Raw genomic sequence first — 102,637 nt, 5'->3', positions numbered from 1 at the left:
ACTTCACCGGCGAGATCTACGTTCTGTCGAAAGATGAAGGCGGCCGTCACACCCCGTTCTTCAACAACTACCGTCCACAGTTCTACTTCCGTACCACTGACGTGACCGGTTCGATCGAGCTGCCAGCCGATAAAGAAATGGTTATGCCAGGCGACAACGTGTCGATCACCGTCAAGCTGATCAACCCGATCGCAATGGAAGAAGGTCTGCGTTTCGCTATCCGCGAAGGCGGCCGTACCGTGGGTGCAGGCGTTGTCGCCAAGATCATCGCCTAATTTTTAAGCGCTGATGTAAAAAGGCCGACAGGGTGTGATACCATGTCGGCCTTTGTTTCAAACTCGTTCTTTTAGAAATTGCTGGCGCTACAAAGTTGCCAGTTCGCTCTTTTAGGGAATTATCATGACCGTTACCAATCAAAAAATCCGTATCCGCCTGAAGGCTTTCGACTACAAGCTGATCGACCAGTCGGCCCTGGAAATCGTGGACACCGCCAAGCGCACCGGCGCTGTGGTCAAAGGCCCGGTTCCACTGCCAACCCGCATCCAGCGTTTCGACGTTCTGCGTTCGCCGCACGTGAACAAGACCTCGCGCGACCAGTTCGAGATCCGCACCCACCAGCGCCTGATGGACATCGTCGACCCAACCGACAAGACCGTTGACGCCCTGATGAAGCTGGACCTGCCAGCTGGCGTTGATGTCGAAATCAAACTGCAGTAATCGTCTTTAAGTTGGCAGCCCCGGTTGCCGGCTGACCACGGGCCCGCACGCGCAAGCGTCCGGGCCCGTTGTTTTTCAGCGCTAAAATATCCGCGCGCAGCGCGCGGGTGCTGGAGATCGCCCAGCTGCAGCTGCAGAACGCCGGCGTGGAAAGCGATCCGGCCGCGCTGCAGGCCCACATGGATGCGCTGCTGCAAGCCCATCCCATGGCAGATGTGGTGTTGAGCGGCAAGGCCGGCGCGATCCAGCAGATGGCGCGCCTGGTACGGGAGCATGGCATCAGCGCTGCGCGCCGTCAGAGCAAGGCTTACTGGGCGCCCGGCAAGACCGGGCTGGACTGAGTAAGCGGGCCGCCTCAGGTCCAGGCCAGCACGCTCGGCGCCAGCGCCGGCGGCACGGCGTTGCTGCGGCGTGCCGGGCTTTGTTCGGTGAAGGGCCGCATCAGATAGTGGCGCGCCATGGCGGCGCCGCCGATGGCAATTGCATTGTTGCCGAAGTGCGGGGTGCGGATGGTGGGCGCCGGCAGGCCGGTGGCGCTGGCGCAGTCATGCAGCACGGCGCGCCCCGGCCCGATGAAGCGCCCGCCCAGGCGCAGGGCGGCGCCGCCCACCACGATGCACATCGGGTCGAACGCCACCCACAGATTGTTCAGCAGCACGCCGAGGTTGCGCCCGGCCGCTTCCACCGCGCGCGCGGCATGGGCGTCGCCGGCTTCGGCCTCGGTGAACAATTGCTCCAGCTGTTCCGGCGTCGATGACGGCAGCTTGCCGTACACCTCGTCCAGCAAGGCCTGCAGGCCGATCAGTGCATCGGCGCAGCCGCGCCGGCCGCACGAGCAGGGCGGACCGCCCTGCTGCAGGATGGTGTGGCCGACCTCGCCGGCAAAGCCGTACAGGCCGGTCAGCAGGCGGCCGTTGACGATGATGCCGGCCCCCACGCCATAGCCAATGCTCAGGTAGATCAGCGGGTCGGCGTCGATCTGGCCGGAAAACTCCAGCTCGGCCAGCGCCGCCACGTTGGCTTCGTTCTGGATGAACAGCGGCAGCTCGGCCAGCGGCGTGTCGGCAAAGTGCAGGCGCAACTGGCTGGCCACGTCGACATTGCGCCAGCCCAGGTGGGGCGCGTAGTGCAGCACGCCGGTGGCGTCGTCCACCACGCCGTGCAAGCCCACCCCCACGCCCAGCACGGTGCGCCCCTGCAGCGCGGCGCAGGTGGTCAGCTCGGTCAGGCCCTGGGCCATCAGGCCGATGCAGCCGGCGGTGTCGGCCGGATCGAGATACGGCAGTTCCTGCTCGGCCAGCACTTCACCCAGCAGGTTGGTGGCAACAATGCGCGCCATGCCGATGCCGAGGTCGGCGCCCAGCAGCACCAGGCGGCCGCCGTCCAGCTGCAGCGGGGTGGCGCGCCGGCCCAGCGCGCCGGTGGCGCGGATGTCGGTCTCGGTCAGCCAGCCTTCGTCCAGCAGTTCGCGCACCAGCAGGCTGACGGTGGACTTGGTCAGGCCCACGGCCTCGGCCAGCGCGGCGCGCGACAGGCCCGGTACGCTGCACAACTGGCGCACCAGGGCCATGCGGTTGATTTGCTTGAGTAATTGCTGGTCGCCGGCGACGATCATGGGGCAGGGTTCCAAAAGAGGGCGTCTGACGATGATACACCAAGCTTGTCACATCGACTATCAATCCCTGAGGCCACCTGGCCGTGCCGTTATGGTGCGCCTTTACAACAGCCTTGCGCATATTCGGTGCGCAATTTGTTCGACCGATTGACGAATGGAAGCGTTTCTCCTATCCTGAACTTGTCTAATAAGTCACTAGAACCGATCGGACAGCTTCCCAGGCGGGCATCACACCGCCGTCCGTGTTCTGCGGCGCCTTGCAAAGAACTACCCAGCAGTCAGTTTGAGTAGCAATCAGCCCGGCAGCCCAACGCCGGAATAATCATAAAATAAGGAGATGAAGTGCGTACTTCTATGAAAACGTTTTCAAAGGCGCCACGACAGCGCCGGCTGATCAGCCTGGCCGTGGCCAGCGCCTGCGCCACTTTCGTACCGGCCTACGCCCAGGACGCGGTCAAGGCGGCCGACCCGGCGCCGGATGCCCCCACCGTGGTGGTGACCGGCATCCGCGCCAGTATGCAATCGACGCTGAACCTGAAGCGTAATTCCGATGGTATCGTCGACGGCATCGTGGCCGAAGACATGGGTAAATTCCCGGATACCAACCTGGCCGAATCGCTGCAGCGGATTTCCGGCGTGTCGATCGACCGCAACAACGGCGAAGGCCAGAAGGTCACCGTGCGCGGCCTCGGCCCGGACTTCAACCTGGTGCTGCTGAATGGCCGCCAGATGCCGACCAGCGACCTGGCCGACCGCGAAGGCCGTTCCTTCGACTTCTCCAACCTGGCGTCGGAATCGATCTCGCAGCTGCAGGTGTACAAGACAGGCCGTGCCGACAACCCAAGCGGCGGCATCGGCGCCACCATCAACGTGGTGACCGCGCGGCCGTTCGACAATCCCGGCCTGCACTCCAGCGTCGGCGTCAAGGCGCTGAAAGACACCTCCAACGACCACGTGGTGGATGCCTTCAAGGGCAAGAGCGTCACCCCGGAAGTGTCCGGCATTTACTCGAACACCAGCGCCGACGGCCGCTTTGGCGTGGCGCTGAGCGCCAGCTACCAGTCGCGTGACTCGGGCGTCAACCGCGCCGGCCTGTTCAACGGCTACCAGGGCCCGTACCTGGGCTCGGCGGTGATCGACGGCCAGACCCTGCCGCAGCCAGGCCAGCCGGGTTCGCAGAACATCACCAACCGTCCGGCCCCGGACGCGCTGTACTCGATTCCGCAAAACTTCGGCTACAACAGCTCCGCCATCCAGCGTCAGCGCACCAACGGCCAGCTGACCTTCCAGTTCCGTCCGGTCAAGGAACTGACCACCACGGTGGACTACACCTACTCGGAGCAGAAGATCCAGACCAAGCGTAGCGAGCTGAGTGTCTGGTTTGCCCAGACCCCGACCTCGACCAGCACCTGGCCGAGCGGCCACGTGGTCAGCCCGCTGACCTATCAGGAAGTCTACCCGACCCCGCAGGATATCTCGGTGGTGGGCGGCGATTTCGCCACCAAGACCAAGAACAAGTCGCTCGGCTTTAACGCCGTGTGGAAAGCCTCGCCGGACCTGAAAGTGGAGTTCGACGCGCACCACTCGACCGCCGAGTCGGGCGCCGACAGCCCGTTCGGCAGCGAGAACTCGCTGTCCAACGCCAGCTTCAGCCGCGGCACCACCAAGATCGACTTCACCACCGAACTGCCGGTGCTGAGCATGCCGGCCGCCAACCTGGCGGCGGCGCCGATCCAGGCCGCCGGTTCCTGGTTCCACAACACCTACATCAAGTCGACCGTCAAGCAGGCCCAGGCCAAGGCCAGCCTGAAGCTGTGGGAAGCGTCCGACCTGAACTTCGGCGTCAGCTACACCGACAGCACCAACCGCTCGACCTACTCCAACGTGCAGAACAACACCTGGGGCGGCGCCACCAAGGCGTCCGACTACCCGGCCAGCCTGTGGACGGCCAACCCGATGTCGTCGTTCTTTGACAAGCTGGGCGGCTCGAACTCGCCCAACCTGTTTGCCACCCTGTACAGCTTCGATTTCGCCACCGTGCGCCAGACCACTGCCAATGCCGTGGGCAACCAGGCGGCCTACCTGCCGAACATGAGCAAGCCGGACACCGACCGCCAGCTGCAGGAAAAAACCACCTCGGTGTACGCCTCGCTGGGCACCGACTGGGATACCGCGATCCCGGTCCACACCTCGGCGGGCGTGCGCTTTGAACGCACCAAGGTCACCTCGGTGGCCCAGGTGCTGCCGGGCACGGCCGTGGTATGGGTGGCGCAGAACGAATTGCCGATCACCTTTGGCGGCCAGGCCTTCAGCAACACCGATGCGTCCTACACCAATGTGCTGCCGGCGCTGAACATCGACGCCGACATCCGCAGCGACATGAAACTGCGCGCCAGCGCCGGCGTGACCATCGGCCGCGCCCGTTTTGATCAGCTGCAGGGCGGCCTGACGCTGGGCACCATTGCCAACGTCTTCACCGGCGGCAGCGCTTCGGTCGGCAACCCGGCGCTGAAACCGGTCAAGGCCAAGAACCTGGATCTGGCGTGGGAATGGTATTACGACAAGCAGAGCGTGCTGTCGCTGGCCCTGTTCCGCAAGCAGATGGACAACTACGCCGGCCAGACCCTGGTGTCGCAGTCGCTGTACAACCTGCACACCCCGATCGGCGGCGCCTACTACAAGGAAGCGCTGGCGCACGGCTGTACCGCGGCGGACACCAATTGCATCCGTAACTACATCCTGGGCAACTTCGACGGCCAGCCTGGCGTCAAGAAAACCGGCGTCAAGGCGGACGGCATGCTGGACGGCACCATCACCGGCCTGTCGACCGACCCTATCCTGATGTTCAACACCACCACCTACGCCAACCAGAAGTCGGCCAATGTCAGCGGTGCCGAGGTCAACGTGCAGCACATGTTCGGCCAGAGCGGCTTCGGCGTGCAGGCGAACTACACCTATGTGCACTCGCCGCTGAAGTACAACAACGCCGACGTCAATGACCAGTTCGCCATCCTGGGACTGAGCAACTCGGCCAACCTGGTGGGGATCTTCGAGAACAAGGACTGGTCGGTGCGCCTGGCCTACAACTGGCGCGATTCCTTCCTGGCCGCCACGGTGGACGGCAATGGCCGCGCGGCGCCGGTGTACACCGACGCCTATGGCCAGGTCGACCTCAGCGTCGGCTACAATTTCAACAAGAACCTGAGCTTCCAGGCCGAGGCCATCAACCTCACCGACCGCACCACGCGCCAGCATGGCCGTACCGAGGCGGCCACCCTGAATGTGACGCAAGCCGGACCGCGTTACCTGCTGGGCCTGCGCTACAAGTTCTAAGCCTGATCTGTAGCTGAGTAAGTCCACAGGCCGCCGCTGCGGCGGCGGCCTGTTTTCGTGAGAGAAGTCATGTCCCGCAGTCTCCCCGCCATCGCCGAGATCGATTGCGCGCGCAGTGCCGAGCTGCGTGGCGACGGTCGCCAGCCGCTGCCCGATGAAGTGCTGTGCTCGCCGGTGCCGCTGGTGTTGCGCGGCCTGGTGGCGCACTGGCCGCTGGTGCAGGCGGCGCGCCGTTCGGCGCGCGCGGCGGACACCTATCTGCGCCGGTTTTACCGCGATGCCACGGTGCTGGCCAGCCATCGCCCGCCGGGCAGCGACGGCCGCATTTTTTACAACGATGACCTGAGCGGATTCAATTTCCACAGCCAGATGGTGCGCTTCGACCAGGTGCTGGACGCCCTGGCCGCCCACCACGACGCGCCGGCGCCGCCGACCCTGTACGTCGGCTCGACCACCCTCGACGCCTGCCTGCCCGGCCTGCGCGCCGAGAACGACCTGCATCTGGGGGCGCGCGAGCCGCTGGCCAGCCTGTGGATCGGCAACCGCACCTGCATCCCGGCCCATTACGACTTGCCGGACAACCTGGCGTGCGTGGCTGCCGGCCGCCGCCGCTTTACCCTGTTCCCGCCGGAGCAGTTGCAGAATTTATACGTCGGGCCGCTGGATTTCACCCCGGCCGGGCAATCGGTCAGCATGGTCGACCTGCGCCAGCCCGACCTGGCGCGTTACCCGCGCTTTGCCGAGGCCCTGGCCCAGGCGCAGTCGGCCGAGCTGGAAGCCGGCGACGCCCTGTTCATTCCCAGCATGTGGTGGCATCACGTGGAGGGGCTGGACGCGCTCAACATTCTGGTCAATTACTGGTGGCGTCAGTCGCCGGGCTGGATGGACACGCCGTACAACGCCTTGCTGCTGGGGCTGATGAGCATGCGCGATTTGCCGCCGGCCCAGCGCGCGGCGTGGCAGGAAATCTTCCGCCACTATGTGTTTGACAGCGACGGCAGCGAGGCGGCGCACCTGCCGCCGGCCGCGCGCGGGACGCTGGCGCCGCTGGACGAGGCCGGCGCGCGCATGCTGCGCGCCCAGTTGCTGAACCGCCTGAACCGCTAGGTTCGGGCTTGTAAGAACTCTTGCAGTACTGAGAGGGGGAGGGGTGGGTCGTGCCACCCCAACACTTGCACAGGCCGCGCCGTCCCGGCGGCCTGTTTTTTTTCGCCCGCCAGTACGCTAGAGTAGCGCCCATGCTGGCCACCCTTGACCACCAGTTGCTGGACGGCGCCGCCCGTCCGGGCCTGCGCGGCCTGATGCGCTTTCTGACGGAATTCTGGTATTTCGGCCTCAAGGAGGCGCGCGCCTGCCTGTTTGTGGCGCTGTTCTTTGGCGCCGTGTTCGTGGTGCCGCGCACCGGCCTGTTCGGCCTGCCGCGCTATGACGTGCTGCTGCCGGCAGCGCTGGCCATCCAGGGCTGGATGGTGTGGGCCCGGCTGGAAACCTGGGATGAGCTGGAAAGCGGTCAGCCTGTTTCACGCGGTCGGCTTTGCGCTGGAAGTGTTCAAGACCTCGGGCGCGGGGCGTGCGGCGCTACCCCAACCAGATCGGTGCCTGGTCGGCGGTGCACGTCAGCAAGTGGAGTTCCTGGTCGCTGCTGGTCATCATGACCTTCCCCATCGTGGCAAACTTGAAACACATCAAGGAGCACATCCATGTGCCTGAAAAATAGCGCCGGGTGCCCGGTTGCGCCATCTCAAACCGCCTGTCTTGGTACGTGCTAGATTGACTTTTTAACCGATGGGGAGGGCAGTATGAAAGCGCAGACCATAGAACCTGCGGCTCTGGCCAGATTGGCGGGCAAGAAGAACGACTTCAGCGTATCAGTCCAGCCCGACGATCTTGGCTGGGTTGTGTACGTCCATGACAAGCAAGGGGACCGTGTTTTGCTCGATCTGGAAAGCAAGGCGGCCGCCGTGTTTGACGCTTTAGAGGCGGTCAAACAGCGCTTGCTGGGCTTGGGTGTCGAGCACTTTGAGATCGGCGAAATGGAAAAGGACGAGGGCTACGACCAGTGGCTTATTGGCGAAGTGCAAGCAGCGCTGGACGACCCGTCACCGCCGGTTCCGCATGAGGAGGCTATTCGCAGGATACGGTCCGCGATCCACGCCAAATAATGCGTGTCCCGCAACTATTGCATTGGCGCGAGACGGCAATTAATGACCTGACCCGGATTGGCCAGCGCGTGGCAGTTGCCAATCCGGCAAGTGCTGATAAACGATTGGACCAGATCACGGCGAAAGTGGAGCTGCTGGCCGCATACCCTGAATTGGGCCATTTGGGCACTAAACCTGGCACCCGCGAACTTGTGGTGCACGTTCACTACTTGGTCATTTACCGCGTCCAGCGGGACGGCGTGCATCTGCTGCGCATTAAGCATTCGGCAAGAAAACGGCCGGCCTGAACGGCCCGCCAGCCCGCATGGCGGCTGGAGGTGAGGCCGGCGCCTGCCCCGCGCCGCCGGGCGCGTCAAAAACCTGACATACCTCGTACAAAGCTGTTGCGTCAAGAGTCTTTTCACAGTACACTAGCCGGCTTCGGTATGGATTCGTCTTTTTATTGGTCTGTACTTTTTTGTAGTTCAACATATCCCCGCCCAATCGTAGGTGGGAATTGGAGAAAAAATGAGCCTTGGCCTCCTCGGTCGCAAGGTTGGTATGATGCGCATCTTCACCGATGACGGGGATTCGATCCCAGTCACCGTGGTGGACGTATCGAACAACCGTGTTGCGCAAATCAAAACTCCTGAAACTGACGGCTACGCTGCAGTTCAGGTCGCATTCGGTCAACGTCGCGCTTCTCGCGTGACCAAAGCCGTTGCTGGTCACCACGCTAAAGCCGGTGTTGAAGCTGGTACTCTGCTGAAAGAGTTCCGCGTTGACGCTGCTAAAGCTGCCGAACTGAAAGCCGGCGAAGTGGTCGCCGTGTCGCTGTTCGAAGTCGGTCAAAAAGTCGACGTACAGGGCGTGACGATCGGTAAGGGCTACGCCGGTACCATCAAGCGTCACAACTTTGCTTCGGGTCGTCAGACCCACGGTAACTCCCGTTCGCACAACGTGCCAGGTTCCATCGGTATGGCGCAAGATCCGGGCCGCGTGTTCCCTGGTAAACGCATGACCGGTCACATGGGTGACGTCACCCGCACCGTGCAGAATCTGGAAATCGCCCGCATCGACGCTGAGCGTTCGCTGCTGCTGGTCAAGGGTGCCATTCCTGGCGCCAAGAACGGTGAAGTGGTGGTTTCGCCTGCCGTTAAAGTTAAAGCAAAGAAGGGAGCTTAATCGATGGAACTCAAGCTCTTGAACGCTCAAGGTCAAGCCGCTGCTAACGTCGCCGCCGCCGATACCGTTTTCGGCCGTGACTACAACGAAGCGCTGATCCACCAGATCGTCGTTGCTTACCAAGCCAATGCACGCAGCGGCAACCGCAAGCAAAAAGACCGTGAAGAAGTCCACCACACGACCAAGAAGCCATGGCGCCAAAAAGGCACCGGCCGCGCGCGTGCAGGCATGTCGTCGTCGCCACTGTGGCGCGGCGGTGGTCGCATCTTCCCGAACTCGCCTGACGAGAACTTCACCCACAAAGTGAACAAGAAGATGTACCGCGCTGGTCTGTGCTCGATTCTGTCGCAGCTGGCCCGTGAAGACCGTCTGGTCGTGATCGAAGATCTGTCGATCGAAGCACCAAAAACCAAGCTGCTGTCGCAAAAGCTGACCGGCCTGGGCTTCGACTCCGTGCTGATCATCACCGACACCGCCAACGAAAACCTGGAACTGGCTTCCCGCAACCTGCCGAACGTGCTGGTTGTCGAGCCACGTCACGCCGATCCGATGTCGCTGGTCTTCTACAAAAAGATCCTGGTGACCAAGGCTGCGCTGGCGAAGATTGAGGAGATGCTGGCATGAGCGCATTGAAATTTAGCGAAGAACGCCTGCTGAAAGTACTGGTTGCGCCAGTGATTTCCGAAAAGGCCACCCTGGTCGCGGAAAAGAACGAGCAGATCGTGTTCCGTGTCACCACCGACGCGACCAAGCCAGAAATCAAGGCTGCCGTGGAACTGCTGTTCAAAGTCGAAGTGGCATCGGTGCAAACCGTGAACCGCGAAGGCAAGCAAAAGCGTTCGGGCGCCCACATCGGCCGCCGCAACCACACCAAGCGTGCTTTCGTGTGCCTGAAGCCAGGCCAGGAAATCAATTTCACCGAGGAGGCTAAATAATGGCACTCGTTAAGATGAAGCCAACCTCCCCAGGCCGTCGCGGCATGGTGAAGGTGGTGAACAGCGACCTGTACAAAGGCCGTCCGTTTGCCGCCCTGGTTGAGAAAAAATCGAAAACTGCCGGCCGTAACAACAACGGCCACATCACCACCCGTCACATCGGTGGTGGTCACAAGCAGCACTATCGCGTGATCGACTTCAAGCGTAACAGCAAGGACGGTATCCCGGCGAAAGTGGAACGTATCGAATACGATCCTAACCGTACCGCGCACATCGCTCTGCTGTGCTACGCCGACGGCGCCCGTGCTTACATCATCGCCACCAAAGGCATGGCTGTGGGCGATACCGTGATGAACGGTTCGGAAGCTCCGATCAAGGCCGGTAACTGCCTGCCGATCCGCAACATCCCGGTCGGCACCATCATGAACTGCGTGGAAATGCTGCCAGGTAAAGGTGCCCAGATGGCCCGTACCGCCGGCGCCGGCGTGGTGCTGATGGCGCGCGAAGGCACCTACGCGCAAGTGCGTCTGCGCTCGGGTGAGGTGCGTCGCGTGCACATCGAGTGCCGTGCTACCGTGGGTGAAGTCGGCAATGCCGAGCACAGCCTGCGTAAGATCGGTAAAGCCGGTGCCATGCGTTGGCGCGGTGTTCGTCCTACCGTGCGCGGTGTGGTCATGAACCCGATCGACCACCCGCACGGTGGTGGTGAAGGCCGTACTGCAGCTGGTCGTCACCCAGTGTCGCCATGGGGCCAGCAGACCAAGGGTAAGAAGACTCGCAGCAACAAGCGCACTTCTTCGATGATCGTCTCGCGCCGCGGCAAGAAATAAGGATAAATCATGACTCGTTCATTGAAAAAAGGGCCGTTCTGTGACGCCCACCTGGTGAAAAAAGTCGAAGCCGCGCAAGCGTCCAAAGACAAAAAGCCAATCAAAACCTGGTCCCGTCGCTCGACCATCATGCCTGATTTCATCGGCCTGACGATCGCTGTTCACAACGGCAAGCTGCACGTGCCTGTGTATGTTTCCGAGAACATGGTTGGTCACAAGCTCGGTGAATTCGCGCTGACCCGCACGTTCAAGGGCCATGCCGCTGACAAGAAGGCGAAGAAATAATGGAAACCAAAGCTATCCTCAAAGGCGTGCGCCTGTCGGACCAAAAGGGCCGCCTGGTTGCTGACCTGATCCGTGGCAAGAAAGTTGACGCTGCACTCAACATTCTGCAGTTCAGCCCGAAAAAAGGCGCCACCATCATCAAGAAAGTGCTGGAGTCGGCCATCGCCAACGCCGAGCACAACGATGGTGCTGACATCGACGAACTGTTCGTGAAAACGATCTACGTCGAAAAGGGCCCGATCCTGAAGCGCTTCACTGCGCGTGCAAAAGGTCGTGGCGATCGTATCTCGAAACAATCGTGTCACATTTACGTGACCGTCGGTAACTAAGGAGCCAAAAGATGGGTCAAAAAATTCATCCAACTGGTTTCCGCCTGGCGGTAACCCGTAACTGGGCTTCGCGTTGGTACGCTGGCAATGGTAACTTTGCCGACATGCTGAACGAAGACCTGAAAGCACGTACCTACCTGAAGACCAAGCTGAAGAACGCATCGGTCGGCCGCATCGTCATCGAGCGCCCAGCCAAGAACGCGCGTTTCACCATCTACAGCTCGCGTCCAGGTGTTGTGATCGGCAAGAAGGGCGAGGACATCGAAGTTCTGAAGTCGGCCCTGGGCAAGATCATGGGTGTGCCGGTGCACGTGAACATCGAAGAAATCCGCAAGCCGGAAATCGATTCGCAGCTGATCGCTGACTCGATCGCTCAACAGCTCGAAAAACGTATCATGTTCCGTCGCGCCATGAAGCGCGCGATGCAGAACGCGATGCGCCTGGGCGCCCTGGGCATCAAGATCATGTCGTCCGGCCGTCTGAACGGCATCGAGATCGCCCGTACCGAATGGTACCGCGAAGGCCGTGTGCCACTGCACACCCTGCGCGCTGACATCGACTACGGCACCTCGGAAGCATCGACCACCTACGGCATCATCGGCGTCAAGGTTTGGGTCTACAAGGGTGACCGTTCGGCCACCGGCGAAGCCCCTGTGATCGACACCCCGGCTGAAGAGAAAAAGCCACGTGGCCCACGTCGTGAAGACGGCAAGCCAGCTGGCCGTCCACGTCCAGCTGGTGGCGCCCGTCGCGCTGCCAAGCCGGCTGAGAAAGCAGGAGAATAACCATGCTGCAACCAGCACGCAGAAAGTATCGTAAAGAGCAGAAAGGCCGTAACACCGGCATTTCGCACACCGCCGGCACCAACGTGTCGTTCGGCGAGTTCGGTCTGAAGGCCGTGGCTCGTGGCCGTATCACTGCCCGCCAGATCGAGGCAGCGCGTCGTGCCATGACCCGTCACATCAAGCGTGGCGGCCGGATCTGGATCCGTGTGTTCCCGGACAAGCCGATCTCGAACAAGCCAGCCGAAGTCCGTATGGGTAACGGTAAGGGTAATCCGGAATACTACGTCGCTGAAATCCGCCCAGGCAAAGTCCTGTACGAGATGGATGGCGTCGCAGAAGAACTGGCGCGCGAAGCATTCCGCCTGGCCGCTGCCAAACTGCCACTGGCCACCACCTTCGTGGTGCGCCAAGTTGGTCAATAACAGGAGTGAAACATGAAAGCATCTGAACTCCGCGGCAAAGACCAGGCAGCTCTGGAAAAAGAGCTGAACGATCTGTTGAAGGCACAATTCGGCCTGCGTATGCAAATCGCTACGCAACAGCTGAGCAACACCTCGCAGCTCAAGAAGGTACGTCGCGACATCGCACGCGTAAAAACGGTATTGAACACGAAGGAAGCAAAATGACCGAGCAAGTAAAGCTGAAGCGCACGCTGATCGGTAAAGTTGTGTCCGACAAGATGGACAAAACCGTTACCGTTCTGATCGAACGTCACGTGAAGCACCCTCTGTATGGCAAGATCATCGTCCGCAGCGCCAAGTACCACGCGCACGACGAGACCAACCAGGTGAAAGCCGGTGACACGGTGGAAATCGCGGAAGGTCGTCCGATCTCCAAAACGAAGGCATGGACCGTGACCCGCGTGGTGCAAACCGCGCAAATCGTTTAATTGACAAGATGGCCGTCCCCGCCCTGGTGGGGGCGGCATTTTGCAATTAGTTCTTGCAAGCCCGCGAGTTGTGTGTAATACTCGTGGGCTTCGTTCATGTAACGCCGCAAAGTGTCTGGCCACAGACGCTGTACCGCGCGGTCAGTATGCAGTACGAAGGTCAAGCACCCAAGCAGCGGGCCCAGCAGGGCTCTCTGGCGGGACCAAGACTGACCGCAGGTCCGCATTGTGTGGATTCTTCGGCTTAAGTTGGGAAAGAGAATATTATGATTCAAACTGAAAGCCGGCTCGAAGTAGCCGACAACACCGGTGCCAAGGAAGTCATGTGCATCAAGGTGTTGGGCGGTTCCAAGCGCCGTTATGCTGGCATTGGCGACGTGATCAAGGTCACCGTGAAGGTGGCGCAGCCACGTGGTCGTGTCAAAAAAGGTGAAATTTATAACGCCGTGGTAGTGCGCACCGCTAAGGGTGTTCGCCGCCAGGACGGTTCCCTGGTGAAGTTCGACGGCAATGCCGCCGTGCTGCTGAACGCCAAGCTGGAACCGATCGGTACCCGTATCTTCGGACCAGTGACGCGCGAACTGCGCACTGAAAAGTTCATGAAGATCGTGTCCCTGGCACCGGAAGTCCTGTAAGGAGTCAGTAATGGATAAGATTCGTAAAAACGACGAAGTCATCGTTCTGGCCGGTAAAGACAAGGGCAAGCGTGGCGTAGTTTCGCGTCGTGTGGACGCTGAACACGTTGTGGTTGAAGGCGTCAACGTCGCGAAAAAAGCGACCAAGCCGAACCCAATGACTGGCGTACAAGGTGGTATCGTCGATAAGACCATGCCGATTCACGTGTCCAACGTAGCGTTGTTCAACGCCGCGACTGGCAAGGCAGACCGTGTTGGTTTCAAGGAAGTGGATGGCAAGAAAGTCCGCGTCTTCAAATCGTCCGGCGAAGTAGTGAAGGCTTAAGAAATCATGGCACGTCTCCAAGAATTCTATAAAGAAAAGGTCGTCGCCGACCTGACCGCGAAATTCGGTTACAAATCGGTGATGGAAGTTCCACGTCTGACCAAGATCACCCTGAACATGGGTCTGTCGGAAGCAGTCGCGGACAAGAAAATCATTGAGCACGCGGTGGGCGACCTGACCAAGATCGCCGGCCAGAAGCCAGTGGTGACCAAAGCCCGCAAAGCAATCGCCGGCTTCAAAATCCGTGAAGGCTACCCGATCGGTACCATGGTGACCCTGCGCGGCGCCCGCATGTACGAGTTCCTCGACCGCTTCATCACCGTGGCGCTGCCACGCGTGCGTGACTTCCGCGGCGTGAACGGCCGCGCCTTCGATGGCCGTGGCAACTACAACATCGGTGTCAAAGAGCAGATCATCTTCCCTGAGATCGAGTACGACAAGATCGATGCGCTGCGTGGTATGAACATTTCGATCACCACCACCGCTAAGACCGACGACGAAGCGAAAGCTCTGCTCGCCGCCTTCAAATTCCCGTTCAGGAACTAAGAGATCATGGCAAAACTCGCACTGATTAACCGTGAACAGAAACGCGCTGACCTGGTGGCCAAGTTCGCCGCCAAGCGCGCCGCTCTGAAGGCCATCATCGATGACCAGACCAAGTCGGAAGAAGAGCGTTACGAAGCGCGCCTGAAACTGCAGGCCCTGCCACGTAACTCGGCGCCGACCCGCCAGCGCAACCGCTGCCAGGTCACCGGTCGTCCACGCGGCACCTTCCGTAAATTCGGCCTGGGCCGTATCAAGCTCCGTGAATTCGCCATGCGTGGCGAGATCCCGGGTATGACTAAAGCTAGCTGGTAATAGGAGAATAAGCAATGAGTATGAGCGATCCTATCGCCGATATGCTGACCCGCATTCGCAACGCCCAGGGCGTTCAAAAAACGACCGTGGCGATGCCATCGTCGAAAGTCAAAGTAGCGATTGCCAACGTCCTGAAGGACGAGGGTTACATTGAAGATTTCGCTGTCGCCGAAACCGGTGGCAAGTCGGAACTGAAAATCGGTTTGAAGTACTACGTAGGCCGTCCTGTTATCGAGCGTCTGGAGCGTGTCTCGCGCCCTGGTCTGCGCGTCTACAAAGGCAAGGACGAAATCCCATCGGTCATGAATGGCCTGGGTGTGGCAATCGTGTCGACCCCGCAAGGCGTGATGACCGATCGCAAAGCACGCGCTACCGGTGTCGGCGGCGAAGTGATTTGCTTCGTGGCTTAAGGAGTAAGACATGTCCCGTGTAGCTAAAATGCCTATCGCTGTGCCCGCTGGCGCTGATGTCGCCATCTCCGCACAGGCGATCACCGTCAAGGGCCCGCTGGGCGTCCTGACCCAGAACCTGAACGGCCTGGTAAAAGTAGAAAACAATGCTGGCACCCTGAGCTTCGAACCGGCCAATGACAGCCGCGAAGCCAACGCCATGTCCGGTACGCTGCGCGCGCTGGTCAACAACATGGTGACCGGCGTGACCAAGGGCTTCGAGAAAAAGCTGAACCTGGTTGGCGTGGGCTACAAAGCCCAGGCCCAGGGCGACAAGCTGAACCTGTCGCTGGGTTTCTCGCACCCGGTCGTGCATGCCATGCCAGCCGGCGTGACCTGCGCCACCGCCACCCCGACCGAGATCGTCATCAAAGGCATCGACCGTCAAAAAGTGGGTCAGGTAGCAGCAGAAGTTCGTGCTTACCGCGCTCCGGAGCCTTACAAGGGCAAGGGCGTCCGTTATGCGGACGAAGTGGTTAAGCTTAAAGAAACTAAGAAGAAGTAATTAGGGGCTGACGATGGATAAAAAAGAATCTCGTCTGCGCCGCGGACGTCAAACCCGTATCAAGATCGCGCAACTGAAAGTGAACCGCCTGTCGGTGCACCGCACCAACCTGCACATTTACGCGAACCTGATCTCCCCGGACGCCAAAGTACTGGTTTCGGCCTCGACCGTGGAAGCGGAAGTGCGTGCTGAACTGGCTGGCAAGTCGGGCAAGGGTGGCAACGCCGCTGCCGCCGCACTGGTCGGCAAGCGCGTAGCAGAAAAAGCACTGAAAGCCGGTATCACCGAAGTCGCCTTCGACCGTTCCGGTTTCCGTTATCACGGCCGTGTGAAGGCGCTGGCAGAAGCCGCGCGTGAAGCCGGTCTGAAGTTCTAAGGAACGATCATGGCAAAAATGCAAGCAAAAATGGCAAGCGACAAGCCGGATGATGGCATGCGCGAAAAAATGATCGCGATCAACCGCGTGACCAAGGTGGTCAAGGGTGGTCGTATCATGGGCTTCGCGGCGCTGACCGTGGTCGGTGACGGCGATGGCCGCATCGGCATGGGCAAGGGCAAGTCGAAAGAGGTACCGGTCGGTGTGCAGAAGGCAATGGAAGAAGCCCGCCGCAACCTGATCAAAGTACCGCTGAAGAACGGCACCCTGCATCACACCGTCCTGGGCCGTCACGGCGCCTCGAAGGTGATGATGTCGCCGGCCAAACCAGGTACCGGCGTCATCGCTGGCGGCGCCATGCGCGCTATCTTCGAAGTGATGGGTGTTACCGACGTGGTCGCGAAATCGACCGGTTCGAGCAACCCGTACAACCTGGTCCGCGCCACCCTGGACGGCCTGGCTAAACTGAGCACTCCTGCTGACATCGCTGCTAAACGCGGCAAGTCGGTGGAAGAGATCCTGGGTTAAGGTGAACCACATGACTACGAAAACCGTCAAAGTACAACTGGTGAAAGGCCTGATCGGCACCCGCCAGGATCACCGTGCCACCGTTAAAGGTCTGGGCCTGCGTCGCGTCAACTCCGTTGCCGAGCTGCAGGACACCCCGTCGGTACGCGGCATGATCAACAAAGTCTCGTATCTCGTTAAAGTAGTTGCGTAAGCCCCGGCTTACTCACGGAGAAATCATGGAACTGAATACCATTCAACCAGCTGACGGCGCCAAGCACTACAAGCGCCGCGTCGGCCGCGGTATCGGCTCCGGCCTGGGTAAAACCGCGGGCCGCGGCCACAAGGGTCAGAAATCGCGTTCGGGCGGCTTCCACAAAGTCGGCTTCGAAGGCGGTCAGATGCCTCTGCAACGTCGTCTGCCTAAGCGCGGTTTCAAGTCGCTCAACGCCACCTTCAAAGCTGAAGTGCGTCTGTCCGACCTGAACAACCTGCCAGTGGGCGATGTCGACATCCTGGTGCTGAAACAAGCTGGCGTACTGAGCGTGCTGGCACGCGATGTGCGCGTCATTCTGTCCGGCGAAGTCACCAAAGCGGTGAACCTCAAAGGCCTGAAAGTGACCGCTGGCGCGAAAGCCGCCATCGAAGCAGCCGGCGGCTCGGTAGCCTGAGCCCCGCACACAGCTTGATCGGAGCGAAAATTGGCGACTAATCCACAATTGGCTAAAAGTGCAGCAGCTGGTTTCCCCTGGGGCCGGCTCTGGTTCCTGCTTGGCGCATTGGTGGTTTATCGTATCGGCGCTCACATCCCGGTTCCCGGGATCGATCCGGTACAATTGGCCGCACTGTTCAAGTCGCAAGAGGGCGGCATCCTGGGCATGTTGAACATGTTCAGCGGTGGCGCGCTCGCGCGCTTCACGGTGTTTGCGCTGGGTATCACGCCGTACATCTCGGCCTCGATCATCATGCAGTTGGTGTCGATCGTCTCGCCGCAGATGGAAGCGTTGAAGAAGGAAGGCGAAGCAGGCCGACGCAAGATCACGCAGTACACCCGGTATTTCACGGTGGTGCTGGCGGCGTTCCAGGCGCTCGGGATTGCAGTTGCTTTGGAGTCGCAGGCAGGCCTGGTGCTGGATCCAGGCTATGCCTTCCGTTTCGTGACGGTCGTTACGCTGTTGACCGGCACCATGTTCGTGATGTGGTTGGGCGAGCAGATTACCGAGCGCGGTCTCGGTAACGGCATCTCGATCATCATCTTCGCAGGCATCGCCGCCGGTCTGCCGGGCGCACTGGGTGGCCTCGGCCAGTCGGTGAGCAACGGTTCGATCGGTGCCCTGTCGGCGATCATCATCATGATCCTGGTGGTGGCGGTGACGTTCCTGGTGGTGTTTGTGGAACGTGGCCAACGCAAGATCCTGGTCAACTATGCGAAACGCCAGGTGGGTAACAAGATTTACGGTGGCCAAACCTCACACCTGCCATTGAAGTTGAACATGGCCGGCGTGATTCCACCGATCTTCGCTTCGTCGATTATCTTGTTCCCGGCTACGATCGTGGGCTGGTTCACCACCGGCGCCGATACGGCTAACCCGGCGGTCCGGTTCCTGAAAGATTTGGCCGCATCGATGGGGCCAGGCGAGCCCATCCACGCACTGTTGTACGCCATTGCCATCGTGTTTTTCTGCTTCTTCTACACCGCGCTGGTGTTTAACAGCAAGGAGACGGCAGACAACTTGAAGAAGAGCGGGGCCTTTGTGCCAGGGATCCGTCCCGGTGAGCAGACTGCCCGTTACATCGACAAGATCCTGACGCGATTGACACTGGCTGGCGCCATCTACATCACTTTGGTGTGTTTGTTGCCGGAATTCATGGTAGCCGAGTGGAAGGTACCGTTCTATTTTGGTGGTACTTCTCTGTTGATTATTGTGGTTGTGACCATGGACTTCATGGCCCAAGTACAAAACTACGTGATGTCGCAGCAATATGAATCGCTGCTGCGCAAAGCAAACTTCAAAGGCGGAATTCCGACGCGATAAGCGCGGTTTCACATACACCGAATGGCAAAAGACGACGTCATACAGATGCAGGGCGAGATCCTGGAAAATCTCCCTAATGCAACATTTCGAGTAAAGCTGGAAAACGGGCACGTGGTGCTGGGACATATTTCAGGTAAAATGCGGATGAACTATATCCGCATCCTGCCTGGCGATAAGGTGACGGTTGAACTGACACCTTACGACCTGTCCCGCGCCCGCATTGTGTTCCGGACCAAGTAATTTTAGATAATCGAACCTTAGAAGAGAGTTCATCATGAAAGTTAACGCCTCAGTCAAGCGGATCTGCCGCAACTGCAAGATCATCAAGCGCAAGGGCGTTGTTCGCGTAATCTGCGTCGAACCACGTCACAAGCAGCGTCAAGGTTAATAACCGTTATTTATCGAGGAATAACGAATGGCACGTATTGCAGGGGTTAATATCCCAAATCATCAGCACACCGTTATCGGCCTGACCGCCATCTACGGTGTAGGCCGTCCACGCGCAAAGTTCATCTGCGCGCAGACCGGTATTGCGACCAATAAAAAGGTCAAAGACCTGGACGACAGCGAACTGGAAAAGCTGCGCGATGAAGTAGCAAAATTCATCGTTGAAGGCGATCTGCGTCGCGAACTGTCCATGAACATCAAGCGTTTGATGGACCTGGGCTGCTACCGCGGCATGCGTCACCGTAAGGGCCTGCCGGTCCGCGGTCAACGCACCCGCACCAATGCTCGTACCCGCAAGGGCCCGCGCAAAGCCGCTCAATCGCTCAAGAAATAATCTAGGGAAATCACATGGCTAAGCAACAAAGCAGCGCAGCAGCCGCTCGCGTACGCAAGAAGGTCAAGAAGAACGTTGCCGAAGGCATCGCCCACGTTCACGCTTCCTTCAACAACACCATCATCACCATCACCGACCGTCAGGGCAACGCGCTGTCGTGGGCGACCTCCGGTGGTGCTGGCTTCAAGGGTTCGCGTAAATCGACCCCGTTCGCAGCGCAGGTTGCTGCTGAAGCCGCTGGTAAAGTCGCGATCGAATGCGGCGTGAAGAACCTGGAAGTGCGCATCAAGGGCCCAGGCCCAGGCCGTGAATCGGCGGTGCGCGCGCTGAACAACCTGGGCATCAAGATCACCGAGATCCAGGACGTGACGCCAGTGCCACACAACGGCTGCCGCCCTCCAAAGCGTCGTCGTATCTAATGGCTGGCCGGCTTGCCGGCTGCGCTGTTACACAATAAAGCTGGTGCAGGAAGCCGGAGACGGCTATACTGCCCGGCTATTGTCGTCTGTTTTCAACAGACCCCAGCCACGTCTGGCTCACTGCAGACCAGACTAGCGTCTAACTACGCAGGTAGTTGGGACGTCATTTATTTTAAAAGGAAAGCACCGTGGCACGTTATATCGGACCAAAAGCAAAACTCTCCCGCCGTGAAGGCACCGATCTGTTCCTGAAGAGCGCCCGCCGCTCGCTGGACAGCAAATGCAAACTGGACGTCAAGCCAGGTCAGCACGGCGTGAAGTCGGGCGCCCGCACCTCGGACTACGGCAACCAGCTGCGCGAAAAGCAAAAAGTTAAGCGTATCTACGGCGTGCTGGAACGTCAGTTCCGTCGCTACTTCGCCGAAGCCGACCGCCGCAAGGGCAACACCGGCGAAACCCTGCTGAAGCTGCTGGAATCGCGTCTGGACAACGTGGCATACCGCATGGGCTTCGGCTCGACCCGCGCTGAAGCGCGTCAGCTGGTATCGCACAAAGCCTTCACCGTGAACGGCAATGTGGTGAACATCGCTTCGTACTCGGTCAAAGTGGGCGACGTGATCGCCGTGCGCGAAAAGGCCAAGAAGCAAGTGCGTATCCTGGAAGCCCTGTCGCTGGCTGAACAAGTTGGCATGCCAGCCTGGGTGTCGGTGGATGCCAAGAAAATGGAAGGTACGTTCAAGTCCCTGCCAGAGCGCAACGAGATCGCCGCTGACGTCAACGAATCGCTGATCGTCGAACTGTACTCGCGTTAATCTGTCGTCTAAGTAGCACCAAAACCCGCCCGCTTATTCAAGCGGGCGTTTTCACTAATGCCATCAGCCTTATCGGCTTAACGCGCCGAGGGTATTGAAAAGGACATTTACATGCAAAACAGCCTGTTGAAACCACGTATTATCGATGTCGAAGCGCTGGGCGCCGGTCACGCCAAAGTCGTGATGGAACCCTTTGAACGCGGCTACGGCCACACCCTGGGCAACGCGCTGCGTCGCGTCCTGCTGTCGTCGATGGTGGGCTATGCGCCGACCGAAGTGACCATTGCCGGTGTGGTGCACGAGTACTCGTCGCTGGACGGCGTGCAAGAAGACGTGGTTGACCTGCTGCTGAACCTGAAGGGCGTTGTGTTCAAAGTGCACAACCGTGACTCCGTCACCCTGACCCTGAAAAAGGAAGGCGAAGGCGCCGTGCTGGCTTCGGACATCGATCTGCCACACGATGTGGAACTGATCAACCCGGACCACGTGATTGCACACCTGACCGCCGGCGGCAAGCTGGACATGCAGATCAAGGTCGAAAAAGGCCGCGGCTATGTGCCAGGCAACGTGCGTCGCCTGTCGGAAGACACCAACAAGACCATCGGCCGCATCATTCTGGACGCGTCGTTCTCGCCAGTGCGCCGTGTGTCGTACTTCGTTGAGTCGGCCCGTGTCGAACAGCGTACCGACCTGGACAAGCTGATCATCAACATCGAAACCAACGGCGTGATTTCGCCGGAAGAAGCGATCCGTCAATCGGCGCGCGTGCTGGTCGATCAACTGAATGTGTTCGCTGCCCTGGAAGGCACCGAAGCGGCCGCGGAAGCACCATCGCGCGCACCGCTGGTCGATCCGATCCTGCTGCGTCCAGTGGACGATCTGGAACTGACCGTGCGTTCGGCCAACTGCCTGAAAGCAGAAAACATCTACTACATCGGCGACCTGATCCAGCGTTCGGAAAACGAACTGCTGAAGACCCCGAACCTGGGCCGCAAGTCGCTGAACGAGATCAAGGAAGTCCTGGCTTCCCGTGGTCTGACCCTGGGCATGAAGCTGGAAAACTGGCCGCCTGCTGGTCTGGAGAAGTAATTCAAGCCGTCACTCCCGCGCAGGCGGGAGTCCATGCTGAGCATGCTCGGTATGGATCCCGGCCTGCGCCGGGACGACGGATTGGCAGTACCGCTGCGGCATGTTGCCGCGGCGTTCATCACTAAAACCGGTCCGCGCTCATGTTGAGCGATCGAAGAACTCGGATTTAAACATCATCGAAAGGAAGTACCATGCGTCACCGTCACGGCCTCCGTAAACTGAACCGTACCTCGTCCCACCGTCTGGCTATGCTGCGCAACATGACCGTTTCGCTGCTGCGTCATGAAGCCATCAAAACCACGCTGCCAAAAGCTAAAGAGCTGCGCCGCGTTGTTGAGCCTATCCTGACCCTGGGCAAGACCGACACCCTGGCTAACAAGCGTCTGGCATTCTCCCGTCTGCGCGACCGCGAAATCGTAGGCAAACTGTTCTCGGAACTGGGCCCACGCTACGCTGCACGTAACGGCGGCTACCTGCGCATCCTGAAAATGGGTTTCCGCGTTGGCGACAACGCTCCAATGGCTTACGTTGAGCTGCTGGACCGTCCAGAAGTCACCGCTGTAGAAGACGCGCCAACCGCTGAGTAATCAGCCGGTCGTCCCGCAGTACTGAAAGCCAGGCCTCGCCTGGCTTTTTTTTCGTCTTTTGTTTGACATTGGAATGCGAATCGTTATCATTCATCTTTTGTCTGATTTAGCGAGAGAACTGCCATGCGCGCCTTCTGGACTTTGGTACACCGATACCTTGGCCTGTTGACTGCCGGATTTTTGTTCATCAGCGGCATTACCGGCGCCGTGATTTCCTGGGACCACGAGCTGGATGACTTGCTCAATCCGCATCTGATGGAGGCGCACACCCCTGGCACCCCGCAACCGACACTGAACCTGGTGCAGCAGCTGGAAGCGCGGTATCCGCAGGTGCAGGTCTCCTTTGTGCCGCTGCAGCTGGAGCCGGGCGAGGCGATCGCCTTTGGCGTGACGCCCCGCGTGAATCCAGCCACGCAGAAACTCTACACGCCGGGATTTAATCAGGTCTTTGTCGACCCGGTCAGCGGCGCTGAATTGGGCAAGCGCGAATGGGGCGCGGTCTGGCCCATTACCAAAGAGACCTTCGTTTCCTTCCTGTACCGCTTGCATTACACCCTGCATATTCCTGAAATGTGGGGGATCGACCGCTGGGGTATCTGGCTGATGGGCGGCATCGCCATTATCTGGGTCTTCGACAGTTTCGTCGGTTTTTATCTCACCCTGCCATTACGCCGCCAAAACGCCAATAAAACCTGGATGCAGCGCTGGCAACCAGCGTGGAAAATCCGCTGGCGCGGCGGCAGCAATAAACTGAATTTTGATTTGCACCGGGCATTTAGTCTGTGGACCTGGATATTGCTGTTCATTCTAGCCTTTACCGCTTTCTCGCTGAATTTATACAGTGAGGTTTTTTATCCGGTAATGAGCAAGATTTCCAGAGTGACGCCAACCCCATTCGATACCCGCCCCCTGGCCGATATTCATAAGCCGCACGTGCCAACCGTCGGTTATGCGCAGGTCATTGAAACCGCCAGCCAGGAGGCCGTACAACGAAAATGGTCGGAACCGGTTGGCAGCGTATTTTATACCAGTGCTTTTGATGTTTATGGGGTGAGTTTCTATAAACCCGGCGATGATCATGGCTCGGGCGGCGTCGGCCCGGCGTATTTATATTACGACGGTGCCGGTAAATTGCTGGGTGAGCGTTTGCCGTGGAAAGGCACGGCGGCGGATATCTTCGTGCAGGCGCAATTCCCGCTGCATTCCGGCCGCATACTCGGCCTGCCGGGCCGCATCCTGATCTCCTTCATGGGCGTGGTGGTCGCCATGCTGAGCGTGACCGGTGTGATCATCTGGTGGCGCAAGCGCGCGTCCCGCGTGGTGACGGCGGAACGGCGCGCTGGGGAATTGGCTGGCGCCTAGGGTGATACATGCCAGAAATTGGCATGTACAAACCATTTTTGAGTTTGAATTACTTCATACGGCGGTCGCCGGCCGCCTTGAACTCGGAGCCGGCGTTCCAGGTCGGTGTCACGCCTTGGGCGATATCGAGCCCCACCTGGAACAGCAGCTGGATATCCTGCACGCCGCCGCTGAAATCCCAGTCCTTGCGGAAATCGTCGGTCGGCTGGTGATAATCGTGGGTGAAATAGTTATCCACGACTTCACGCGCGTAATTCTCCGGCTTATCCAGATAACGGCTGCGCGCCTTGGTATATAAAACCGGCACGCCGGCACGGGCGAATTCCAGTTGATCGGCACGGTAGAAGCTGCCCAGTTCCGAGCGGCTATCCTTTTCCATTAAACGGCCTTGGGTTTTGGCATATTTCTCCAGCAAACCGTCGATGCTGGAGTGGCCGGAAGTCACATTTTCAATCTGCGCGGTTTTACCCCAGGCATTGATGCCATCGATATTGATATTGGCGACGGTATTTTTCAGCGGATAAAGCGGATGGGCGGCATAATACTTCGCGCCCAGCAGGCCTTTTTCTTCGGCGGTGGTGGCAATAAACAGAATTGAGCGTTTTGGTGCTTTCGGCAATGCTTTATAGGCTTTGGCCAATTCCATTAATGCCGCCACGCCGGAGGCGTTATCCAGCGCGCCGTGATAAATCTTTTTACTGCCTGGATCGACGCCCAAATGATCCCAGTGCGCGCTGTAAATCACATATTCATTTTTCAGCCTGGGATCGCTGCCTTCGATTTTCGCCACCACGTTCTTGGAGTCGACATTGCGCGCGATATTTTCGATTTTAAAATCGGCCGTGCCTTTCAGGCTGACCGGACGAAACTCTTTGCTCAGGGCCTGTTTTTTCAGCGTATCGAAATCGTAGCCGGCGGCGTTCATCATGGCTTTGGCTTTATCGAGTTGAATCCAGCCCGGCACCGGCGGCGCGTCCGGATCGTCGCCGCTGCGCGTCAGGCTGAAGTGTTCGGCCACGCCGCCGCTGCGCACCACGTCCCACGGATAGGCGGCCGGTTTCGTTTCATGAATGATCATCACCGCAGCCGCACCGAGCCTGGCGCCGATTTCGTATTTGTAGGTCCAGCGGCCGTAGTAGGTCATCGCCTTGCCCTTGAACATAGTCGGATCCAGCTCGGCTGGATTGTCCGGATCGGGAATGGCCGGGTCGTTAATCAGCATCAGCAGGGTTTTGCCGCGCACGTCGACGCCCTTGTAATCGTCCCAGCCGTATTCCGGCGCCTGCACGCCATAGCCGACGAACACGATGTCCGAGTTATTGACCTTGACCGTGGCCGGCTGGCTGGTCGAATGGGCAACGTAGTCATCCGGGAAATTCAGCGCCACTTTCTGGCCGTTGATGATGTAGCTGAAGCTGGGCGTCGGCTTCTGGCCGCGCATCGGCACCGCTTGCACCCATGAGCCGTCCGGATTGCCCGGCTGCAGGCCCAGCTTCTTGAATTCCTGCTGGAGGTAGGCCACGGTCCGGGTTTCGCCGGCGGTGCCCGGCGCGCGGCCCTCAAATTCGTCGGAAGCCAGGGTTTTGATGTGTTCCAGCAGATCCTTGGACGAGATCGCGTCCAGGGCCTTGGCCGGCGCTTGCGCCAGCGCGGGTAGGGCGCTCAGCACGAGGGCGGACAGCAGGAGGGGGCGGAAAGGGGACATGGGCTTGCTCCACGGTGTTGAAAGCGCCGAGTTTCGCATAAAACAAGCTTTTAAGGCCCTGCTCAGGCGGGAAAAACGCGCTCGGTGTACTATGCCGGTTGCTCCAATGACCAGTTCTCCGAGAGAAGATTTCATGTCCCGATTTGCCCGTTTTATCGCGCCCCTGCTGGCGCTGATCGCGCTCTTGTGCCAGCCCGTTCGCGCGGAGGATTTCCTTGATCCGTCCGAGGCGTTCAAATTCTCGGCGCGCATGGTGGATGGGCATACCGTCGCGGTGACTTTCCAGATCGCGGACGGCTACTACATGTACCGCGAGCGCTTCAAGTTCAGCGCGCAGGGCGCCAGGCTGGGCGCGCCGCAGATCCCGCCAGGCAAGGTGCACTACGACGAGACCTTCGCCAAGGATGTGGAGACGTATCGCAAGAGCGTCACCATCACCATGCCGGTGGACGTGAACGGCGCCTTCACGCTGCTGGCCAGCGCGCAGGGCTGCTCGGACAAGGGTTTGTGCTACGCGCCGCAGGATTACAAGGCGCCGCTGACCGGCAGCGGTTCCGTGCCCCTTCCGGCCACGACCACGGCCGCCCAGCCTGGCGCGGGCGGCACGGCTGGCGGCGCAGCGGCCGCTGACGCCGCAGCCGGCGCCGCGACTGCCGCACCGGCTGCCGCAGCCGGGCAGGGCGCCGTCAGCTTCGGCGTGGACGGCGGCAAGGCCGCGCCGGCCGCGCCTGGCGTCAAGATCTACACCGTGCCGAAGCCGACCGCCACCGACATCCCGCAGCCAGCGCCGGCCGTTACCGCGCCAGCCGCAGCGGCCAGCGAATCCGGCCGCCTGGAAGCCGCGCTGAAATCCGGCAAACTGCTGGTCATCCTGCCGCTGTTCGCCCTGCTGGGCCTGGGGCTGTCGTTCACGCCGTGCGTGCTGCCGATGGTGCCCATCCTGTCGTCCATCATCGTCGGCGAGGGCGCGCAATCGAGCCGCAGCCGCGGGCTGCTGCTCTCCGTCACTTACGCACTGGGCATGGCCCTGGTCTACACCGCCCTCGGCATAGCGGCCGGTCTGGCCGGCGAAGGCCTTGCCAGCGCGCTGCAAAATCCCTGGGTGCTGGGCGCCTTTGCCTTGCTGATGGCGCTGTTGTCGCTGTCGATGTTCGGCTTCTACGAACTGCAAGTGCCGGCCGCCCTGCAAAGCAAACTCAGCACCGTTTCCAACCGCCAGGCGTCCGGCAAGCTGGCCGGCGTGTTCGTGATGGGCGCCATCTCGGCCCTGATCGTCGGCCCATGCGTGGCCGCGCCGCTGGCGGCCGCGCTGGTCTACATCAGCCAGTCGCGCGACATCGTCATCGGCGGCAGCGCACTGTTCGCGATGGCGGTCGGCATGAGCGTGCCGCTGATCCTGGTCGGCGTCTCTGCCGGCGCATTGCTGCCGAAGGCTGGCATGTGGATGGATTCGGTGAAACGCTTCTTCGGCGTGCTGATGCTGGCCGTCGGCTGGTGGCTGGTGTCGCCGGTGTTGCCGGGCGCGGTGCAGATGATGGGCTGGGCGGCGCTGTTTGTCGGCTACGGCATGTACCTGCTGCTGAATTCCGGCCAGTGGGTGGCCAAATCGGTGGGCGTGATCGTGGCCGTGCTGGGCGTGGCGCAACTGGTCGGCGTGGTCAGCGGTGGCCGTGATCCGCTGGCGCCGCTGGCGCACCTGACCGGCAAGGCCGCGCATGAAGCGCCGCTGGCCTTCCAGCGCATCAAGACCGTGCAACAGCTGGACGCCGCGCTGGCCCGGACCGGCGGCAAGACCGCCATGCTCGACTTCTACGCCGACTGGTGCGTGTCCTGCAAAGAGATGGAAAAACTGACCTTTGTCGATCCGCAAGTACGCGCCAGACTGGCCAACACCGTGCTGCTGCAAGTCGACGTCACCGCCAACGATGACGACGACAAGGCCATGCTGAAACGCTTCGGCCTGTTCGGCCCGCCGGGCATCATCCTGTTCGACAAGCAGGGCAAGGAAATCGCCAACGCCCGCGTGATCGGCTTCCAGGATGCGGCCAAATTCACCGCATCCCTGTCCGCCCTGAACTGATCAGCCGCGGTGCTCGCCGCCCCAGCCTGCGTGCGCCCAGCCGCCGCGGTGGCCGTGATGGCCCCAGTGGCCGCGCCGGCCGCCGCGCTCGCCGCCCAGGCCATGCTCATCGAACAGGGTTTGCTGGGCCGGGTTCAGCTGGGCGTAAAACGCGCTGACCGCTTTCACGCGGGTTTCCAGGAACGCCTCGCGCTTCCTGGTCATTTCCAGCGCCAGGTTCAGGCGCTCCGGCGCTGTCAGCTTGTTCATCGGCTTGCGCTCGGGGCGCTGGCCGTCCATCGCGGCCGGCTTGATGGCGGCCTGATAGGTGGCCCAGGCCGATTCCTGCTGCGCGCTCAGCTTCAGCAGGTCATGCAGGCGTGCCTGGCGCTTGGCGTACATATCGGCCATCTTGGCCTGCATCTGCTCCTTGCTCGGACGGGCGCCGTGGGCCTTGGCCGCCGGCTGGGCGTCCTGGGCGTGCGCTGCCGCCATGCCCAGTACCGTAAAACCGATCAGTATGCTTTTGCGTAAGATGTTCATGGTCGTTCCTTCATTGTTGAGGGTTTAGTCATCGCAGCGGTCTGCGCTTGTGACCATCTTCAGCTCCCAAGGTTGCTCTTACGTTGCGCTCCCCGCAGTTTTTGTATCCAGATGTTTCGCCGGCAAGAACCGCCAACGGCCATATACAAGACGATACAATAGCTTCATCGTCTTGCATGGATAATGAGCGCATGGAACCGACATCTACCATTTTGATCGTCGACGACGATCGCGATATCCGCACCCTGCTGGCTGACTACCTCGAATCAAACGGCTACCGCGCCCTGTGCGCGGCCGATGGCGCCGCCATGTGGAAGCTGCTGGACGAGGGCCGTCCCGAGCTGGTGGTCCTCGACCTCAACCTGCCCGGCGACGACGGCCTGACCCTGTGCCGCAAGCTGCGCGCCCACTCGACCCTGCCGGTGATCATGCTGACCGCCCGCAATGAGCCGCTGGACCGCATCCTCGGCCTGGAAATGGGCGCGGACGATTACCTGCCGAAGCCGTTCGAGCCGCGCGAGCTGCTGGCGCGCATCCGCAGCGTCCTGCGCCGCAGCAACGCCATGCCGGTCGGCGTCGGCGCGGACAAGGCGCAGCAGATGAAATTCTCGGGCTGGACGCTGGACCTGACCGCGCGCCACCTGCTCAACCCGGACGGCATCGTCATCATGCTGTCGGGCGCGGAATTCCGCCTGCTCAAGGTGTTCCTGGAGCACCCGAACCGCGTGCTCAACCGCGACCAGCTGCTGAACCTGACCCAGGGCCGCGATGCCGATCCCTTCGACCGCTCGATCGACATCCAGATCAGCCGCCTGCGCCAGAAGCTGGGCGAGGACGCCCGCATGCCGCAAATCATCAAGACGGTCCGCAACGGCGGCTATGTGCTGGCCGGCCAGGTGACGGTGGAGCCGCAAGCGTGAAAGCTTTCCTCGGTTCGATGACCGGACGCGTGTTTCTGGTCCTGCTGCTGGGGATCGTCGCTTCGGCGGCGCTGACCCAGTGGCTGGCCGTCAACGAACGCACGCGCGCGCTGGAGCGCTACCGCGACTTCCACGCGCTGGAACGGGCCGAGCAACTGATCACCACCGCCGATGTCATGCCGGAGAGCGCGCGCCCGACCTTCCTGGTGGCCGCCAGCCGCGGCACCGTGCGGCTGGAACTGAGCGACATGCCGCAAGCGCAGGTGCTGCCGCCGACCGAATTCTCCACCTCGCTGCAGCAGCGCCTGGGCGAACGCTACAAGCTGGGGCCGCTGGCCGAACACCCGATCGCCTGCGACCAGCCGCGCCAGACCACCAGCATCTTCGCGCCGACCCAGTGGCGCGGCACCTGCGAAACCATGAACGTGCAGCTGCACGACGGCCAGATTCTCAAGCTGTCGGTACTGCCGCCGCGCCAGCCGCCGGCCTCGCCGCACAGCGAACTGCTGTCGCTGCTGCCGTTCCTGCTCAGCATCGCCTTCCTGGCCTACCTGGTGGCGCGCATGACCATCAGGCCGCTCAAGCGCCTGGCGCAGGCCGCCAAGGACCTGGGCAATGACATCAACCATCCGCCGGTGGTCCTGAGCGGCGCTTCCGAAATCCGCCAGGCCAGCGCCGCCTTCAATGCCATGCAGGCGCGCATCCGCCAGCACATCACCCAGCGCACCCAGATGCTGGCCGCCATCACCCACGATCTGCAAACCCCGCTGACGCGCCTGCGTCTGCGGCTGGAAAAGGTCAACGACCCCGAACTGCAGCAGCGCCTGATCGACGACCTGTCGGCCATGCAGCAAATGGTCAAGGAAGGGCTGGACCTGGCGCGCAGCATGGACTCCACCGAAACCATGCAGGCGCTCGACCTCGACGCCCTGCTCGACAGCGTCTGCAGCGACGCCACCGACGTCGGCCAGCCAGTCGAACTGCGCGGCCGCGCGGCGATGGCGCTGATGGGCCGGCCGATGGCGATCCGCCGCTGCCTGGTCAACCTGATCGACAACGCCGTCAAGTACGGCCACTACGCCAACGTCACCGTTGAACGGCTGGCCGGCGCCGCCCGCATCCGCATCCGCGACGGCGGCCCCGGGATTGCCCCGGACCAGATGGCGCGCGTGTTTGAACCGTTTTACCGCATCGAAACCTCGCGCTCGCGCGAGTCGGGCGGGACCGGCCTGGGGCTGACCATCGCCCGCAACATCGCCGAGCAACATGGCGCCAACGTCACCCTGTCCAACCACCAGGATGGCGGTCTGGAAGTGACGCTGGTAGTGCCTGAGTACTACGCCGGCAGCTAACCAACTCTCATATATAAAAAAGCGTCCGGCGGTCATACTGGTGCAGTTTTTCTCGTAGATACTATGCGACAATATTTCGCCTTATCAAGGCGGTGATATTTTTCGACGGCAAAATTATTATTAAAAATGAAAAAATCTTCCTTAGCATCCGTGGTCGGCGCAATTCTGGTGGTGGGTGGCGGCATCTGGTACATGACGCACCACAGCGCTGAGCCGGCAGGCGGCCACAAGCCGCTGAATGGCGGCCAGCAGGGGCCGACCACCGTGCGCATTGTGGCGCCGCTGCGTCAGGACGTGCCGGTCGTGTTGCAAGCCAACGGCACCGTGACCCCGATCAGCACCGTGGATTTGCATCCGCAAACCACCAGCACCATTTCCAAGGTGCATATCAAGGAAGGGCAGTTTGTCAAAGCCGGCGAACTGATGTTCACCCTCGATGACCGCAGCGAGCGCGCCAACGTGGACAAGGCCCAGGCCCAGGTCGAGCGCGACCGCGCCGCCCTGGCCGACTACGAGCGCCAGTACAAGCGCGCGCTGGAATTGCTGGACAAAAAATTCATCGCCCAGGGCGCGGTCGACACCCTGAAAAGCCAGGTCGATTCCGCCCGCGCGCTGCTGCAGGCGGACATCGCCGCCGCCCGCGCGGCCAGCGTGGACGCCAGCTACACCGCGATCCGCTCGCCGATGAACGGCCGGGTCGGCGCCATCAACGTCTACCCGGGCAGCCTGGTGCAAATGACCACCTTGCTGACCTCGGTCACCCAGCTGGACCCGATCACGGTCGCCTTCACCCTGCCGGAAACCGCGCTGGCCGGGCTGATGGCGGCCCAGCGCGAGGGCGCGGTGCCGGTCCAGGTCAAGCTGGACAACTCCAGCCTGGCCGTGAACGGCAAGCTCAGCTTCATTGACAATACCGTCGATCCGGTGGCCGGCGTGATCCGCGTGAAGGCCCAGTTCGACAACAAGGACACCGCCCTGTGGCCGGGCCAGTACGTCAACACCCAGCTCACGTCCCACGTCATAAAAGATGCGACGGTGATCCCGCAAAACGCTATCATTAGCAACACCCGCGGGACGTTTGTGTACGCCGTGGACAAGGACCAGTCCGCCAAAGTGGTCAATATCAAGCGCTTGTATGCCTTTGGCGAAAACGCCGCCGTGTCGGGCCTGAACGGCGACGAGCAAGTGATTGTCGACGGCAAGCAAAACCTGCGGCCGGGCGGCAAAGTGCGCATTGCAGCGGCTGAGACGCCGGCCGACAAGCCGGCCAATGCCCCGGTTGATGGACCTAAGCAGAAAGGCTAAGCGATGAACCTTTCCGAGTTGTGTATCCGCCGTCCGGTGATGGTGGTGCTGCTGTCGGCCACCCTGATCCTGGCCGGCGTGCTGTCCTACTTCTACATCCCGGTGGCGGCCCTGCCGAGCTACAACACGCCGGTGATCAACGTCTCGGCCGACCTGCCGGGCGCCTCGCCGGACACCATGGCGTCCTCGGTGGCGCTGCCGCTGGAGAAACAATTCTCCACCATTGCCGGCCTGTCGCTGATCACCTCCACCAACACGCTCGGCAACTCTTCGCTGACCCTGGAATTCGACCCCAGCGTCAATGTCAACGAGGCGGCGGTCGACGTGCAGGCGGCGCTGCTGCGCGCGCAACGCCAGCTGCCGATCGAGATGACCGACCTGCCGTCCTACCGCAAGGTCAACCCGGCCGACGCGCCGGTGCTGTTCATGACCATGAACTCGCCGTCGCTGACGCTGTCCGAACTGAATGACTATGCTGAAAACCTGATCGCGCCATCGCTGTCGACGCTGCCGGGCGTGGCGCAGGTCTCGGTCAACGGCCAGAAACGTTTTGCCGTGCGCATCCGCGCCAAGTCCGACCTGATGAACGCGCGCAACCTGACGCTGGACGAGTTGCAGCAAGCGATCAAATCGGCCAACGCCAACACGCCGCTGGGCATCCTGGACGGCCCGTCCCAGACCCTGACCATCACCGGCAATGCCCAGCTGATGAAGGCGTCCGACTACGCCAACCTCATCATCGCCCAGCGCAACGGCGAGCCGGTGCGCCTGAAAGACGTGGCCGACGTGCAGGACAGCTTTCAGTCGACCAAGGCGGCCGGCAGCTACAACGGCGAGCGCTCCATCGTGCTGCTGGTGCAGCGTCAGCCGGATGCCAACACCGTGCAGGTGGTGGACGGCGTGCGCCGCCTGCTGCCGCAGTTCAAGGCCCAGCTGCCGGCCTCGATCAACATCAACCTGGTGAATGACCGCTCGGTGTCGATCCGCGAAGCGATTCACGACGTCAACCTGACCCTGCTGCTGACGGTCGGGCTGGTGGTGATGGTGATCTTCCTGTTCCTGCGCCGCGCCGCCGCCACCTTCATTCCGGCCATCACCATGCCGATCTCGCTGCTGGGTGCGCTGGCGCTGCTGTACGCGTTTGGCTACTCGCTGGACAACGTGTCGCTGTTAGGGATTACGTTGGCGGTCGGCCTGGTGGTGGACGACGCCATCGTGGTGCTGGAAAACATCGTGCGCCACATCGAGATGGGCAAGCGCCCGCTGGAAGCCTCGCTGGTGGGGGCGAAAGAGATGGGCTTCACCATCATCTCGATTTCCGTGTCGCTGGTGGCGGTGTTCATTCCGATCTTCTTCATGCCGGGCGTGATCGGCCTGATGTTCCATGAATTTGCCGTGGTGGTGGCGTTGTCGGTGCTGGTGTCGGCGGCGGTGTCGCTGATGCTGGTGCCAATGCTGGCCAGCCGCCTGCTGCCGGCCGACGCCATCGATCCCGAGCACGACAAAGGCAACTTCATCGGCCGCTGGTTCGAGGCCGGCTTTGGCGCGCTGCGCAACTTCTACGCGCGCACGCTGGACATGGCGCTGGAGCACCGCTACATCGTGCTGGTGGCCGCGCTCGGCACCTTCGCGCTGACGGCCGTGCTGTACATCACCATCCCGAAAGGCTTCTTCCCGGAAGAAGACCTGGGGCAGATCCGCGTCAACACCGAAGCCTCGGAAGATATCTCCTCGGCCGCGCTGATGGAGCTGCAGGAAAAAGTCGCCGCCGTCATCAAGGCCGACCCGAATGTGCAGGACGTGACCTCCTTCGTCGGCGGCGGCAATACCGGCCGCATGTTCCTGGTGCTCAAGCCGCGCAACCAGCGCGCCAAGATGCCGCAGGTGCTGGACAGCCTGCGCAAGGCCACCAAACAGGTGCCCGGCATCGCGGTATATCTCAGTCCGGTGCAGAACCTGCAGCTGGGCGGACGCCAGTCCAAGTCGCGCTACCAGTACACGCTGCAATCGGTCAGCCCCGGCGCCCTGAACGAATGGGCCGACAAATACATGGAGCGCATGCGCGCCGATCCGGTGTTCCGCGACGTCACCAGCGATTCGCAGAACAAGGGCCTGCAAGCCTCGCTCAAGATCGACCGCGACAAGGCCAACAACCTGGGCGTGGCGATTGGCGATATCCGCACCGCGCTGTACCTGGCCTTTGGCGAGCGCCAGGTGTCGACCATCTACTCGCCGGCCGCCAGCTATTACGTGATCCTGGAAGCGGCCGACGCCGACCGCCAGTTCGACAGCGCGCTGACCCGCATCTCGGTGCGCAACAAGACCGGCCAGCTGGTGCAGCTGTCCAGCTTTGCGACGGTTGAGCGCACCATCGGCCCGACCGCCGTCAACCACCAGGGCCAGCTGCAGGCCATCACGCTGTCGTTCAACCTGGCGCCGGACGTGCCGCTCGGCGTGGCCACCGCCAAGATCGACAGCTGGGCCGCCGACATGCGCCTGCCGCCCTCCATCATCACCAACTACGGCGGCGATGCGGCGGTGTTCCAGAGCTCGCAGGGCAGTCAGCTGATCCTGATCCTGGCCGCGCTGGGCGTGATCTATGTGCTGCTGGGCGTGCTGTACGAGAGCTACATCCACCCGCTCACCATTCTGGCCGGCCTGCCGTCGGCGGCGGTGGGCGCGCTGATCACGTTGCGGCTGTTCAATATGGACCTGACCATGATCGCCATCATCGGCATCCTGATGCTGATCGGTATCGTCAAGAAAAACGCCATCATGATGATCGACTTCGCGCTGGACGCGCAGCGCAATCAGGGCATGTCGCCGGAGAAGGCCATCCACGAAGCCTGTATCCTGCGCTTCCGCCCGATCATGATGACCACCATGGCGGCGCTGATGGGGGCCTTGCCGATCGCGCTGGGCCTGGGCGCGGGCGCTGAGCTGCGCCAGCCGCTGGGCTTGGCCGTGGTGGGCGGTTTGATCTTCTCGCAAGTGATCACGCTGTACATCACCCCGGTGATCTACCTGTTCCTCGACAAGTACAGCGGCACCGGTCCGATGCTGGACGAGGAAATCGCCGCCGACAAGGCCATCCCGGCCGTCAGGCACGACGCGGCCCAGCCGGTGCCGCTGAAAGCCGTGAACAAGCATTGAGCGGTCACAAGCCGGCCTGAAGGTCGCCTCTTTATCATGGGCAAGTTGTCCATGATAAAGAGGTGATCAGATGAAACGGACCAGCGTCGCCATCATCGGCATGGGGCCGCGCGGGCTCAGCGTATTCGAACGCCTTGCTGCCGCGGCGGCGGCGCGCCAGCTGCTGCTCGACATCATCCTGATCGATCCCGGTGACTGTGGCGCCGGCGTGCACCATGCGCGCCAGCCGCAGCATTTGCTGATCAACACCCTGGCCAGCCAGGTCACCATGTTCCCGGCGCCGGGCGCGGTGCAGCATGCGCCGGTGTGCGCCACGCCTTCGCTGACGGCATGGGCGCGTCAGCAGGGCTACCGGCGCGTGGGCCGGCGTTATTACCGCCTGGGCGAGCACGGCGGCGCCGAGATTGGCGATGGCGACTACCTGCCGCGCGGCCTGCTGGGGGAATATCTCGGCTGGGTCTACCAGCAGATCGCGGCGGCGCTGCCGCCCGGCGTCACGCTCACCCATCACCGCCAGCGCGCGGCCGATTTGCGCAAGCAGCCGGACGGCGCCAGCGTGATCGAGCTGGAGAGCGGCTACATCGTGCTCAGCGATTTCGTCTTCCTGACCACCGGCCACGGCAGCAACCTGCCGAGCGATCTCGACGCCTGGCTGGCCAAGTTCGCGCAAGACCACGCGCGTTACAACAGCAGGCTGGCTTTTGTGCGCCACGCCTACCCGGTCGAACAACTGGCGCGCATAGGCGCCGGCGCGCGGGTGGCGGTGCAGGGACTGGGCCTGAGCGCGCACGACGTGATTGCCGAACTGACCGTCGGCCGCGGCGGCACGTTCATCGAGGAAGCGGGCCGGCTGCGTTACATCGGCTCGGGCCGCGAGCCCCGGCTGACGCTGTGCTCCCGCCACTGCCTGCCGTATGCCGCGCGCGGCGTGAACCAGAAAGGCCTGGATGGCCGCCACCAGCCGCGCCACTTCACGCTGGATGCGGTTGAAGCGCTGCGCCGCCAGGCCCTGATTACGCGCGGCAGCAGCCAGCTTGATTTCGATCGCGAACTGCTGCCCCTGCTCAAGCGCGAAATGGGCGACGTCTATCGCGCCACGCCGGGCGCGGCCGCCGTCGGGGACGACACCGTGTTTGCCGGACTGCTGTTCCCGCTGCAAGACCGCCAGTTCGCCTCGCTGGCCGCGTTCCGCGACTACTTCCTCGACTGGTTGCGGGCCGACCTGGCCGAAGCGCAGCAGGGCAATCTGAGCAGCCCGGCCAAGGCCGCCGCCGATGTGCTGCGCGACGTGCGGGCAACCCTGCAGGCCGCCATCGAGCACGGCGGGCTCACCCCGGCTTCGCACCGCAAATTCCTCAACGTCTACCACCCGGCCATCAACCGCGCCGCCTTCGGTCCGCCGCTGCGGCGCAACCAGGAGCTGCTGGCGCTGCTGGACGCCGGCGTGATCGCGCTGCATGCCGGCCCCGGCAGCCGCATCGGCATCGACGAAAACGACTCGACCTACGTGCTCAGCACCAAATTCGCCGGCGGCATCGAACAACAGGCCATTGATGTGGTCGTGATTGCAAGACTGGACGTGTTTTTTCCCGAAACCGAGACATCCTTACTTATCCGTAATCTGTTAAAACGCGGCCTGATCCGGCCGTACTACAACGGTGTTTTTCACCCCGGCGGCATTGACATCAACCGCGCCGGCCAACCGCTCGACGCGCACGGCGAGGTGGTGGGCAATATGTGGGCGCTGGGCTACCCGGTCGAAGGCCCGCACTACTACACACACGCCTTGGCGCGGCCGCAGATGCGGTCCCGGCAGGTGCTGGACGCCGACCGTTGCGTGGCCATGCTGGTGGCGCAAATCGCTGACCATCCGCGCCGGGCCAGCCGCCGGCGCAGCGCGGCAAGGTGGCAAACGCATGGCACTTTGTAAAGCGATTGATACATACGGTAACACCCATCAAGACAGGGAACTTGTAAAGTGGGCAGCCTGATACTGGTATCATGCCATCCGAGCGGTTCCCAAAAGAGCGGGACTCTGGCACTATGGCCCCATTTTGACGACTTCAGCGTTCCCCAAGGTTTGCATTTTGCACCACGACTCCCACATCCTCTCCGCGCACTCCGAGTACTGCGAAACTTGCGGCCAGCGCTTGCCGTCGGCGCAGGATGGGTTCGCCACGTGGGAACGCAAAACCAAAAACAACCGCATCGGCATCGGCATCTCGATTGCGCTGCACTTGCTGGGCGTGCTGTACTACCTGTTTGCGCCGTCGCCCAAGCCGACCAAGGCGCCGCCGTCCAAGGGCGGGCAGATGGTCTACATCGCGCCCTTGCCTGAGAAAAAAATTCCAAACAAGCCGGTCACCAAGCCGCAGCCGGCCACGGCCGCCAAACCGCCGCCGCGCAAGCAGGTGGTGAGCAAGGACACGCCGCAAGCCGTGCGGCCGAAGCTGGAAACCTATGTACCGCCGGTGCAGGCCACCATGACGCCGCCGCCGGAGCAAGACATGTCGGAAATGATCGCCAAGCGGCGTGCCGCGCGGGAAGCGCAGAACCCGCAGCCGGCGCCGCCGGCCCCGGTGGAAAGCGATGCCGAACGCGCCAACCGCATAGCCAAGGCCAACATCGCCCGCGCCAACGGCGCCGGCCAGAGCAGCGGCGCCGACAAGGACGACACTGGCGGCGTATTCCAGGTCGACAAGAGCTACCACAGCGCCGAAGTGAAATTCCGCGGCTGGAACACCAACTTCAAGCGCAACTGGCTGCAGCAGATCCACGTCGAGCAGGGCGCCGAGCAGGACATCGAGACGGCGGTGGCGAAAGAGATGATCAAGATCATTCGCAAAGAAAAGCAGGGCGACTTCCAATGGGAATCGCGCCGCCTGGGCAAAGTCGTGACCCTGAGTGCGCGCAAGGAAGACGAAAAAGAACTGATGGCCTTCCTGCTGAAAGAAATGTTCCCCGAGTACACCCGAGGCGCCTCGCGCTAAATTCCGGGGTCAGGTCCGCCATTTCTACACGGCCTCAGCTGTAGCGGAACGCTACAGCTGAGGCCGTGTAGAAATGGCGGACCTGACCCCGGAGTTTAGGTTTTGAGCTTGCGCGCGACGTCCAGCGCGAAGTAGGTGAGGACGCCGTCGGCGCCGGCGCGCTTGAAGGCCATCAGCGATTCCATCATCACTTTGTCATGGTCGAGCCAGCCGTTTTGCGCGGCCGCTTTGATCATCGCGTATTCGCCGCTGACCTGGTAGGCAAAGGTCGGCACCTTGAATTCGTCTTTTACACGGCGCACGATGTCCAGGTAGGGCATGCCCGGCTTGACCATCACCATGTCCGCACCTTCCGCCAGGTCCAGCCCGACTTCACGCAGGGCTTCGTCGCTGTTGGCCGGGTCCATCTGGTACTGGTTCTTGTCCCCTTTGCCGAGATTGGCCGCCGACCCCACCGCATCGCGGAACGGGCCGTAGAACGCCGAGGCATACTTGGCCGAGTAGGCCATGATGCGCGTGTGGATGTGGCCGCCGGCTTCCAGCGCTTGACGGATCGCGCCAATGCGGCCATCCATCATGTCCGACGGCGCCACCACGTCGGCGCCCGCTTCCGCGTGGCACAGCGCCTGGCGGATCAGCATGTCGGTGGTGATGTCGTTGATGACGTAGCCGCTCTCGTCGATCAGGCCGTCCTGGCCATGGCTGGTGTACGGGTCCAGCGCGATGTCGGTCAGAATGCCCAGCTCCGGGAAGGCTTGCTTCAGCGCACGCACGGCGCGCGGCACCAGGCCTTCCGGATTGGTGGCTTCAATGCCGTCCGGGGTTTTCTTCGAAACATCAATCACCGGGAACAGCGCCAGCACCGGAATGCCCAGCGCCACGCATTCCTCCGCCACCTTCAGCAGCAGATCCACCGACACCCGTTCCACGCCCGGCATCGACGCCACCGCTTCGCGCTGGTGCGTGCCTTCAAGGATGAACACCGGATAGATCAGGTCGGCCGCCGTCACCACGTTTTCGCGCATCAGCGCGCGCGAGAAGGGATCGCGGCGCATGCGCCGCATGCGGATGCCTGGGAACTGCGCACTCACTTTACTCATCGCTATCACTTTCATCAGTTTCTAACAGACCGGCCAGCTCCAGGATCTTGTCGTTGGCTTCGTCAATGCCGACGCGCTTGACGGCGGAGAACAGTTGCACGGTGAACGGGAAGCCTTCGCCGTCTTCATCGACATAGCTGTCCAGCTTGGCTTTCGCCTGGCGCAGCACCTTGATCGATTCTTCACGGTTCAGCTTGTCAACCTTGGTCAGGATGCAGTGGATCGGCTTGCCGGTGGGGGCAAACCATTCCAGCATCTGGATGTCCAGATCGGTGAACGGACGGCGCGAGTCCATGATCAGGATCAGCGCGGCCAGTTGCTCGCGCCGCTGCACATAGTCGCCCAGCAGGCGCTGCCAGTGCAGCTTGGCCGAGCCGGACACTTCCGCATAGCCGTAGCCCGGCAGGTCGACCAGCAGGGCCTGGATTTCCTCGACGATGGTCGGGTCCTTGCGGTGCTGCGCCACATGCGCGCCGCCGATCGAGAAGAAGTTGATATGCTGCGTGCGGCCCGGGGTCTTGGAGGCAAACGCCAGCCCCTTCTGGTTGCACAAAATATTGATGGCGGTCGATTTACCGGCATTGGAGCGACCCGCAAAAGCGATCTCCGGCACCTGGGTGTCGGGGAGTTCGCGCAGTTGGTTGACGGTCGTGAAGAAGCGGGCTTGCCAGAGTTTGGACATGGGGATTGGGGAAAAAGCAACAGTTTAAAGCAGGTATTTTTTTAAGCTATTGTACAATGAGTGGTTACCAAGTGCTTCTATGCACGGTTTGGTGCTGCAGCGGGACACTTTGGTGCATAACTTTTTAGACTCCTACTAGGGTGCTTTAATGAATAGTGTGTTTTCACCGTTTGTAAAATCCCTGTTCGTCGCCTTGCTGGCCGTTTCGGCCACCGCCTCCGCCGACGACAAGAAGCCCGCCCAACCTGCCGCTCCGAAAATCGATCCAGCTAAAGGCGCCACCCTGTACACCGACGGCGACAACGCCCGCGGCTTGCCGGCTTGCGTGTCTTGCCACGGCGCCGGTGGTAATTCCACCATTGCCGTCAATCCCAAGCTGGCCGGCCAGCACGAGGGATATATTTACAAGCAGCTGGTGAACTTTACCACCGCCGACCGGAATCAACCGGTCATGACCACCTACGCCAAGATGCTGACCGATGAGGAAAAGCACAACGTCGCGGCCTGGCTGGTCATGCAGTCGGCCAAGCCGGGTGCGGCCAAGAACAAGGATACGATCGAGCTGGGCAAGAAGATTTACCGTGGCGGCATCGCGGAAAAGAATGTGCCGGCCTGTGCCAGCTGCCACGGCGCCTCGGGCGCCGGCATTCCGGTGCAGTATCCACGTTTGTCCGGCCAGCACCAGGATTACACGGTTGCGCAGCTGGGCCTGTTCAAGGCCGGCACGCGCAAGAGTGTAGAAATGGCAACCATCGCCAAGCGCATGTCGGACGAAGAAATGAAGGCGGTCGCGGATTACGTGGCAGGCCTGAAATAACGTAGCGGCATCATGCAAAAGAGAGGGCGGCGGCGTGAGCAGGCTGCCCTTTTTGTTGGTATGCTGCGGCTACCATTTTTAAAGAGTCTGAACCCGCATGAGCAGTCCCAGCACCACCGGCATCCAGCTGAAAACCCGCCGCCCCGTCGTCGGTGAAATCGTCGAACTGATTTCCTCCATGCGTTTCGCCATCGCCTTGCTGGCGATGATTGCCATTGCCGCCGTGATCGGCACGGTGATGAAGCAGGGCGAGGCCAGTGCCAACTACATCAATCAATTCGGCCCCTTCTGGTACGAAGTGTTCCGCAAGATCGGCCTGTACACCGTCTACTCGGCCTGGTGGTTCCTGCTGCTGATGGCGGCGCTGGTGATTTCCACCACGCTGTGCATCGTGCGCAATGCCCCCAAGATGCTGAAGGACATGCGCAGCTGGCGCGAGAATGTGCGCGAGAATTCCTTGCTCAATTTCCACCACAAGATGCAGTGGCGCTCGCCGCTGGCGCGCGCCGCGCTGGCGCAGCAGAGCGCGGCCCGGCTGGCCGACGCCGGCTACAAGGTCAAGCTGGTCGAAAAGGACAATGGCACGCTGGTGGCGGCCAAGCAGGGCGCCGCCAACAAGTTCGGCTACATCTTCGCGCACTCGGCCATTGTGGTGATCTGCCTGGGCGGGGTGCTGGATTCGGATCTGCCGATCCGCCTGCAGGAATGGTTCTTCGGCAAGACGCCGTTCACCGGCAGCGGCCTGATCTCGCAGATTCCGCCGCAGCACCGCCTCAGCACCAGCAATCCCACCTTCCGCGGCAATACCTTCATCCCCGAAGGCCAGACCAGCAACACCGCCACCCTGACCCGGCCGGACGGCGTGCTGATCCAGGAGCTGCCGTTCACCATCAACCTGCAGAAATTCACCATCGATTTCTACAGCACCGGCATGCCCAAGCTGTTTGCCAGCGATGTCGAAGTGCGCGACAACCAGACCGGTGAAACCGTCAAGGCCACCATCGAGGTCAACAAGCCGCTGATCTTCAAGGGCGTGGCGATTTACCAGTCCAGCTTTGACGACGGCGGCAGCAAGCTGAAACTCACCGGCTTCCCGATGGCCGGCAACGACAGCAAGCGCTTCGAGATCGCCGGCGAAGTCGGCGCCAGCACGCCGCTGGGCGATGCCTACACCGTCGAATGGTCGGGCTTCCGTCCCTTCAACGTCGAAAACGTCGGCCCGACCGACGATCCGCGCGCGGTGAAGAAGGGCAAGAGCCTGCAGGAAGAACTGGGCGAGCACATGGGCTCGGCCGGCAAGAACGCCAACAACAAGAACCTGAAAAACGTCGGCCCCAGCGTCAGCTACAAGCTGCGCGACAAGACCGGTCAGGCGCGCGAATACCAGAACTATATGCAGCCGGTGACGGTGGACGGCGCCACCGTGTTCCTGGCCGGCATGCGCGCCCATCCGTCGGACAACTTCAGCTACCTGCGCATCCCGGCCGACGATGGCCACAGCGTGACCGAATGGATGCGCCTGCGCGCCGCGCTGCAAGATCCGCAGCTGCGCGCCGCCGCCGCCAAACGCTACGCCGAACGCGCCACGCCGAAGTCGGCCAGCGGCGACGCCCTGCGCGCCCAGCTGCTGGCCTCTGCTGATAAAAGCCTGGGCATTTTCGCCGGCGATGGCAAAGTGGGCGGCTTCATGGCCATGTCGCAGTTCCTGGAAAAAATCCCGGCCGCCGAGCAGGAAAAAGCTGCCGATGTGGTCATGAAAATCCTCAACGGCAGCCTGTGGGATCTGTGGCAGGTGGCGCGCGCCAGGGATGGCCTGGAGGCGGTCAGCGAGGACGAGACCCACGCCCGCTTCCTGCAACTGGCCACCAACGCGCTGTCGGATGCCTTCTTCTACGGCGCCCCGGTCTATCTGCAGCTGGACGATTTCACCCACGTGCAAGCCTCGGTATTCCAGGTGACGCGCTCGCCGGGCAAGAATGTGGTGTATCTTGGCTGTCTGTTCCTGGTGCTCGGCGTGTTTGCCATGTTCTACATCCGCGAGCGCCGTCTGTGGATCTGGATCAAGGACGATGGCGCCGGGGCGGAAGCATTGATGGCCATGAGCACCCAGCGCAAAACGCTGGACTTTGAACGCGAATTCGCAATACTGAAAGAAAAGCTGCCACAATCGGCTTAAGCAGGAGAGATGATGGAACTGACCCAATCCCAGCAAACCTATCAGCAGGCGCCCGGCTACTTCAAGCGCCTGACCGTGACCGACTGGCTGTTCGCGCTGGCGCTGCTGGCCGGCGCCGTGTTCGCGCTGAACCGCTACGGCCACTTCATGGACGTCTACGAGCAAGCCATCCTGGTCGCCACCGTGCCGACCTTTGCCGCCCTGGGCTGGCACTGGAAGCCGGTGCGCTGGCTGATGCCGCTGGTGGCGCTGCTGTCGCTGTGGGCCATCTTCATGTACGCCGGCCAGCTCGACAACGGCAGCAAGAAATTCTGGCTGCGCATGATGTTGTCGAGCCAGTCGGCGGTGCTGTGGATGAGCGTAATGTTCACCATCTCCACCGTGTTCTACTGGATCGGCTTTGCCGGCCGCTCGGGCTCGGCATCCAGCATCGGCTCCAAGCTGTGCTGGGCCGCCGTGGTGCTGGGCTGGACCGCCATGATGGTGCGCTGGTTCGAGTCCTACCTGATCGGCGCCGACGTCGGCCACATCCCGGTGTCCAACCTGTACGAAGTGTTCATCCTGTTCTCGCTGATCACCGCCATGTTCTACCTGTACTTCGAGCAGCGCTACGCCACCCGCCAGATGGGGCCGTTCGTGCTGCTGGTGATCTCGGCCGCGATCGGTTTCCTGATGTGGTACACCACCTCGCGCAACGCCGCCGACATCCAGCCGCTGCTGCCGGCGCTGCAAAGCTGGTGGATGAAAATCCACGTCCCGGCCAACTTCATCGGCTACGGCAACTTCGCGCTGGCCGCCATGGTGGCCTCGGCCTATCTGCTGAAAACCTCGGGCTACCTGAAGGACCGCCTGCCATCGGAAGAAGTGCTGGATGACGTGATGTACAAGGCCATTTCAGCCGGTTTCGCGTTCTTTACCATTGCCACCATCCTGGGCGCGCTGTGGGCGGCCGAAGCGTGGGGCGGCTACTGGTCGTGGGACCCGAAAGAGACCTGGGCGCTGATCGTCTGGCTCAACTATGCGGCCTGGCTGCACATGCGCCTGATGAACGGCCTGCGCGGCCGTCCGGCGGCGTGGTGGGCGCTGGTGGGCCTGCTGGTGACGACGTTTGCTTTCCTTGGCGTCAACATGTTCCTGTCCGGTTTGCACTCCTACGGCAAGTTGTAAACTTAAGTTTAATATTTGTTTCGGAAGATTCGGTGTAAGGTTTAGCCCTAGACCAATCTTCTGGAGCCGACATGCTGATCAAGCGCAGTCCCAACGGCATTGACCTGCCGTATTCCTCGGAAATCACGCCGCGCGCGTTGTACGAATCGCGCCGCACCTTCATGAAGCAGATCGCCATGGGCGCGGTCGGCAGTGCCGCGCTGCTGCAGATGGCCAGCCGTGAAGCCTTTGCCCAGACCGGCACCAAGCTGCCGGCCAAGCTCAATCCGGCCTATTCGGCGCTGGACAAGCAGACCGCGTTCAAGGACGCCACCACCTACAACAACTATTACGAATTCGGCACCGACAAGAGCGAGCCGGCCATGTACGCCGGCACGCTGAAAACCCGGCCGTGGACCGTCACCATCGAAGGCGAGGTCAAGAAACCGGTCACGCTCGACATCGACGCGCTGCTGAAGCTGGCGCCGCTGGAAGAGCGCGTCTACCGCCTGCGCTGCGTGGAAGGCTGGTCGATGGTGATCCCGTGGATCGGCTACTCGTTCTCCGAGATCATCAAGAAAGTCGAGCCGACCGGCAACGCCAAGTACGTGGAGTTTGTCACCCTGGCCGACAAGAAGCAGATGCCGGGCGTGAACAGCCGCGTACTGCAATGGCCGTACACCGAAGGCTTGCGCATCGACGAGGCCAATCACCCGCTGGCGCTGCTGACCTTTGGCATGTACGGCGAAGTGCTGCCGAACCAGAACGGCGCGCCGGTGCGCATGGTGCTGCCGTGGAAGTACGGCTTCAAGTCGGCCAAGTCGATCGTGAAAATTCGCTTTGTCAAAGAGCAGCCGCGCACCTCGTGGAATCTGTCGGCGCCAAACGAATACGGTTTCTACTCCAACGTGAATCCGGAGGTTGACCACCCGCGCTGGTCGCAAGCCGCCGAGCGCCGCATTGGTGAAGACGGTTTCCTGGCCCGCAAGCGCAAGACGCTGATGTTCAACGGCTATAACGACGTCGCCTCGCTGTACACCGGCATGGATCTGAAGAAGTTCTACTGATGCTGAGCACGAAGCAAATCAGCTGGCTCAAGGGCGCGGTGTTTGTGCTGGCGCTGCTGCCCCTGGCGCGCATGGCGTATCTGACCGTCACCGGGCAGTTGGTCGATCCGCTGGAATTCATCACGCGCGGCACCGGCGACTGGACCTTGTACTTCCTGTGCATGGTGCTGGCGGTGACGCCGCTGCGCAAGCTGAGCGGCTGGAACTGGCTGATCAGACTGCGCCGCATGCTCGGGCTGTATGTGTTCTTCTACGGCTTCCTGCACTTCATGACCTTCCTGTGGTTCGATCACTTCTTCGATGTGCAGGAGATGTGGAAAGACGTGCTCAAGCGGCCCTTCATTACCGTTGGCTTCATCGCCTTTGTGCTGCTGATACCGCTGGCGGTGACCAGCACCAACGGCATGATCAAACGCCTGGGCGGCAAGCAGTGGCAGTGGCTGCACCGGCTGGTGTACCTGATTGCGCCGCTGGCGATCCTGCACTTCTGGTGGATGAAAGCGGGCAAGCACAACTTCACCCAGCCCATCCTCTTTGGCGCCATCCTGGGCAGCCTCCTGCTGATGCGGGTGGTTTGGTGGTTCAGGAAATAGGGCAGCAGAGCCGGCATGTTAGACTGGTTCCATGCTGTCTGACATCAAGCTTAACCTGCTGCGCCGGCGCACGCTGCTGGCTTTGGCTTCGCTGGGCGTGTGGGATGCCCGCGCCGCCAGCGCGGCCATGACCTACCGCTACTGGGACTGGGGCCGCACGCCCCGGCGCGACGACTACCAGGTCGCCGCGCTGACGCTGGCGCTGGACAAGACCAGGGCGGCCTATGGCGCTTTCACCGTGGAGCGTGTGCTGGACAGCCTGAGCACCATGCGCGTGCGGCGCGAGGTCTACGCCGGCCGCCACCTCAACGTCCATGCCGGCCCGTGGCGCGACGTCGCCGCTGGCGATCCGCAAGAGCGCAATATCCTGATCAGCACCCCCATCCTGTCTGGCCTGCTCGGCTACCGTGTGCTCATAGTGCGCAAGCTGGATCTGCCAAGGTTCCAGGCCATCACCAGCCAGGCGCAGCTGAGGAAAATACCGGCGGGGCAGGGCCGCGGCTGGCTGGACGCGGCCATCCTGCGGCACAATGGCTACAAGGTCGAGGACAGCGGCAACGTGGCGACGCTGCTGGAAATGCTGCTCAACAAGCGTTTCGATTATCTGCCCACCAGCATCGTGGAAGCGCCATCGCTGTTGACCGACGATCTGGCGATCGTGCCCGACCTGGTGCTGTACTACCCGCTGCCCGCCGTGTTTTACGTCAGCGCCGCCGAACCGAAGCTGGCCGAGCGCCTGGAAGTCGGGCTGGCCGCAGCCAGGCGCGACGGCTCCCTCGACGCGCTGACCGCTCGCCACTTCCAGAAAGAAATCAAACACCTCAAGTCCAGCGCCGTCCGTTGCCTGGTGCTGGCCAACCCGAACCTGCCGAAAGATTACCCTGCCGAGCCGCCGCTGCCGCTGCGCAAATCGTCAGCGCAGTAAAAAGCCGCCGGAGAGCGGCGGCTTTGTTGGCGGTGTTACTTGATGACCGACTCCAGCGCGTACAGGTCGGCCGGATTTTCGCGCTGGCGCACCAGGTGCGGTACGGTGCCGTCGACGATCACTTCGGCGGCGCGGCCGCGCGTGTTGTAGTTGGAGGCCATGGTCATGCCGTAGGCGCCGGCGGTGTGCATCACCAGCAGGTCGCCGGCCGCCACTGCCAGCGAACGGTCGCGCGCCAGCCAGTCGCCCGATTCGCAGATCGGCCCCACCACGTCGTACGCCGCCGCCTCTGCCTTGCCTTGCACCACCGGCTGCATGTCCATCCACGCCTGGTACAGCGCCGGACGCGCCATGTCGTTCATGGCCGCATCGACGATGCAGAAATTCTTCTCTTCGCCGTGCTTGAGGAATTCCACCTTGGTCAGCAGCACGCCGGTGTCGCCCACGATGGAGCGGCCCGGTTCGAAGATGACTTTGATCGGCTTGCCGTGGTGGCGCGCGGCGCGCCAGGCGTCGACCTTGGCAAACAGGCGGCCCAGGTAGTCGCCCACCGGCACCGGCGCCGATTCGCCGGCTTCACGGTAGTCGATGCCGATGCCGCCGCCGATGTCCAGGTGGTGCAGCTCGATGCCTTCCGAACCGAGCTGGTCGATCAGCTCGATCAGGCGGTCCAGCGCTTCCAGCAGCGGCGCGTCGTCCAGCAGTTGCGAGCCGATGTGGCAGTCGATGCCCGACACTTCCAGGTGCGGCAGCCTGGCGGCGGTGCGGTAGGTTGCCAGCGCATCGTCAAATGCCACGCCGAACTTGTTGGCTTTCAGGCCGGTGGCGATGTACGGGTGGGTCTTGGCGTCCACATTCGGGTTCACGCGCAGCGAGATGCGCGCTTTCTTGCCCATGGAACCGGCCACCTCGTTCAGGCGGTGCAGCTCGGGAATCGATTCAACGTTGAAGCACAGGATGTCGTGCGACAGCGCCAGACGCATTTCTTCCACGCTCTTGCCGACGCCGGAGAAGATCACCTTGCGCGCGTCGCCGCCGGCCGCCAGCACGCGCAGCAGTTCGCCGCCGGAGACGATGTCGAAGCCCGCCCCCTGGCGCGCCAGCAGGTCGAGGATGGCCAGATTCGAATTGGCCTTCATGGCGTAGCACACCAGCGCATCGCGGCCCTGGCAGGCGTCGGCGTAGGCGGCGAAGTTGGCCAGCAGGGCGGCCTTGGAATAGACGTAGGTCGGGGTGCCGAACTGTGCGGCGATGGCGCTCAGCGAGACGCCTTCGGCGTGCAGCACGCCGTCTTGGTACGAGAATTGAGACATAAGCAATTATTGTTGAGGGGCGGCGGGTTCAGAAGTCGGTGCAGGGGCGTTGCCGCTCTTGGCAGGCTTGGCCGCTGGAGGCTTGGGCAGGTACAGCGGGCCGGGTTGGCCGCAGCCGCTCAGCAATACGCTCAGGATAATCAAACGGAGAGAGGACTTCACGATAAAATCACGGTTTATTTGAGATCAGATACTGGAGTGTAGCATGGGCGAATCAGAATTCCTGGCGCAGGCGGAAGCCGCTCTCGATGCCATCGAGGCAGCGCTGGACCGTTTGAACGATGAAGACGTGGTTGACGTCGAGTGCAGCCGCAGCGGCAATGTGCTGGAAATCGAGTTTCTCGACAACGGCAGCAAGATCATCGTCAACAGCCAGGCGGCGATGAAGGAACTGTGGGTAGCCTCCCGCTCGGGCGGCTACCATTACAAGCAGGTCGATGGCCAGTGGATCAATGGCCGCGACCACACCGAACTGTACGCCTCGCTGTCCGAGATGGTCTCGGCCCAGGGCGGCGCCCCGGTGGTGCTCAAGCCCTGAGTCCTAGAACAGCTCGTTCTTGACGGCGTCCTTGGCCTTTTCCTCGGCCGGGGTGCCGTGGCCCGGCGCGTCGAGATTGTTGACCCCGGCGCCCGGCGGATTCTCCGCATAGTAGTACTCATCCCCCACCAGCATCACGCCTTCCGGCACCGCGCGTTCCTCGATCGGGATATTCTTCAGCGCCTTCTGCATGTAGCCGATCCAGATCGGCAGCGCCAGACCGCCGCCGGTCTCGCGGTTGCCCAGGTTCTTCGGCTGGTCGTAGCCAATCCACGCAATGCCCACCAGCTTGGCCTGATAGCCGGCAAACCAGGCGTCGATCGAATCATTGGTGGTGCCGGTCTTGCCCGCAATGTCCGGACGTTTGAGCACCAGCGCCTTGGTGGCGGTGCCGAAGCGCACCACGTCCTTCATCATGGAATCCATCAGGAAGGCATTGCGCTCGTCGATCACGCGGTTTTTCTCGTCGCCGGCCACGTCCGGATGGGCTTGCGACAGGATCTTGCCGTCGGCATCGGTCACCTTGGAAATCAGGTAAGGGCTAACCTTGTAGCCGCCGTTGGCAAACACCGCGTAGGCGCCGGCCATCTGCAGCGGCGTCACGTTGCCCGCGCCCAGCGCCAGCGTCAGGTAGGGCGGATTCTTGTCGGCGTCAAAGCCGAAGCGGGTGGCGTATTCCTGGCCGTATTTGGCGCCGATGCGGTGCAGGATGCGGATCGAAATCATGTTCTTGGACTTGGTCAGGCCCTTGCGCATGGTCATCGGCCCGTCGTACTTGCCGTCGTAGTTCTTCGGCTCCCACGCCTGGCCGCCGGTCTGGCCGGCGTCAAACGAGATCGGCGCATCATTGATCACGGTGGCCGGCGACAGGCCGCGCTCCAGCGAGGCCGAATAGATGAACGGCTTGAACGACGAACCCGGCTGGCGCCAGGCCTGGGTCACGTGGTTGAACTTGTTGCGGTTGTAGTCGAAGCCGCCCACCATGGCCTTGATCGCGCCATCCTGCGTGCTGGCCGCCACAAACGCCGATTCAATTTCCGGCATCTGCGCCACCAGCCAGTCTTTGCCTTCCTGCATCACGCGGATCACCGCGCCGCGGCGGATGCGCTTGTTGGGCGGGTTCTTGTCCGACAGCCACGAGCGGCCCATCTCCAGGCCGGCGCCGGCAATCTTGATTTCTTCCCCGGAGGCGGTGACGGCGGTAATCAGCTGCGGCGTGGCCTGCAGCACCACGGCCGCGATCAGGTCGTCGTTGTCCGGATGCTCGGCCAGCACGGTCTCGATGGCGTCGTCGGCCTCTTCCTTGTTGGCCGGAATGTCGATATAGGCTTCCGGGCCGCGATACGCATGGCGGCGCTCGTAATCCATCACGCCCTTGCGCAGCGCCAGGTAGGCGGCGTCCTGATCGGCCTTGGTGATGGTGGTGAACACATTCAGGCCGCGGGTGTAGGTGTCTTCCTTGAACTGCTCATACACCAGCTGGCGCGCCAGCTCGGCCACGTACTCGGCGTGCACGCCGAACTCGCTGCTGTCGGTCTTGACCTTGAGTTCTTCCGCCTTGGCGGTTTCATACTGCTTGTCGCTGATGTAGCCCAACTCGTGCATGCGCTGCAGGATGTACTGTTGGCGGGTGCGCGCGCGCTTGGGATTGACCACCGGGTTGTAGGCCGATGGCGCTTTCGGCAGGCCGGCCAGCATGGCCGCTTCGGCAATGCTGATGTCGCGCAGATTCTTGCCGAAATAGATTTGTGCGGCGGACGAGAAACCGTAAGCGCGCTGGCCCAGATAGATCTGGTTCATATACACCTCAAGAATCTGGTCCTTGCTCAGATTCTTTTCAATCTTCCACGCCAGCAGCATCTCGTACACCTTGCGCTTGATGGTCTGCTCGCTGGACAGGAAGAAGTTGCGCGCCACCTGCTGGGTGATGGTGGATGCGCCCTGGCGGCCGCCGCCGCCCACCGCGTTGTGCAGGGCCGCGCGCAGAATGCCGGTGTAGTCGACGCCGCCGTGCTCGTAGAAGCGGTCGTCCTCGATCGCCAGCACGGCCTTCTTCATCACGTCCGGGATGTCCTTGATGCGCACCAGGTTGCGGCGCTCCTCGCCGAACTCGCCGATCAGCACGTTATCGGCGGAGAAGATCCGCAGCGGCATTTTCGGCCGGTAGTCGGTCAGCGTATCGAGCTCGGGCAGGTTGGGGTAGGCCATCGCCAGGCCGAATACCACCAGCAGCACGCCGGTCAGGCCCAGCCCGGCGATCGACAGGCCGGCCATCCACAGGAAGCGGGAGCCTTTGCCCGCCGGTGCCTTTTTCTCTGGCGGATTCGATGAGGGAGGGGTGGTATTGGAAGAGGCCATGCAGTCAGATCGTTTCGGTTGATTATGCAAGCCATTATAAGCGAGCCGCGCACCGTACCCTACGGCAGGAATATTTCCGCGTGACCAACAAAACAACTCAGTTGTTTTGTTGCTTACGGCGTCAAAAATAAGTGTGGCGAAACCCGCACACCGCAGCAATTGTGCACAGTAGAAATACCTTTACACTTAAATAGACCCGTTTTAATGTACAGGCTGATATAAGCCTTCTAAACGCTGGTTTTCAAACGAGTTTCCTTTTATGCAAACAGTTCGACAGTGTGTTCGGATGTCCTGCAGGGTAGGCGCCAGCCATGGCGCCGGAGGGCTCGTATGATCGATTTGAAGGCCCTGCTGGGCCAAGGCAACCCGCCGCTGGTGGGGATCGATATCTCCACCTCCAGCGTCCGGCTGGTGGAACTGGCGCAGGGCGCCAAGGGCGAGCTCCGGCTGGAGCGCTACGCCGCCGAGCCGCTGCCGCGCAACGCCGTCACCGACGGCAATATCGAGAACATGGATCAGGTGGTGGAAGCCGTGCGCCGGGTGTGGAAGAAGAGTGGCACGCGCGCCAGGCACGCCGCGCTGGGCATGCCGCCGGCATCGGTGATCACCAAAAAAATCATCCTGCCGGCCGGGCTGCCGGAAGACCAGCTGGAAGTGCAGGTCGAGTCCGAAGCCAGCCAGTACATTCCGTTTGCCCTCGATGAAGTCAGCCTGGATTTCGACGTGATCGGCCCGGCCGCCAATTCGGCCGAGGACATCGAAGTCATGCTGGCCGCCTCGCGCCGCGAGAAAGTCGAAGACCGGGTGGCGATCGCCGAGGCGTCCGGCCTCAAGGCCACCGTGATGGACATTGAATCCTACGCCGCCCGCGCCGCGCTCGACCGCATTACCGCGCAGCTGCCGGAAGGCGGCGCCGGCCAGGTGATCGCGCTGTTCCAGGTCGGCGCGCAGGTCACCCACATTTCGGTGATGCTGGACGGCGCGACCGTCTACGAGCGCGAGCAGCCGTTTGGCGGCAACACCCTGACGCAAGACATCGTGCGCAGCTACGGCCTGTCGTTCGACGAAGCCGAGGCGCGCAAGAAAACCGGCGACCTGCCCGACAATTACCAGGCCGAGCTGCTGACGCCGTTCCTGGAAAGCGCCGCGCTGGAAGTCACGCGCGCCATCCAGTTCTTCTACACCTCCACCCCCTACACCCGGGTCGACCAATTGTTCCTGGCCGGCGGCTGCGCCCTGATCCCCGGCCTGCTGGAGCTGGTGGCCAGCCGCACGCGCATTTCCAGCGCGGTGATCTCGCCGTTCAAGGGCATGACGCTGGGACCGTCGGTGCGCGAATCGCAGCTGCGCCTTGACGCGCCGGCCTACCTGGTCGCCTGCGGCCTGGCGCTGCGGAGGTTCGACTGATGATACGGATTAACCTGCTGCCCCACCGCGAAGAAAAGCGCAAGCAGAAGAAGACCGCCTTCTTCGCCTTGCTGGCGCTGGGCGGCCTGGTGGGCGTCGGCATCGTGCTGCTGGTCGGCGGCTACAACGCGCGCGCCATCTCCATCCAGGACCAGCGCAATCAGGTGCTGAAGACGGCAATTGTCGGGCTCGACAAGAAGATCGCGGAAATCGCCACCCTCAAGCAGGAAATCGAGGCGCTCAAGGCGCGTCAGCAGGCGGTGGAGGATTTGCAGGGCGACCGCAACCAGCCGGTCTACCTGCTGGATGAACTGGTCAGGCAGACCCCGCCCGGCGTCTACCTCAAGGCCTTCCGCCAGGACGGGCAAAAGGTGGCGGTCAATGGTTACGCGCAGTCGCAGGAGCGCGTGTCGGAGTTGCTGCGCAACCTGGCCGGCGTGTCGCCGTGGCTGGAGCGGCCCGATCTGATCGAGGTGAAGTCGACCGGCCTGGGGCAGGGCAAGACCGCCAAGAAAGTGGTGGAGTTCAACCTCAACGTCAAGATCAAGCGCCCGCGCGACAAGGACAAGCCGGAAGAGGGCGCCAAGGGTAAACCGCCGGGCGCCGCACCGGCCACGCCGGGCGCCACCCCAGCCGCCGGCCTGCCGCCGGCCCACGCCTAGGAACCGACGCCATGGCCAAGGCTGATATCAACCTCAATTTGCTGTTCGCGCAGTTTGCCGACCAGTTCCGCGACCTCAACGGCCGCCATCCCGGCCAGTGGCCGCTGGCGCCGCGCGTGCTGTGCGCGCTGGGCGTGACGGCGGCGGTGTGCGCGGCCGGCTATTTCGGTTACTGGAGTTCGCAGTTCGAGGAGCAGGAGGCCGGCGCGCTGCAGGAAACCAGGCTGCGCGAGGAATACAAGATCAAGACCGCGCAAGCGATCAACCTGGACGCGCTGCGCGCGCAAAAAGCCCAGGTCGATCAGTATGTGGACCGCCTGCAGAAACAGCTGCCCAGCAAGGCCGAGATGGCCGCGCTGCTGACCGACATCAACCAGGCCGGCTCCGGCCGCGGCCTGCAGTTCGAGCTGTTCAAGCCGCAGCAGGAAGTGGTCAAGGATTATTACGCCGAAGTGCCGATCGACATCAAGATCACCGGCAGCTACCACGACGTCGGCGCCTTCACCGGCGACATTGCCAACCTGCCGCGCATCGTCACCCTCAACAACCTGGCGCTGAGCACCGGCAAGGATGGCACGCTGACGCTGGAAGCGGTGGCCAAGACCTTCCGCTATCTCGATCCGGAAGAGGTGGCCGCGCAGCGCAAGGCCGCCGCCGACAAGAAAAAGGCGGCGAAAAAATCATGAAAACGCTGATCCTCCCGACCCTGATGGCGCTCACGCTGCTGACCGGTTGCGGCGACAGCGACGTGCAGGAAGTGCGCACCTGGATGAAACAGGTGGAGGCGCAAACCAAGGTCCAGGTGCCGCCGCTGGCCGAGCCCAAGACCTTCATCCCGTTTGCCTACCAGCACAAGGACGAGCTGGACCCGTTCAATCCCAACAAGCTGCTGGCTGAGCTGGCCAAGCAGGCGGCGCAGGCCGGCGCCAGCGGGCTGCGGCCCGATACCACGCGCCGCAAGGAACTGCTGGAGACCTATCCGCTCGACACCATCAAGATGGTCGGCACCATCGAGAAAAAAGGCGTGATCCACGCCGTGCTGCAGGTCGACCGTGCCGTGCACCAGGTGGTGGTGGGGCAGCACCTGGGCCAGAACGATGGCCGCATCACCAGCATTGACGAGCATGCCGTCAACCTCAGGGAAATCGTCCAGGACGCCACCGGCGACTGGGTCGAGCGCCAGTCCAAGTTGGAACTGCAGGAAAGCAAGGAGAACACCAAATGACCGCTCATCACACGGCCCGGCGCGCCCTGGCCGCCGCCACTTGGGCGCTGGCCTTGCAATTTGCCTGCGGCGCCCACGCACAGACCAGCGAGCCGGCCGCCGTCACGGCGTCGGCCGGCAACGCCATCGAATCGATTACCGCCAACCAGCAGGGCGCCAATGTGATCGTCAAGATCGGCCTGCGCAATGCGCCGGACAAGTTGCCGATCAATTTTGCCATCACCAATCCGCCGCGCATTGCGCTGGACTTTGGCGCCACCGTCAACGCCACCGGCAAGACCGTGCAGGAACTCAATCAGGGCGACCTGCGCGGCGTCAACGTGGTGCAGGCCGGTGACCGCTCGCGCCTGGTGTTCAACCTGAAACGCACGCTCAATTACGCCACCGCCCTCGATGGCAAAGCGGTGATCCTGACCATTGACGGTTCCGGCGGCGTGGCCACCGCGGTCGATGCCAGCGGCTTGCCGGCGGCCAAAGCTGCTGCCGCCCCGGCCGCCAGGCAAGTGCTGCGCGATCTCGATTTCCGCCGCGGCGCCAATGGCGAAGGCCGGGTGGTGGTGGACCTGCCCAACAATCAGGTGGCGGTCGATGTGCGGCAGACGCCGACCGGCGTGGTGGTCGATTTCCTCAAGACCGGGGTGCCGGAAAGCCTGCGCCGCCGGCTGGACGTGGGCGACTTCGGCACGCCGGTGGCGCTGGTCACCACCGTGCCGCAGGGCGAGAACACCCGTCTGACCATCGAGGCGCGCGGCCTGTGGGAACAGACCGTGTACCAGAGCGACACCCAGCTGGTGGTGGATGTCAAGCCGATCAAGGAAGACCCCAACAAGCTGACCCAGGGTTCGCAAGGCTACCGCGGCGAGAAGCTGTCCTTCAATTTCCAGAACGTCGAAGTGCGGGCGGCGCTGCAGGCGATCGCCGATATCTCCGGCCTCAACATCATCACCAGCGACAGCGTGGCCGGCAACCTGACCCTGCGCCTGAAGGAAGTGCCGTGGGACCAGGCGCTGGACGTGATCCTGCAAGCCAAGGGCCTGGACATGCGCAAGAACGGCTCGGTGATCTGGATCGCGCCGAAAGAGGAATTGCTGACCAAGGAAAAACTGGAGCTGGAACAGAAGGCCCAGATTGCCGACCTGGAGCCATTGAAATCGGAAATCTTCCAGCTCAACTACCAGAAGGCGGAATCGTTCAAGACCGTGTTCGGGCTGGAAGGCGGCGACGCCAAGAACCGCATCCTGTCCAAGCGCGGCAGCGCCATCATCGAGCCGCGCACCAACCAGCTGTTCGTGACCGACATCGCCTCCAAGCTGGAAGACGTGCGCCGCCTGATCGCCAAGACCGACGTCGCCACCAAGCAGGTGCTGATCGAGGCGCGCATCGTCGAGGCCAGCGACACCTTCACCCGCAACCTCGGCGCCAAGCTCGGCTTCACCGACCTGCGCACCATCCGCGGCGGCGACGCCGGCTACCAGATCGGCAACGGCAATACCCGCATCGGCATCGCCGGCAATATGACCGGCATCGGCGAGGTCACCGGCCAGGTCAAGCTGACCGACTCCACTTACAACAACACCCAGTTCGTCAACCTGCCGGCCTCCAGCATCAACGGCGTCCAGGCCGGCAACCTGGCGATCAGCCTGTTCTCCTCGGCGGCCAACCGCTTCCTCAACCTGGAACTGTCGGCGCTGGAAGAGGACGGCACCGGCAAGATCATCTCCAGCCCGCGCGTGATCACCGCCGACAAGGCGGTGGCGCTGATCGAGCAGGGCATCGAACTGCCGTACCAGGTGGCCACCAGCAGCGGCGCCACCTCCATCATGTTCCGCAAGGCCAACCTGCGGCTGGAAGTGACGCCGCAGATCACGCCGGACGGCAACGTCGTCATCGACGTTGACGTCAACAAGGACAGCGTCGGCCAGGAAACCCGTTCCGGCTTTGCCATCGACACCAAGCACGTCAAGACGCAGGTGATGGTCGACAACGGCGGCACCGTGGTGCTGGGCGGCATCTACCAGCAGACCGAGCGCAGCACCACCGACAAGGTGCCGCTGCTGGGCGATGTGCCGGTGCTGGGCTATCTGTTCCGCAGCAATACCCGCACCAACGACAAGACCGAGCTGCTGGTCTTCATCACGCCGAAGATCGTGGCTGACCGCCTGTCCACGGCACGCTAATCCGATTCACACTCACTGGGATGAACGTTTCATGAAAAAGATCTCTGCATGGCTGACCGCGCTGGCCTGTGCCGGCTTGTTCTCCGCGTGCGGCGGCGGCGGCGGCTCGCCCGGCACCAATGCCAACGGCGTGGCGCCGTCCAAGGCGGCCAGCGTCACCCTGACCGCCAGCGCAAGCACCATTGCCTCGTCCGGCCTGGACGGCACGGAAGTCACGCTGACCGCCATCGTCAAGGATGCGGGCGGCAATGCGCTGGCCGGCGAGAGCGTGTCGTTTACCGCCAGCTCCGGCACCGTCAGCAGCGTCAACCGCGTGACCAACACCGCCGGCCAGGTGGAAGAAAAACTCAGCGTGAAGGGCGACAGCACGCCACGCACCATCACCATTACCGCCAAGGCTGGCAACGCCACCTCGGCGCCGGTGCAGATCCAGGTGGTGACCGCGGTGCCGACCTTGTCGCTGACCACCGATTCGGGCACGCTGGCCTCGGCCGGCACGGCCGGCAATGAAGTCACGGTGACCGCGCTGGTGCGCGATGCCAATAACACCGTCATGCCGAACGTGAGTGTGGACCTGAAAACCGATTCCGGCAGCCTGAGCCTGACCAACCGCGTCACCAACGCCCAGGGCATTGTCACGGAAAAACTGAGCACCGGCGGCGACCCGACCTCGCGCACCATCAAGATCACCGCCACCGTGGCGGGGGCGGCGCCGGTGACCACCATCGTCAATGTCAGCGGCAACAAGCTGACCATCAATGCCTCGCCCACCATCAACGCCGGCGCCATCGCTGATGTGACCGTCAAGCTGGTCGATTCGGCCGGCAATGCGCTGGTCGGCAAGCCGGTGACGTTCAGCTCCAACGCCAACTCGCTGACCGTGAAAGGCGGCGGCGCGGCTGTCACCAATGCCGGCGGCCAGCTGGTGCTGAGCTACGCCGCCAGCGGCGGCACGGCGGACGTGATCACGGTGAAATCCATGGGCGAGATCGCCTCTGCCGGGATCGCGATTAACTCGTCCACCTTTGCTATCCGCGTGCTGGACGGCAGCGGCAATGTGGAAACCACGGCGCCGATCGGCGGTTGCCAGCAGGTGGCGGTGACCAACGCCCCGGGCGCCAGCGTCACCATCAGCAGCTCGCGCGGCACGGTCTACAGCGATGCCGCCTGCACCAGCGTGCTGGGCAGCGCGGTCACGCTGTCGGGGGGCGCCGCCAGCGCTTACGTCAACGCCACCAGCCCGGGCGTGGCCACCCTGACCGCCAATGCCGGCGGCCAGACCACCCAGACCGACCTGGAATTCGTGGCGCCGGTCACCAACCTGACCACCATCAGCGTGCAGGCCGATCCGGCCGTGTTGGGCGTCAACACGCCGGGCAGCACCAGCCAGCAAACCACGCTGCGTGCCATCGTGCGCGACGGCACGGCGCAGAACAACCTGGTCAAGAATGCCACCGTGGCCTTCTCCATCATCAGCGACCCGAGCGGCGGCACCCTGACCCAGCCGGCCGTGGTCACCACCGGTTCGGATGGCGTGGCCACCACCAGTTTCATCGCCGGCACCGCCGCCACCGCGACCGACGGCGTGCGCATCCAGGCCAAACTGATCGGCGGTTCCGGCCCATCGGCAATTGCCAAGCTGACGGTGGGCGCCAAATCGCTGTTCATCAGCGCCGGCACCGGCAATACGGTTGGCCTCCCCAGCAGCGCCACCTATCAGATGGATTACGCGGTGATCGTCACCGACGCTGCTGGCAACGCGGTATCGGGCATCAAGCTGACCGCGTCGGTATTGCCGGTGAAGTACTACAAGGGCTACCTGACCTATACCGCGCCGACCGGGCCTTGGGAGCCGCAGGCGCGCGTTGAATGCAACAACGAAGACGTCAACAGCAACGGCATCCTGGATGCGGGCGAGGATTACAACGGCAACGGCGTGCTCGATCCCGGCATTCCGGTCACCGTCACGCCGAGCGTGACCACCGATGCCAGCGGCCGCGCCATGGTCTCGCTGGTCTATCCGCGCGACCGGGTTTACTGGCTGGATGTGAACCTGACGATACGCGGCCAGGCCAGCGGCACGGAGGCCAGCTACACCTCTCTGGTACACTTGATGGGATTGAGCACTGATTACAGTTCCCAGACCGTCAGCCCGCCGGGCCGCAACAGTCCTTACGGGACGTCTACGCAGTGCAGTAACACACTATAAAACTTGGATGTTGAATGCAGAATGTGTTTCTAGTCGGCCTGATGGGGGCGGGAAAAACCACCATCGGCCGCATCCTGGCGCGCAAGCTGGGGCTGAAGTTTGTGGATTCCGACCACGAGATCGAGGCGCGTACCGGCGCCTCGATCCCGTGGATCTTTGAAATCGAGGGCGAGGCCAGCTTCCGCCGCCGCGAGGCCGACGTCATCCGCGAGCTGACCGGCCAGGAAGGCCTGGTGCTGGCCACCGGCGGCGGCGCCATCCTCAACGCCGACAACCGCGCCTTCCTCAAGGCGCGCGGCACCGTGATTTACCTGCGCGCCAGTGTCAACAGCATCCTGCAGCGCACCGCGCACGACAAGAACCGTCCCCTGCTGCAAACCGCCGATCCGCGCAAGAAGCTGGAAGAGCTGATGGCCGTGCGTGATCCCTTGTACCTGGAAATTGCCGATCTGATCATCGATACCGGCCGTCCTAACGTACAATCGATGGTTCAGACCATCCTGACCCAGTTGGACACCCTGGCTTGCGAAGCCGCGCCCAACTGCGTCACTCACGCCGAACCATCGATGAACGAACAATCCAACATCCTGTTAAACGTAGACCTGGGCGAGCGCAGCTACCCGATCGCCATCGGCCCCGACTTGCTGAACGACAGCACGCTGCTGGCGCGCCATGTGCATGGCAGCAAGGTCGCGATCGTCAGCAACACCACCGTGGCGCCGTTGTACCTGGCGCGCATCGAGGCCGGCTTGCGCAATGCCGGCAAGCAAATAACGACGATTACCTTGCCGGACGGCGAGGAGCACAAGAACTGGTCCAGCCTGATGGCGATCTTCGACCAGCTGCTGGAAACCAAGGCCGACCGCAAGACCACGCTGATCGCCCTGGGCGGCGGCGTGATCGGCGACCTGACCGGCTTTGCCGCCGCCAGCTATATGCGCGGCGTCGACTTCATCCAGGTGCCGACCACCCTGCTGTCGCAGGTTGATTCTTCGGTGGGCGGCAAGACCGGCATCAACCATCCGCTGGGCAAGAACATGATCGGCGCCTTCTACCAGCCGCGCGCGGTGATTGCCGATACCGCCACCCTGGAAACCCTGCCGCAGCGCGAGCTGTCGGCCGGCCTGGCGGAAGTGATCAAATACGGCGCCGTGATCGACCTGCCGTTCTTCGAGTGGCTTGAAGCGAATATCGGCAAGCTGATGGCGCGCGACAAGGGCGCGCTGGCCTACGCGATTGCCCGTTCGTGCGAAATCAAGGCCGACGTGGTGCGCCAGGACGAGCGCGAGGGCGGCCTGCGCGCCATCCTCAACTTCGGCCACACCTTCGGCCACGCCATCGAGGCCGGCATGGGCTATGGCGCCTGGCTGCATGGCGAGGCGGTGGGCTGCGGCATGGTGATGGCGGCCGATCTGTCGCACCGCATGGGCCTGATCGACGCAGCCACCGTGGAGCGCGTGCGCGCGCTGATCGCCGCCGCCGGCCTGCCGGTCAAGGCGCCGGACCTGGGCGTGGCCAAGTGGCTGGAAGCGATGGAAGTCGACAAGAAGAATGAGGGCGGCGCCATCAAGTTCATCCTGATGAATCCGCTGGGCTCGCCGAAGATCACCAACGCGCCGCAGGAGCTGCTGCTGGCGACGCTGGCTGCCTGCGTGTAAGCCGCCATGACGCCGGAACAATTCCTGGCCCCGTATGCCGCCCATTCCGAGGGCGGCATCGGCCGGCGTTATGCGGAAACCGCGCACGCCTCGCGCAGTCAGTTCCAGCGCGACCGCGACCGCATCATCCACTCCTCGGCGTTCCGCCGGCTGGAGTACAAGACCCAGGTGTTCCTGAATCACGAAGGCGATTTGTTCCGCACCCGGCTGACGCACAGCCTGGAGGTGGCGCAGATCGGCCGCTCGCTGGCGCGCAACCTGCGCCTGAACGAGGATCTGGTGGAGGCGATTTCGCTGGCGCACGATCTGGGGCACACGCCGTTCGGCCACGTCGGCCAGGACGTGCTCAACGAGTGCATGAAGGATTACGGCGGCTTCGAGCACAATCTGCAAAGCCTGCGCGTGGTCGATGAGCTGGAACAGCACTACGGCGCATACGACGGCCTCAACCTGATGTTTGAAACGCGCGAGGGCATCCTCAAGCACTGCTCGCTGAATAACGCCAAACTGCTGGGACCGGTGGCGCAGCGCTTCATTGACCGCACCCAGCCGTCGTTGGAAGCGCAGCTGACCAATCTCGCGGACGAGATCGCCTACAACAGCCATGACATCGATGACGGCCTGCGTTCCGGCCTGATCACGATCGGGCAGCTGGAGCAGGTGGCATTCTTTGCGCGCCTGTGGCGCGACGTGCAGCAAGCCTTCCCCGGCCTGTCCGGCCGCCGCGCGATTTACGAAACCCTGCGCCGCCTGATCACAGCGCTGGCCGATGATTTGATCGCCACCTCAAGCGCGCGCATTGCCGAGGCCGCGCCCCGGCACATCGACGACGTGCGCGCGGCGCCGCCGCTGATCCGCTTCTCGGACGGCATGCGCAAGGATGCGACTGAACTGAAGCGCTTCCTGCATGCGAATCTGTATCGCCACTACAAGGTCAACCGCATGCGGGTGAAGGCCAGCCGCATCGTGCGCGAACTGTTTGACGCCTTCATGTCGGAGCCGGTGCTGCTGCCGCCGGATTACCAGGACCAGTCGGGTGATGTGAACAAGCAGGCGCGCAAAATTGCCGACTACATCGCCGGCATGACCGACCGCTACGCCATCCGCGAACACCGCCGCCTGTTCTCGCTCGACGAACTTTGATCCGCCTCAAGCACGGCGAGCGTTCAGCTTGACGTGCTCCCTTGCGCGGCCGATGATGAAGCAAGCACCGGAGGCCGCAATGGATAACGAAGTCATGGAATTCATCAAACAGTTCAGAGAGGAAGCGCGGAACACCCACGCCACCAAGGTCGAGCTGATGGCATTCCGCGAAGAAGTGGCAGTGCAATTTGGCAAAGTCCATGTGGAGATCAGCAAACTTGAAACTTGTATAGCGCGGCTGGAAACGCGCATCATCAAGTGGTTTGTCGGGACGGCCATCACGATTGCCGGCGTGGTGTTTGCCATGGCGCGCTATCTTCCTTAGAACATGCGCTGCTGGGCGGCGTTGTGGTCGCCCAGCAGTTCCAGCAGCAGTTTCTTCACCGGCGCGGGCAGGGCGGCATCAGCGATCCGGGCCGCGTCCAGCCAGACGTGGCCGGCCTCGGCGGCCAGTCCCAGACGGCGCGACAAGGCAATGCGGTACGGCGCAATGTGCAGCTTGTAGTGCGTGAACACATGCGTGACCGTCGACAGGCGCTCGTACGATTCCATCGCGCCGAACTTGCTCACCGCGCTCATCAAGGCATCATGATCGGCTGGCGCAACTTCATCATCCTCTGCCGCCATATGCCCGTCCAGCTCCGGCAGCGACAACAAGCCGCCCCAGATGCCGCTGGGCGGACGCTGCTCCAGCAGCACCTGCCCGCCATCGACGATCGCCAGCATCACCGCATGCTTCTCCGGCGTAGCCTTCTTCGGCTTGCGCACCGGCAGATCCTTGGTGCGCCCGGTGTTGAACGCCACGCAGCGCACCTGCATCGGGCAGCGCTCGCACGACGGGCTGGAACGTGTGCACAAGGTGGCGCCCATGTCCATCAAGCCCTGCGTGTAAGCCTCGATGCCTTCCTCCGGCAACAGCGCCTCGGCGCGGCGCCACATGGCTTCCTCAGTCTTCTTCTCGCCCGGATAGGTATCGATGCCGAACACCCGCGCGAACACGCGCTTGACGTTGCCGTCCATGATGGCCGCGCGCCGGCCGCTGGAAAATGCCGCAATCGCCGCCGCCGTCGAGCGGCCGATGCCCGGTAACTCCGCCAGCAGCAGCGGATCGGAAGGAAACACGCCGTCATACTCCGCCACCACCCGCTGCGCGCACTTGTGCAGATTGCGCGCCCGCGTGTAATAGCCCAGGCCGCTCCACTGCGCCATCACGTCCTCCACCGGCGCGGCGGCGAGGTCGCGCAGGGTAGGGAAGCGTTCGAGGAAACGGGCGTAATAACCCAGCACTGCCGACACCTGGGTCTGCTGCAGCATGATTTCCGACAGCCACACCAGATAGGCATCGCGGGTGTTTTGCCACGGCAGCGTGTGACGGCCATGAACCTTTTGCCAGCCGATCAGGTCGGCCGAAAAACTGGGGTCGACAAAATTCTCTACTGCGACAATTTTCATTCTTTTCCTGTACTTAAGCGGCGGCGTCCAGCGCCACGAATTCCGCGTTGATGGCGATGCTGATCGCACCGGCCAGTTCATGCAGGCGCGCCTTCTGCGCCTCCAGCTCCTGCTGGCTGCGTTCAAACGCATCGATCTTTTGCTCCAGGCTGTCGGTCGCATCGTGGATGCGCTGGATCGACGCCAGCCGGTGTTTCAACTGATCCTTGTGCTGGCGGATCTGCGCCTCCAGCGGCGCCATGATCACCTTCAGCCACGCTTCCGCATCGTTGTTGGCCGCCTTGAAGCAGCCGCGCACGCGCGAGGCAATCGTATCGAAGAAACGTTCCATCAGGGTCACGCGGCTGGTGGTGAGCAGCGTGGCGGTGCCGAAGGTCTTGGCGTAGATGGCCTCGATGCTGGCGATCTCCTCACGGTAGGGCGCCAGCGAGAACGGCATCGGCAAGGCCAGCGTCAAGCCATGTTCGCTGGAGAAGCGGCGGTACATCACGCCCATCATCTCGGTGATCTCGATGGTCTTGCGTTCGGCCGCGTCCAGATTGGCGCGGGTGCGTTCGAAGTAGCCGCGCACTGCCTCGCGCACGCCGGTGAAGAAACGGCTGCGTTGCATCTCTTCGCGCACCAGTTCGATGTCGTCGCGCACAATGTCCATGCCCATGCAGGTGTACAGCTCGGTCGACAGGCGCGTGAACACCGCGCGCGTGGCCTGCAGCTTGAACAGGCTGGCGTCGAATTCCTTTTTCTCGACGTCGATGCGGCGCATCATGTGCGCCACCACGCTCTGGTTCTTGCCGCGCAAGCTCTTCAACTCGTGCAACTGCTCGACGATGCCGCGGATGCGGCCATTCAGCATGCCCAGCTGCGCCGTGTTCAGCGCCTGCAACTCGTCGCTGAGCTGCTTGCGCACGATTTCCTTCTTGGCCGGAATCAGTTCGTTGAACAGCGCGCCTTCCAGCGCATGCAGGCGGCTGCGTGCCTGCAGTTCCACATCCTGATTGATCTTGCCCACCAGCGCCTTCTGCGCCGACACCGGAAACACCTGGCCTGGCTCCAGCGACAGCACATGCGCCACGTTGGCCTGCTGGCGTTCGATCTCGGCGTTGACATCGTCCTCGCTGCGCAGCTCGTCCCACATGCTGTCGATCTTGTTCAGCACCACCAGCCGCCCGGCGCCGGCACCGATGTGGTTGCGCCAGACTTCGATATCGCTCTTGGTCACGCCGGTGTCGGCGGCCAGGATGAACAGCACCGCGTGCGCGTTCGGAATCAGGTTCAGCGTCAGCTCCGGCTCGGTGCCGATGGCGTTCAGGCCCGGCGTATCGAGAATCACCAGCCCCTGCTTGAGCAGCGGGTGCGGGAAGTTGATGATGGCGTGGCGCCAGTAGGAAATCTCCACCAGACCGTTTTCGTCCAGCGTGACCGGCATGTCGGGATCGTCGTCGTCGTACAGACCATAGCGCCTGGCTTCCTCCACCGTCACCAGGCGTGTCTTGCTGACCTGCTTGAAGGCTTCGTGCATGTCGGCGCCGGCGTCGAGGTTCAGCGGCAGCACGGTCCACGCGCCCGGCTGCTCGCGATAATCGCTGGTGGACAGATTGTCGGCGCGCGTTTCGATCGGCAGCAGGCGGATCGAGGGCGCCATGCTGCCATCCCACAGCAGCTCGGTCGGGCACATGGTGGTGCGGCCGGCCGCCGACGGCAAAATCCGCTGGCCGTACTCGGCAAAGAAGATGGCGTTGATCAGCTCCGACTTGCCGCGCGAGAATTCGGCCACGAAGGCCACCGACAGTTTGTCATCTTCCAGCCGCGCCAGGTTGCGCACGATGCGCTGCTCGGTGGCGGCATCGGTCAGGGAAGCGCCGGCGACCCACGCCTGATAGTTTTTCAGCGCGCTGACCACGCCTTGCCGCCACGCGCTGTACTGTTCAAAGTCCCGGACCATCATCTGCCTGCCCTTATTTTTGGCAATTCACACAATAAAAGGTCGACCGTTGCCCCTGCCTGATCTGGCGTATCGGCGCCGCGCACACGCGGCAAGGCACGCCAGTCCGATCATAGACGAAATACGTCTGCTGGAAATAGCCGGACTGCCCATTCACGGCAATAAAGTCGCGCAGCGTGCTGCCGCCTTGCACTATCGCTTCTGCCAGCACCTCGCGCACCGCTTGCGCCAGTTTTTCATAGCGCGCCAGGCTGATGCGCCGCGCCGGCAGCTTGGGATTGATGCCGGCCCGGAATAAGCTCTCGGAAGCGTAGATATTGCCGACGCCCACCACGATATCGCCGGCCAGCAGCACCTGCTTGACCGGCGCGCTGCGCTGCCGGGTTTGATCGTACAGCACTTTGCCGCTGAAACCCGGTTCCAGAGGCTCCACGCCCAGCGTGCGCAGCAGCACGTGATGTTCCAGCTCGCCATCGGCGGCGTCATGCCACAGCACGGCGCCGAAGCGGCGCGGATCTTTCATGCGCAGCACCTGGCGCAGGCCGTCCGGCGCTTCGACCTCAAGGTCGAAATGATCATGTTTCTCCGGCGCGATGCCGGGTGCCAGTACCCGCAAATGGCCGGACATGCCGAGGTGGATGATCAGCGTGCCATGGTCGAAATGTAGCAGCAAGTATTTGCCGCGGCGGCCGGTGCGCAGAATGGTGCGGCCGGCCAGCAATTGCGACAGTGCGGACGGGAAGGGCCAGCGCAGGCCGTCGCGGCGCAGCACCACCGCGCGCACGACGCGGCCTTCGAGATGGGGCGCGACACCGCGCCGGGTGACTTCAACTTCTGGTAATTCTGGCATCGATGTGGCTCTAACGGAATATTTGGTTACACTAGTCAAACTCCGCGCGCGATGCGAACGGCGTAAAATCTGACTGACTATGCTGACTTGCCAGGATTTCTCTTGAAAAACGCTTTCGCCATTGTAACTCTCTCTGCCTTGCTGTCCGCGTGCGCCATGGCGCCGCAGAAGCCGGCCGAGCCTGCCCCAGCGCCGCAGCCGCCGGCGCCGGCGACGTCGGCCGAGGCTGAGTCGCCGGCACCCGAGGCGGCCGACACGCCGGCCCCGGCGCCGGAAGCCCTGCCAAATAACGAGCTGACCGGCGACCTGCTGTACCGCATCACCAAGGCCGAGCTGGAATTCAAGCAGGGTAGCTGGCAGGGGCCGTACATCACCATGATGGCGCTGGCGCAGCAAACCCGCGATCCGCGCCTGGCGCGGCGTGCCGCTGAAATGGCGCTGACCGCCAAGCAGACCGGCGAGGCGCTGTCCGCCATCCGCCTGTGGCGCCAGCTGGCGCCGGATTCGGATGAGGCGACCCAATACTTCCTCGGCTTTGCCGTGGTGGCCGACAACCTGGACGAGGCCGAGGCCGTGTTCGAGCAGCGCCTGAAAAACGCCAAGCCGGAAGCGCGCCCGCTGGCCATGTTCCAGATGCAGCAATACCTGCTGCGCGCCAAGGACAAGGACGCCGCCTTCAAACTGCAGGAGCGCGTGCTGATGCCGTACGACGGCACGCTGGAAGCGCACCTGATCCTGGCCCAGGGCGCGTTCGCCCTGAACGACCTGACGCGCGCGCGCGCCGAAGCCAGCAGGGCGCTGGCCATCAAGCCCGATTCCGAACTGGCGATCCTGACCACTGCGCAAATATCGGGCGACATCGAAGCCGCGATGAAGCTGTTGACCGGCTTCCTGGAACAATACCCGAACGCGCGCGAAGTGCGCGCTGCCTATGCCCGCATCCTGGTGGACAACAAACAGTATGACGAGGCCCGCAAACAATTCCTGACCCTGCTGAAGGATCAGCCGGACAATATCGCCACCCTGTACGCCCTGGGTGTGCTGGGGACGCAGACCAACGACCTGGCGGCAGCGGAAAAATATTTCAGCCGCTTCGTCGCCGTGCTGGAGCAGCACCCCAACGACGAGCGTGATCCGTCCAAGGCGCTGATGATCCTGGCGCAGATTGCCGAGCAGCGCGGCGACCTGGACGCGGCCTACAACTGGCTGGAAAAGGTCGATGGCAACGATGAAAAAATCTACCTGGCCGCGCGCATGAAAATGGCGGTGCTGCTGGCCCGCAAAGGGCAGGTCGATCAGGCGCGCCAGCAACTGGCCGAACTGCAGCCATCCGACCCCGCCGACCAGGCGCAGGTGTTCCAGACCGACGCCCAGCTGCTGCGCGATGCCGGCGATCACCGCGCCGCCTACATCGTGCTGGAAAACGCCCTCAAGCGCTACCCGGACAATCCGGACTTGCTGTATGACTTTGCATTGGTGGCCGAAAAGCTGGGGCAGGTGGAACTGATGGAAAAAGCCTTGCGCCAGGTGATGATTGCCGCGCCCGACAACCAGCACGCCTACAATGCGCTGGGCTATTCGCTGGCCGAGCGCAACGAGCGCCTGCCGGAAGCCCTGAGCCTGATCGACAAGGCCATGAAAATGGCGCCGGGCGACCCCTTCATCATGGACAGCATGGGCTGGGTGCAGTTCCGCATGGGCAATTTGAACGAGGCGGAGGGCTTCCTGCGCCGCGCCTATGCCTTGCGCAACGATCCGGAAATCGCCGTGCACCTCGGTGAAGTGTTGTTCGCCAAGGGCGACGTCGAGGGCGCGCAAAAGATGTGGAAAGAGGCGCACGCCAAAGATCCGAAAAACGATGCGCTGAAAAGCACGCTGGCGCGTCTCAACCAAAGCCTGTAAATGAAACGACCGCTCCTGATTGCCCTGACCCTGGCCGCGCTGGCCGGCTGCGCCGCCACGCCCTCCGCACCGCGTTCGACCGCCGCCGTGGCGCCTTACCGCGACAACCTGGAACTGGCCGGCCGCATCGCCATCAACTACAGCCGCGACGGCAAGAAGGAATCGCTGAACGGCAAATTCGTGTGGCAGCAGAGCAAGGCCAACACCGACGTCAGTCTGATCTCGCCCACCGGCCAGACCGTGGCCGTGATCAATGTGACGCCGACCTCCGCCACGCTGAAAGAAAGCGGCAAGGCGCCGCGCACCGCGCCCGATCTGGACGCGCTGACCCAGCAAGCGCTGGGCTGGACCCTGCCGGTGTCCGGCCTGCGCGACTGGCTGCAAGGCTACGCCATCGCCAGCGATGGCAAACGCTTTGTTGCCACGCCGGCCAACGACAACGTCATCACGCGCGATGGCTGGAAGCTGGAGTATGTGAGCTGGCAAGATGAAAACGCCGCCGTGCCGGTGCCCAAACGCATCGACGCCACCCGCATCGTGCTGGGGCAGGCGGTGGACGACATGGCGATCCGCATCGTCATTGATCCGGTCGCGCAGTAAAATGCCGGCATGACCGAACTGAAAAACTGCCCGGCTCCGGCCAAGCTCAATTTATTCCTGCACGTGAACGGCCGCCGTCCGGACGGCTATCACCTGCTGCAAACCGTGTTCCAGCTGATCGACCACGGCGACACGCTGCACTTCACGCTGCGCGATGACAGCGCCCTGCGCCGCGTGACCGACCTGCCCGGGGTGCCGGAACAGAGCGACCTCATCATCCGTGCCGCCAGGCTGCTGCAGGCCGAAGTCCTGCGCCGCCGCGGCGCCTTGCCGCGCGGCGTCGATATCGCGATCGATAAGGTGCTGCCGATGGGCGGCGGCGTCGGCGGCGGCTCGTCCGACGCGGCCACCACGCTGATGGTCCTGAACAAGCTGTGGAATGCCGGTCTGAGCAAGCAGGAACTGATGGACCTGGGCCTGCCGCTGGGCGCCGACATCCCGTTTTTCATCTTTGGCGAGACCGCATTTGCCGAAGGCGTGGGCGAGGCGCTGCAGCCGGTGCGCGCGCCGGATTGTTGGTATGTGGTTATCGAACCGGGGGTCATGGTGCCAACAGCCGCGATTTTTGGCTCGGAACATTTGACAAGGAACACACCGGCCGTTAATATAGCGGACTTTTCCAGCCACTCCAGTGCAACGGGGTTTGGAAAGAACGACTTGCAACAGGTAGCAACGAAGTTATTCCCGCCGGTAGCAGAAGCGGTAGAATGGCTGGGAGCTTACGGTGATGCCAGGATGACTGGCTCCGGTGCATGTGTGTTCAGCGCGGTAGCAACCGAGGCAGACGCCGACGCGGTACTTGCAACAGTGCCGGCGAAGTGGAAAGCCTGGAAGGCCCAGTCGCTGCATCGGCATCCACTCACCACGAAGTTGTGAGACGGCAAAAAAGTTTTTGCGAAGCGTGAAAAAGGCTGTATAATATCGGCCTGTAACGACAAGCAGTCAGTTGCGTAGGGGAATCGCCAAGCTGGTTAAGGCACCGGATTTTGATTCCGGCATACCAAGGTTCGAATCCTTGTTCCCCTGCCATTCGTTTGTATCTGGAACCGTCGAGGCTCAAGTCTCCGGCCAGATAAAGCAAAAAGTGAGGCGCACGATGCGCCTCATTCTACTTGGTTTCAGCGCCGCGCCGCATGCGCTGGCTCTTCAAAGAATCTTCTACAACTTCTCTGGAATCCCAATGGCTTACGAAAACCTGATGGTTTTTACCGGCAACGCTAATCCTGCGTTGGCAGAGGGAGTCGCAAAAAATCTCGGCATCCCCCTCGGCAAAGCGAACGTTTCGAAATTCTCGGACGGCGAAGTCATGGTTGAAATCAACGAGAACGTCCGCGGTAAAGACGTCTTCGTGCTGCAATCGACCTGCGCGCCAACCAACGACAACCTGATGGAACTGATCCTGATGGTTGACGCCCTGAAACGCGCATCGGCCGGCCGTATCACCGCTGCGATTCCTTACTTTGGTTATGCCCGTCAAGACCGCCGCCCGCGTTCGGCGCGCGTGGCGATCTCGGCCAAAGTGGTGGCCAACATGCTGGAAGAAGCCGGCGTCGAGCGCGTCCTGATCATGGATCTGCACGCCGACCAGATCCAGGGCTTTTTCGATATTCCGGTTGACAATATTTACGCTTCGCCAATTCTGCTGGGCGATCTGCAGAAGAAGCACAATGAAGACCTGCTGGTGGTGTCGCCGGACGTTGGCGGTGTGGTGCGCGCGCGCGCCCTGGCAAAACGCCTGGGCTGCGACCTGGCCATCATCGACAAGCGCCGTCCCAAAGCCAACGTGTCCGAAGTGATGAACATCATCGGTGACGTCGAAGGCCGCAACTGCGTGATCATGGACGACATGGTCGACACCGCGGGCACCCTGGTCAAGGCCGCTGAAGTGCTGAAAGAGCGCGGCGCCAAGAAAGTGGTTGCCTATTGCACCCACGCGGTGCTGTCCGGTCCGGCAATCGACCGCATCAACAGCTCCTCGCTGGACGAGCTGGTGGTGACCGACACCATTCCGCTGTCGGAAGCAGCCAAGCAGTGCACCAAGATCCGTCAACTGACCTGCGCCCCGCTGCTGGCAGAGACCTTCAAACGCATCATCAAGGGCGATTCCGTGATCTCCCTGTTCGTCGACTAAGCCGCCGGCGACCAACCCAGTTTTTCAGCGGCGCGCCCGGTATTTTGCCGGGCGCGCCGTTTTTCCCGAAGCGCGCCTGGTCGCGGGGCGCTTCATAACACGGGACGCAAGTCCTGTTATTTATTGGAGTATCACATGAAAGTAGTAGCATTCAAACGCGAACTGCAGGGTTCCGGAGCGAGCCGCCGCCTGCGTAACTCGGGCCAAACCCCTGGCATCATCTACGGCGGCACCGAAGCCCCGGTAGCGATCGCCCTGGACCACAACGCCCTGTTCCACGCTCTGAAAAAAGAAGCGTTCCACTCGTCGATCCTGGACCTGGAAATTGACGGCAAAGCAGAAAAAGTTCTGCTGCGCGACTTCCAGATGCACGCTTACAAACAACTGGTGCTGCACGCTGACTTCCAGCGCGTTGACGCGTCGAAGAAGATCCACGTGAAAGTGGCGCTGCACTTCGTGAACGCCGAAATCTCGCCAGCAGTGAAACTGCACGGCGCGACCATCAGCCACGTTGCCAACGAACTGGACATCGAGTGCCTGCCGGCCGACCTGCCAGAATTCATCTCCGTTGACCTGACCAACGTGGACGTTGGCCACTCGGTTCACGTTGCTGACCTGACCCTGCCAAAAGGCGTGACCGCTGTCACCCACGGCAACAACCTGACCATCGCGACCGCCTCGGTACCAGCTGGCCACGTTGCTGCTGAAGCAGCTGCCACCGAAGAAGCCAAGAAGTAATTCTTCGCGCCGCTTCAAAGAAAACCCGCCTCTGGCGGGTTTTTTTTCGTCATAATCGTATTTATTTGCTTAAAGATTCACATGCCCATCCGTCTTATCGTTGGCCTTGGCAACCCCGGCCCAGAATACGAACAAACCCGCCACAACGCCGGCTTCTGGCTGGTGGACAACCTTGCCAACGACAGCGGCGCGCGCCTGCAGCGCGAGACCAGGTACAACGCCATGTTTGCCAAGGCCGCCATCGCCGGGCAGGAAGTGTATCTGCTGGAACCGCTGACCTATATGAACCGCTCCGGCCAGTCGGTCGGCGCGCTGTGCCGCTTCTTCAAGATCAACGCCGACGAAGTGCTGGTGGTGCACGATGAGCTGGACCTGATGCCCGGCATCGCCCGCCTGAAAAAAGGCGGCTCGGCCGGCGGCCACAACGGCCTGAAGGACATCACCGCCGCGCTTGGCACACAGGACTACTGGCGTTTGCGCCTCGGCATCGGCCATCCGCGCTCGCTCAACCTGGCGCAGCAGGTGGCCGACTTCGTGCTGCACCGTCCGCGCCGTGAAGACCAGGACCTGATCGAACGCGCCATCGAGAAATCGCTGCTGGTGATGCCGCAGATCGTCAAAGGCGAATTCCCCGCCGCCACCATGAAGTTGCACACTGACTGAAAGGACGCAATGAAACTCATCCCGATCATGGCATTGCTGGCCGCCGCCGCCAGCGCGCAGGCGCAGGATGCCGGCGCTGTCATCAACAGCATCTACCCGCAGCTGGACGCGATTTACAAAGATCTGCACGCCAATCCGGAGATCGCCTTCCAGGAAACCCGCACCGCCGCCAAACTGGCGGCCGAGATGCGCAAGATCGGTTTTGAGGTCACAGAAAAAGTTGGCAAGACCGGCGTGGTGGCCATCTACAAAAACGGCGCCGGCCCCTTGGTACTGGTGCGCACTGAAATGGACGGCCTGCCAATGGATGAAAAATCCGGCCTGCCTTACGCCAGCAAGAACGGCGCGGCGCACAGCTGCGGCCACGACGTCCACATGACCGCCTGGCTGGGCGCGGCGCGCGCGCTGGTGTCCTTGAAATCGCAATGGAAGGGCACGCTGATGTTCATCGGCCAGCCGGCGGAAGAAACCGTCTCCGGCGCCAAAGCCATGCTCGATGATGGCCTGTTCAAGCGCTTCGGCAAGCCGGACTACGCGTTTGCGCTGCACTCCTGGCCGCTGGCTTACGGCACCATCGGCTACAACAGCGGCGCGGTATCGTCGAATTCCGACGCGATCGAGATTACCTTCAAGGGCCGCGGCGGCCACGGCTCGGCGCCGGACAAGGCGCTGGACCCGATCACGATTGCCGCGCGCTTCGTGGTCGATGTGCAGACCGTCATCAGCCGCGAGAAAGATCCGAAGGAATTCGGCGTAGTGACCATTGGCGCCATCAACGGCGGCACGGTCGGCAACATCATTCCGGATACGGTAAAAGTGCGCGGCACCATCCGTACGTACAGCCCGGCGGTGCGCGAGAAAATCCTGGCTGGCGTGCGCCGCGTGGCCGACGCCTCGGCGGCGATGGCCGACGCGCCGGCGCCGGACGTCGACCTGATCCCTGGCGGCATCGCCATCGACAACAACGACGCCCTGGTGAGCCGCACCGAAAGCGTGTTGAAGCAAGCCTTTGGCGACGCCAACGTCTCGCGCATGCCGGCCATGACGGCCAGCGAAGACTTCTCGCAGTACATCAAGCAGGGCGTGCCGGGCATGTTCTTCTTCACCGGCGTGTACGACCCGAAAGTGGTGGCGGAAGCGGACAAGGGCGGCAAGCCGGTTGCCTTCAACCACTCGCCATACTACGCCCCGGTGCCGGAGCCATCGATCAAGACCGCCGCCCAGGCGATGACACTGGCAGTCATGAACGTCATGAAATAACTCCGGGGTCAGGTCCGTCATTTCAACACGAGCACAGCCGTAGTTTGCCTACGGTTGCGCTCGTGTCGAAATGACGGACCTGACCCCGGAGTTTATTTCGACGTCGCGATCCAGCGGTCGACGCGCTGTTCCAGGATCGGCAGCGGCAGGGTGCCGTCGCCGATCACCACTTCGTGGAATTTCTGGTAGCTGAACTTGTCGCCCAGCGCCTGCTGGGCGCGGGCCCGCAGTTCCAGGATCTTCAACGAGCCGATCTTGTAGCTCAGCGCTTGCGCCGGCAGCACCATGTAACGCTCGATCTGATTGCGGGCGCGCGGCTCGGTCCAGCCCAGCACGTCCATCAGATAGCTGATCGCCTGCTCGCGCGTCCAGCCCCTGGCGTGCATGCCGCTGTCCACCACCAGCCGCGCCGCGCGCAGCATCTCGGCGTTCAGGTGGCCGTAGTAGGCCACCGGGTCGTCATACAAGCCCATCTCCTTGCCCAGCGTTTCCGAGTACAGCGCCCAGCCTTCGGTAAACGCCGCGCTGTTCGGATTCTCGGTGCTGAACTTGCGGAAGTCGGGCAGGTCGATTTCCTTCAGCAGCGCCGCGTGCAAGTGGTGACCGGGGACGCCTTCGTGCAGGAACAGGCTGACCATGTCGACCCGGCTGTATTTCTTCGGATCGTTCACCACCGGCCAGAACACGCCCGGATGCGAACCGTCGGCGGCCGATGGGGTATAGTGGTCCGACGCCGTGGCGCGCGTCAGCTCCGGCTCCAGATGCAGTTCCAGCCTGGCTTTCGGCACCAGGCTGAAGTAGGCCGGCAGCTTGGCCTGCACTTGCGCGTAGATGGCGCGGTAGGCGTCCAGCACCTGTTCGTCGGTGGTGAAGATGTTGAACCTGGTCTGCTCGCGCATCCATTGCGGCAACTGTTTTTCCGGGCCTTCGTAGCCCAGCTTGGGACCAAGCGCGGCCAGCTGCTGCTGGATGCGCGCCACTTCTTTCAGGCCCAGCGCGTGGACTTCGTCGGCTGACAGCGGCAGGTTGGTGCTGTCCTTGATGTGGGCCGCGTACCAGGCCGCGCCGTTCGGCAGGGCGCTCCAGCCGGTGCTGCTGCGGCCGGCAGGCAGGTATTCATTTTCCAGGAAGCCGACCAGGCGGTTCAAGGCCGGCGCTACTTTGCTGTCCACCGTTTTCAGATAGGCGGCGGTGAGTTTCTTCTTGTCGGCGTCGGAGAACGCGGTCGGGAAGTGCGTCACCGGCGAGTAGAACACGCTGGCTTCCGGCGAGGCCGCGCGCAGGTTTTGCAGCTGCGGCAGCATGGCGGTGATGATGGCTTTCGGATGCACCACGCCGCTGCGCATGCCTTGCCGCATATTGGCGATGGCCTGGTCTATCCACGCCGGCAACTGGTTCAGGCGGCTCAGGTAAGCCTGATACTGCCTGACCGTTTCCAGCGGCTGCGAACCGGTGCCGCTGGCGTAATTGGCCAGCGTGCTGGGCACGTTGTCCATCTGGTTCAGCGGCAGCAGGTGGTCGGGGAAGGACTCCATCTGCATCGCGTTATTGAGTTCATAAGTCAGCAGATCGTAGGTCAGCTGGTCATGGGCGCTGAGCTGGTTGCGGTTCACTGCCATCAACTGCTTCTGCAGCGAGCGGTACAGCGTGAACTGCGCCGCGCGCACCTTGGGCGAGATGGCCAGGCCGAGCTGATCGTCGTAGCGGCTGTCGCCGTTGGCGGTGGCAAACAGCAGCGGATCAAACTTGCAGCGCGCCGTATGGAAGGCGGCCGCCAGTTTGGCCAACTGCTTCTGCGCCTGACTCGCCTTGGCGGTTGCCGCCACCGGCGCCGCCTGCACCGGCAGCGTGTAAGCACCAGCCAGCATCAAGCTGGCCACCAGAACAGAAGTACGCAGACGAGCAATAGTCATGAGGTTTCCCAGGGGTTCGTGATGGCCAAGGAGTCTAGCATCAAAAAAGTCAGGTGAGGGTGGTCAGGTCGCGCAACACCGCGCGCACGGTATCCGGGATGGGCACGGCGCGGTTGGTGGCGCGTTCGACGTAGACGTGGACGAAGTGGCCGGCGGCGGCCGGCAACGGATCGTTGTTGCGGTACAGGGCGATTTCGTAGCGCACGCTGGAGTTGCCCAGCTTGGCCACGCGGATGCCGGCGTGCACCGCGTCCGGGAAGGCGATCGGGCTGAAGTAGGAACAGCCGCTGTCGACCACGAAACCCACCACCTCGCCCTGGTGGATATCCAGCACGCCCGCCTCGATCAGGAACTGGTTCACCGCCGTGTCGAAATAGGAGTAATAAACAACATTGTTCACATGGCCATAAATATCGTTATCCATCCATCGCGTGGGGATGGTAAGGAAGTGGCGGAACTGTTCCCGGCCGGCGTCGCGCATGCTCATGCTGTCTCCTGTTTTTTGAAGTGTGAGGCCAACAAAGGTACAATGGACCCTTGAACGCTGTAAATAGCAAGCAACTCCATACTGTAAAGGTTTTTCATGAGTCTCCAATGCGGCATCGTCGGCCTGCCTAACGTCGGCAAGTCCACCCTGTTCAACGCCCTGACCAAGGCCGGCATCCCGGCCGAGAACTATCCGTTCTGCACCATCGAGCCTAACGTCGGCGTGGTGGAAGTGCCGGACCCGCGCATGGCCGCGCTGGCCGAGATCGTCAAGCCTGAGCGCCTGGTCAACGCCATCGTTGAATTCGTCGACATCGCCGGCCTGGTGGCCGGTGCCTCGCAGGGCGAGGGCCTGGGCAACCAGTTCCTGTCGCACATCCGCGAAACCGACGCCATCGTCAACGTGGTGCGCTGCTTTGAAGACGACAACGTGATCCACGTGGCCGGCAAAGTCAGCCCGCTGGACGACATCGAAGTGATCCAGACCGAGCTGGCCCTGGCCGACCTCGGCACCGTGGAAAAAGCCATCCACCGCGAGCAGAAGAAAGCGCGCTCGGGCGACAAGGACGCCATCAAGCTGGTGGCCCTGATGGAGCGTCTGGTGCCGCACCTGAACGAAGCCAAGCCGGTGCGCTCGCTGGGCCTGGATGAAGCGGAAATGCTGCTGATCAAGCCGCTGTGCCTGATCACCGCCAAACCGGCCATGTACGTGGCCAATGTGTCGGAAAACGGCTTCACCAACAACCCGCTGCTGGACCAGCTGACCGCTTACGCCGCCACCCAGAACGCGCCGATCGTGGCCATCTGCGCCGCTATCGAAGCGGAAATCGCTGATCTGGACGACGCCGACAAGGCCGCCTTCCTGGCCGACATGGGCATGGAAGAGCCTGGCCTGGATCGCCTGATCCGTGCCGGCTACAAGCTGCTGGGCCTGCAAACCTACTTCACCGCCGGCGTGAAGGAAGTGCGCGCCTGGACCATCAAGATTGGCGACACCGCGCCGCAAGCGGCCGGCGTCATCCACACCGACTTCGAACGCGGCTTCATCCGTGCACAAACCATCGCCTATGACGATTACCTCCAGTACAAGGGCGAGGCTGGCGCGAAAGAGGCTGGCAAGATGCGCGCTGAAGGCAAGGAATACGTGGTCAAGGATGGCGACGTGCTGAACTTCCTGTTCAACGTCTGACCAGCGTTTTGTTCACCCTGAAATCCGCGCGCTTAGCGCGGATTTTTTTTGCCTGTAAAAAAATATTTAATACGTGTATCAAATTGTGACCGATGGTGAGTCTTTTCCGATAGGCAACGTGCTATTATTGGCAATTGCTAAAAATATCAGAAAGAGTTCCTTTGGGCACAATCGCTGCGACCAGCTTTGACAACACCCTCGCCGGAAGTGACGGTAACGACACCTTGATCGGCACCGACCTTGCGGATTTCATCACCGGTGGCAATGGCGCCGACTCACTGAATGGCGGCAAGGGAAACGACAGCCTGGACGGTGGTGAGGGTAATGACACCATCAGCGCGCAAGGCGATGCGACCATGATCGGAGGCAATGGCAACGATGCGTTGTCGACCACTGGCGGTAACAAGCTGCTTGATGGCGGCGACGGCAACGACTCGTTCCTCGTACAAACGCTCAGCGGTGGCAATGTTTTGGCGCTGGGCGGGGCCGGCGCTGACAGATTCAACCTGTACACCTCCCAATTGTCCGCGCAGGGCGCCATCCAGCTCGACGGCGGCGACGGCGAAGATGTGTTCAATTTGAACCTGAGCGGGACTTCCCCTATCAGCTACAGCTTCACCGGCGGCGCTGGCGCGGATCTCTACAAGATCGTGAAGTACAGTACCGGCGTCAGCTTCCGTATCGAAGACTTTCAGGCCGGCACCGGCGCCGATGCTGACCGTATTGACATCACCGAGCTGGTTCGCATCATGCTCTCCGGCAGCGGCTATCGCGGCGGCAATCCCTTCAGCCCAGACGTGGGTTACTTCCGCCTGGTACAGGATGGCGCCGATACGCAGTTGCAGTTCGACCAGGATGGCCCTGCGTCGAGCTATTATGGCTACCGCGTGGTGGCCACGCTCGCCAATGTCAAGGCCACTGATCTCACCTCCTATCATTTCACGCCCTACACGCTGCCGGACGGCGCGGCCGGTCCAGGCCAACTGCTGCAGGGCACCGATGCCGCGGACCGGCTGAGTGGCAGCTTGTTTGCCGACACCCTCAACGGCGGCGCCGGCAACGATACACTGGCGGGCGACTACGGGGACGACGTCCTGAACGGCGGTGACGGTAATGACTACCTGCACGGTGATTACGGCACCAGCACGCTCTACGGCGGTGCCGGCGACGACAGCCTGCAGGGTTCGGGCATGGTCTACGGCGAGGATGGCAACGACATCATTGACGCCACACAGGGCGTGTATGATGGCGGCGCCGGCGACGACTGGCTGCGCGGTGGCAGCGGTGGCACCACACTGCTGGGCGGGTTGGGCAACGACCGGTTTGAGCCCACCAGCTATTATGGCGCTACGGGCTTGCGTGCCGACGGCGGCGAGGGCGATGATGTGTTCGTTATTGGGTATGCCACTGGTAACGGTGGCCGCGGCACCCTGACCGGGGGAACGGGCAGAGATACCTATAAGTTTGCGACACCGGTCATCGACGCCACGCTGGAAGTGACCGATTTTACGGCTGGTGCCGGTGGCGACAGCATTGATCTCACTTCCTTGCTGGGTCTTGCAGCATACCAGGGCGGTAATCCGTTTGCCGCCAACGGCGGCCTGTTCCGTTTGGTGCAACGGGACGCTGACACCGTATTGCAATATACGGCGCAGAACAGCGTACGTGATCTCATCACGCTGAAAAATATCCTTGCCGGCCAGCTGACCGCCGACAACTTCACCGGCGGCTTCAGTCCCGATGGCACCCCGATGGCTGGCGTGAAGCTGACCGGTACCGGCGGCAGCGATACGCTGGCCGGGTCGAACTATGACGATAGGCTGGACGGCGGGGCCGGCGCCGATAGCCTGAGCGGCAACGCCGGCGCCGACGTTCTGCAGGGCGGAGACGAGACCGGCGCTGGCGATACGCTGGATGGCGGCGCGGGCAACGATACCCTCGACGGTGGCGGCGGCGACGATAGTTTGCAGGGGGGCGCGGGCAACGACAGCGTGTACGGCGGCGCGGGCAACGATACGCTGACCGATAATGGCGGCGATGGCGTGCTCGATGGCGGTGCTGGCAACGATGTGTTCGATTTATTCGGCGGCCACGGCGCGCTGACCATCGCCGGCGGCAGCGGCGATGACCTGATCGTCATGGGTAAAGAGGGCGGGGCCGCCGGTGTGGTTGCAGCCGGCGGCGACGGCCGCGATACCTACCGCGTCGCCGGCTCCTACGGACTCAAGATCAGCGATTTCGCGGCGGGCGCCGGCGGTGACCGGCTGGACCTGATGGCGTTGCTTGAGAACGCCGACTTCAACGGCTACCTCGGCGGCAATCCGTTTGCCGCGGAGCAGCCGCTGTTCCGCCTGCTGCAGTCCGGCGCCGACACGCTGCTGCAGCGCTGCACGCTTTCCAATGGCGTGCCGGACACCAGCAGCTATTCCACAGTGGTGACACTGGCGAATGTGCGCGCCACCAGCCTGACGGCGGATAATTTCGTCGGCGGCATCAATCCCAATGGCACGTATACACCTGGCGCGCGCATCGCCGGCGGGGCCGGGGACGACAAGCTGAGCGACACCCATTTCGACGATACGCTGACCGGAGGCGCCGGCAATGACACCTTGACCGCCGCGCGCGGCAGTGACGTGCTCGATGGCGGCGATGGCGATGACAATCTGAGCCTGTTCTCCGCTGGCGGCAAGCTGACGGCAAGCGGCGGTGCCGGCAACGATGCGTTCTGGATTAGCGACTCGATCGTCTATAACAGCAGCGCGCGCACGCTGCTGGCCGATGGCGGCAGCGGCGATGATTATTTCAACTTGTCCATGGGCGGCACGGGCAAATATTCGAGCACCCTGGTCGGCGGCGCCGGCCGCGATTTCTACGACCTGGACGGTGCGCACTGGGGCGATAGTGCCACCGTGCGGGATAGTTACACCGTGCAGGACTTTACTGCCGGGCCGGGTGGCGATCGCCTTGGCCTGGATGAATTGCTGGCCAAGGCAGCGCGCATCTTCGCTTATACGGGCGGCAACCCCTTCGTCGATGGCACGCTGCAGTTGATCCAGCAAGGCAAGGATACGCTGCTGCAAATGCATGCTGGCGGCGATCCCAAGGCGCCGTGGGTGACCTTGTTGCGTCTGCAAGGCGTGCAGGCCAGCAGCCTTACCGCTGACAACTTTGATCAAGGCCTCGATCCACGCGGCGGCCCAGTGGCCGGTGCGCTGATCGACCACTCCAGCAATGGCCTCTGGCAAGGCGGGCTGTTCAACGACACGCTGCTTGGCGCGCTTTCGGTGGCCCGCTTGAACGGCGACGGCGGCGATGATGTGATCAAGCTCAGCGGGAACCTCCACGACGTCACCCTGGACGGCGGGAACGGCAATGACACCTTGCTGGGTGATCTGGGCGGCGAGGTGTTCTGGGGCGGCGCCGGCGATGATTCGATGGACGGCGGTGGCGGTGACGATGTCTTCGTTGCCGGCAGGGGCAAGGACACGGTCGAGGGCGGTGCAGGCAAAGACTTGCTGCAAGTCGCGGCCAGCTTTGCCAGCTTCACCGTGACGCGCGCTGACCCGGTGTACACCACGCTGACCGACGCCAGCGGCAATCGCATCAAGTTTAGTGCTATAGAAACCTTTAAATTCAACGGCGTGGAGATGACCTTGGCGCAGGTACGGGCGCAAGTGCAAGCGGGTACAGCGGGCAGTAACAACGATTACCTGGAAGGTGATGGCGGCAATAACACCTTGAACGGGCTGGCCGGCAACGACACCTTGGTCGGCGGCGCCGGCGACGATACGTATGTGATCGATACCCTGGGTGACACCATCATCGAGTCGGCCAACGAAGGCAAGGACGTGGCGCAGGTGGCGCTGGCCGCGGCCGGCACCTATACGCTGGCGAGCAATGTGGAGAACGCGGTCATCACGTCGGCGGCCACGGTGGCGGTCAGCCTGACTGGCAATGCATCGGACAACGAACTGCGCGGCAACGCCGCTGCCAACACACTGATCGGCGGCGCGGGGAATGACACGCTCGACGGCGGCGCCGGCAATGACAAGCTGCTGGGCGGTCTCGGCGATGACGTGTATGTCGTGGGCGAGGCTGGTGACGGCATCACCGAAGCCGTTGGCGAAGGCAGCGACACCGTGCTGACGGCGCTGTCCTCGTACACGCTGGGCGCCAATGTCGAACACCTGCAGTATGCCGGCACCGGTAGCACCGCCTTCACCGGCTTGGGCAACGGATTGAACAACGTCATCACCGGCGGCGACAAAGGCAACAAGCTTGATGGCGGCGCCGGCAATGACAGCCTGATCGGCGGCGCCGGCAACGACAGCCTGAGCGGCGGCACCGGCGACGACACCATCGCCGCCGGCACGGGCAACGGCACCGGCAATGACACCATCGACGGTGGCGACGGCGTCGATCTGCTGGCAGGCCTGGACCTGCCCGCGTACTACACAATCACGCGTCCGAACGCGACCGATACGGTGCTGACCCACCGCGACGGCAGTGTGCTCACGGTGCGTGGGATCGAACACTTCGCGTTCGCCGGTGGCCTGGAGCAAACGCTGGCCGAGTTGCAGGACAATATTGCCAGCATTGGCAACGATAATCTGCACGGCGGGTCCGGCGCCGATGTCATGGACGGGGGCCTTGGCGCCGACACCATGGCCGGCGGCTACGGCGACGACATCTACTATGTTGACCTTAGCGGCGATGTGCTGGTCGAGGAATTGTTCGGCGGTCACGACCAGGTGTTCGTGAAACTCAGCGCGGCCGGCACCTATCAGCTGGCCGATTACATTGAGGATGGCACGGTGAGCGCCGCCGCTTCGGTTGCGGTTAACCTGACCGGCAATGCCGCCGACAACCGCCTGACCGGCAACGGCGCGGCCAATACCCTGAGCAGTGGCGCCGGCAACGATACGCTGGACGGCGGCCTTGGCGCCGACAAGCTGGTGGGCGGCGCGGGCGACGATCTGTACCTGGTCGACAATGCGGGTGACCAGGTCAGCGAAGCCTTGAACGGGGGCCATGACCTGGTGCAGACCGGGTTGTCGTCTTATACCCTGAGCGCCAACGTTGAAGACCTGCAGTTCACCGGCAAGGGCGCGTTTGCCGCGGTCGGTAATGCGGCCGACAACCACATCACAGGCAGCGCCAGCGGCAGCAACAAGCTCGATGGTGGCGCCGGCAATGACTGGCTGGCCGGCGGCAGCGCCGCCGATAGCCTGGCCGGCGGTCTCGGCGACGACAGCCTTTACGGCAATGGCGGCAAGGACACCATCGACGGCGGCGAAGGCGTCGACTATCTGGATATCGCCGGCTACCTGATCGATTACAAAGTCAGCCGCCCGAACGCCACCGATACCGTGCTGACGGATGCGGCAGGCAATACCATCACCGTGCGCAATGTGGAAAACTTCCACTTCCAGGGCGGCGGTATCACCACGCTGGACGAGCTGCAATACAACCTCGTCAGCGTCGGCAACGACAAACTGTATGGCCAGGAGAATGTGGCGCCGGAAACGATCGACGGCGGTCTTGGCGCCGACACCATGAGTGGTGGTGGCGGTGACGACACCTACATCGTCGACAACGCCGGCGACACCATCGTCGAAGATACCGTGGACGGCACCGACACCGTCCGCGTCGGGCTGAGCACCGGCAACCTGACATACGTGCTGGCCGCCAATGTGGAAAACGGCATTCTTACCTCGTCCGCGGCGATCAACCTGAGCGGCAATGACGGCAACAACACCCTGACCGGCAACGCCGCCGCCAATACCCTCATTGGTGGTGCCGGCAGCGATACGCTCGATGGCGGCGCCGGCGCGGACAAATTGATCGGCGGCAGCGGCGACGATGTGTACACCGTGGCCGACAGCGGCGACGCGGTCACCGAAGCCGACGGCGACGGCTTGGACCTGGTGCGCACGTCGTTGGCCAGCTACACGCTGAGCGCCAACGTTGAGCAGCTGGCGTACACCGGCAAGGTGGCGTTCACCGGCATCGGCAACGCACAGGACAACATCATCAACGGCGGCGACGGCGGCGCCAAGCTGGACGGCGGCGCCGGCAACGACAGCCTGAGCGGCGGCGCCGGTAACGACAGCCTGCTGGGCGGCACTGGCAGCGACATGCTGGTCTACCTTGGCGGCAAGGACACCATCGATGGCGGCGATGGCTTCGATGGGTTGCACATCGCCGGCAATTTCGAGTCCTTCACCGTCAGCAAGCCTAATGCCACTGACCTGGTGCTGACCGGCACCGGCGGCAAAGTCATCACGGTACGCAATGTCGAAAACTTTGTCTTCGCGGGCGAGAGCAAGACACTGGACCAGCTGCAGTACAACATCGTTAGTCCCGGCAACGACAAGCTGTACGGCGGCGGCGATAAGGACACCATTAACGGCGGCCTTGGGGCTGACACCATGACCGGGTACGGCGATGATGACCGCTATGTGATCGATAATGTTGGCGACACCATCGTCGAGGAGCTTGGCAGCGGCATCGATACCGCGCAAGTGGAGTTAGCCACAGCCGGCGCTACCTACACGCTGAACGACAACGTCGAAAATGGCATCATCAGTTCGGCGGCGGCAGTCAACCTCAGCGGCAATGCGTTGAACAATCTGCTGACTGGGAATGCGGCTGTCAACTCGCTGAACGGCGGCGCCGGTGATGACACGCTCGATGGCGGTGCCGGCAACGACAAGCTGCAGGGCGGCGAAGGCGATGACCTGTACCTGGCTGTCGATGCCGGCGACACCATCGTGGAAAATACCGGCCAGGGCTGGGACACCGTGCGCACCGCGTTGAGCAGCTATGTGCTGAGCGCCAATGTCGAACAGCTGGAATACACCGGCAAGGCCGCCTTCAGCGCCACCGGCAATACGCAGGATAACTTCATTTACGGCGGCAACGGCGGCGCCAAGCTGGACGGCGGAGGTGGCGACGACCAGCTGTTTGGCGGCAACGGCAACGACAGCCTGCTGGGCGGCGCCGGCAATGACAGGCTGTCCACGGGCAGAGGCCAGGACACGGTCGATGGCGGCGCCGGCATCGACACCGTGGCGGTGGCCGGCGCGTCGGGCAACTACACCATCGCCCGCCCGACCGCTACCGACACCGTGTTGACCGACAGCGCCGGCAATACGCTGACGTTGCGCAATGTCGAGTATGTGGCGTTCAGCGGCGGCGCCGACGAACATCCGATCGCAGAGCTGCTGTTCAATATCGCTTCACCGGGCGCCGATCACCTGACCGGCACGGTCTATGACGATACCCTCAACGGCGGCACCGGCGCCGACACGCTCGAAGGCGGCCTTGGCGACGACGTCTATGTCATTGCCGACAAGGCGGCCGTCATCATCGAGGACGCCTCCGCCGGCATCGACCTGGTGCAAGTGGCCTTCACCAGCGCCGGCAGCTACACGCTTGGCGAGAACGTCGATGACGCCACCGTGACGGCGGCCGCATCGGTGGCCGTCAACCTTACCGGCAACGATCTGGACAACCTCCTCACCGGCAATGCCGCCGCCAACGTCCTGACCGGTGGCGTCGGTAACGACACGCTGGACGGGGGCGCCGGCGCCGACAAGCTGGCGGGCGGCCTCGGTGACGACATCTACGTCGTCGGCGAATCCGGGGACGTGGTGACCGAGCTGGCGGACGAGGGTACCGACGTGGTGATCACCACCTTGTCCAGCTACACGCTGGGCGCAAATGTCGAAGCGCTGTTCGCCAGGGGCAGCGCTGCGTTCACCGGCACCGGCAACGCGCTGTCCAACGTGATGGCGGCCGGCAGCGGCGGCGCCAAGCTCGATGGCGGCGATGGCGCCGACTTGCTGATTGGCAACGTCGGCAACGACAGCCTGCTGGGCGGGCGCGGCGACGACTGGTTCGAGGCCAGTGCTGGCAAGGACACGATTGATGGCGGCACCGGCAATAATGAGCTGCATTCGCTGGGTGACTTCGCCAACTACACCGTGCTGCGCGTCAACGCCACCGATACCTTGCTGACCCATCACAACGGTGTCACCATGCTGGTGCGCAATGTGCAGTGGTTCCATTTCAACGACGCCGCGATGTCGCTGGCGGACGTGCTGGCGCACAGCGTGACCGTAGGCGCTGACACCATCGAAGGCACATATGGCAGTGATACGCTGGACGGCGGTCCCGGTAACGACGTGCTGATCGGCGGCAACGGCGACGATTACTACTTGCTGTCGGCGCCCGGCGACGTCGTCGTGGAAGCGGCTAACGCCGGTATCGATGGCGTCAGGCTGGACTTCGCCGCCGCCGGTACCTATACGCTGGCGGCCAATGTCGAATACGCGATCATGACGCCGGCATCGACGGTGGCGATCAACGTGGTCGGCAATGAGTTGTCCAACTACCTATACGGCAACGCCGCCGGCAATAGCCTGAGCGGCGGCCTCGGCAACGACACCCTGATTGGCGGCGCGGGCAACGACACCCTGATTGGCGGCCAGGGCAGCGACGAATACCTCGTCAGCGAAAGCGGCGACGTCATCAAGGAAGCTGCCGACGCGGGGTATGATACGGTGTTTGCCTCGGCCGCTTCCTACACGCTGTCGGCCAACGTGGAAGACCTGGTGTTCAACGGTACCGGCGCCTTCACCGCTGCCGGCAACGATGGCAACAACCGCCTGTTTGCCGGCAGCAGCACCGGCGCCAAGCTCGATGGTGGCGCCGGCAACGACTCGGTGGTTGGCGCGGCGGGCAACGACAACCTGATCGGCGGAACCGGCGATGACCATATCGAAACCCTCGGCGGTAAAGACACGGTTGATGGTGGCGCCGGCAACGACTATATCGCCGGCCTGAACGCGCGCGACAGCTACAGCGTCGTTCGCACCGCCACCGATACAGTGCTGACCGGCAGCGATGGCGAGATCATCACCGTGCGCGGTGTGGAGACCTTCTACTTTGCCGATCAAGCGCAGACGCTGGCGCAATTACAAGCCAACACCGGCGGCCCCGGCAATGACAGCCTGCTGGGTAGCGACGGCAACGATACACTCGACGGCGGCGCCGGCATCGACACATTGGCGGGCGGCGCGGGCGATGACCTGTACCGCGTCGACAATAGCGGTGACCGTGTCGTCGAACTGGCGGCCGGCGGCGTCGACCGGGTGGAGACCTCGGCCGCCAGCTATACCTTGGGCGTCAACGTGGAAAACCTGCGCTACACCGGCACGGCGGGGTTTACCGGCGTTGGCAATGTGCTGGACAATGTCTTGCAAGGCGGCGCGGGCAGCGACAAGCTGACTGGCGGCGCGGGCAGCGACACCTTTGTGATTGCCAACGTCACCGGCAGCGACACCATTACTGACTTTGTCGCCGGGGTTGACCACCTGTCGCTGGACTTGACCGCTTTGGGCCTGCATAGCTACAACCTGCGCACGGGCACCTACGATGCGCCGGGCGGTTTTGACCAAGGCAATCAGCTGTCGCTGTTCACGGTGCGCATGGCTACCGCCAGTACGGCCAATGCGGCGGCGATTATCGGTTCGGCCGATATGGCCTACGCCGTGGGCGACACGGCATTGTTCGTGGTGTCGACCACCAAGGACACCACGCTATACCGCTTCGTTTCCAGCGGCGCGGATAGCAAGGTGTCCGCCGCCGAGCTGACCGCGCTGGTCACGCTCACCGGCACGCCGACCACCACCGTGGACGACTGCCTGTTCGCGGTCTAGGGCTGGACGAAACGCAGCAGCGCCGGCATGCAGTGGCGCTGCATGTCGTAGCGGTCGAGAATGGTCTGGCGGGCGGCGTCGCGCAGGTGTTGCAGGCTGGCGCGCCGTTCCAGCGTGTCGGCCACCGTGGCGGCCAGCGCCCGCGCGTCAAAGAAGTCGACCAGCAGACCGTTGCGGCCGTGCTCGATCACTTCTTCCACCGGCGCGGTTTTCGACGCCACGATCAGGCAGCCGGTGCTCATGGCTTCCATCAGCGACCATGACAGCACGAACGGGTAGGTCAGATAGGTGTATACCGCCGACACTTGCATCAGCTGCGTCAGCACGCTGTGCGGCACCTTGCCGACAAAGTGGATGCGCTTCATGTCGAGCTTGCCCTTCACCTCATCAAGGAAGATCTGCTTCCAGGTCTTGCCCAGCGGCGGCGCGGCGCCGTAGCTGACGCCGTCGCCGCCGACGATCACCACGCGCGCGTTGGGGCGCTGCTTCATCAGTTCGGGCAGCGAACGCATGAAGATGTGGTAGCCGCGATACGGTTCCAGCTGACGCGCGACAAACACCACCACCTCATCGCCAGGTCGCAGTGTGATGCCGGCCGCCTGCAACTGCACGTAGGCAGTCGGTTCCGGGCGGAAGCGCTCGGTGTCGATGCCGTCGTGGATCACGGTGATGCGGTCGCGGAACCAGGCTGGATGGCGGTCGCGCTGGAACTCGGTGGGTGACAGCGCGCCGTCGGCCACCGACATGGCGTGCAGCAAGTGGGTGTTGCGGATGCGCAGGCGCTGCAGCGCGGCCATGCCGGGCTTGGAAAATTCCGGATCGAAAAAAGCGTCACCGCCTTCGCCCTGGTAGTAGTACTCGGCGTAGATCAGCAGCCTGGCTTTGGGGAAGACGTCGCGTACATACAGCGCTTCGCCCCAGCCGGGGTGGACGAAGATCACGTCCGGCTCAAAGCCTTGTTCCTTCAACCATTCCAGCCGCGCGCACGCCGATTCCGCGCGCAGTACCTTGCCGTATAAATCCTTGAGCTGTGCTGGCGGGCGCGGTCCCTGTGGCAGATTGCCAACATCATGACGGAAATAACGCACGCCCGGTTGGGGGATGGTGGGCTGGTTCATGCCCACGCCAACCACCTCGTGGCCTTGCGCTGCGAGCGCGGGGGCCAGGTGCTTGAATTGGCCGGGGAAGTTCTGGTGAATGAACAGGTATTTGCTGCGTTTACTCAAGGGACGCTCTCTCTATTGCCGAGAGGCCATTGTGCCACGTCTTATCCAGAATGCGCATTTGTTTGTTTGGAATGATTCGTGGGCGTGGGCCGCGAAATTCGTTACCTTTGAACGATGGATAAACTACTAACCTTTCCCGATCAGGCGGCGATGGTCTTGTCGATCCGCGCCAAGGCCATGCTGTTCCATGATCCGCGTTCGTCCGCGTTGCTGCAACAGGTGGAGCGCATCGCCCGTAGCGATGCCACCACGCTCATCATCGGCGAGACCGGCACCGGCAAGGAATTGATCGCGCGCCACATTCACGAGCAAAGCGGACGGCGCGGGCCATTCGTGGCGGTCAACTGCGGCGCCTTCAGCGAAACCTTGATCGACGCCGAGCTGTTCGGTCACGAGGCCGGTGCCTTCACCGGCGCCACCCAGGCGCGCTCGGGCTGGTTTGAAGCGGCCAATGGCGGCACGCTGTTCCTCGACGAGATAGGCGATTTGTCGCTGGCCTTGCAGGTCAAGCTGCTGCGCGTGCTGCAGGAGCGGCAGGTCGTGCGGCTGGGCGCACGTCAGCCGATACCGCTGAATGTGCGGCTGGTGGCAGCCACCAACGTCGATCTGCACAAGGCCATCGAGGCGGGCCGTTTTCGCTCGGACCTGTACTACCGGCTGGGCGTGGCATCGGTGCAACTGCCGCCGCTGAGCGAGCGTGCCGGCGACATCCTGCCGCTGGCACGCCACTTCATTGGCGTCTACAGCGGCAAGCTGCACCGCAACAACGTGACCTTGTCGCCGCAGGCCAGCGCGGCGCTGCTGTCCTATGAATGGCCGGGCAATATCCGCGAGCTGGAGAATGTCATCCACTTCGCGCTGATCGTCTGCAGTGGCGATGTGATCCAGGCGGAAGACTTGAAACTGACCGGTATCTCGCATCGCCATCAGCATCTGCAAGCGGCCAGCGACGCCTTGCCCGCCGGCGGCAGCTTCCAGCAGCAGCTGGCCGCGCTGTTCAGCCGCATGATCGAGGCAGACCAGCCCGACCTGGCGGAAAACGTGGAAGAAATCCTGGTGCGCACCGCCTTCAACGCCAGCAACCGCAATCAGGTGCATGCCGCGCGCGTGCTGGGCGTCAGCCGCAACATCCTGCGCACGCAATTGAAGCGTTTCGGCCTGATCGGCTTTGACGCCGGCCGTGAAGCCGGCAGCGAACTATTGCAGTAACCATCTTGAGAGAGCCAATATGAGAAAAACAGCCATCCTCGCGCTGGGCCTGATCGCCAGCCTTTCCGCCCATGCACAGCAGGCATGGGACCACGCCGTCAAACAACTGCCGCGCGCCGAAGTGGATGCGCTGCTGGCGCAGCCGGATCAGGTGCTGGTGCTGGACGTGCGACGCCCGGACGAGGTGACCGCCAAGGGCAGCTTCCCGGTCTACCTGAGCATCCAGGCCAAGGACGTGGAACAGCAGCTGGCCTATATTCCGAAAGACCGCACCATCATCACCGTCTCCAACCATGCGCACCGTGCCGGCGCGGTCGGTGATCTGCTGGCGGCCAAAGGCTACAAGGTGGCTGGCGCCACCGGATCGGAAGACTATGAAGCGCAGGGCGGGACCATCACCCGCATTGCCGCACCGGTGAAGCCATGACCTTGTTTGATATTTTTCACGCCATTCAGGAAACCGAGAGCAGCACCGCGCTGCGCGAATCGCTGTATGCGTTTCCGCTGCTGGAAGCGCTGCACCTGCTGGGCCTTGCGCTGTCTTTCGGTCTGATCCTGCTGACCGACCTGCGCCTGACCGGTTTGCTGTTGAAACGCATTCCGTTGGCTGATCTGCTGGACCAGCTGCGCTACTACATCTTCGGCGGCTTTGCGCTGACCTTCATCACCGGCGGCCTGCTGTTCTGGGCGGAAGCGGAGACCTTGTACAGCAACCTGCCGTTCTGGCTCAAGGTTGGCTGCATGGTGATCGCCTGCCTGAATGCGCTGTACTTTGAAAGCAGATGGGGTCATCGAGCGGCGCAGTGGGCCAATCAGGCCGTTCTGCCGGCGGGCGCCGCGCGTGCCGGCTGGATCTCGCTCAGCTTCTGGACCCTCGCTACCATTTTTGGCCGTTCCATTCCTTATTACTGATCCTATGAGTGTCGTCAATTTTCTCGGATGGCTGCAAGACAGCTATCCCATCGCGCAACTGCGCGCTGCCAACCATCTGGTGATCGAGGTCACTGAAGTGCTGCATGTGCTCGGGCTGGTCACATTCCTGGCGGCGCTGCTGCTGGTGAACCTGCGCCTGCTGAACATCGGCTTGCGGCGGCAGTCCTCGCCGCTGGTGGCCAGTGCCGCTGCGCCACTGGTGTGGGGCGGCCTGACACTGACGGTGTTGACTGGCACCATCCTGTTCCTCTCCGGGCCGGTGCGCTATTTCTGCAACAGCGCGTTCGTGCCGAAGATGGTGTTGCTGGCGCTTGCTCTGCTGGTGCAATTCACGCTGTACCGCAAGGTTACACGAACCGAGCGGCCCAAGCCGCTGTTTGCCGGCGCCAGCGCGGTGTTGTCGCTGTCCTTATGGTTCAGCGTGGGCTTGTTTGGCCGTGCGATTGGATACGTATGAAGCCGCGGTACCTGTCTTTGCTGTTGCTGGCCGCGTGCAGCCAGCCTGCGCCTTCCGAATTCCGGCCCGATGCTTCGATCCAGGAGTTGATGGCGTCGGTGGTCGATCCGGCCGCCGACGCGCTGTGGGAAGCGGTCAGCAGCGAGACCACCGCCCAAGGCGTGGTCGAGCATCAGCCGCGCACGGATGCGGAATGGCTGGCGGTGCGTCATCATGCGGTCACGCTGGCCGAGGCGGCCAACCTGCTGCTGATTGAAGGCCGCAAGGTCAGCCACACCAACCAGCTGGAGGATGCCCATGTGGCCGGCATCCTGACGGCGGCCGAAGTGCAAAAGAAAATCGATGCGGACCGCCAGCTGTTTGCCGAGCGTGCGCATGATCTGCAACTGGCGGCGCGCGAAGCGCTGGCCGCGATCGATGCCAGACATCCGCAGCGTTTGCTGGTGGCGGGGGAAAAGATCGATGCGGCCTGTGAGCGCTGCCACATCACGTACTGGTATCCGAACGCGGAGCAGCCGAAATGGCCTGCTCCGCTCAAGCAGGCCGCCGCTACACCGTGATGCCCTTGCGGGCCAGCAGCTGGCGGCTGTTGTCGATGTAGATTTGCTGACGCTGTTGCGGCGTCAGCACTTTGTCCAGCGTGGCCAGACCGGGGCCGGAATCGCCGCGGTCGCCACCGCCGACACCGTAATCGGTGCCAAACAAAATCCGATCCGCCCCCAGCTTGCTGATCGCCAGCTTGACCCACTCGCCGTTGCGTGAATACGGGCCAGGATCAAGGTAGATACGGCGCAGCCGCGCCAGCGGATCGGCCACGCCGGCCTTGTGCGCCGCCGGCACCACGGTATCGATCAGATACGGCAGGAAGCCGCCCAGCATGATCACCTGCACCGACACGTCCGGATACGGATCGAGGAAATCGGTCAGCCCCAGCGTGATCGCGCCGTTGGCCAGGTGCGCATTGCTGATGACGCTCCAGCGCGCGTACCCGGTATCGGTTGGCGTCATAAGCGGCGGCTGACCCGGCACCAGCGCGTTGGCCGGCGCGCGGTGGATGAAGAAGTGGCTGCCCAGTTTCTGGCCTTGCGCGAACAAGGGCGCCAGCGTGCGCGCGCCTTCCAGCGTGGCGAAGGCGTTCAGCGGCAGCGAGCCGCCGATCAGACCCAATTCCTGATGCGCGCGCAGCAGCTCCTGTGCCGCCCATTGCGGATCGGCGGCCGGCAACGCCGTCACCGCCAGGAAGTGGTCCGGATGGCGCCTGACCACGCTGGCCAGTTCGTCGTTGACGGCGCGGAAGAGGGGGCGCAGCTCCGCCAGCGGCAGCGTGGCGTCGAAGCCCAGTGCCACTGTGTGCGTCAGCAACTGGCGGCGGATGCCCAGCTTGTCGATGTGGCGGATGCGCGCATCGATATCGGACGCGCTGAACGGTGACGGCTTGCCGGCGGCGAAAGACACGGTAGTCAGGTTCTCCATCAGGCTGACGCCATCCGGGCCGTCAAACACGCGCGGCGCAGCCGTGCGCTCGCGCAGGAATTCGATCTCGGCGTTGGTGACGAAGTGCGCATGCCAGTCCACCAGCACGCGCGGCCTGGGCGCCGCGGCAGCCGGCACGCCAGCCGCCAGGGCCAGCGCGCCGATGCCGGCGCTGCGCAAGAACTGACGACGATCCTGCATCAGCGCTGCTTTCACAGCTTGTAGCTCACGCCGGCGTACACAAAGCGGCCGGACGCGCCGTTCGGCGCAATGAACGAATACGGATTGATGCCGCTGGCGCGGTTGGCCTGCAGGTATTTATCCGGATAGCGGTTGAACGCATTCTGCACATTCAGATCCACCTTCCAGCGCTTGCTGATGGCATACACCACGCCAAAGTCCACATACGTCTCCGGCGAGAACACCTGATCCACATTGCCGTTGGCCGCCGCCACGCCGGCCACATCGCCAACGTTGTAGCGGTAGCGGCCGTAGCGCGTCACGGTGCTGTCCACCGTCCAGTCGCCCACGTTGTAGCGTGCGCCGAGCACGATCTTGTTCTTCGGCGTGCCGGTTTCGGCGTCGCGCACCTTGGCGTTGCCGACTGCCAGGATCGACGCGCCGCCGATGGTCACATAGCGCTGCACATTCGATACGCTGGTGTTGATCAGGCTGGCCGCCGCGCTCAGTTCCAGCTGGCCTGCGCCGGTGCTGACGTGACGCTTGCCGATCACGTCGATGCCGTCGGTGCGGCTATCCCAGCCGTTGGTGTAGTACGACGCCTGCGTGAAGCCCGGCAGGCCGGCCGCCGTGAAGGCCGCCGTCACGGTTGCGCCCTGCAGCGTCTCGGTGGCGATGATCACATCGCGCACTTTCAGGCGATAGGCATCCACCGTCAGCGAGCTGACCGCATCCGGACGCCACACCGCGCCCAGCGACAGCGTACGTGATTTTTCCGGCTCCAGCGGGCGCGCGCCGAAAGCGGCGCCGGCGGGATCGTCCGGGCGGAACTGGCGCGTCTGGCCTGGCGTCAGCGCGCCGGTGCCGGAGTTGGACCAGTTGCTGGTGGTGCCGGTATTCTGGAAGCCGATCGCCGCCAGGCTCGGCGCGTGAAAGCCGGAGCTGATGGTGCCGCGCAGGCCAATTGCCGGCGTGAAGTCGTAGCGGCTGGTCAGCTTGTAGTTGCTGGTGCTGCCGAAGTCCGAGTAATGCTCGTAGCGGCCAGTGGCGCCGACCAGCCATTTCGCATTCACGCGTGCATCAAAGCCGGCATAGCCGCCCACCACGTTGCGGGTGATCTCGCTGGCGTCCTGCGGCTTGATGCCGGAAGTGGATGAACCGCTGACCGGAATGCGCGTGGTATCGGTGGCGTAAGGCGTGCCGGGATACAGCGAACCGACCGTCCTGCCGGCCAGCGGGCCGCCGGTGTAGCCGTCGGGGTCGCCCAGGTCGCCGGTGCGCCAGCGCTCGTGGCGGCCCAGGATGCCGGCAGTGATGCTCAGGCCATCTTCCAGTCCGCTGACCGGGATGTTGTTGAGGTAATCGGCGGTCAGGCTGGTGGAATCGCTCTTCCACGAGCCGAGATAGAAGTGCGTCTTGCTGTTGGCGCCGTAGGACGGGTTGGCGGTGTTGTAGGTGTCGCGCGCGGTTTCGTTGGCGCCATAGCTGAGCGCCACATCGAACTTGCCGGCGCTGCCGGCGTCGAAGCGCACGCCGCCCGCTGCTGCGGCGTCCTTGGCGTGGTACTTCATCCAGGGCTGGTAGCCATTCGGGTACAACCCCAGTACGTCGTTCTCGCCCAGCTTGGTGCCGTCGGTGACGGTGGTGTTGCTGGTGATGGCTTTCACCACGCGTTCAGGGTTGACCCAGTTATTGGCCGACTTGTCCGAGTAGTTGACCCAGCCATAAGCCACGGTTTTGGCGTTGAGCGACAGTTCGGCGTTGATCAAGCCGCTCCAGTTGTCGCGTGAGGACTGGCCCCATTGGCCGTATTTTTTATTGAAGCTGCTGTTGCGCGGGTCGCCGTTGGGGAACAGCTGGCGCCAGTCCGCTTCGCTGCGGTCGACGTTGGTGTTCTTCAGACGGTCGATGCTGAAGTTGACGAAGCCGTCCTGGCCCAGCTTGACGCCGGTCCAGCCATTGATGGCGGTGGTGTGGCCGCCGCCGTCGCTGTAGCCGCCGCCATGCGCGTTCAGTTCGCCGCCGCTGCCGTTCTCGCGCAGGACGATGTTGATCACGCCGGCAATCGCGTCCGAGCCGTATTGGGCAGCGGCGCCGTCGCGCAGCACCTCGATGCGCTGCACCGCGCTGATCGGAATGGTGTTGAGGTCGACCACGGTGGCGGCCGGCCACGGATCGGTGCCGGACAGCTGGGCCGAGGTGTTACGGCGCTTGCCGTTCACCAGCACCAGCGTGAAGGCCGGACTGACGCCGCGCAGCGACGCCGAGCGCACGCCCTGGCCTTTCACCGCGTTCTGGCCCTGCGGGAAGTTGAACGATGGGTGCAGGCGCGACAACGCCTGGTTCAGGCTGACGGCGCCGGTTTCTTTCAACTGCTGCGGCGTGATGACGTCGATCGGCGAAGAGCTGGTCAACACGGTGGCGTCATGACGGCTGGAGCCCAGCACGACGATACTGTCGATGATGCTGGTGGTGGCGGCGTCGCCCACAATGGTGGCGGCGCTATCCTGGGCCTGGACGCTGCCGAAGGCTAACGTCAGCAGCGTGGCGATGGTGGTGCGTTTCATGGTTCTTTCCCTAGCGTTTGACGGCGACGCGCGCGAAGCCGATATTGTTTTCAGTGCAGATGCGTTCGTCCCGCTCGATCACGGTCTGGTTGCCGGATTTGTTTTCCGCTACTTCGTAATGCCAGCCATCCACCGCGTCTTTCGCGGTGCGGCGCTTGGCCGGGATGGTGGCGCTCCATGGCCGGGTGTAGACGGTGGGATCGTCAAACGTGGCGACGTAGTTGTAGCGCTTGCCGTCCGGCGAGAAGATGTAGCGCTCGGTGATGTGGACGTTCTCGCTGGCGAATTCGCCGGTGCGGCCGAACAGGGCTTTGCTGTTGTTGTTGGTGACGTCCACCACCAGCGTGTTGCCTTCCCAGCGGCCACGCGAGTCGGCGTTCCACAGCTTGATGTTGGCCGGCAGGTGCGGCTTGCCGTCGAGATGGATGATGCGGGTGCCGGAGTTGAACAGGAACACCACATAACCGGGATACTGGCGAATTTCGTAACCGTGCCAGATGAAGGACTTGGGCACGCCGGCCGGCGCGCAGCGCGCCAGCGGCTCGATGTATTGCGGCTGGGTCGGATTGTGGAAGTTTTTCAGGAAGTCTTCCTGCGCCGCCTTGGCCCAGGGCTGGAACGGCACCTGGCCATCGGCCGGATCGGTGACGCGGCTCGGTGCGCGCTCGGCACGCGGGCCAAGCGGCTTGCGCGGCGGCGCCGGATCGCCCGGGATGCCGCCTTGCGGATCGGTCCAGTTGTTATGGTTGGCGACGGTGTTGGACCAGTGGCCCTCGACGTCCGGCTGGCCGTCGGCCAGGCGCTTGCCGGTCCATTTGCCCGAGGCGATTTGTTCGTAGGTCGGTTCGAAGCTGATGCGGTCGGTGGTGGCCAGCGGCTTGGCGGTTTGTGCGTGGACCGGCAGCGTCAACAGGGCTGCCAGCAGGCTTGCGGTGGTTTTCATTGGGCTCCCGGTGGCGTGGCGGCAGGTGGTTGCGGCGGGTAGTACTGTTCGTAATCGAGCGTGAAGCGGTAGTCCTCGATCAGCTGGAAGTTTTTTTCGCGGTGGCGGTGCAGGATCACGCTGATGTCCCATGGCTTGCTGAACACTTCCGGATCTTCCAGCCGTGCGCTGTATTCGATGGTGTTAGCGTCCAGGTACTTCCAGCGCTCGATCACATGCAGCGACTCGCTGTGGAAATTGCCGGCACGGTCCAGCCAGGTTTCGTCGTTGAAGTCCTTGACGTCCACCACCAGCGTGTCGCCCTCCCACTTGCCGCGCGAATCGCCCAGCCAGAACTGGTTGCGGTCGCCGCCCGGATGGAGGGTGTTGTTGGTATGGATGGTGCGTACCGAGTGGCCGAACTGATGCACCAGCGTCAGATCGCGCTGGCGCTGGAAGATCTGGAACGGTTCCGGATAGTAGATCCCGCGCGGCACGCCGAGGGTCCAGCCTTTCAGGCGCGGATCATCCCTGTCGCGGTTGGCGAAGTTCTTTTTCTTTTGCTCCAGCGCGGCCGGCAGGTAAGGGATTTCGTTGCCGATCACGATGCCGGCGCTCGGCGGCGCGTCCTTGCGGGCGGCGTGCGGTTCGAGGTCGTATTCGGCAGCGCTGGTGGTTTGCCAGATGCCGGAGAAGTCCGGCTTGCCGTTGGACAGGCGCGGGATTTTGTCGGCGGCGATGGTGTGGCTGGCCACGAAGGCCAGCAGGGCGAATGCGAGCAGCTTGCGGGTCATGGACGCGGCGCCTCGGTGGTTGGGGCATCCTGCGCGCCGCCGGTCTGGATCACGCGGCCATCGGCCAGGGTGACGTAGACGCTGTAGCCGAACGGTTCGCCGTTCTTGGAGCGGAAGCCGCGGATGCGCACCGGCTGGCCGACTTTGAGGTCGCTTTTGCTCAGGCCCTTGTTGGCCAGCGAGTTGGGCGCGCCGAATTCCACGCCCCAGTTGGTGACGGTGCCGTCCGGGCCGGTCACGTCGAAGTACAGCCAGCTGTGGGGATTGACCCATTTGGCTTTGGTGATGACGCCTTGCAGGTCGAGCGGCTGTTTGGCGTCGAATTCGGCGGCAAAGGCGTGGTGCGCTTGCGCGGCGGGGGTTCCCAGCAGGATGGCGCCAAGGGTGGCGACTGCTGCCAGGCGCGGCAGGGATGCGTTCATGTTGATTCTCCAGAAAGTGGTACTTGCATGCTGATTGCAAGCGGTATGCCAGTCGCTGGAATGGACGCAAGCCCTTGTTTTCACGGGACTATTTGGAAATGGCGGCGGCCTGCTGCTGCGGCTTGCGCAGCGCCGCTGCTGCGAAATCAACAGTGCTGTTGATTGCTGGATGGGCCAGTTCGGTATAATCGCCGGATTGCCTGCTTTACCCCTACTCTAGAAAATACTCTTCATGGCTTCTTCCAACGAAAACGTCAGCATGGCGCTGTTCTGCGATTTTGAGAACGTGGCGCTCGGTGTGCGTGACGCTAACTACGACAAGTTCGATATCAAGCCGGTGCTGGAGCGCCTGCTGCTCAAGGGCAGCATCGTGGTCAAGAAAGCCTATTGCGACTGGGATCGCTACAAATCCTTCAAGGCTTCGATGCACGAGGCCAACTTTGAGCTGATTGAGATTCCGCACGTCCGTCAGTCCGGCAAGAATTCGGCTGACATCCGCATGGTGGTGGATGCGCTGGACTTGTGCTACACCAAGTCGCACGTGGATACGTTTGTGATTATTTCCGGCGATTCCGATTTTTCGCCGCTGGTGTCCAAGCTGCGCGAGAACGCCAAGAAGGTGATTGGCGTGGGCGTCAAGCAGTCGACGTCCGATCTGCTGGTGGCCAACTGCGATGAGTTCATTTTCTACGATGATCTGGTGCGCGAGAGCCGCCGTGCGCGTCGCGATGCCAGCAACGACAAGCCGCAGGTCAAGCGCACGCCGGAAGAGGAGCGCGCCCGCCGCGAGGAGATGGAGAAACGCCGCTCGCAGGCGGTGGAGATTGCGGTCAATACGTTTGAGGCGTTGGTGCTGGAGCGTGGCGATAGCGGCAAGATCTGGGCCTCGGTGCTGAAGGAGGCGATCAAGCGCCGCAAGCCAGATTTCAGCGAGTCGTACTATGGCTTCCGCACCTTTGGCAATCTGATCGAGGAATGCAAGGCGCGCGGTTATCTGGAGTTTGGCCGCGATGAGAAGTCGGGGGCGTATGTGTACCGCGGCAGCGGTGTGCCGCAGCCGGTGAGCGATGCACCCGTCGTTGCCGATGGCAGCGCAGCGGCTGTAGTGACTGCTCCGGCAGAAGGCGGCCAGCAGGAATCGCGCCGCAGCCGCAACCGTGGCCGCACCGCCGCCGAGCGCTTTGCCGAGCGTCAGGCCCAGCGCCTGGCGCAGCAACAGCGCGCCACGCAAGGGCAAGCTGAAGGCGCCGCTGGCGAGGTGGACGTCGATGAAGCGTCGGCCGCCACCGAACCGGCACCGGTTGCATGGTACGACGTCACGCCAGCGGAGGCCGCAGCCAACGCCGCGCCGGTGGACGACGCCGGCGCTGCAGCGGCAGACGCCGCTCCGGTCGTACTGGAACCCGCCGTCGAACTGCCGGTCGAAGCTGGCGCACCAGCGCAGGCCAAGAAGAAGAACGGCACCAAGCCGCCAGCTCGCAAGCTGAAGGAGCAGGCCAAGAAAGGCAAGGGCGTCGCCGTCTCGCCAGTCGATGCCGCATCGTCCGCAACCGCCGCTGACCCCCGCGCGCCAGGCGTCCCGGCCCCCACCGCGGATGCCGCACCAGCCGCCACGCCCCGCGCGGCCGGCACCCCGGCCCATGGCACTGATACCGCACCAGCCGCTGCTGCTCGTGCGTCTGGCGCTGCGGCCCGCGCTGCTGACGCATCCGCGCCGGCCGCCGCTACGCCGGGCGAGCAGGGGGCTGCTGCCAAGGGCCGTCCTGCGGGCAAGTCGCGCTCTGGCAAGCCCAATGCCGGCAAGCCGAAGGCCGCCGCCGCGCCAGCGCCTGCTGCCGAAGCGTCGCCTGCCGCTGACGCCGACAAGCCAGCCAAGGCCAAGCCAGCCCGCAAGCCGGCCGCGCCGCGCACCCCGCGTCCGCCCAAAGCCAAAGCCGCTGCCGCCCCAACCGAGGAATAAGCATGCCCACGTTGTCCGCCATCACCATCTACCCGATCAAATCCTGCGCCGGCCTGTCGCTGGAAGAAGCGACGCTGACGCCGCTCGGCCTGATGTCCGCGCAAATCTACGATCGTGAATGGATGGTGGTGGACAGCAATGGCTGCGCCCTGACCCAGCGCGAACACCCGCGCATGGCCCTGATCAAGCCCACCATCAAGGGCGCCACGCTGGAACTGCAGGCTCCCGGCATGCTGCGCCTGGAAATCCCGCTCGGCCTGCCGGACCCGCAAAGCGCGCCCACGCTGCAAACGCAAGTCTGGGACGACAGCGTACTGGCCTACGACTGCGATGCCCTGACCGCCGAATGGTTCACCAAGGCCATCGGCGTGCCATGCCGCCTGGCGCGCTTCCACGCCAACGCCGAACGCGCGGTCAGCACCAAATGGACCGATGGCGTGCAGGCGACCACCATGTTCTCGGACGGCTACCCGATGCTGGTCACCGGCACCGCCTCGCTGGACGACCTGAATCAAAAACTGGTGGCCGCTGGCCGCCAGTCCATCCCCATGAACCGCTTCCGCCCGAACCTGGTGATCGACGGCATCGAAGCATTCGAAGAAGACTACGCCGAGTCGTTCCAGATCGGCGAAGTCGTGTTGAAACCAGTCAAACCCTGCCCACGCTGCCCGATGCCGTCGATCGACCAGACCACCGGTGAATTCGGCCCCGATCCGCTGGACATCATGCAAAGCTACCGCGCCAAGCCGGAGCTGGAGGGGGCGCTGTGCTTCGGCATGAACAGCATTCTGATCGCCGGCGTGGACCAGCGGGTACGCGTCGGCCAGGAAATCGAGGTTACACTGGCGTTTTAAGCAATCCGGGCATTCCCAACCGGGCCGACTTGGCGTAATGTGGGAATACGCAAGAAAGGGCCATCATGACGCAGACTGCAACCGGAAAACTTCCGCCTCAGACCGATCAACACGATCTGGCGGCCGAGAACCGGGCCTTGCGCGCGCGGATGGCTTACCTGCTGGAGCAGGCCGAACGCAATCACTCCATCATGACGCGCCACCAGGCTTTCGACCTGGAGATCGTCGGCGCCAGCAATTTCCCGGAATTGATCGGCACCATCTTCCGCGTGCTGCCGGTGATTTCCGAGCTCGATAGCGTCACCCTGACACTGATCGACGAGGATGCCGACATCCGCACCGTCATGCTCAAGCTGGACGTGGTGTTTGAAGATTTCCCCGACCTGATTTTTGTGGAAACGGTGGATGAACTGGGCTTCGACCTGGGCCGCCGCAACGCCTACACGCCGACGCCCAAGCCGCTGCTGGGCATGTACGACGCGCAGCGCCATGCGCACGCCTTCCCGAACGCGCCGTCGACGCTGCAAAGCGTGGCGCTGGTGCCGCTGCTGCGCAACAAGCGCGTGATCGGCAGCCTGAATCTGGGCAGCCGCGATCCCACCCGTTTCACGCCCAGCCTGGGCACGGACTTCATCGAGCACATGGCGTCCATCATCGCCATCTGCCTGGAGAACGTCATCAGCAACGAGATGCTGAAATATATCGGCCTGACCGATTCGCTGACCGGCGTGTACAACCGCCGCTACATCGACCGCCGCCTGCTGGAGGAAATCGCGCGTGCGCGCCGGCAGTCGTATCCGATTTCCTTCATGTACATCGATATCGACCATTTCAAGCGGGTCAACGATACCGTCGGGCATGGCGGCGGCGACGAGGTGCTGCGCGAGGTGGCGGGGCGCATCAAGAACGAGTTGCGCTCGTCGGACGCGCTGGCGCGCTTTGGCGGCGAGGAATTCGTGGTGCTGCTGATTGATGCGAATTTGGAAAGCGCGGCGTTTGTGGCCGAGCGCATCCGCGCCAGCGTGGCCGGCAGCATGATCACTTTGTCGCCGGAGTTGCAGTTGTCGGTGACGGTGTCGATCGGCGTGGCCTGCCTGGAGGTGGGCATGGCCGAGGGCGAGCCGGAAGCCATCGCCCGCGCGCTGATCGAGCGTGCCGACGGCCTGCTTTACGACGCCAAGGAGCACGGCCGCAACCGCGTGGTCAGCACCCGCGAGGCGTGACTGTCGTTCCGGCGAAAGCCGGAATGACGTTAGCGGGTCAGGCGCTGCTCGGCGCGGTTGACCGCTTCGGCGGCGCCGCGCAATACCACCACATCACCGGCCTGCAGGGTAGTCTCCGGCGTCACTTCCACACCGCTCTTGCCGCGGCGGATGCTGGCCACTTCCGCGCCCGACGCATGCACATCCAGCGACCCCAGCGAACGCCCCACGCACGGCGCGCTGCCGTTCAAGGTGACCGAATGCAGGCGCTCCAGGTCGGCCTCCTCATCCACATCGCTCATGCCGTGGAAATAGCCGCGCAGCGAGGCATAACGCTCCTCGCGCGCCGCCTGCACCCGGTGCACCACGCGCCGCAGCGGCACGCCCAGCATCACCAGCGCGTGCGAGGCCAGCATCAGGCTGCCCTCCATCAGCTCCGGCACCACTTCGGCGGCGCCGGCCTGCTTGAGGCGGTCCAGATCGGTATCGTCATGCGAACGCACGATCACCGGCAGCGATGGCGTCAGTTCGTGCACCTGATGCAGCACGCGCAGCGCCGAACGGGTGTCGGCATAAGTGATCACAATCGCGCTGGCGCGGTAGATGCCGGCTGCCACCAGGCTTTCACGCCGCGCCGCATCGCCGTAGGACACGCTGGCGCCGGCGCTCTGCGCTTCCTGCACGCGCTCCGGATCGAGGTCTAGCGCGTGATAATCGATTTTTTCCTCGGTCAGCAGGGTGGCCAGGCTCTGGCCGCTGCGGCCGAAGCCGCAGACGATGACGTGCTTGTTGGTGGACATGGTGCGGCTGGCGATCTTGGTCAGCTGCAGCGACTGCATCATCCATTCATTGCTGGAGAACTTCATCACAATCTTGTCCGACTGCGCGATGATGAACGGCGCCAGCAGCATGGACAGCACCATCGAGGCCAGCACCACCTGCACGATGTAGGCATCCATCAGGTTCTGCCCGGCGGCCAGGTTGAGCAGCACGAAACCGAATTCGCCGGCCTGCGCCAGCGCCAGGCCGGTGCGCATGGAAACGCCGTCCGAGGCGCCAAACAGCTTGGCCAGGCCGGCAATCAGGGCAAATTTCATCAGCACCGGCGCGCACAACAGGACCAGCACCAGCCACCAGTTGGCCATCACCAGCTTGACGTTCAGCAGCATGCCAATGGTGATGAAGAACAGTCCCAGCAGCACGTCGCGGAACGGTTTGATGTCCTCTTCCACCTGGTGCTTGTATTCGGTCTCGGAAATCAGCATGCCGGCCACAAAGGCGCCCAGGGCCAGCGACAGGCCGGCGCGCTCGGTGATCCAGGCCGCGCCCAGCGTCACCAGCAGCAGGTTCAGCATGAACAGTTCCTGCGAACGGCGCTTGACCACGATGGTGAACCAGCCGCGCATGAGTTTGTGGCCGACCACCAGCAGCAGTGCCAGCACGATCACCGCCTTCAGGCCGGCCCAGGCCAGGGTTTCCATCAGCTTGTCCGGGCGTTCGCCCAGCGACGGGATCAGGATCAGCAGCGGCACCACCGCCAGGTCCTGGAACAGCAGGATGCCGATGATTTTGCGGCCATGCTCGCTTTCCAGCTCCAGCCGCTCGGTCAGCATCTTGGACACGATGGCGGTGGAGGACATGGCCAGCGCGCCGCCCAGCGCAAACGAGGCCTGCCAGCTGATGTGCAGGGCAGGCGGCAGCTGGGTGGCGATGGTCCAGCCAAATATCATGGTTGCGACGATAGTAAGCACTACCTGCGCCATGCCCAGCCCGAATACGATCCGGCTCATGGCCTTGAGTTTGGGCAGGGAAAATTCCAGGCCGATCGAGAACATCAGGAACACCACCCCAAACTCGGCCAGGCCGTGGGTGGTTTCGCTTTGCTCGGCCAGACCCAGCGCGTGCGGGCCGATCAGGATGCCGACGGCCAGGTAGCCCAGCATCGGCGGCAGATGCAGCATGCGGAAGGCGACCACGCCCAGCACGGCACTGCCCAGCAACAACAGGGTTAATTCAAGCGGGGAAAACGTCATTTTGTTGTCACTGGCAAGTTTTTTGCTTTCTCAATTCGGCTATACTTGGGCATGAGTGTAACCCATGAAAAAACAATGCTGAAAGCTTTTGATGCAAAAACGGCACTGCGTCTTGCCCAAGACACGCTGCAGAACGAAGCGGATGCCATCCTTGCCCTGAACGCGCGCCTGGCCGATGACGACAGCGTGGTGCAAGCCATTTCCCTGCTGTTGAACTGCAAGGGCCGCGTGGTCGTGTCCGGCATCGGCAAATCGGGCCATATCGGCCGCAAGATCGCCGCCACGCTGGCGTCGACCGGCACGCCGGCGCTGTTCGTGCATCCGGCCGAGGCGGCCCACGGCGACCTCGGCATGGTCACCGCCGATGATGCATTTATTGCCATTTCCTACTCCGGCGAGAGCTCGGAGCTGATGACCATCTTGCCGGTGGTCAAGCGCATGGGCAGCAAGGTGATTGCCATCACCGGCAAGCCGGGCTCCAGCCTGGCCACCATTGCCGATGTCCACCTGAACGTGGCGGTGGCCAAGGAAGCCTGTCCGATGAAT

Annotated in this window: 96 protein-coding genes, 1 tRNA gene and 1 pseudogene (1 of these 98 cut by a window edge); 79 read left to right on the top strand and 19 right to left on the bottom strand. The window is 62.8% G+C overall.

The genetic code is table 11. The features are described from left to right. The 3 genes from ABDW57_RS20855 to ABDW57_RS20845 form a co-directional block, all read left to right on the top strand. Positions 1–275: elongation factor Tu (locus ABDW57_RS20855; protein ID WP_343732075.1), on the top strand; the 275-nt coding region annotated here is incomplete at its 5' end. Between the two features lie 124 nt (positions 276–399). Beyond that, entirely contained in the window at positions 400–717 is a 318-nt protein-coding gene (gene rpsJ / locus ABDW57_RS20850; protein WP_072786805.1) for a 30S ribosomal protein S10, read from the top strand. Positions 718–824: 107 nt separating this feature from the next. Continuing rightward, the gene (locus ABDW57_RS20845; RefSeq protein ID WP_343732074.1) at positions 825–1,058 is read left to right on the top strand and encodes a hypothetical protein; all 234 of its coding nucleotides are present in this window, start codon (positions 825–827) and stop codon (positions 1,056–1,058) included. 14 nt (positions 1,059–1,072) lie between these two features. On the opposite strand, the gene ABDW57_RS20840 is transcribed toward ABDW57_RS20845, so the two are convergent. Further along, positions 1,073–2,332, bottom strand: a complete 1,260-nt coding sequence (locus tag ABDW57_RS20840) for an ROK family transcriptional regulator (RefSeq protein ID WP_343732073.1) — start codon at positions 2,330–2,332, stop codon at positions 1,073–1,075. Positions 2,333–2,686: 354 nt separating this feature from the next. Here ABDW57_RS20840 and ABDW57_RS20835 point away from each other — a divergent pair, with 354 nt between their 5' ends. The 34 genes and pseudogenes from ABDW57_RS20835 to ABDW57_RS20670 all read left to right on the top strand — a co-directional run bounded on the left by ABDW57_RS20835 (position 2,687) and on the right by ABDW57_RS20670 (position 23,785). After that, on the top strand, positions 2,687–5,665 hold the full coding sequence (locus ABDW57_RS20835; RefSeq protein ID WP_343732072.1) for a TonB-dependent receptor: 2,979 nt from the start codon (positions 2,687–2,689) through the stop codon (positions 5,663–5,665). Positions 5,666–5,734: 69 nt separating this feature from the next. Continuing rightward, a complete protein-coding gene (locus ABDW57_RS20830; protein WP_343732071.1) occupies positions 5,735–6,772 on the top strand; it encodes a cupin-like domain-containing protein in 1,038 nt (345 codons plus the stop codon). A gap of 131 nt (positions 6,773–6,903) precedes the next feature. Then, positions 6,904–7,382 (top strand): annotated as a pseudogene (locus tag ABDW57_RS20825) (DUF817 family protein). Positions 7,383–7,464: 82 nt separating this feature from the next. After that, positions 7,465–7,827, top strand: a complete 363-nt coding sequence (locus ABDW57_RS20820; RefSeq protein WP_343732070.1) for a hypothetical protein — start codon at positions 7,465–7,467, stop codon at positions 7,825–7,827. Continuing rightward, positions 7,827–8,114, top strand: coding sequence for a type II toxin-antitoxin system RelE/ParE family toxin (locus ABDW57_RS20815; protein WP_343732069.1), 288 nt, complete (start codon positions 7,827–7,829; stop codon positions 8,112–8,114). The genes ABDW57_RS20820 and ABDW57_RS20815 overlap by 1 nt, the downstream gene beginning before the upstream one ends. A gap of 220 nt (positions 8,115–8,334) precedes the next feature. Then, the gene (gene rplC, locus ABDW57_RS20810; protein WP_179675683.1) at positions 8,335–8,991 is read left to right on the top strand and encodes a 50S ribosomal protein L3; all 657 of its coding nucleotides are present in this window, start codon (positions 8,335–8,337) and stop codon (positions 8,989–8,991) included. A 3-nt stretch (positions 8,992–8,994) separates the two neighbouring features. Continuing rightward, entirely contained in the window at positions 8,995–9,615 is a 621-nt protein-coding gene (rplD, locus tag ABDW57_RS20805; RefSeq protein ID WP_154376722.1) for a 50S ribosomal protein L4, read from the top strand. After that, positions 9,612–9,926 carry a 50S ribosomal protein L23 gene (gene rplW, locus ABDW57_RS20800; RefSeq protein WP_161015601.1) on the top strand — a complete coding sequence of 105 codons (315 nt, stop codon included), beginning with the start codon at positions 9,612–9,614 and terminating at the stop codon, positions 9,924–9,926. The genes rplD and rplW overlap by 4 nt, the downstream gene beginning before the upstream one ends. Continuing rightward, positions 9,926–10,756 carry a 50S ribosomal protein L2 gene (rplB, locus tag ABDW57_RS20795; RefSeq protein ID WP_155467993.1) on the top strand — a complete coding sequence of 277 codons (831 nt, stop codon included), beginning with the start codon at positions 9,926–9,928 and terminating at the stop codon, positions 10,754–10,756. Before rplW ends, rplB begins: the two co-directional genes overlap by 1 nt. Before the next feature lie 9 nt (positions 10,757–10,765). Further along, a complete protein-coding gene (gene rpsS / locus ABDW57_RS20790; RefSeq protein WP_155436392.1) occupies positions 10,766–11,041 on the top strand; it encodes a 30S ribosomal protein S19 in 276 nt (91 codons plus the stop codon). Beyond that, on the top strand, positions 11,038–11,370 hold the full coding sequence (gene rplV, locus ABDW57_RS20785; protein ID WP_174864456.1) for a 50S ribosomal protein L22: 333 nt from the start codon (positions 11,038–11,040) through the stop codon (positions 11,368–11,370). The genes rpsS and rplV overlap by 4 nt, the downstream gene beginning before the upstream one ends. Before the next feature lie 11 nt (positions 11,371–11,381). Next, complete coding sequence (gene rpsC / locus ABDW57_RS20780; protein ID WP_155467995.1) at positions 11,382–12,155, top strand: 30S ribosomal protein S3; 774 nt, start codon at positions 11,382–11,384, stop codon at positions 12,153–12,155. A 2-nt stretch (positions 12,156–12,157) separates the two neighbouring features. After that, positions 12,158–12,577: a 50S ribosomal protein L16 gene (rplP, locus tag ABDW57_RS20775; RefSeq protein WP_343732068.1), complete on the top strand. Its 420-nt coding sequence runs from the start codon at positions 12,158–12,160 to the stop codon at positions 12,575–12,577. A 12-nt stretch (positions 12,578–12,589) separates the two neighbouring features. After that, positions 12,590–12,781, top strand: a complete 192-nt coding sequence (gene rpmC, locus ABDW57_RS20770) for a 50S ribosomal protein L29 (protein ID WP_343732067.1) — start codon at positions 12,590–12,592, stop codon at positions 12,779–12,781. Further along, the gene (gene rpsQ / locus ABDW57_RS20765) at positions 12,778–13,044 is read left to right on the top strand and encodes a 30S ribosomal protein S17 (RefSeq protein WP_155467999.1); all 267 of its coding nucleotides are present in this window, start codon (positions 12,778–12,780) and stop codon (positions 13,042–13,044) included. The genes rpmC and rpsQ overlap by 4 nt, the downstream gene beginning before the upstream one ends. A 266-nt stretch (positions 13,045–13,310) precedes the next feature. Further along, the gene (gene rplN / locus ABDW57_RS20760; RefSeq protein ID WP_050409761.1) at positions 13,311–13,679 is read left to right on the top strand and encodes a 50S ribosomal protein L14; all 369 of its coding nucleotides are present in this window, start codon (positions 13,311–13,313) and stop codon (positions 13,677–13,679) included. A gap of 10 nt (positions 13,680–13,689) precedes the next feature. Beyond that, positions 13,690–14,004: a 50S ribosomal protein L24 gene (rplX, locus tag ABDW57_RS20755; RefSeq protein WP_092280168.1), complete on the top strand. Its 315-nt coding sequence runs from the start codon at positions 13,690–13,692 to the stop codon at positions 14,002–14,004. Positions 14,005–14,010: 6 nt separating this feature from the next. Further along, positions 14,011–14,550 carry a 50S ribosomal protein L5 gene (rplE, locus tag ABDW57_RS20750; protein ID WP_343732066.1) on the top strand — a complete coding sequence of 180 codons (540 nt, stop codon included), beginning with the start codon at positions 14,011–14,013 and terminating at the stop codon, positions 14,548–14,550. A gap of 6 nt (positions 14,551–14,556) precedes the next feature. Continuing rightward, the gene (gene rpsN, locus ABDW57_RS20745) at positions 14,557–14,862 is read left to right on the top strand and encodes a 30S ribosomal protein S14 (protein WP_055937643.1); all 306 of its coding nucleotides are present in this window, start codon (positions 14,557–14,559) and stop codon (positions 14,860–14,862) included. A gap of 14 nt (positions 14,863–14,876) precedes the next feature. Continuing rightward, positions 14,877–15,272: a 30S ribosomal protein S8 gene (gene rpsH, locus ABDW57_RS20740; RefSeq protein WP_343732065.1), complete on the top strand. Its 396-nt coding sequence runs from the start codon at positions 14,877–14,879 to the stop codon at positions 15,270–15,272. 10 nt (positions 15,273–15,282) lie between these two features. Continuing rightward, entirely contained in the window at positions 15,283–15,816 is a 534-nt protein-coding gene (gene rplF / locus ABDW57_RS20735) for a 50S ribosomal protein L6 (protein WP_343732064.1), read from the top strand. Positions 15,817–15,829: 13 nt separating this feature from the next. Further along, complete coding sequence (rplR, locus tag ABDW57_RS20730; protein ID WP_107144084.1) at positions 15,830–16,192, top strand: 50S ribosomal protein L18; 363 nt, start codon at positions 15,830–15,832, stop codon at positions 16,190–16,192. Positions 16,193–16,201: 9 nt separating this feature from the next. After that, positions 16,202–16,720, top strand: coding sequence for a 30S ribosomal protein S5 (gene rpsE / locus ABDW57_RS20725; protein WP_072786822.1), 519 nt, complete (start codon positions 16,202–16,204; stop codon positions 16,718–16,720). Positions 16,721–16,730: 10 nt separating this feature from the next. Further along, complete coding sequence (gene rpmD, locus ABDW57_RS20720) at positions 16,731–16,913, top strand: 50S ribosomal protein L30 (RefSeq protein WP_155468011.1); 183 nt, start codon at positions 16,731–16,733, stop codon at positions 16,911–16,913. A gap of 25 nt (positions 16,914–16,938) precedes the next feature. Then, a complete protein-coding gene (gene rplO / locus ABDW57_RS20715; protein WP_343732063.1) occupies positions 16,939–17,370 on the top strand; it encodes a 50S ribosomal protein L15 in 432 nt (143 codons plus the stop codon). A gap of 30 nt (positions 17,371–17,400) precedes the next feature. Further along, positions 17,401–18,735, top strand: a complete 1,335-nt coding sequence (secY, locus tag ABDW57_RS20710; RefSeq protein WP_176645906.1) for a preprotein translocase subunit SecY — start codon at positions 17,401–17,403, stop codon at positions 18,733–18,735. 21 nt (positions 18,736–18,756) lie between these two features. Next, on the top strand, positions 18,757–18,975 hold the full coding sequence (gene infA / locus ABDW57_RS20705; RefSeq protein WP_005663428.1) for a translation initiation factor IF-1: 219 nt from the start codon (positions 18,757–18,759) through the stop codon (positions 18,973–18,975). Positions 18,976–19,009: 34 nt separating this feature from the next. Then, complete coding sequence (gene rpmJ / locus ABDW57_RS20700; RefSeq protein WP_005663407.1) at positions 19,010–19,123, top strand: 50S ribosomal protein L36; 114 nt, start codon at positions 19,010–19,012, stop codon at positions 19,121–19,123. Positions 19,124–19,150: 27 nt separating this feature from the next. Beyond that, the gene (gene rpsM / locus ABDW57_RS20695; RefSeq protein WP_072786826.1) at positions 19,151–19,516 is read left to right on the top strand and encodes a 30S ribosomal protein S13; all 366 of its coding nucleotides are present in this window, start codon (positions 19,151–19,153) and stop codon (positions 19,514–19,516) included. A gap of 14 nt (positions 19,517–19,530) precedes the next feature. Beyond that, positions 19,531–19,935, top strand: coding sequence for a 30S ribosomal protein S11 (gene rpsK, locus ABDW57_RS20690; protein WP_072786827.1), 405 nt, complete (start codon positions 19,531–19,533; stop codon positions 19,933–19,935). Between the two features lie 188 nt (positions 19,936–20,123). Next, complete coding sequence (rpsD, locus tag ABDW57_RS20685) at positions 20,124–20,747, top strand: 30S ribosomal protein S4 (RefSeq protein WP_343732062.1); 624 nt, start codon at positions 20,124–20,126, stop codon at positions 20,745–20,747. Between the two features lie 111 nt (positions 20,748–20,858). Continuing rightward, positions 20,859–21,836, top strand: coding sequence for a DNA-directed RNA polymerase subunit alpha (gene rpoA, locus ABDW57_RS20680; protein ID WP_026637581.1), 978 nt, complete (start codon positions 20,859–20,861; stop codon positions 21,834–21,836). Positions 21,837–22,027: 191 nt separating this feature from the next. Further along, complete coding sequence (gene rplQ, locus ABDW57_RS20675) at positions 22,028–22,423, top strand: 50S ribosomal protein L17 (protein WP_155468015.1); 396 nt, start codon at positions 22,028–22,030, stop codon at positions 22,421–22,423. 123 nt (positions 22,424–22,546) lie between these two features. Beyond that, the gene (locus ABDW57_RS20670; RefSeq protein WP_343732061.1) at positions 22,547–23,785 is read left to right on the top strand and encodes a PepSY-associated TM helix domain-containing protein; all 1,239 of its coding nucleotides are present in this window, start codon (positions 22,547–22,549) and stop codon (positions 23,783–23,785) included. Positions 23,786–23,834: 49 nt separating this feature from the next. On the opposite strand, the gene ABDW57_RS20665 is transcribed toward ABDW57_RS20670, so the two are convergent. Then, positions 23,835–25,490, bottom strand: coding sequence for a M20/M25/M40 family metallo-hydrolase (locus ABDW57_RS20665; protein ID WP_343732060.1), 1,656 nt, complete (start codon positions 25,488–25,490; stop codon positions 23,835–23,837). A 133-nt stretch (positions 25,491–25,623) separates the two neighbouring features. On the opposite strand from ABDW57_RS20665, the gene dsbD reads away from it, so the two are divergent. Further along, positions 25,624–27,570 carry a protein-disulfide reductase DsbD gene (dsbD, locus tag ABDW57_RS20660; protein WP_343732059.1) on the top strand — a complete coding sequence of 649 codons (1,947 nt, stop codon included), beginning with the start codon at positions 25,624–25,626 and terminating at the stop codon, positions 27,568–27,570. Here the strand turns inward: dsbD and ABDW57_RS20655 are convergent, their stop codons facing one another. Then, the gene (locus ABDW57_RS20655) at positions 27,571–28,092 is read right to left on the bottom strand and encodes a Spy/CpxP family protein refolding chaperone (protein WP_343732058.1); all 522 of its coding nucleotides are present in this window, start codon (positions 28,090–28,092) and stop codon (positions 27,571–27,573) included. Between the two features lie 191 nt (positions 28,093–28,283). Between ABDW57_RS20655 and ABDW57_RS20650 the strand changes: the two genes are divergently transcribed. The 6 genes from ABDW57_RS20650 (at position 28,284) to ABDW57_RS20625 (ending at position 37,812) form a co-directional block, all read left to right on the top strand. Continuing rightward, on the top strand, positions 28,284–29,012 hold the full coding sequence (locus ABDW57_RS20650) for a response regulator (RefSeq protein WP_155467079.1): 729 nt from the start codon (positions 28,284–28,286) through the stop codon (positions 29,010–29,012). After that, entirely contained in the window at positions 29,009–30,364 is a 1,356-nt protein-coding gene (locus tag ABDW57_RS20645; RefSeq protein ID WP_343732057.1) for an ATP-binding protein, read from the top strand. The genes ABDW57_RS20650 and ABDW57_RS20645 overlap by 4 nt, the downstream gene beginning before the upstream one ends. A 126-nt stretch (positions 30,365–30,490) precedes the next feature. Next, entirely contained in the window at positions 30,491–31,669 is a 1,179-nt protein-coding gene (locus ABDW57_RS20640) for an efflux RND transporter periplasmic adaptor subunit (RefSeq protein WP_343732056.1), read from the top strand. Between the two features lie 3 nt (positions 31,670–31,672). After that, positions 31,673–34,822, top strand: a complete 3,150-nt coding sequence (locus ABDW57_RS20635; RefSeq protein WP_343732055.1) for an efflux RND transporter permease subunit — start codon at positions 31,673–31,675, stop codon at positions 34,820–34,822. 70 nt (positions 34,823–34,892) lie between these two features. Then, positions 34,893–36,752: an FAD/NAD(P)-binding protein gene (locus ABDW57_RS20630; protein WP_343732054.1), complete on the top strand. Its 1,860-nt coding sequence runs from the start codon at positions 34,893–34,895 to the stop codon at positions 36,750–36,752. 157 nt (positions 36,753–36,909) lie between these two features. Beyond that, positions 36,910–37,812 (top strand): hypothetical protein, encoded by a 903-nt coding sequence (locus ABDW57_RS20625; RefSeq protein ID WP_343732053.1) that lies wholly within the window; start codon positions 36,910–36,912, stop codon positions 37,810–37,812. Positions 37,813–37,907: 95 nt separating this feature from the next. Here the strand turns inward: ABDW57_RS20625 and hemB are convergent, their stop codons facing one another. Together hemB and yihA are read right to left on the bottom strand one after the other, a co-directional pair. Further along, positions 37,908–38,912 carry a porphobilinogen synthase gene (gene hemB / locus ABDW57_RS20620; RefSeq protein ID WP_343732052.1) on the bottom strand — a complete coding sequence of 335 codons (1,005 nt, stop codon included), beginning with the start codon at positions 38,910–38,912 and terminating at the stop codon, positions 37,908–37,910. Next, positions 38,905–39,594, bottom strand: coding sequence for a ribosome biogenesis GTP-binding protein YihA/YsxC (gene yihA / locus ABDW57_RS20615; RefSeq protein WP_343732051.1), 690 nt, complete (start codon positions 39,592–39,594; stop codon positions 38,905–38,907). The genes hemB and yihA overlap by 8 nt, the downstream gene beginning before the upstream one ends. Positions 39,595–39,742: 148 nt before the next feature. On the opposite strand from yihA, the gene ABDW57_RS20610 reads away from it, so the two are divergent. The 6 genes from ABDW57_RS20610 to ABDW57_RS20585 all read left to right on the top strand — a co-directional run bounded on the left by ABDW57_RS20610 (position 39,743) and on the right by ABDW57_RS20585 (position 46,318). After that, a complete protein-coding gene (locus ABDW57_RS20610; RefSeq protein ID WP_343732050.1) occupies positions 39,743–40,411 on the top strand; it encodes a c-type cytochrome in 669 nt (222 codons plus the stop codon). A gap of 97 nt (positions 40,412–40,508) precedes the next feature. Next, positions 40,509–42,587, top strand: coding sequence for a cytochrome c biogenesis protein ResB (locus ABDW57_RS20605; RefSeq protein WP_343732049.1), 2,079 nt, complete (start codon positions 40,509–40,511; stop codon positions 42,585–42,587). 12 nt (positions 42,588–42,599) lie between these two features. After that, a complete protein-coding gene (ccsB, locus tag ABDW57_RS20600) occupies positions 42,600–43,754 on the top strand; it encodes a c-type cytochrome biogenesis protein CcsB (protein ID WP_343732081.1) in 1,155 nt (384 codons plus the stop codon). 71 nt (positions 43,755–43,825) lie between these two features. Then, entirely contained in the window at positions 43,826–44,800 is a 975-nt protein-coding gene (gene msrP / locus ABDW57_RS20595; RefSeq protein ID WP_343732048.1) for a protein-methionine-sulfoxide reductase catalytic subunit MsrP, read from the top strand. Further along, the gene (locus ABDW57_RS20590) at positions 44,800–45,393 is read left to right on the top strand and encodes a protein-methionine-sulfoxide reductase heme-binding subunit MsrQ (RefSeq protein WP_343732047.1); all 594 of its coding nucleotides are present in this window, start codon (positions 44,800–44,802) and stop codon (positions 45,391–45,393) included. The genes msrP and ABDW57_RS20590 overlap by 1 nt, the downstream gene beginning before the upstream one ends. 31 nt (positions 45,394–45,424) lie before the next feature. After that, positions 45,425–46,318 (top strand): hypothetical protein, encoded by an 894-nt coding sequence (locus tag ABDW57_RS20585; RefSeq protein ID WP_343732046.1) that lies wholly within the window; start codon positions 45,425–45,427, stop codon positions 46,316–46,318. Positions 46,319–46,353: 35 nt separating this feature from the next. Here ABDW57_RS20585 and lysA read toward each other — a convergent pair whose 3' ends face one another. Then, complete coding sequence (gene lysA / locus ABDW57_RS20580) at positions 46,354–47,631, bottom strand: diaminopimelate decarboxylase (protein ID WP_343732045.1); 1,278 nt, start codon at positions 47,629–47,631, stop codon at positions 46,354–46,356. 205 nt (positions 47,632–47,836) lie between these two features. On the opposite strand from lysA, the gene cyaY reads away from it, so the two are divergent. Beyond that, the gene (gene cyaY / locus ABDW57_RS20575; RefSeq protein ID WP_343732044.1) at positions 47,837–48,169 is read left to right on the top strand and encodes an iron donor protein CyaY; all 333 of its coding nucleotides are present in this window, start codon (positions 47,837–47,839) and stop codon (positions 48,167–48,169) included. A 3-nt stretch (positions 48,170–48,172) separates the two neighbouring features. Here the strand turns inward: cyaY and ABDW57_RS20570 are convergent, their stop codons facing one another. Then, a complete protein-coding gene (locus ABDW57_RS20570) occupies positions 48,173–50,527 on the bottom strand; it encodes a penicillin-binding protein 1A (RefSeq protein ID WP_343732043.1) in 2,355 nt (784 codons plus the stop codon). A gap of 330 nt (positions 50,528–50,857) precedes the next feature. Here ABDW57_RS20570 and ABDW57_RS20565 point away from each other — a divergent pair, with 330 nt between their 5' ends. From ABDW57_RS20565 to ABDW57_RS20525, 9 genes are all read left to right on the top strand, one after another. Beyond that, positions 50,858–51,934, top strand: a complete 1,077-nt coding sequence (locus ABDW57_RS20565) for a pilus assembly protein PilM (RefSeq protein WP_343732042.1) — start codon at positions 50,858–50,860, stop codon at positions 51,932–51,934. Continuing rightward, on the top strand, positions 51,934–52,596 hold the full coding sequence (locus ABDW57_RS20560) for a PilN domain-containing protein (protein WP_343732041.1): 663 nt from the start codon (positions 51,934–51,936) through the stop codon (positions 52,594–52,596). Before ABDW57_RS20565 ends, ABDW57_RS20560 begins: the two co-directional genes overlap by 1 nt. An 11-nt stretch (positions 52,597–52,607) precedes the next feature. Next, on the top strand, positions 52,608–53,282 hold the full coding sequence (gene pilO, locus ABDW57_RS20555; RefSeq protein ID WP_343732040.1) for a type 4a pilus biogenesis protein PilO: 675 nt from the start codon (positions 52,608–52,610) through the stop codon (positions 53,280–53,282). Beyond that, a complete protein-coding gene (locus tag ABDW57_RS20550; RefSeq protein WP_343732039.1) occupies positions 53,279–53,821 on the top strand; it encodes a pilus assembly protein PilP in 543 nt (180 codons plus the stop codon). Before pilO ends, ABDW57_RS20550 begins: the two co-directional genes overlap by 4 nt. Next, positions 53,818–55,998: a type IV pilus secretin PilQ gene (pilQ, locus tag ABDW57_RS20545; protein WP_343732038.1), complete on the top strand. Its 2,181-nt coding sequence runs from the start codon at positions 53,818–53,820 to the stop codon at positions 55,996–55,998. Before ABDW57_RS20550 ends, pilQ begins: the two co-directional genes overlap by 4 nt. A gap of 31 nt (positions 55,999–56,029) precedes the next feature. Next, positions 56,030–58,207 (top strand): Ig-like domain-containing protein, encoded by a 2,178-nt coding sequence (locus tag ABDW57_RS20540; protein ID WP_343732037.1) that lies wholly within the window; start codon positions 56,030–56,032, stop codon positions 58,205–58,207. A gap of 14 nt (positions 58,208–58,221) precedes the next feature. Continuing rightward, positions 58,222–59,865, top strand: coding sequence for a bifunctional shikimate kinase/3-dehydroquinate synthase AroKB (aroKB, locus tag ABDW57_RS20535; RefSeq protein ID WP_343732036.1), 1,644 nt, complete (start codon positions 58,222–58,224; stop codon positions 59,863–59,865). Between the two features lie 6 nt (positions 59,866–59,871). Then, complete coding sequence (locus ABDW57_RS20530) at positions 59,872–61,008, top strand: deoxyguanosinetriphosphate triphosphohydrolase (protein ID WP_343732035.1); 1,137 nt, start codon at positions 59,872–59,874, stop codon at positions 61,006–61,008. Positions 61,009–61,087: 79 nt separating this feature from the next. Next, positions 61,088–61,333 carry a hypothetical protein gene (locus ABDW57_RS20525; protein ID WP_343732034.1) on the top strand — a complete coding sequence of 82 codons (246 nt, stop codon included), beginning with the start codon at positions 61,088–61,090 and terminating at the stop codon, positions 61,331–61,333. Here ABDW57_RS20525 and mutY read toward each other — a convergent pair. Genes mutY through mutM form a run of 3 tightly spaced genes read right to left on the bottom strand, consistent with a single transcriptional unit; the run spans position 61,330 to position 65,252 of the window. Further along, complete coding sequence (gene mutY, locus ABDW57_RS20520) at positions 61,330–62,460, bottom strand: A/G-specific adenine glycosylase (RefSeq protein ID WP_343732033.1); 1,131 nt, start codon at positions 62,458–62,460, stop codon at positions 61,330–61,332. The two genes, ABDW57_RS20525 and mutY, sit on opposite strands and share 4 nt — an antisense overlap. Positions 62,461–62,473: 13 nt before the next feature. Further along, a complete protein-coding gene (locus tag ABDW57_RS20515; protein ID WP_343732080.1) occupies positions 62,474–64,402 on the bottom strand; it encodes a dynamin family protein in 1,929 nt (642 codons plus the stop codon). Positions 64,403–64,415: 13 nt separating this feature from the next. Beyond that, a complete protein-coding gene (gene mutM, locus ABDW57_RS20510) occupies positions 64,416–65,252 on the bottom strand; it encodes a bifunctional DNA-formamidopyrimidine glycosylase/DNA-(apurinic or apyrimidinic site) lyase (RefSeq protein WP_343732032.1) in 837 nt (278 codons plus the stop codon). A gap of 102 nt (positions 65,253–65,354) precedes the next feature. Here mutM and ABDW57_RS20505 point away from each other — a divergent pair, with 102 nt between their 5' ends. The 8 genes from ABDW57_RS20505 (at position 65,355) to ABDW57_RS20470 (ending at position 72,546) form a co-directional block, all read left to right on the top strand. Continuing rightward, positions 65,355–67,154 carry a tetratricopeptide repeat protein gene (locus tag ABDW57_RS20505; RefSeq protein ID WP_343732031.1) on the top strand — a complete coding sequence of 600 codons (1,800 nt, stop codon included), beginning with the start codon at positions 65,355–65,357 and terminating at the stop codon, positions 67,152–67,154. Further along, on the top strand, positions 67,155–67,754 hold the full coding sequence (locus ABDW57_RS20500; RefSeq protein ID WP_343732030.1) for an outer membrane lipoprotein LolB: 600 nt from the start codon (positions 67,155–67,157) through the stop codon (positions 67,752–67,754). It abuts the gene before it with no gap. A 9-nt stretch (positions 67,755–67,763) separates the two neighbouring features. Continuing rightward, the gene (gene ispE, locus ABDW57_RS20495) at positions 67,764–68,630 is read left to right on the top strand and encodes a 4-(cytidine 5'-diphospho)-2-C-methyl-D-erythritol kinase (RefSeq protein ID WP_343732029.1); all 867 of its coding nucleotides are present in this window, start codon (positions 67,764–67,766) and stop codon (positions 68,628–68,630) included. 76 nt (positions 68,631–68,706) lie between these two features. Then, positions 68,707–68,783 (top strand) — tRNA-Gln (locus ABDW57_RS20490). Between the two features lie 151 nt (positions 68,784–68,934). Further along, positions 68,935–69,885, top strand: a complete 951-nt coding sequence (locus tag ABDW57_RS20485) for a ribose-phosphate pyrophosphokinase (RefSeq protein ID WP_179675634.1) — start codon at positions 68,935–68,937, stop codon at positions 69,883–69,885. 135 nt (positions 69,886–70,020) lie between these two features. After that, positions 70,021–70,623, top strand: a complete 603-nt coding sequence (locus tag ABDW57_RS20480) for a 50S ribosomal protein L25/general stress protein Ctc (RefSeq protein WP_343732028.1) — start codon at positions 70,021–70,023, stop codon at positions 70,621–70,623. Between the two features lie 81 nt (positions 70,624–70,704). Next, positions 70,705–71,286 (top strand): aminoacyl-tRNA hydrolase, encoded by a 582-nt coding sequence (gene pth / locus ABDW57_RS20475; protein WP_343732027.1) that lies wholly within the window; start codon positions 70,705–70,707, stop codon positions 71,284–71,286. Between the two features lie 9 nt (positions 71,287–71,295). Next, complete coding sequence (locus ABDW57_RS20470) at positions 71,296–72,546, top strand: amidohydrolase (protein ID WP_343732026.1); 1,251 nt, start codon at positions 71,296–71,298, stop codon at positions 72,544–72,546. Positions 72,547–72,638: 92 nt separating this feature from the next. On the opposite strand, the gene ABDW57_RS20465 is transcribed toward ABDW57_RS20470, so the two are convergent. Then, positions 72,639–74,459 (bottom strand): DUF885 domain-containing protein, encoded by a 1,821-nt coding sequence (locus ABDW57_RS20465; protein WP_343732025.1) that lies wholly within the window; start codon positions 74,457–74,459, stop codon positions 72,639–72,641. Between the two features lie 49 nt (positions 74,460–74,508). Beyond that, positions 74,509–74,940: a thioesterase family protein gene (locus tag ABDW57_RS20460; RefSeq protein ID WP_343732079.1), complete on the bottom strand. Its 432-nt coding sequence runs from the start codon at positions 74,938–74,940 to the stop codon at positions 74,509–74,511. A 102-nt stretch (positions 74,941–75,042) separates the two neighbouring features. On the opposite strand from ABDW57_RS20460, the gene ychF reads away from it, so the two are divergent. Continuing rightward, positions 75,043–76,134, top strand: coding sequence for a redox-regulated ATPase YchF (gene ychF, locus ABDW57_RS20455; protein ID WP_343732024.1), 1,092 nt, complete (start codon positions 75,043–75,045; stop codon positions 76,132–76,134). Between the two features lie 161 nt (positions 76,135–76,295). Then, positions 76,296–85,859: a hypothetical protein gene (locus tag ABDW57_RS20450; RefSeq protein WP_343732023.1), complete on the top strand. Its 9,564-nt coding sequence runs from the start codon at positions 76,296–76,298 to the stop codon at positions 85,857–85,859. On the opposite strand, the gene ABDW57_RS20445 is transcribed toward ABDW57_RS20450, so the two are convergent. Then, a complete protein-coding gene (locus tag ABDW57_RS20445; RefSeq protein ID WP_343732022.1) occupies positions 85,856–87,085 on the bottom strand; it encodes a glycosyltransferase in 1,230 nt (409 codons plus the stop codon). The genes ABDW57_RS20450 and ABDW57_RS20445 overlap by 4 nt on opposite strands. A 114-nt stretch (positions 87,086–87,199) precedes the next feature. Here ABDW57_RS20445 and ABDW57_RS20440 point away from each other — a divergent pair, with 114 nt between their 5' ends. The 5 genes from ABDW57_RS20440 to ABDW57_RS20420 are packed head-to-tail and all read left to right on the top strand — an operon-like array spanning position 87,200 to position 90,244. Next, complete coding sequence (locus tag ABDW57_RS20440; protein ID WP_343732021.1) at positions 87,200–88,294, top strand: sigma-54 dependent transcriptional regulator; 1,095 nt, start codon at positions 87,200–87,202, stop codon at positions 88,292–88,294. Positions 88,295–88,313: 19 nt separating this feature from the next. Further along, the gene (locus ABDW57_RS20435) at positions 88,314–88,721 is read left to right on the top strand and encodes a rhodanese-like domain-containing protein (protein ID WP_343732020.1); all 408 of its coding nucleotides are present in this window, start codon (positions 88,314–88,316) and stop codon (positions 88,719–88,721) included. Beyond that, complete coding sequence (locus tag ABDW57_RS20430; protein ID WP_343732019.1) at positions 88,718–89,206, top strand: DUF6644 family protein; 489 nt, start codon at positions 88,718–88,720, stop codon at positions 89,204–89,206. The genes ABDW57_RS20435 and ABDW57_RS20430 overlap by 4 nt, the downstream gene beginning before the upstream one ends. A gap of 4 nt (positions 89,207–89,210) precedes the next feature. Then, positions 89,211–89,684 (top strand): DUF6644 family protein, encoded by a 474-nt coding sequence (locus tag ABDW57_RS20425; protein ID WP_343732018.1) that lies wholly within the window; start codon positions 89,211–89,213, stop codon positions 89,682–89,684. Beyond that, entirely contained in the window at positions 89,681–90,244 is a 564-nt protein-coding gene (locus tag ABDW57_RS20420) for a hypothetical protein (protein ID WP_343732017.1), read from the top strand. The genes ABDW57_RS20425 and ABDW57_RS20420 overlap by 4 nt, the downstream gene beginning before the upstream one ends. On the opposite strand, the gene ABDW57_RS20415 is transcribed toward ABDW57_RS20420, so the two are convergent. Genes ABDW57_RS20415 through ABDW57_RS20395 form a run of 5 tightly spaced genes read right to left on the bottom strand, consistent with a single transcriptional unit; the run spans position 90,234 to position 96,042 of the window. Next, positions 90,234–91,358: an amidohydrolase family protein gene (locus tag ABDW57_RS20415; RefSeq protein WP_343732016.1), complete on the bottom strand. Its 1,125-nt coding sequence runs from the start codon at positions 91,356–91,358 to the stop codon at positions 90,234–90,236. The two genes, ABDW57_RS20420 and ABDW57_RS20415, sit on opposite strands and share 11 nt — an antisense overlap. An 11-nt stretch (positions 91,359–91,369) precedes the next feature. Beyond that, entirely contained in the window at positions 91,370–93,904 is a 2,535-nt protein-coding gene (locus ABDW57_RS20410) for a TonB-dependent receptor (RefSeq protein WP_343732015.1), read from the bottom strand. A gap of 10 nt (positions 93,905–93,914) precedes the next feature. Next, the gene (locus tag ABDW57_RS20405; RefSeq protein ID WP_343732014.1) at positions 93,915–94,847 is read right to left on the bottom strand and encodes a hypothetical protein; all 933 of its coding nucleotides are present in this window, start codon (positions 94,845–94,847) and stop codon (positions 93,915–93,917) included. Further along, complete coding sequence (locus tag ABDW57_RS20400; protein WP_343732013.1) at positions 94,844–95,620, bottom strand: hypothetical protein; 777 nt, start codon at positions 95,618–95,620, stop codon at positions 94,844–94,846. Before ABDW57_RS20400 ends, ABDW57_RS20405 begins: the two co-directional genes overlap by 4 nt. After that, positions 95,617–96,042: a DUF6152 family protein gene (locus tag ABDW57_RS20395; RefSeq protein WP_343732012.1), complete on the bottom strand. Its 426-nt coding sequence runs from the start codon at positions 96,040–96,042 to the stop codon at positions 95,617–95,619. The genes ABDW57_RS20400 and ABDW57_RS20395 overlap by 4 nt, the downstream gene beginning before the upstream one ends. A 232-nt stretch (positions 96,043–96,274) precedes the next feature. Here ABDW57_RS20395 and ABDW57_RS20390 point away from each other — a divergent pair, with 232 nt between their 5' ends. The 3 genes from ABDW57_RS20390 to ABDW57_RS20380 all read left to right on the top strand — a co-directional run bounded on the left by ABDW57_RS20390 (position 96,275) and on the right by ABDW57_RS20380 (position 100,079). Continuing rightward, a complete protein-coding gene (locus ABDW57_RS20390; RefSeq protein WP_343732011.1) occupies positions 96,275–98,002 on the top strand; it encodes an NYN domain-containing protein in 1,728 nt (575 codons plus the stop codon). Between the two features lie 2 nt (positions 98,003–98,004). Then, the gene (locus ABDW57_RS20385; protein WP_343732010.1) at positions 98,005–98,856 is read left to right on the top strand and encodes an MOSC N-terminal beta barrel domain-containing protein; all 852 of its coding nucleotides are present in this window, start codon (positions 98,005–98,007) and stop codon (positions 98,854–98,856) included. Positions 98,857–98,921: 65 nt separating this feature from the next. After that, a complete protein-coding gene (locus ABDW57_RS20380) occupies positions 98,922–100,079 on the top strand; it encodes a DUF484 family protein (RefSeq protein ID WP_343732009.1) in 1,158 nt (385 codons plus the stop codon). 29 nt (positions 100,080–100,108) lie between these two features. Here ABDW57_RS20380 and ABDW57_RS20375 read toward each other — a convergent pair whose 3' ends face one another. Beyond that, complete coding sequence (locus ABDW57_RS20375; protein ID WP_343732008.1) at positions 100,109–102,091, bottom strand: cation:proton antiporter; 1,983 nt, start codon at positions 102,089–102,091, stop codon at positions 100,109–100,111. A 75-nt stretch (positions 102,092–102,166) separates the two neighbouring features. On the opposite strand from ABDW57_RS20375, the gene ABDW57_RS20370 reads away from it, so the two are divergent. Further along, a protein-coding gene (locus ABDW57_RS20370) for a KpsF/GutQ family sugar-phosphate isomerase (protein WP_343732007.1) crosses the window boundary here: on the top strand, positions 102,167–102,637 show its 5' end (the start). It continues 519 nt past the right edge of the window; only the first 471 of its 990 coding nucleotides appear in the window; the start codon lies at positions 102,167–102,169; its stop codon lies off the right edge, out of view.

The organism is Duganella sp., assembly GCF_039595735.1.
In the GTDB taxonomy this organism is placed as follows: domain Bacteria; phylum Pseudomonadota; class Gammaproteobacteria; order Burkholderiales; family Burkholderiaceae_D; genus Rugamonas.
The sequence above is the reverse complement of the archived record's forward strand: the minus strand, read 5'-3'. Positions and strand labels throughout refer to the sequence as shown.

Coding starts and splice junctions, on each gene's coding strand:
- ABDW57_RS20565 (WP_343732042.1), top strand. CDS start 50,858: ATGATCGATTTGAAGGCCCTGCTGGGCCAAGGCAACCCGCCGCTGGTG.
- ABDW57_RS20630 (WP_343732054.1), top strand. CDS start 34,893: ATGAAACGGACCAGCGTCGCCATCATCGGCATGGGGCCGCGCGGGCTC.
- ABDW57_RS20560 (WP_343732041.1), top strand. CDS start 51,934: ATGATACGGATTAACCTGCTGCCCCACCGCGAAGAAAAGCGCAAGCAG.
- rpsQ (WP_155467999.1), top strand. CDS start 12,778: ATGACCGAGCAAGTAAAGCTGAAGCGCACGCTGATCGGTAAAGTTGTG.
- ABDW57_RS20380 (WP_343732009.1), top strand. CDS start 98,922: ATGACGCAGACTGCAACCGGAAAACTTCCGCCTCAGACCGATCAACAC.
- ABDW57_RS20640 (WP_343732056.1), top strand. CDS start 30,491: ATGAAAAAATCTTCCTTAGCATCCGTGGTCGGCGCAATTCTGGTGGTG.
- ABDW57_RS20610 (WP_343732050.1), top strand. CDS start 39,743: ATGAATAGTGTGTTTTCACCGTTTGTAAAATCCCTGTTCGTCGCCTTG.
- rplP (WP_343732068.1), top strand. CDS start 12,158: ATGCTGCAACCAGCACGCAGAAAGTATCGTAAAGAGCAGAAAGGCCGT.
- ABDW57_RS20440 (WP_343732021.1), top strand. CDS start 87,200: ATGGATAAACTACTAACCTTTCCCGATCAGGCGGCGATGGTCTTGTCG.
- hemB (WP_343732052.1), bottom strand. CDS start 38,912: ATGAGTAAAGTGAGTGCGCAGTTCCCAGGCATCCGCATGCGGCGCATG.
- ispE (WP_343732029.1), top strand. CDS start 67,764: ATGACCGAACTGAAAAACTGCCCGGCTCCGGCCAAGCTCAATTTATTC.
- ABDW57_RS20470 (WP_343732026.1), top strand. CDS start 71,296: ATGAAACTCATCCCGATCATGGCATTGCTGGCCGCCGCCGCCAGCGCG.
- ABDW57_RS20815 (WP_343732069.1), top strand. CDS start 7,827: ATGCGTGTCCCGCAACTATTGCATTGGCGCGAGACGGCAATTAATGAC.
- rpmJ (WP_005663407.1), top strand. CDS start 19,010: ATGAAAGTTAACGCCTCAGTCAAGCGGATCTGCCGCAACTGCAAGATC.
- ABDW57_RS20530 (WP_343732035.1), top strand. CDS start 59,872: ATGACGCCGGAACAATTCCTGGCCCCGTATGCCGCCCATTCCGAGGGC.
- rpsM (WP_072786826.1), top strand. CDS start 19,151: ATGGCACGTATTGCAGGGGTTAATATCCCAAATCATCAGCACACCGTT.
- ABDW57_RS20590 (WP_343732047.1), top strand. CDS start 44,800: ATGCTGAGCACGAAGCAAATCAGCTGGCTCAAGGGCGCGGTGTTTGTG.
- ABDW57_RS20605 (WP_343732049.1), top strand. CDS start 40,509: ATGAGCAGTCCCAGCACCACCGGCATCCAGCTGAAAACCCGCCGCCCC.
- ychF (WP_343732024.1), top strand. CDS start 75,043: ATGAGTCTCCAATGCGGCATCGTCGGCCTGCCTAACGTCGGCAAGTCC.
- ABDW57_RS20515 (WP_343732080.1), bottom strand. CDS start 64,402: ATGGTCCGGGACTTTGAACAGTACAGCGCGTGGCGGCAAGGCGTGGTC.
- ABDW57_RS20635 (WP_343732055.1), top strand. CDS start 31,673: ATGAACCTTTCCGAGTTGTGTATCCGCCGTCCGGTGATGGTGGTGCTG.
- lysA (WP_343732045.1), bottom strand. CDS start 47,631: ATGTCTCAATTCTCGTACCAAGACGGCGTGCTGCACGCCGAAGGCGTC.
- rplD (WP_154376722.1), top strand. CDS start 8,995: ATGGAACTCAAGCTCTTGAACGCTCAAGGTCAAGCCGCTGCTAACGTC.
- msrP (WP_343732048.1), top strand. CDS start 43,826: ATGCTGATCAAGCGCAGTCCCAACGGCATTGACCTGCCGTATTCCTCG.
- pilO (WP_343732040.1), top strand. CDS start 52,608: ATGGCCAAGGCTGATATCAACCTCAATTTGCTGTTCGCGCAGTTTGCC.
- rpsE (WP_072786822.1), top strand. CDS start 16,202: ATGGCAAAAATGCAAGCAAAAATGGCAAGCGACAAGCCGGATGATGGC.
- ccsB (WP_343732081.1), top strand. CDS start 42,600: ATGGAACTGACCCAATCCCAGCAAACCTATCAGCAGGCGCCCGGCTAC.
- rplX (WP_092280168.1), top strand. CDS start 13,690: ATGGATAAGATTCGTAAAAACGACGAAGTCATCGTTCTGGCCGGTAAA.
- rpsN (WP_055937643.1), top strand. CDS start 14,557: ATGGCAAAACTCGCACTGATTAACCGTGAACAGAAACGCGCTGACCTG.
- ABDW57_RS20830 (WP_343732071.1), top strand. CDS start 5,735: ATGTCCCGCAGTCTCCCCGCCATCGCCGAGATCGATTGCGCGCGCAGT.
- rplQ (WP_155468015.1), top strand. CDS start 22,028: ATGCGTCACCGTCACGGCCTCCGTAAACTGAACCGTACCTCGTCCCAC.
- ABDW57_RS20665 (WP_343732060.1), bottom strand. CDS start 25,490: ATGTCCCCTTTCCGCCCCCTCCTGCTGTCCGCCCTCGTGCTGAGCGCC.
- rpoA (WP_026637581.1), top strand. CDS start 20,859: ATGCAAAACAGCCTGTTGAAACCACGTATTATCGATGTCGAAGCGCTG.
- rplC (WP_179675683.1), top strand. CDS start 8,335: ATGAGCCTTGGCCTCCTCGGTCGCAAGGTTGGTATGATGCGCATCTTC.
- cyaY (WP_343732044.1), top strand. CDS start 47,837: ATGGGCGAATCAGAATTCCTGGCGCAGGCGGAAGCCGCTCTCGATGCC.
- ABDW57_RS20650 (WP_155467079.1), top strand. CDS start 28,284: ATGGAACCGACATCTACCATTTTGATCGTCGACGACGATCGCGATATC.
- ABDW57_RS20425 (WP_343732018.1), top strand. CDS start 89,211: ATGAGTGTCGTCAATTTTCTCGGATGGCTGCAAGACAGCTATCCCATC.
- rpsH (WP_343732065.1), top strand. CDS start 14,877: ATGAGTATGAGCGATCCTATCGCCGATATGCTGACCCGCATTCGCAAC.
- ABDW57_RS20420 (WP_343732017.1), top strand. CDS start 89,681: ATGAAGCCGCGGTACCTGTCTTTGCTGTTGCTGGCCGCGTGCAGCCAG.
- dsbD (WP_343732059.1), top strand. CDS start 25,624: ATGTCCCGATTTGCCCGTTTTATCGCGCCCCTGCTGGCGCTGATCGCG.
- rpsS (WP_155436392.1), top strand. CDS start 10,766: ATGACTCGTTCATTGAAAAAAGGGCCGTTCTGTGACGCCCACCTGGTG.
- ABDW57_RS20430 (WP_343732019.1), top strand. CDS start 88,718: ATGACCTTGTTTGATATTTTTCACGCCATTCAGGAAACCGAGAGCAGC.
- rpsJ (WP_072786805.1), top strand. CDS start 400: ATGACCGTTACCAATCAAAAAATCCGTATCCGCCTGAAGGCTTTCGAC.
- ABDW57_RS20400 (WP_343732013.1), bottom strand. CDS start 95,620: ATGACCCGCAAGCTGCTCGCATTCGCCCTGCTGGCCTTCGTGGCCAGC.
- rpmC (WP_343732067.1), top strand. CDS start 12,590: ATGAAAGCATCTGAACTCCGCGGCAAAGACCAGGCAGCTCTGGAAAAA.
- pth (WP_343732027.1), top strand. CDS start 70,705: ATGCCCATCCGTCTTATCGTTGGCCTTGGCAACCCCGGCCCAGAATAC.
- ABDW57_RS20395 (WP_343732012.1), bottom strand. CDS start 96,042: ATGAACGCATCCCTGCCGCGCCTGGCAGCAGTCGCCACCCTTGGCGCC.
- rpmD (WP_155468011.1), top strand. CDS start 16,731: ATGACTACGAAAACCGTCAAAGTACAACTGGTGAAAGGCCTGATCGGC.
- ABDW57_RS20540 (WP_343732037.1), top strand. CDS start 56,030: ATGAAAAAGATCTCTGCATGGCTGACCGCGCTGGCCTGTGCCGGCTTG.
- ABDW57_RS20435 (WP_343732020.1), top strand. CDS start 88,314: ATGAGAAAAACAGCCATCCTCGCGCTGGGCCTGATCGCCAGCCTTTCC.
- aroKB (WP_343732036.1), top strand. CDS start 58,222: ATGCAGAATGTGTTTCTAGTCGGCCTGATGGGGGCGGGAAAAACCACC.
- ABDW57_RS20585 (WP_343732046.1), top strand. CDS start 45,425: ATGCTGTCTGACATCAAGCTTAACCTGCTGCGCCGGCGCACGCTGCTG.
- rplB (WP_155467993.1), top strand. CDS start 9,926: ATGGCACTCGTTAAGATGAAGCCAACCTCCCCAGGCCGTCGCGGCATG.
- rplR (WP_107144084.1), top strand. CDS start 15,830: ATGGATAAAAAAGAATCTCGTCTGCGCCGCGGACGTCAAACCCGTATC.
- ABDW57_RS20485 (WP_179675634.1), top strand. CDS start 68,935: ATGGCTTACGAAAACCTGATGGTTTTTACCGGCAACGCTAATCCTGCG.
- ABDW57_RS20390 (WP_343732011.1), top strand. CDS start 96,275: ATGGCTTCTTCCAACGAAAACGTCAGCATGGCGCTGTTCTGCGATTTT.
- mutM (WP_343732032.1), bottom strand. CDS start 65,252: ATGCCAGAATTACCAGAAGTTGAAGTCACCCGGCGCGGTGTCGCGCCC.
- ABDW57_RS20840 (WP_343732073.1), bottom strand. CDS start 2,332: ATGATCGTCGCCGGCGACCAGCAATTACTCAAGCAAATCAACCGCATG.
- mutY (WP_343732033.1), bottom strand. CDS start 62,460: ATGAAAATTGTCGCAGTAGAGAATTTTGTCGACCCCAGTTTTTCGGCC.
- rplE (WP_343732066.1), top strand. CDS start 14,011: ATGGCACGTCTCCAAGAATTCTATAAAGAAAAGGTCGTCGCCGACCTG.
- rplO (WP_343732063.1), top strand. CDS start 16,939: ATGGAACTGAATACCATTCAACCAGCTGACGGCGCCAAGCACTACAAG.
- ABDW57_RS20385 (WP_343732010.1), top strand. CDS start 98,005: ATGCCCACGTTGTCCGCCATCACCATCTACCCGATCAAATCCTGCGCC.
- rplN (WP_050409761.1), top strand. CDS start 13,311: ATGATTCAAACTGAAAGCCGGCTCGAAGTAGCCGACAACACCGGTGCC.
- rplF (WP_343732064.1), top strand. CDS start 15,283: ATGTCCCGTGTAGCTAAAATGCCTATCGCTGTGCCCGCTGGCGCTGAT.
- ABDW57_RS20465 (WP_343732025.1), bottom strand. CDS start 74,459: ATGACTATTGCTCGTCTGCGTACTTCTGTTCTGGTGGCCAGCTTGATG.
- rpsK (WP_072786827.1), top strand. CDS start 19,531: ATGGCTAAGCAACAAAGCAGCGCAGCAGCCGCTCGCGTACGCAAGAAG.
- ABDW57_RS20375 (WP_343732008.1), bottom strand. CDS start 102,091: ATGACGTTTTCCCCGCTTGAATTAACCCTGTTGTTGCTGGGCAGTGCC.
- ABDW57_RS20820 (WP_343732070.1), top strand. CDS start 7,465: ATGAAAGCGCAGACCATAGAACCTGCGGCTCTGGCCAGATTGGCGGGC.
- ABDW57_RS20525 (WP_343732034.1), top strand. CDS start 61,088: ATGGATAACGAAGTCATGGAATTCATCAAACAGTTCAGAGAGGAAGCG.
- ABDW57_RS20550 (WP_343732039.1), top strand. CDS start 53,279: ATGAAAACGCTGATCCTCCCGACCCTGATGGCGCTCACGCTGCTGACC.
- ABDW57_RS20570 (WP_343732043.1), bottom strand. CDS start 50,527: ATGGCCTCTTCCAATACCACCCCTCCCTCATCGAATCCGCCAGAGAAA.
- rpsC (WP_155467995.1), top strand. CDS start 11,382: ATGGGTCAAAAAATTCATCCAACTGGTTTCCGCCTGGCGGTAACCCGT.
- ABDW57_RS20410 (WP_343732015.1), bottom strand. CDS start 93,904: ATGAAACGCACCACCATCGCCACGCTGCTGACGTTAGCCTTCGGCAGC.
- ABDW57_RS20460 (WP_343732079.1), bottom strand. CDS start 74,940: ATGCGCGACGCCGGCCGGGAACAGTTCCGCCACTTCCTTACCATCCCC.
- pilQ (WP_343732038.1), top strand. CDS start 53,818: ATGACCGCTCATCACACGGCCCGGCGCGCCCTGGCCGCCGCCACTTGG.
- ABDW57_RS20405 (WP_343732014.1), bottom strand. CDS start 94,847: ATGAAAACCACCGCAAGCCTGCTGGCAGCCCTGTTGACGCTGCCGGTC.
- infA (WP_005663428.1), top strand. CDS start 18,757: ATGGCAAAAGACGACGTCATACAGATGCAGGGCGAGATCCTGGAAAAT.
- ABDW57_RS20500 (WP_343732030.1), top strand. CDS start 67,155: ATGAAACGACCGCTCCTGATTGCCCTGACCCTGGCCGCGCTGGCCGGC.
- ABDW57_RS20835 (WP_343732072.1), top strand. CDS start 2,687: ATGAAAACGTTTTCAAAGGCGCCACGACAGCGCCGGCTGATCAGCCTG.
- ABDW57_RS20655 (WP_343732058.1), bottom strand. CDS start 28,092: ATGAACATCTTACGCAAAAGCATACTGATCGGTTTTACGGTACTGGGC.
- ABDW57_RS20480 (WP_343732028.1), top strand. CDS start 70,021: ATGAAAGTAGTAGCATTCAAACGCGAACTGCAGGGTTCCGGAGCGAGC.
- rplW (WP_161015601.1), top strand. CDS start 9,612: ATGAGCGCATTGAAATTTAGCGAAGAACGCCTGCTGAAAGTACTGGTT.
- yihA (WP_343732051.1), bottom strand. CDS start 39,594: ATGTCCAAACTCTGGCAAGCCCGCTTCTTCACGACCGTCAACCAACTG.
- ABDW57_RS20670 (WP_343732061.1), top strand. CDS start 22,547: ATGCGCGCCTTCTGGACTTTGGTACACCGATACCTTGGCCTGTTGACT.
- ABDW57_RS20415 (WP_343732016.1), bottom strand. CDS start 91,358: ATGCAGGATCGTCGTCAGTTCTTGCGCAGCGCCGGCATCGGCGCGCTG.